97 protein-coding genes and 1 tRNA gene are annotated in these 110,660 nt (G+C 46.9%); 37 read left to right on the forward strand and 61 right to left on the reverse strand.

The annotated features are described in order from the left end of the window. Positions 1-146: 146 nt before the first annotated feature. The 4 genes from GC130_RS17910 to GC130_RS17925 form a co-directional block, all read right to left on the reverse strand. A complete protein-coding gene (locus GC130_RS17910; protein ID WP_151999719.1) occupies positions 147-2,528 on the reverse strand; it encodes a T9SS type A sorting domain-containing protein in 2,382 nt (793 codons plus the stop codon). 248 nt (positions 2,529-2,776) lie between these two features. Next, positions 2,777-3,334 (reverse strand): GNAT family N-acetyltransferase, encoded by a 558-nt coding sequence (locus GC130_RS17915; protein ID WP_151999720.1) that lies wholly within the window; start codon positions 3,332-3,334, stop codon positions 2,777-2,779. Continuing rightward, positions 3,331-4,275, reverse strand: coding sequence for a GNAT family N-acetyltransferase (locus GC130_RS17920; protein WP_151999721.1), 945 nt, complete (start codon positions 4,273-4,275; stop codon positions 3,331-3,333). Before GC130_RS17920 ends, GC130_RS17915 begins: the two co-directional genes overlap by 4 nt. Positions 4,276-4,372: 97 nt before the next feature. Beyond that, the gene (locus GC130_RS17925) at positions 4,373-5,044 is read right to left on the reverse strand and encodes a hypothetical protein (protein WP_151999722.1); all 672 of its coding nucleotides are present in this window, start codon (positions 5,042-5,044) and stop codon (positions 4,373-4,375) included. Positions 5,045-5,196: 152 nt separating this feature from the next. Here GC130_RS17925 and GC130_RS17930 point away from each other — a divergent pair, with 152 nt between their 5' ends. Beyond that, complete coding sequence (locus tag GC130_RS17930) at positions 5,197-6,498, forward strand: hypothetical protein (RefSeq protein WP_151999723.1); 1,302 nt, start codon at positions 5,197-5,199, stop codon at positions 6,496-6,498. A gap of 7 nt (positions 6,499-6,505) precedes the next feature. Here the strand turns inward: GC130_RS17930 and GC130_RS17935 are convergent, their stop codons facing one another. The 4 genes from GC130_RS17935 to GC130_RS17945 form a co-directional block, all read right to left on the reverse strand. Further along, positions 6,506-9,742 carry a PKD domain-containing protein gene (locus GC130_RS17935; RefSeq protein WP_151999724.1) on the reverse strand — a complete coding sequence of 1,079 codons (3,237 nt, stop codon included), beginning with the start codon at positions 9,740-9,742 and terminating at the stop codon, positions 6,506-6,508. 201 nt (positions 9,743-9,943) lie between these two features. Next, positions 9,944-10,069: a hypothetical protein gene (locus tag GC130_RS29095; protein WP_255471524.1), complete on the reverse strand. Its 126-nt coding sequence runs from the start codon at positions 10,067-10,069 to the stop codon at positions 9,944-9,946. A gap of 27 nt (positions 10,070-10,096) precedes the next feature. Further along, positions 10,097-10,645 carry a carboxymuconolactone decarboxylase family protein gene (locus GC130_RS17940; protein ID WP_151999725.1) on the reverse strand — a complete coding sequence of 183 codons (549 nt, stop codon included), beginning with the start codon at positions 10,643-10,645 and terminating at the stop codon, positions 10,097-10,099. A gap of 78 nt (positions 10,646-10,723) precedes the next feature. Next, positions 10,724-11,605, reverse strand: coding sequence for an AraC family transcriptional regulator (locus tag GC130_RS17945; protein ID WP_151999726.1), 882 nt, complete (start codon positions 11,603-11,605; stop codon positions 10,724-10,726). 183 nt (positions 11,606-11,788) lie between these two features. Here GC130_RS17945 and GC130_RS17950 point away from each other — a divergent pair, with 183 nt between their 5' ends. The 3 genes from GC130_RS17950 (at position 11,789) to GC130_RS17960 (ending at position 13,630) form a co-directional block, all read left to right on the forward strand. Beyond that, positions 11,789-12,217 carry a MarR family winged helix-turn-helix transcriptional regulator gene (locus GC130_RS17950; protein ID WP_151999727.1) on the forward strand — a complete coding sequence of 143 codons (429 nt, stop codon included), beginning with the start codon at positions 11,789-11,791 and terminating at the stop codon, positions 12,215-12,217. Between the two features lie 80 nt (positions 12,218-12,297). Then, a complete protein-coding gene (locus GC130_RS17955; protein ID WP_151999728.1) occupies positions 12,298-13,302 on the forward strand; it encodes an NAD(P)/FAD-dependent oxidoreductase in 1,005 nt (334 codons plus the stop codon). A gap of 1 nt (position 13,303) precedes the next feature. Then, the gene (locus GC130_RS17960; protein ID WP_151999729.1) at positions 13,304-13,630 is read left to right on the forward strand and encodes a 2Fe-2S iron-sulfur cluster-binding protein; all 327 of its coding nucleotides are present in this window, start codon (positions 13,304-13,306) and stop codon (positions 13,628-13,630) included. A gap of 5 nt (positions 13,631-13,635) precedes the next feature. Here the strand turns inward: GC130_RS17960 and GC130_RS17965 are convergent, their stop codons facing one another. From GC130_RS17965 to GC130_RS17980, 4 genes are all read right to left on the reverse strand, one after another. Beyond that, positions 13,636-18,360, reverse strand: a complete 4,725-nt coding sequence (locus tag GC130_RS17965; protein WP_151999730.1) for a T9SS type A sorting domain-containing protein — start codon at positions 18,358-18,360, stop codon at positions 13,636-13,638. 212 nt (positions 18,361-18,572) lie between these two features. Next, a complete protein-coding gene (locus tag GC130_RS17970; RefSeq protein ID WP_151999731.1) occupies positions 18,573-19,043 on the reverse strand; it encodes an OsmC family protein in 471 nt (156 codons plus the stop codon). A gap of 123 nt (positions 19,044-19,166) precedes the next feature. Next, complete coding sequence (locus GC130_RS17975; protein WP_151999732.1) at positions 19,167-19,700, reverse strand: hypothetical protein; 534 nt, start codon at positions 19,698-19,700, stop codon at positions 19,167-19,169. 40 nt (positions 19,701-19,740) lie between these two features. Beyond that, positions 19,741-20,265, reverse strand: a complete 525-nt coding sequence (locus GC130_RS17980; protein ID WP_151999733.1) for an RNA polymerase sigma factor — start codon at positions 20,263-20,265, stop codon at positions 19,741-19,743. Positions 20,266-20,524: 259 nt separating this feature from the next. Between GC130_RS17980 and GC130_RS17985 the strand changes: the two genes are divergently transcribed. Both GC130_RS17985 and GC130_RS17990 read left to right on the forward strand, forming a co-directional pair. Continuing rightward, positions 20,525-21,106 carry a hypothetical protein gene (locus tag GC130_RS17985; RefSeq protein WP_151999734.1) on the forward strand — a complete coding sequence of 194 codons (582 nt, stop codon included), beginning with the start codon at positions 20,525-20,527 and terminating at the stop codon, positions 21,104-21,106. 48 nt (positions 21,107-21,154) lie between these two features. Next, positions 21,155-21,766, forward strand: coding sequence for a hypothetical protein (locus GC130_RS17990; protein WP_151999735.1), 612 nt, complete (start codon positions 21,155-21,157; stop codon positions 21,764-21,766). A gap of 10 nt (positions 21,767-21,776) precedes the next feature. Here the strand turns inward: GC130_RS17990 and GC130_RS17995 are convergent, their stop codons facing one another. The 5 genes from GC130_RS17995 to GC130_RS18015 form a co-directional block, all read right to left on the reverse strand. Then, positions 21,777-22,379, reverse strand: a complete 603-nt coding sequence (locus GC130_RS17995; RefSeq protein WP_370455794.1) for a GTP cyclohydrolase — start codon at positions 22,377-22,379, stop codon at positions 21,777-21,779. A gap of 95 nt (positions 22,380-22,474) precedes the next feature. Further along, positions 22,475-23,347, reverse strand: coding sequence for a M55 family metallopeptidase (locus tag GC130_RS18000; RefSeq protein ID WP_151999737.1), 873 nt, complete (start codon positions 23,345-23,347; stop codon positions 22,475-22,477). 186 nt (positions 23,348-23,533) lie between these two features. Further along, positions 23,534-24,916 (reverse strand): discoidin domain-containing protein, encoded by a 1,383-nt coding sequence (locus GC130_RS18005; RefSeq protein ID WP_151999738.1) that lies wholly within the window; start codon positions 24,914-24,916, stop codon positions 23,534-23,536. A gap of 6 nt (positions 24,917-24,922) precedes the next feature. Continuing rightward, the gene (locus GC130_RS18010; RefSeq protein WP_151999739.1) at positions 24,923-25,801 is read right to left on the reverse strand and encodes a phosphorothioated DNA-binding restriction endonuclease; all 879 of its coding nucleotides are present in this window, start codon (positions 25,799-25,801) and stop codon (positions 24,923-24,925) included. Positions 25,802-25,925: 124 nt separating this feature from the next. Beyond that, a complete protein-coding gene (locus GC130_RS18015) occupies positions 25,926-26,696 on the reverse strand; it encodes an HNH endonuclease (protein ID WP_151999740.1) in 771 nt (256 codons plus the stop codon). 1,272 nt (positions 26,697-27,968) lie between these two features. On the opposite strand from GC130_RS18015, the gene GC130_RS18020 reads away from it, so the two are divergent. Both GC130_RS18020 and GC130_RS18025 read left to right on the forward strand, forming a co-directional pair. After that, a complete protein-coding gene (locus GC130_RS18020) occupies positions 27,969-28,418 on the forward strand; it encodes an HU family DNA-binding protein (protein ID WP_151999741.1) in 450 nt (149 codons plus the stop codon). A gap of 383 nt (positions 28,419-28,801) precedes the next feature. Beyond that, the gene (locus GC130_RS18025) at positions 28,802-29,104 is read left to right on the forward strand and encodes a GIY-YIG nuclease family protein (protein WP_151999742.1); all 303 of its coding nucleotides are present in this window, start codon (positions 28,802-28,804) and stop codon (positions 29,102-29,104) included. A 159-nt stretch (positions 29,105-29,263) separates the two neighbouring features. On the opposite strand, the gene GC130_RS28645 is transcribed toward GC130_RS18025, so the two are convergent. The 3 genes from GC130_RS28645 to GC130_RS18035 all read right to left on the reverse strand — a co-directional run bounded on the left by GC130_RS28645 (position 29,264) and on the right by GC130_RS18035 (position 33,672). Beyond that, positions 29,264-29,428 carry a hypothetical protein gene (locus GC130_RS28645; RefSeq protein WP_193217901.1) on the reverse strand — a complete coding sequence of 55 codons (165 nt, stop codon included), beginning with the start codon at positions 29,426-29,428 and terminating at the stop codon, positions 29,264-29,266. Between the two features lie 251 nt (positions 29,429-29,679). Further along, on the reverse strand, positions 29,680-30,954 hold the full coding sequence (locus tag GC130_RS18030; RefSeq protein ID WP_151999743.1) for an IPT/TIG domain-containing protein: 1,275 nt from the start codon (positions 30,952-30,954) through the stop codon (positions 29,680-29,682). Positions 30,955-31,575: 621 nt separating this feature from the next. Further along, complete coding sequence (locus GC130_RS18035; RefSeq protein ID WP_201568617.1) at positions 31,576-33,672, reverse strand: hypothetical protein; 2,097 nt, start codon at positions 33,670-33,672, stop codon at positions 31,576-31,578. A gap of 134 nt (positions 33,673-33,806) precedes the next feature. Between GC130_RS18035 and GC130_RS18040 the strand changes: the two genes are divergently transcribed. The 5 genes from GC130_RS18040 to GC130_RS18060 all read left to right on the forward strand — a co-directional run bounded on the left by GC130_RS18040 (position 33,807) and on the right by GC130_RS18060 (position 37,544). After that, on the forward strand, positions 33,807-34,265 hold the full coding sequence (locus GC130_RS18040; RefSeq protein ID WP_226940540.1) for a response regulator transcription factor: 459 nt from the start codon (positions 33,807-33,809) through the stop codon (positions 34,263-34,265). A 109-nt stretch (positions 34,266-34,374) separates the two neighbouring features. Beyond that, positions 34,375-34,893, forward strand: coding sequence for a DUF4199 domain-containing protein (locus GC130_RS18045; RefSeq protein ID WP_151999744.1), 519 nt, complete (start codon positions 34,375-34,377; stop codon positions 34,891-34,893). An 11-nt stretch (positions 34,894-34,904) separates the two neighbouring features. Beyond that, the gene (locus GC130_RS18050; protein ID WP_151999745.1) at positions 34,905-35,288 is read left to right on the forward strand and encodes a VOC family protein; all 384 of its coding nucleotides are present in this window, start codon (positions 34,905-34,907) and stop codon (positions 35,286-35,288) included. A gap of 204 nt (positions 35,289-35,492) precedes the next feature. Next, positions 35,493-36,629 (forward strand): glycoside hydrolase family 26 protein, encoded by a 1,137-nt coding sequence (locus GC130_RS18055; RefSeq protein ID WP_151999746.1) that lies wholly within the window; start codon positions 35,493-35,495, stop codon positions 36,627-36,629. Positions 36,630-36,701: 72 nt separating this feature from the next. Continuing rightward, positions 36,702-37,544 (forward strand): hypothetical protein, encoded by an 843-nt coding sequence (locus GC130_RS18060; RefSeq protein WP_151999747.1) that lies wholly within the window; start codon positions 36,702-36,704, stop codon positions 37,542-37,544. Here GC130_RS18060 and GC130_RS18065 read toward each other — a convergent pair. Beyond that, the gene (locus GC130_RS18065) at positions 37,522-38,004 is read right to left on the reverse strand and encodes a hypothetical protein (protein ID WP_151999748.1); all 483 of its coding nucleotides are present in this window, start codon (positions 38,002-38,004) and stop codon (positions 37,522-37,524) included. The two genes, GC130_RS18060 and GC130_RS18065, sit on opposite strands and share 23 nt — an antisense overlap. 131 nt (positions 38,005-38,135) lie before the next feature. Between GC130_RS18065 and GC130_RS18070 the strand changes: the two genes are divergently transcribed. Together GC130_RS18070 and GC130_RS18075 are read left to right on the forward strand one after the other, a co-directional pair. After that, complete coding sequence (locus GC130_RS18070) at positions 38,136-38,501, forward strand: BlaI/MecI/CopY family transcriptional regulator (RefSeq protein WP_151999749.1); 366 nt, start codon at positions 38,136-38,138, stop codon at positions 38,499-38,501. After that, positions 38,494-40,302: a M56 family metallopeptidase gene (locus GC130_RS18075; RefSeq protein WP_151999750.1), complete on the forward strand. Its 1,809-nt coding sequence runs from the start codon at positions 38,494-38,496 to the stop codon at positions 40,300-40,302. The genes GC130_RS18070 and GC130_RS18075 overlap by 8 nt, the downstream gene beginning before the upstream one ends. Positions 40,303-40,386: 84 nt before the next feature. On the opposite strand, the gene GC130_RS18080 is transcribed toward GC130_RS18075, so the two are convergent. The 4 genes from GC130_RS18080 to GC130_RS18095 form a co-directional block, all read right to left on the reverse strand. Then, positions 40,387-41,301 carry a sugar phosphate isomerase/epimerase gene (locus GC130_RS18080; protein WP_151999751.1) on the reverse strand — a complete coding sequence of 305 codons (915 nt, stop codon included), beginning with the start codon at positions 41,299-41,301 and terminating at the stop codon, positions 40,387-40,389. 78 nt (positions 41,302-41,379) lie between these two features. Beyond that, entirely contained in the window at positions 41,380-42,303 is a 924-nt protein-coding gene (locus tag GC130_RS18085) for a sugar phosphate isomerase/epimerase (RefSeq protein WP_151999752.1), read from the reverse strand. A gap of 183 nt (positions 42,304-42,486) precedes the next feature. Beyond that, positions 42,487-42,993: a DinB family protein gene (locus tag GC130_RS18090; protein ID WP_151999753.1), complete on the reverse strand. Its 507-nt coding sequence runs from the start codon at positions 42,991-42,993 to the stop codon at positions 42,487-42,489. Positions 42,994-43,011: 18 nt separating this feature from the next. After that, complete coding sequence (locus GC130_RS18095; RefSeq protein ID WP_151999754.1) at positions 43,012-43,611, reverse strand: ribonuclease HII; 600 nt, start codon at positions 43,609-43,611, stop codon at positions 43,012-43,014. A 92-nt stretch (positions 43,612-43,703) separates the two neighbouring features. On the opposite strand from GC130_RS18095, the gene GC130_RS18100 reads away from it, so the two are divergent. From GC130_RS18100 to GC130_RS18115, 4 genes are all read left to right on the forward strand, one after another. Beyond that, a complete protein-coding gene (locus GC130_RS18100) occupies positions 43,704-45,146 on the forward strand; it encodes a Gfo/Idh/MocA family protein (RefSeq protein WP_201568615.1) in 1,443 nt (480 codons plus the stop codon). Between the two features lie 69 nt (positions 45,147-45,215). Continuing rightward, positions 45,216-46,127 (forward strand): ROK family protein, encoded by a 912-nt coding sequence (locus tag GC130_RS18105; protein ID WP_151999756.1) that lies wholly within the window; start codon positions 45,216-45,218, stop codon positions 46,125-46,127. 126 nt (positions 46,128-46,253) lie between these two features. Beyond that, entirely contained in the window at positions 46,254-47,636 is a 1,383-nt protein-coding gene (locus GC130_RS18110) for an NAD(P)/FAD-dependent oxidoreductase (RefSeq protein ID WP_193217902.1), read from the forward strand. After that, a complete protein-coding gene (locus GC130_RS18115) occupies positions 47,633-48,355 on the forward strand; it encodes an outer membrane beta-barrel protein (protein ID WP_151999758.1) in 723 nt (240 codons plus the stop codon). The genes GC130_RS18110 and GC130_RS18115 overlap by 4 nt, the downstream gene beginning before the upstream one ends. Positions 48,356-48,368: 13 nt before the next feature. Here the strand turns inward: GC130_RS18115 and GC130_RS18120 are convergent, their stop codons facing one another. The 7 genes from GC130_RS18120 to GC130_RS18150 all read right to left on the reverse strand — a co-directional run bounded on the left by GC130_RS18120 (position 48,369) and on the right by GC130_RS18150 (position 54,957). Next, complete coding sequence (locus GC130_RS18120) at positions 48,369-49,778, reverse strand: MATE family efflux transporter (protein ID WP_151999759.1); 1,410 nt, start codon at positions 49,776-49,778, stop codon at positions 48,369-48,371. 22 nt (positions 49,779-49,800) lie between these two features. Beyond that, on the reverse strand, positions 49,801-50,349 hold the full coding sequence (locus GC130_RS18125; protein WP_151999760.1) for an NUDIX hydrolase: 549 nt from the start codon (positions 50,347-50,349) through the stop codon (positions 49,801-49,803). A 114-nt stretch (positions 50,350-50,463) separates the two neighbouring features. After that, positions 50,464-51,564: a hypothetical protein gene (locus GC130_RS18130; protein ID WP_151999761.1), complete on the reverse strand. Its 1,101-nt coding sequence runs from the start codon at positions 51,562-51,564 to the stop codon at positions 50,464-50,466. A gap of 6 nt (positions 51,565-51,570) precedes the next feature. After that, entirely contained in the window at positions 51,571-52,425 is an 855-nt protein-coding gene (locus tag GC130_RS18135) for a hypothetical protein (RefSeq protein WP_151999762.1), read from the reverse strand. Beyond that, positions 52,415-52,999, reverse strand: coding sequence for an RNA polymerase sigma factor (locus GC130_RS18140; RefSeq protein WP_151999763.1), 585 nt, complete (start codon positions 52,997-52,999; stop codon positions 52,415-52,417). The genes GC130_RS18135 and GC130_RS18140 overlap by 11 nt, the downstream gene beginning before the upstream one ends. 111 nt (positions 53,000-53,110) lie before the next feature. Next, a complete protein-coding gene (locus GC130_RS18145; protein WP_151999764.1) occupies positions 53,111-53,563 on the reverse strand; it encodes a carboxypeptidase regulatory-like domain-containing protein in 453 nt (150 codons plus the stop codon). After that, entirely contained in the window at positions 53,560-54,957 is a 1,398-nt protein-coding gene (locus tag GC130_RS18150; protein WP_151999765.1) for an MBL fold metallo-hydrolase RNA specificity domain-containing protein, read from the reverse strand. Before GC130_RS18150 ends, GC130_RS18145 begins: the two co-directional genes overlap by 4 nt. 157 nt (positions 54,958-55,114) lie before the next feature. Between GC130_RS18150 and GC130_RS18155 the strand changes: the two genes are divergently transcribed. Next, positions 55,115-55,525: an OsmC family protein gene (locus tag GC130_RS18155; protein WP_151999766.1), complete on the forward strand. Its 411-nt coding sequence runs from the start codon at positions 55,115-55,117 to the stop codon at positions 55,523-55,525. Next, positions 55,525-55,767 (forward strand): hypothetical protein, encoded by a 243-nt coding sequence (locus GC130_RS18160; RefSeq protein WP_151999767.1) that lies wholly within the window; start codon positions 55,525-55,527, stop codon positions 55,765-55,767. The genes GC130_RS18155 and GC130_RS18160 overlap by 1 nt, the downstream gene beginning before the upstream one ends. A gap of 1 nt (position 55,768) precedes the next feature. Here GC130_RS18160 and GC130_RS18165 read toward each other — a convergent pair whose 3' ends face one another. Beyond that, positions 55,769-56,509, reverse strand: coding sequence for an acyl-[acyl-carrier-protein] thioesterase (locus tag GC130_RS18165; protein WP_151999768.1), 741 nt, complete (start codon positions 56,507-56,509; stop codon positions 55,769-55,771). A gap of 20 nt (positions 56,510-56,529) precedes the next feature. Next, the gene (locus GC130_RS18170) at positions 56,530-58,053 is read right to left on the reverse strand and encodes a M20/M25/M40 family metallo-hydrolase (protein WP_151999769.1); all 1,524 of its coding nucleotides are present in this window, start codon (positions 58,051-58,053) and stop codon (positions 56,530-56,532) included. Positions 58,054-58,105: 52 nt separating this feature from the next. Between GC130_RS18170 and GC130_RS18175 the strand changes: the two genes are divergently transcribed. Then, entirely contained in the window at positions 58,106-58,606 is a 501-nt protein-coding gene (locus GC130_RS18175; RefSeq protein WP_151999770.1) for a metallophosphoesterase, read from the forward strand. Here the strand turns inward: GC130_RS18175 and GC130_RS18180 are convergent. The 3 genes from GC130_RS18180 to GC130_RS18190 form a co-directional block, all read right to left on the reverse strand. Next, the gene (locus GC130_RS18180; protein WP_151999771.1) at positions 58,603-60,453 is read right to left on the reverse strand and encodes a hypothetical protein; all 1,851 of its coding nucleotides are present in this window, start codon (positions 60,451-60,453) and stop codon (positions 58,603-58,605) included. The two genes, GC130_RS18175 and GC130_RS18180, sit on opposite strands and share 4 nt — an antisense overlap. Before the next feature lie 375 nt (positions 60,454-60,828). Then, positions 60,829-61,275, reverse strand: a complete 447-nt coding sequence (locus tag GC130_RS18185) for an Rrf2 family transcriptional regulator (protein WP_151999772.1) — start codon at positions 61,273-61,275, stop codon at positions 60,829-60,831. Between the two features lie 52 nt (positions 61,276-61,327). Next, the gene (locus GC130_RS18190; protein ID WP_151999773.1) at positions 61,328-63,160 is read right to left on the reverse strand and encodes a hypothetical protein; all 1,833 of its coding nucleotides are present in this window, start codon (positions 63,158-63,160) and stop codon (positions 61,328-61,330) included. Between the two features lie 179 nt (positions 63,161-63,339). Between GC130_RS18190 and GC130_RS18195 the strand changes: the two genes are divergently transcribed. Continuing rightward, the gene (locus GC130_RS18195; RefSeq protein ID WP_151999774.1) at positions 63,340-65,283 is read left to right on the forward strand and encodes a pyridoxal-dependent decarboxylase; all 1,944 of its coding nucleotides are present in this window, start codon (positions 63,340-63,342) and stop codon (positions 65,281-65,283) included. A 93-nt stretch (positions 65,284-65,376) separates the two neighbouring features. On the opposite strand, the gene GC130_RS18200 is transcribed toward GC130_RS18195, so the two are convergent. Next, positions 65,377-65,712 carry a hypothetical protein gene (locus tag GC130_RS18200; protein ID WP_151999775.1) on the reverse strand — a complete coding sequence of 112 codons (336 nt, stop codon included), beginning with the start codon at positions 65,710-65,712 and terminating at the stop codon, positions 65,377-65,379. A 135-nt stretch (positions 65,713-65,847) separates the two neighbouring features. On the opposite strand from GC130_RS18200, the gene hisS reads away from it, so the two are divergent. The 4 genes from hisS (at position 65,848) to GC130_RS18220 (ending at position 70,566) form a co-directional block, all read left to right on the forward strand. Further along, the gene (hisS, locus tag GC130_RS18205) at positions 65,848-67,218 is read left to right on the forward strand and encodes a histidine--tRNA ligase (RefSeq protein WP_151999776.1); all 1,371 of its coding nucleotides are present in this window, start codon (positions 65,848-65,850) and stop codon (positions 67,216-67,218) included. Positions 67,219-67,349: 131 nt separating this feature from the next. Continuing rightward, complete coding sequence (locus GC130_RS18210; protein ID WP_151999777.1) at positions 67,350-69,212, forward strand: gliding motility-associated C-terminal domain-containing protein; 1,863 nt, start codon at positions 67,350-67,352, stop codon at positions 69,210-69,212. 11 nt (positions 69,213-69,223) lie between these two features. Continuing rightward, complete coding sequence (locus GC130_RS18215; RefSeq protein WP_151999778.1) at positions 69,224-69,556, forward strand: YbaB/EbfC family nucleoid-associated protein; 333 nt, start codon at positions 69,224-69,226, stop codon at positions 69,554-69,556. Next, positions 69,553-70,566 carry a glycosyltransferase family 2 protein gene (locus tag GC130_RS18220; protein ID WP_151999779.1) on the forward strand — a complete coding sequence of 338 codons (1,014 nt, stop codon included), beginning with the start codon at positions 69,553-69,555 and terminating at the stop codon, positions 70,564-70,566. Before GC130_RS18215 ends, GC130_RS18220 begins: the two co-directional genes overlap by 4 nt. Here the strand turns inward: GC130_RS18220 and GC130_RS18225 are convergent. Beyond that, on the reverse strand, positions 70,560-70,769 hold the full coding sequence (locus GC130_RS18225; RefSeq protein ID WP_151999780.1) for a PspC domain-containing protein: 210 nt from the start codon (positions 70,767-70,769) through the stop codon (positions 70,560-70,562). The genes GC130_RS18220 and GC130_RS18225 overlap by 7 nt on opposite strands. A 154-nt stretch (positions 70,770-70,923) precedes the next feature. Here GC130_RS18225 and GC130_RS18230 point away from each other — a divergent pair, with 154 nt between their 5' ends. After that, on the forward strand, positions 70,924-72,687 hold the full coding sequence (locus GC130_RS18230) for a lipopolysaccharide assembly protein LapB (protein ID WP_151999781.1): 1,764 nt from the start codon (positions 70,924-70,926) through the stop codon (positions 72,685-72,687). Positions 72,688-72,777: 90 nt separating this feature from the next. Here the strand turns inward: GC130_RS18230 and GC130_RS18235 are convergent, their stop codons facing one another. The 5 genes from GC130_RS18235 to GC130_RS18255 all read right to left on the reverse strand — a co-directional run bounded on the left by GC130_RS18235 (position 72,778) and on the right by GC130_RS18255 (position 75,762). Then, entirely contained in the window at positions 72,778-73,383 is a 606-nt protein-coding gene (locus tag GC130_RS18235; RefSeq protein ID WP_151999782.1) for an SET domain-containing protein, read from the reverse strand. A gap of 57 nt (positions 73,384-73,440) precedes the next feature. Beyond that, positions 73,441-74,001 carry an aminoacyl-tRNA hydrolase gene (gene pth / locus GC130_RS18240; RefSeq protein ID WP_151999783.1) on the reverse strand — a complete coding sequence of 187 codons (561 nt, stop codon included), beginning with the start codon at positions 73,999-74,001 and terminating at the stop codon, positions 73,441-73,443. Positions 74,002-74,088: 87 nt separating this feature from the next. Further along, positions 74,089-74,679 carry a 50S ribosomal protein L25/general stress protein Ctc gene (locus GC130_RS18245; protein WP_151999784.1) on the reverse strand — a complete coding sequence of 197 codons (591 nt, stop codon included), beginning with the start codon at positions 74,677-74,679 and terminating at the stop codon, positions 74,089-74,091. Positions 74,680-74,690: 11 nt separating this feature from the next. After that, complete coding sequence (locus GC130_RS18250; RefSeq protein WP_151999785.1) at positions 74,691-75,635, reverse strand: ribose-phosphate pyrophosphokinase; 945 nt, start codon at positions 75,633-75,635, stop codon at positions 74,691-74,693. A 56-nt stretch (positions 75,636-75,691) separates the two neighbouring features. After that, positions 75,692-75,762 (reverse strand) — tRNA-Gln (locus GC130_RS18255). A 398-nt stretch (positions 75,763-76,160) separates the two neighbouring features. Here GC130_RS18255 and GC130_RS18260 point away from each other — a divergent pair. After that, positions 76,161-77,510, forward strand: a complete 1,350-nt coding sequence (locus tag GC130_RS18260) for a DUF4493 domain-containing protein (protein WP_151999786.1) — start codon at positions 76,161-76,163, stop codon at positions 77,508-77,510. Between the two features lie 49 nt (positions 77,511-77,559). Here GC130_RS18260 and GC130_RS18265 read toward each other — a convergent pair whose 3' ends face one another. Next, positions 77,560-78,252, reverse strand: a complete 693-nt coding sequence (locus GC130_RS18265) for a DUF1003 domain-containing protein (protein WP_151999787.1) — start codon at positions 78,250-78,252, stop codon at positions 77,560-77,562. A 222-nt stretch (positions 78,253-78,474) separates the two neighbouring features. On the opposite strand from GC130_RS18265, the gene GC130_RS18270 reads away from it, so the two are divergent. Continuing rightward, positions 78,475-79,860 carry a sodium-dependent transporter gene (locus GC130_RS18270; protein WP_151999788.1) on the forward strand — a complete coding sequence of 462 codons (1,386 nt, stop codon included), beginning with the start codon at positions 78,475-78,477 and terminating at the stop codon, positions 79,858-79,860. 33 nt (positions 79,861-79,893) lie between these two features. On the opposite strand, the gene GC130_RS18275 is transcribed toward GC130_RS18270, so the two are convergent. The 4 genes from GC130_RS18275 to GC130_RS18290 form a co-directional block, all read right to left on the reverse strand. After that, on the reverse strand, positions 79,894-80,904 hold the full coding sequence (locus GC130_RS18275; protein WP_151999789.1) for an AAA family ATPase: 1,011 nt from the start codon (positions 80,902-80,904) through the stop codon (positions 79,894-79,896). Further along, on the reverse strand, positions 80,891-81,550 hold the full coding sequence (pnuC, locus tag GC130_RS18280; protein ID WP_151999790.1) for a nicotinamide riboside transporter PnuC: 660 nt from the start codon (positions 81,548-81,550) through the stop codon (positions 80,891-80,893). The genes GC130_RS18275 and pnuC overlap by 14 nt, the downstream gene beginning before the upstream one ends. Positions 81,551-81,568: 18 nt before the next feature. Next, positions 81,569-85,249, reverse strand: coding sequence for a phosphoribosylformylglycinamidine synthase (gene purL, locus GC130_RS18285; protein WP_151999791.1), 3,681 nt, complete (start codon positions 85,247-85,249; stop codon positions 81,569-81,571). Between the two features lie 144 nt (positions 85,250-85,393). Next, positions 85,394-86,200, reverse strand: a complete 807-nt coding sequence (locus GC130_RS18290; protein WP_151999792.1) for an alpha/beta fold hydrolase — start codon at positions 86,198-86,200, stop codon at positions 85,394-85,396. A 261-nt stretch (positions 86,201-86,461) separates the two neighbouring features. Between GC130_RS18290 and GC130_RS18295 the strand changes: the two genes are divergently transcribed. The 5 genes from GC130_RS18295 (at position 86,462) to GC130_RS18315 (ending at position 94,565) form a co-directional block, all read left to right on the forward strand. Beyond that, positions 86,462-87,085: a TetR/AcrR family transcriptional regulator gene (locus tag GC130_RS18295; protein WP_193217903.1), complete on the forward strand. Its 624-nt coding sequence runs from the start codon at positions 86,462-86,464 to the stop codon at positions 87,083-87,085. Then, on the forward strand, positions 87,069-88,520 hold the full coding sequence (locus GC130_RS18300; RefSeq protein ID WP_193217904.1) for a TolC family protein: 1,452 nt from the start codon (positions 87,069-87,071) through the stop codon (positions 88,518-88,520). Before GC130_RS18295 ends, GC130_RS18300 begins: the two co-directional genes overlap by 17 nt. Before the next feature lie 34 nt (positions 88,521-88,554). After that, positions 88,555-89,709, forward strand: a complete 1,155-nt coding sequence (locus GC130_RS18305) for an efflux RND transporter periplasmic adaptor subunit (RefSeq protein WP_151999795.1) — start codon at positions 88,555-88,557, stop codon at positions 89,707-89,709. Between the two features lie 23 nt (positions 89,710-89,732). Continuing rightward, positions 89,733-93,191: an efflux RND transporter permease subunit gene (locus tag GC130_RS18310; RefSeq protein ID WP_151999796.1), complete on the forward strand. Its 3,459-nt coding sequence runs from the start codon at positions 89,733-89,735 to the stop codon at positions 93,189-93,191. Between the two features lie 126 nt (positions 93,192-93,317). Beyond that, positions 93,318-94,565 (forward strand): metallophosphoesterase, encoded by a 1,248-nt coding sequence (locus tag GC130_RS18315; protein WP_151999797.1) that lies wholly within the window; start codon positions 93,318-93,320, stop codon positions 94,563-94,565. Between the two features lie 49 nt (positions 94,566-94,614). Here the strand turns inward: GC130_RS18315 and GC130_RS18320 are convergent, their stop codons facing one another. The 3 genes from GC130_RS18320 to GC130_RS18330 all read right to left on the reverse strand — a co-directional run bounded on the left by GC130_RS18320 (position 94,615) and on the right by GC130_RS18330 (position 99,214). Continuing rightward, positions 94,615-95,238, reverse strand: a complete 624-nt coding sequence (locus tag GC130_RS18320; protein WP_151999798.1) for a porin family protein — start codon at positions 95,236-95,238, stop codon at positions 94,615-94,617. Between the two features lie 228 nt (positions 95,239-95,466). Further along, positions 95,467-97,842, reverse strand: a complete 2,376-nt coding sequence (locus GC130_RS18325; protein WP_151999799.1) for an ABC transporter permease — start codon at positions 97,840-97,842, stop codon at positions 95,467-95,469. 142 nt (positions 97,843-97,984) lie between these two features. After that, complete coding sequence (locus tag GC130_RS18330) at positions 97,985-99,214, reverse strand: cysteine desulfurase-like protein (RefSeq protein ID WP_151999800.1); 1,230 nt, start codon at positions 99,212-99,214, stop codon at positions 97,985-97,987. Positions 99,215-99,419: 205 nt separating this feature from the next. Here GC130_RS18330 and GC130_RS18335 point away from each other — a divergent pair, with 205 nt between their 5' ends. Further along, on the forward strand, positions 99,420-99,716 hold the full coding sequence (locus tag GC130_RS18335) for a hypothetical protein (protein ID WP_151999801.1): 297 nt from the start codon (positions 99,420-99,422) through the stop codon (positions 99,714-99,716). 62 nt (positions 99,717-99,778) lie between these two features. On the opposite strand, the gene GC130_RS18340 is transcribed toward GC130_RS18335, so the two are convergent. After that, positions 99,779-100,381, reverse strand: coding sequence for a trimeric intracellular cation channel family protein (locus GC130_RS18340; RefSeq protein WP_151999802.1), 603 nt, complete (start codon positions 100,379-100,381; stop codon positions 99,779-99,781). 65 nt (positions 100,382-100,446) lie between these two features. Then, entirely contained in the window at positions 100,447-101,283 is an 837-nt protein-coding gene (locus GC130_RS18345) for an SDR family oxidoreductase (protein WP_151999803.1), read from the reverse strand. 213 nt (positions 101,284-101,496) lie between these two features. On the opposite strand from GC130_RS18345, the gene GC130_RS18350 reads away from it, so the two are divergent. Then, positions 101,497-102,132 (forward strand): 1-acyl-sn-glycerol-3-phosphate acyltransferase, encoded by a 636-nt coding sequence (locus GC130_RS18350; RefSeq protein WP_193217905.1) that lies wholly within the window; start codon positions 101,497-101,499, stop codon positions 102,130-102,132. Between the two features lie 21 nt (positions 102,133-102,153). Here the strand turns inward: GC130_RS18350 and GC130_RS18355 are convergent, their stop codons facing one another. Genes GC130_RS18355 through GC130_RS18385 form a run of 7 tightly spaced genes read right to left on the reverse strand, consistent with a single transcriptional unit; the run spans position 102,154 to position 110,298 of the window. Beyond that, entirely contained in the window at positions 102,154-102,666 is a 513-nt protein-coding gene (locus GC130_RS18355; protein WP_151999805.1) for a DinB family protein, read from the reverse strand. 6 nt (positions 102,667-102,672) lie between these two features. Beyond that, the gene (locus GC130_RS18360) at positions 102,673-103,293 is read right to left on the reverse strand and encodes a Uma2 family endonuclease (protein WP_226940541.1); all 621 of its coding nucleotides are present in this window, start codon (positions 103,291-103,293) and stop codon (positions 102,673-102,675) included. Between the two features lie 44 nt (positions 103,294-103,337). Then, on the reverse strand, positions 103,338-104,891 hold the full coding sequence (locus tag GC130_RS18365) for an NFACT RNA binding domain-containing protein (RefSeq protein WP_151999806.1): 1,554 nt from the start codon (positions 104,889-104,891) through the stop codon (positions 103,338-103,340). A gap of 26 nt (positions 104,892-104,917) precedes the next feature. Beyond that, a complete protein-coding gene (locus GC130_RS18370; protein ID WP_151999807.1) occupies positions 104,918-105,679 on the reverse strand; it encodes an MBL fold metallo-hydrolase in 762 nt (253 codons plus the stop codon). Further along, positions 105,676-105,951 (reverse strand): hypothetical protein, encoded by a 276-nt coding sequence (locus GC130_RS18375; RefSeq protein WP_151999808.1) that lies wholly within the window; start codon positions 105,949-105,951, stop codon positions 105,676-105,678. The genes GC130_RS18370 and GC130_RS18375 overlap by 4 nt, the downstream gene beginning before the upstream one ends. A gap of 1 nt (position 105,952) precedes the next feature. Beyond that, entirely contained in the window at positions 105,953-106,321 is a 369-nt protein-coding gene (locus GC130_RS18380; protein ID WP_193217906.1) for a response regulator, read from the reverse strand. Between the two features lie 2 nt (positions 106,322-106,323). Then, positions 106,324-110,298: a PAS domain S-box protein gene (locus tag GC130_RS18385; protein ID WP_151999810.1), complete on the reverse strand. Its 3,975-nt coding sequence runs from the start codon at positions 110,296-110,298 to the stop codon at positions 106,324-106,326. Between the last annotated feature and the right edge of the window lie 362 nt (positions 110,299-110,660).

Genomic DNA, 110,660 nt, shown 5'->3' on the forward strand with positions numbered 1-110,660 from the left:
ATACTAAACACACACCATATGAGACTTTGATAAGCCTCCTTGAGGCTTTGACCATTCTGTGCCCCGGGCCCCGAAAAATTCTTTTACCATTAGTCTCGTAATAATCAGTTTGAATGCGATTGCCCTGGTCTGCAACTGATCGCAAACTAGTTCTTGATGAGTCTTACAGTCTCCTGTCCGCTTACTTTGCTGAAACGTAAAATGTAGTTTCCTCTCTGGAGGTCAGAGATTTCCATTGTATTTTGCTCAACAAGGTTTTGAGTTTCGATCAAACGAACCAGCGTTCCTGCTGAAGAGTAGATAGCTACAGAAGAGATATTCTCATCGGATCTCCATGACACATAGTCGCTGGCAGGGTTTGGATACACGGTAATTGGTTCGACGATTGAAAAGCTCACCGACACAGGAGCGAAGTATTCAAACTGACCGTCGTAGTCTGTTTGCTTCAGGCGGTAGTAGCTGATTTTTGAAACCGGCTGATCGTCAACGGCTTTGTATTTCAGCTGCGAGATGGAGTTGCCAGCGCCAGGAAGATGGAGGATCGGTTGGTAGTTGATTCCGTCTATAGATCTTTCGATGGTAAAGAAGTCGTTGTTTTCTTCTTCCCCAGTGACCCACTCTATCACAACCGAGCTATTGACGATTTTTGCAGTGAAACTCAGCAGCTTGATGGGCAGCACTGCGCCGCCCGTGGCCATATTGTAGGGGTTGAAGGCGGGGATAGCAGGAGAGTTGAAGGTGCCTCCAGGGCCGGTGATTGTGCCGGAGTTTGTGAAAGTATCCCACTCCAAAGTACCATCACCTACTATCGTACCATTGTTTTGAATATTGCCGGAGCCCAGACCTCCGTAAACGGTAAGTGTGTTTCCTACAGTGGTGGTACCGCCAACTTCCAAAATGCCGTCTTCTATAGTCGCTCTACCTATGGAAAAATTACCTCCTACCGATCCGCCATCAGCGAGTATGATGTTACCGTTGTTGGTCATGGTAACGTTTTGATCAACAGTGAGGGGGCCGTTGAAATCGAGTAGCGTGTTGCTATTGTTCGTTGTTATTGAACCTCCAATATGTGCACTGCTTCCTACCGACAAATCGCCACCGTTGTCGATTGTTAAATTTCCTGTTGTGGTTAATGCCTGTCCAAAGTCAAATTGCGTATTGGAATTATTAGAACTCAATGCACCATTTATAGTGGCGTCACCCGTCACAGCGAAGTCTCCTCCGTTATTAATTTGCACATAGGATCCTGTAGTAAGGTTGCCTCCAAAGTCGAAGGTGGTATTTGAATTGTCCGAAGCAATGTGGCCGCCAATGTTGGCATTACCATCTACAGCGAAATCACCGCCATTGCTAATGTCGACACTACCAGAGGCAGTAAGGTTATTCTGAAATTCAATTGTCGTATTTGAGTTGTTGGACGATATGCCCCCACCAATGGAGGCTACACCAACCACAGTGAGATCAGTTCCGTTTGATAAAGAAATGCCTCCGCCTGTTGTAGTGACGGAGCCGTTCAGGCTGATTGATCCGTTGCCGTCTCCAGAAATTCCTCCGGCAGTGGTAGTTGTGCTACCCGTTACAACAAGTGAACCATTGCTGTTAACGGTAATAGAAGTACCAGAAAGGTTGCCGTTAACAGTCATAACCCCACCTCCCTTGGTGATGGCCCCACTCACGGTAAGGTTGCTTCCGAACAAGGCATTGTCTCCGCCGGTAGCTGAGAAAGTCCCTGTTACGTTTGCCGCGCCGGTGACAGACAGCCCAACACCGTTGGTTAAGCTCACAGATCCTGAAGTTAAAGTGCCGCCGAATGAAAAGTCGGAATTAGTATTGTCGCCATTGATCGTTCCGGTCACCGACGTATTGCCAGTTACACTCAGGTCGCCCCCGTTTGAGACGCTGATATTGCCACCAACTGATAAGGTATTTTGAAATACGAAGGCTGTGTTTGAGTTGTTGGATGAAAGATTGCCGGAGATCGAAGCTGCGCCGGCTACGGTCATGTCACTCCCGTTGTTAAGTGTTGCAGCCCCAGTCACTGTCAGCGAACTTTGAAAAGAAAGTTGTGTGTTTGAATTGTCGGTACTCAAAGCTCCGTTAATGGTTGCCATACCACTTACCGTCAGGTCGGCTCCTCCATTGACCGACATAGATCCTGCCGTGATCGCACCGTTGACGTTAATCGTCGGGTTGCTGTTCGTACTGAAGGCACCATTCATTTTGAATAGGTTACCGTTTGTATTAATTGTTACAGTACCGCCGGAGCCGTTTTGGAAATTGAGCTGAGCAACCGTGAAGCTGGCAAACAGGTTAATGGTGACGCCACTCCCCGGCAAACTGATAGTTGCGTTGCCGCCATTAATGGTATGGTTGATGTTGATAATGTCTCCTGCCGCCAGGCTTGATGGCTGACTCGGCGACCAACCAGCGCTACTCCACGAGCCAGATGAGGTGGTGTTGTAGGTAATAGCCCAGGCTTTTTGCGTCAGGATGCTAAGGCTTACAAGCAGAAGAAGTCTAAGTTTCATTTCTTAAATAGCTGAATGAACATTACGAAAGTAATGTAAGTAGCTCTAATTCCTTTTATCAGGTTAAGTGGCTTTCGATGAATGATGTATTTTATTCGTTAAAGCTATTTAAATGAGGAGTGAGTACATTTTATTCTTTCCGGCAGCAAAGATAATGATGTAACTTTTTTATCAAAATGTTATTTTTTTGATAAAAAAGTTAATTTTTGACGTGGGGCAAACACTCTTTCAGAAAGGTGAAGAGCTGCTTATTTCCAGTCCCAGGCAACGATGTCCCAGGTGTCAGTAGCATCGGTAAAGGTGTGTATGGTTTGAAACCCAACCCGCTGGTGGGCTCGTAATGAGCGAGGGTTGCGGGAGGCGATTTCCGTAACGCACAAATCGAACTGATTCGCATACAACGCTTTGTGCTTCTGGTACATGCCATCAAAAATGCCCATGCCACGATACCCTTCGGCGACACAGATCTGACCCATTGCATAGTATTGATACGATGGCATGGGTCGGTCCCGGTAAGTGAGGGTTTCCAGGGTAACAAACATGGGTTTTAGCACTGGAATGAGGTCTTGAAAGGATTGGAGCATGACAAGTGCGTATCCTACCACTTTTTCACCATCTTTTGCGATGATTTGTGGCGCAGAATCATTCATCGACCGAAGCAGGTCGAGGTGGTGCCGCACGGTGACGAAGCCTTCTTTGGCGAGTTGCTCCGGTGTTATATTATGGGGTTGATTTACCTCCTGCAAGTCTAAAATTTGCTGAAGATCACCGTTTGACTCCGGGGTTGAAAAAACTATGCTGTTCATAAAACCAATTCCATTTGTATGTTGGCCCTTTCATAAGGCGATGGAGGTCCGGTCACCTTTTGAAAACCCAATTTATGATAAAGATTGATAGCAGGCACGAGTCGGGTATTGCTCTCAAGAAATATTCGTTTCGCACCTAACGCTTTGGCTTTGTCGATGCAAGCGAGCCCTAGCAACCAACCAATACTTTTCCCCTGAGCTTTGGGGCTCACTCCCATTTTGGCCAGCTCAAATGTTTCATCATCCATCTTAGCCAGGGCACAGGTGCCAACAATCTTGCCCCCATACTCAGCGAAAAAGATGTGCCCTCCCTTGTCAATGATGTAGGATTTTGGGTCGTCGAGATAAAGTAAATCCGTCTTCTCCACTTTGAAATAAGCTTCGATCCATTCGACGTTCAATTGCTTGAAGTCTTTTTGGTACTGATCGGTGTAATCAATAATTTTCACCTTTTGCACCTCTCTTTCCTTTCTTTTGGCCATTACCCTGTCGAAAAGGCTTCTTTGCTCCAGCAAAAACTCCATTTCTTCAATCGACTTCCACATGTCGTATTGCATTTCGGCAAGAAGCTCTTCCGAAGCACTTTTGACATCGATCATTTGATGCTCCAGCTTTTCACTCACTTCTTTGCCTCTTGCTGAAAGCTCGACTACGCTTTTTCGTCCGTCTGTTTGGTCTTTTACTTCAGTGATCAGCCCTTTCTTTTTCATTTTCTGGATGATCTGGCTCACCGAGGCATGGCTTTGCCCAATGCTTTGTGCAATTTCCATTACGCCAAGGCCTTCGGTTTTCGCAAGGGTGTAGAATACAGGGAACCACCTGGGCTCCAGGTCAACCTGATAAACATCGTATACCTTGGCGGCGTTTTCAGTAAGTGTGTCACTGAGTTTTCGTAGTCTGCTGCCCACGGCCATTTTGCCAGCCATTTGATAAAAATCCATAAATGATTTTAATTACGTAAGCACTTACGTAAATATATAAAAGTAACCCTGACTGTGTCAATAGCCAGGGTTAAAATATTTCATCATTCGGCAAGTTTCATTTTGACTTCTTTATGGTGAGATTGGCGAAATCACCATTGGTGGCGTAACCCACCCATATTCCCACGCTGCCCGTGGTTCTGTCGTTGAGTTTGGTCACTTTTAAACAGGGCTCGTTTGCGTCGTCCACGAAAACAGTGACTTCTTTGCCCTTCACTTCTATGCGGGCATGAAACCAGCCGTTCGGATCAGGTGGGGAGGGGATTTCATTTTCGTATTTTCCGGTATACTTCTCCCTCAGCTCGCTCCAGTCCCACCGGGGTGGACTTACATACTGTACCGAGTGACTGCGACGAATTTGTTCCCCAGATTTGAAATTGAAAGGACGGAAATAAACAATATCTGCGGCAGTCTCCTTGCCGTCTTCAGGCACAGCGTGAAAAGCAATGCCAACAAAGTTCTTGCCTTGCACGTCTTTTCCTTTGATGTCAACTTCAATCGTGCCTTCGCTGAATTCCAGGCCTTTGATTAGGGCATAGCCACCAGCGTCGCTTTTGTCGGAAAAGGAAACCGCATTTTTTCCACCGTCATTGAGTGGTGTCACTTTGCGGTCGATGACCGTGAGGCTCTCACTCTTTAGCAGTTGCTGTAGATCGTAGGATTGCCCCACGGCTAATTGGCTAAAAAACAAAGCGATACATAGCAATGTCAATTGATTCAATCTTTTCATTTGTTTTGAGTTTTGTTTGACTATCGTAACAAGATCGCTGTAGTTCATTATACAGATGTTCCAACGGGTGTTCAAGTTTGTTCAAGATCATTCACGCAAGGTCTGCATACCTTTAGTCGACTTTTTCGTATAAAATTGTATCTTCAATTAGAATGGAATATTTGATAGCTCACTGCAGGAAATTAATTGAGTCACGGCTTGGCTGGGGCAACTCCAGCTTGTGGACCAGTGAAGACTTTGAAATACTCAGCGAAAAGATATTTGAAAAGACACAGGTAAGGTTGAGCGTGACTACGCTAAAGCGTATTTGGGGCAAGGTTAAATATGAAAGTTCGCCTAACGTGGCCACGCTAAATGCTTTAGCTCAGTTCGTTGGATATGACAATTGGAGGCAGTTTCGCCAAAAAGGAGGTATTCCAGTGACACCACCAGAGGTCACCGCCAATGAGGGTTCTTTTAATTCTGACAGGGTTATTGCCCCGAAAAAAAGCAAAAAGAAAAACGGCTTGCTGCTGATTGCACCGGTAGGTGTGATTGCGTTGGTTATCGCCTCATTTTTTATGATGGGCAAGGAAGAAAAGAAGCCTGAAACACCGGAGAAGAAAGAGCTTCCCAAGCCCTTGTTCGAAAGCAAGAAAACTTCCGACGACCTGCCCAACTCCGTCATTTTTCATTATGACGTCGCTCAGTATGAATCAGATAATGTCTACATCCAGCAAAATTGGGACCCTGAGCGGAGAGAGAAGGTAGATGAAAAAGGCAATTACCACACCTCTATCTACTACTACCCGGGCTATTTTGGTGCCCGGCTTATTGTCGACGGCGAAGTGAAAGCGATAGACAATGTATTCATCAAATCACTTGGCTGGAAGGCCATGGTCGATAAGTCGCCGGTACCGGTGTATCTGCACCCTGACGAAATAAAAGGAAAAGGATGGATGGGTATTTCATCAAAGGTATTTCGGGAAAAATCGGGTGCCGCCGTTTTTAATGAGACATGGGCCACGTTTCATAATGTGAGAGAATTTGAGGGGATGAACGGAACGGACTTCGTCTTTGAAGCAAATCTGAGAAATACTTCCACTGTCGAGGAGTCTGTTTGCCGCAATGTGATCGTTTATTTGCTGGCCACCGAAAGCGCTGTGATTATTCCTTTGTCCGACAAGGGCTGTGTGTCCAATCTGGGGCTGCTAACCGGGAACAGGTGGATCGACGGGAAGACAGAAGACTTGAGTGCTTTTGGGTGCGATTTTTCGCAATCGCAGACATTAAACGTATCAAGAACGGGAGATAAATTTGAAGTTTTGCTCAACGGCACATCCGTGCTAACCGAGAATCAGTCTGGCTCGATAGGCGATATCATAGGCATACGATTTGCCTTTGAGGGAGCCGGGCAGGTCACAGAGGTGAGGCTGGGCAACGCTAACGGCACTGTGTACGAGGAGAAGTTCTAATACGCACTTATCTGAGCAAATGCACCCATCCGTTGCAGGTGGTGAAATCGGGTAGCACCACATCATAGTAGTAGATGCCCGTTGGCAGGTTATCGCCGTCCCACTGGTTGGTGTATTCATTGTTTTGGTAAACCACCTTACCCGTCCGGTCTACTATTGTAACTGGCATCGGTTGTATGTACTGAATTTCAAACCTGTCGTTCACACCGTCTCCATTGGGAGAGAAGGCGTTGGGCACCATGAGCTCACCTACTTTGATCACCTCAGCCACTTCCTCCACACAAAGCTCATTGGGCGCAATAAGCCTGGTGGTAAAAGTTCCTTCCGTTGCATACTGATGGACGCCAATCAGGTCGGAGGATTGTGAACCGTCGCCAAAATCCCAGTAGGCTAAGTCTGTGCCTTGTACGCTGCCTGTAAAGTTGTATTCCGATACGCCGGAGCAGTTGTAGATGGCCTCGATTTCTGAACTGATTGTGATTTCTTCAAGCACATTGACGGTAAGAGAGTCAATGAAAGTGCATTTGTTTTGGTCGTTGTAAATCTCCACAAAATAGGTGGTGGTGGCATTGGGGCTGGCTGTCGGGCTGCCGATGTCAGTGGAGCTCAAACCTCTCGTGCCTGGCGTCCAATAGTAGGAAGTACCTCCAGTGGCTTCCAATTGAATCGATTCGCCATAGCAAATGGTGGCGGAGGGGCTTAAGGTGTATGTGCCCTGTGTGAGCACCAGCTGTCTTGTTGTCACATCAAGGTTTTTGCAGGTGTTTGGGTTGGTAACTGTAAGGGTGATCGTGTATTCGCCTGCGGACTGATAAGTGTGTCGCACGGTGTCGCTATTGGTTGATGTGGCACCGTCTCCCAAATCCCAGAAATAAGTTTCTCCTCCCACACTTTCGTTGATAAACAAAAACTCAAATGGAGCACACCCTTCTTTGATGTCCGGGTTTTGCAGGTCAGGAGTGTTGGTTACAAAGCTTGCCGAAAGGGTAGAAAGGTCGAATTTGAAAACGCCAAGGTTGCAGTTGTCGCTGTTGTTGGTTTCCGACCAGGCGCCTTCCGTAGTTGGGAAGATGCCATGTGCGGCGCTATTTGGCAATTTGCAACTGGCACAAACCGCATGATGAACCACTCCACGTTTATCGAAGCGGCTGGTACCTCCGTCTACGTGATCTCTGCCGGGGTTTCCACCAAAGTAGGTGGCGTACAAAACATCGGCTGCATCCGGTTCAAAAACAATCAGGTAAAAATCGCCCCCGTCTGTGGTAGATTGAAATGCATCTGGTGTGAGCGGCATGCCGAAAGTATTTCCCTGATTGTAGCTACTGCTTTGATTGATGGAGCTACCACCCCAGCCACTGATATAGATATTGTTACAATCGCTAACCAAAAATGCGGTGGGAGAAATATTACTGGGCAGGGTGCCGGAGCCAAAAACGGTCGACCACTGAGTAGTGCGCAGGTCTGGGTTAAATTTCTGCAAAAATTGGCCGCTTCCAGGGTTGATGTACCGGTCACCTTTGATATAGTAGTTTCCCTTGGTTTGTCCCAGCACGTAGACATCGCCACTGCCGTCAAGTTCCACAAAATAAGCCTGATCCGATTTGTCAGTTCCAAGAAAAGTGGCAGCGTCAACTTTGCTGGTGCTTTCGTTAAAGTGAAGAAGAATGCCCTCAGCGCCGCCCGAGTTTGCTCTTTTCCATCCATTTACCTCAAAGGGAAGTGCCTGACTCATTGTACCCCCGGCTACAAAGACACCTCCTTTTCCGTCTGGTTTTACACTGAACAGCACGTCGGTTGTGTCCCCGCCAATGAAGGTGCCCCACTTCATTGCCGACAGTTGCGCATCCATTTTAACCAATAGGCCGTCTTCATAGCCACTATGAGACATTATTTGATTGGTCATCGGAAAGTCGGGTGAAGAAGAATTTGATGCTATGTAAATATTGTCGTTCTCGTCGAGATTTACCTCTCCTCTGAACTGGTCGCCGTAGTTGAGTGTCAAGGCACCTCTGACTGCAATTATGCCATCGTTTTCACTTCCCCCCAAAAATGAAGAGGCTATGAGTGCTGTTCCAGAGTCATTCAAAATGCTGACGAAAATGTCAACACCCTCTACATAGAGAGAATCTTCATACCCCAACGGTTCAATCAGCTTTCCTCCCCCAAATAGTTTTTGATAGGCATTTGAGGTCGTTGGGAAGTCAGGGGAGGAAGTCGTGCCCATCATTACCAGCTCATTTTTGCTATTAACTATCAGGCTAATGGGCGTTTCTGCATATTCGCCCCCCAGGTATGTTGCAAAAAGTAAATCCGAACCAGTAGAATCGAATTTCATCAATACTACATCAAACTCTCCCTTGAAATCTTCCTGAAACGCCCCAACTGATGGAACGAAAATGCCTGTGCTCGCTCCAAAAATAATGCCTCCTGCATAGGTGTTGCCCTCTTTGTCGAAGGTGGCGGTGTTTCCCCAGTTGTCGGTTGACGAGCCTGAGTAGGTACTGAAAATAAGCAACGGGTCGATGATCAGTGTTTTGCCTTTGTCGTAGCCGTCAGGAAATTCAAAGGAGACCTGCCGACCATCTACGCTGAAACGAGCCGGCACCTCCACAGTATCTTCATTTATCAGCTGATAGGCAAACGGTTTCTGTTCCATCATTTGCCCAAACTCTGTTTCCACGATCAGGTTGTCATTCAGTAGGTACACGTCTCCGCAGCCTTTCCACTCCATCGCAATCTGACCGGGATTGCCTCCTGCCGATACGATCATGTCATATTTGAATGCCCCGCCGTAAGAAACCATTTTCAGGTCAATGCTCTCGTAGAGATCGCAGTATTGCACTTCGTTGAATTCCGACACCCTGCTGGCCCAATGATCCTCTGCTCCCAAAAAGAAATTATGGTAGTAGCTCTGTGCCTCCATGCTGGAGGTAGCCGGGTGTTTGTTGGCACCTACAAAGGTGGTGGAAATGGCCTGCGACAGACCAACTGCGGCCGACTCCTGAAGTGCTCCGCTGCTTTGACCGTCCAAATGACCATGGGAACTGTCAAAAGTGTTGCTTAAATAATAAACCCAGCCGGCGTCCTGAAGCAGCAGAAATCCGTGCGGAACCTTTTTTCTGAACTTCACGCTGTTGTCCCATTGCCCCTTGTTTTCAATAAAGCCGTTGAACGGGTTTTTCTCTGCTAAAAGGACGAGAGGGTAGCTTACAAAAATCAGACAAACAAAGAGCCACCGTTTCATTGGCGATGTGTGTAGGGTTAGTCGATTGAAAATATACAGGAAGAAGTTGAGTGAACAAAGGTGATTGCCATGTTCATGTATGCAAACAACTTGTATGCTGGCTTCCCTATTCTTTTTTATTAGTGGCTAGGTCGGATGTTTGCAAATAAAAAAGGTCTTCCCAGCAGGAAGACCTTTCAACTCACCTTCTTAGAATTTTCATCAGTTAACCACCAATCGGTAGTGAGGTGTTTGGTCGGGCCTGACCATTTTTGCCTCCTGAGCAAAGGCCGCAAACCCTGCAAGCATGCCCAGGATAGTCAATAAAAATGCCGTTGGCTTCTTCACTGTTGTTTTAGTTTGCGGAGCGATGGATTAAAGAGCTACCTCTGCCAATTCTGGTGCCAGAGGAAAATCGACAGGCACCTGTGTGGCACCGTGGATGAAATTGGAAATGATTTTATCTCCAATGACCATAATGATATCCACCAGGTTAGCCGAAGAATACCCGGCTGAAAACAGGTTCTCTACTGACTCTCTTCCAGGCTTGCTGCGGTTGACAGTGGCGTCTTTCACAAATTTGGCCAGGGCATCCAGCTTTTTGTCGAACGAGGCCTGGCCTGTTCTGATCTCAAGAATCTGCTCGTCACTGAAGCCATTCATTCTTCCGAGCACAGTGTGCGCCGACAAACAATACTGACATTCGTTCACCTGACTCACCACCAGATTGATTACTTCCCGTTCTTTGGCCTTCAAGGTGCTTTTCCGGTTCTGCAGGGCCATGTAGTCGCCAAGTGCAGTTTCATTGTGAGCAAATGAAGCGTAAAGGTTGGGGACGAATCCCAGGCCCGCTTCCAATTTCTCAAAAATAGCTTTGTTGCCTTCGCTTACTTCGTCTTTCGTGGGTACTTTAAATGTTGACATTGTTGTACTGTTTTGTGATTTAAAAATTGAATACCGTTTGCAGTACAATTTTACGCTGCCGGCCTGCCAGGGTGAGAGTCAGCTTTTCCCTACTAATTGTTCATTTTTCCCAATAGTGATGTTTTTGGCCTCATGTTTGAATCGCTGCGGCGCCATTGAGGTGATTTTTTTGAAAAGTTTGTGAAATGAGGACACCTCGTCGAAGCCTAGTTCGTGCGCAATTTCCTTGGCAGTTTTGTCGGTGTAGAGTAGCTGCCTTTTTGCTTCAAGCACAATGCGTTCGTGGATAATGCTCAGGGGCGACTTCTGGTTGAATTTGGCAAACAGGTTAGAAAGGGTTTTTGGTGACTTGAAAAGCATGTCAGCATAGTCGGCTACCTGTTTTTTTGTTTTAAAATGCGTTTCCACCAGCACATTGAACTTTCTGACAATCTCAATCTGGTTATTATCCAGCTCTTTGGTGATGAGCTGCGTCTTGGCCAGCCTTGTGATTTTGATGATCAGCCGCTTAAGCAGCATTTGCAGCATCTCGCCCTGGATATTGTCCCGGGTAGTGAACTCGTCAACAAATATACGATAAAGCATCTCAAATTTATCGATCTCATCGTCCCTCAGTGTTATGATGGGAATGCTCTGTGTGCCAAAGAAGATGATGCCGTTGCACGAAACTTCCTGGTCGTGGGTGTTAATGCAGTAAAACTCCCGATTGAATGAAAAAGCAGCGATGGGAGAGGTGCCCTTCTCAAAAGCAACTTTTTGCAAGTACGTGCTTGTTGTTAGTTGGTTGGGTTGCAGCACAATGGGTGTATTGTCCACAAAAACTGTGGAGGCCTGGTTGCTTTGGTTCCAAAGTATGTGGATGAGTCCCTGCTCCTTCGTTAGCTGATCTCTTTCTCTGGCATAGTCGGTGCTGAGCCCAAAGTAAGCATTGAGCTCTGACCCGTTAAATGTGTAAATCATGGCGATGTAAGTATTTCGATGTAACAGTTTGGCAGGCCGGCATAGTTTTTTTCAGAGCCCTAACCACGCCTATATGTCTTCCTCCTTACAAACCGGAGTAACCCGCCTTTTAATATTTATCAGGGAAAGATTGCAGGATCGTTGTGATTACCTTACTTTAGTTGGTGCACTAATTAATTTGATTTGAAAGAGCCTTACAATCAATATTCTTTGTTGCTCGACCGCACTGCCCGCAAGGTGAAATGGTACGCCCAGCAGCAGTTCAAAGAGCTGGGCTTTGACATGACGGTGGATCAGTGGTTGGTAATGAAACTGACAGATGAAAATGAGGCACTCAGTCAAAGGGAGTTGGCTGCTTTGATGTACAAGGATATGCCGACAGTCACCCGTATTGTGGACATTCTATGCACTAAAGGGTTGGTGGAAAGGGCGGAAAGTCCGGCGGACAGGAGGGTGTCGATTCTTACGCTTACAGAAGAAGGGCGTGAGAAGGTAACCAGTAGTCGAAAGCAAGTGCGCTCAATCCGGCTGAAAGCCTGGGAGGGGCTGAATGAAAAGGATTTCGATGAATTCAACAGGATACTCAATAAGATTTACGAGAATTTGACTTAAAGCAGGAAGGTTGTCATAACCAGAAAGCAGATAATTCGTTATATATATTTGTTGCACTAAATATTACCACACTAAATAATATGATTAAGACTGATATTTGCATCATTGGAGCGGGTCCGGTTGGGCTTTTTGCCGTGTTTGAGGCTGGGCTGTTAAAGCTCAAATGCCATTTGATAGATGCCCTGCCTCAGGTGGGAGGACAGCTTTCTGAAATATATCCTAAGAAGCCCATTTATGATATTCCGGGTTTTCCAACCGTGAATGCGCAGGAGCTGGTGGACAACCTGATGAAGCAAATAGCGCCTTTCAAGCCAACTTTCACATTGGGAGAGCGGGTGGACGGGCTGACGAAACAGGAAGACGGCAGCTTTCTTCTCACCACTTCTGATGGTACCGAGGTGCATGCTGGTGTGGTAGTAATAGCTGCCGGATTGGGAAGCTTTGAGCCCCGCAAGCCGGTTATTGAGAACCTGGAGAAGTTCGAAGGCAAAGGGGTGGATTATATGGTCAAAGACCCCGAAAAGTACAGGGATAAGAAGATCGTGATTGCGGGTGGGGGCGACTCCGCACTGGACTGGACGATTTTTCTTTCTGAAGTGGCTAAAGAGGTGACGCTGGTGCACCGCAACCAAACTTTCAGAGGAGCGCTCGATTCAGCCGATAAAGTGTTTGAGCTGGCACAGGAGAATAAAATAAGGCTGCTTCTTAATTCTAATCTGCATAGCCTCGATGGAGACGGAGTGCTGAAGGCGGTGCATATCACAGACCAGGCCAGCACAGTCAATACTTTCGAGGCCGACTACCTTATTCCTTTGTTTGGTCTCAGCCCCAAACTAGGGCCTATTGCCGATTGGAACCTGGGTATCGACAAAAGTGCCATTGTGGTCAACACGGAGGACTACAGCACCAATGTACCGGGCATTTATGCCATTGGCGACATCAATACGTATGCGGGTAAGCTGAAGCTTATTCTGTGCGGTTTCCATGAGGCTGCACTGATGGCGCAGAGTGCTTTCAAATACATTTATCCGGATCAGAAGCTCAGCTTCAAATACACCACTGTGAATGGCATAACTCCTTTGTGAAATGGAATTAATCAAATTTAAAGTAGAAGACCGGGCAGGCGAGGTGCAGGAAATTGAAGTGCCCGGCGACATGGGCCTCAACCTGATGGAAGTGCTGAAAGCGTCGGAGTTTCCGGTGCTCGGCACGTGTGGGGGAATGGCGTTGTGCGCCAGCTGCCATGTGTCGGTAGAGGAAGGCCTCGATCAGCTGGACGAGCAAAGAGACGCCGAACTCGACATGCTGGATACCCTGCCCAATGCCCTGCCCAACAGCCGCCTTGCCTGCCAGCTTCCCATTAACGAGAAGCTGGGAGGAGCATACGTGAAACTACAGGAGGTGATGGAATAGCTCCCCTAGTTCTTGGTCACCTTTGCATTGTAAATTTTTGCAAGAGAGAAGAACTGGATCTGATACATGCCGTCGGGTAGGTTAGAAAGATTCAGTTCAGGGGTATCTCCGTCTTTCAGAGCAATAGTGAACATTAGTTTGCCCGAATTGTCGAATACCTTAATGGAAATAACTTTTTCCGGACACTGCCACCTGATCACTTCTGAAGTAGGATTGGGGAAAACTTCAATTGTTTTCACCGCATTGATCGAGGCAGCCACTGGCCCGAAGTATTCGAACTTTCCGTCGTAGTCAGTTTGCTTCAGTCGGTAATAGTTGATGCCCTTCAGCGGATTGGTGTCTTCTGCCTCGTAGGTAAGCACCCTGTCTGAGGTACCTGCTCCGGCTTGTTCTTCCAGTATCTCATAAGAAATGCCGTCGCCTGATCGCTCAAGGGTAAATCGGTCATTGTTTTTTTCCTGGGCAGTGACCCACAGGAGGTCTATCTTGCTTTTTGCCGGAGTGGCAGTAAAACGCAGTAGTTTGATTGGTAGCGGATTAAGGCCTTGTTGAATAGCACCGAAAGTGAACGGACTGAAAGTGGAAAGGGACTGGGAGGTCACCGAACCTGCGCCAGCCGGACCGCAGGAGCCTGTGGTGCCAATAGACACAGCGTTTTCCCATTCGGAGGAGGCGTTGCCCTTGGCTACCACCAAATCTCCGCAGTTTTTGATCTCACTTACATCAGAGTTTTCCCAATATAACGTGACACTCGCACTTCCAGAGGCGCTTACACGGTCCAGCTGCCAGTACTCAAGAGAGCTAACGTGGTGCATGTTTTGAGGAATAGCCTGAGAAACATCGTAGGCACCGTACCCGCTGTTAAAGTACTCTGCCTGAAATGTTAAAGAGGCAGACAAGCCACTGATTCCAATTCTTGCCCATACGCTGCCTTTGCCAACCGGAAACACAAAATCAGCTGACCCTGTTTTTCTCATAGGCCCCTCAACAAAGCTGTCCTCCGACCCGGCATCGGACGATGCGGAGGCGCTCAGGAGCAGGTAGTTGCTTGTGGTGCTGATGATTTTTCCCGCTGTAAGGAGAAGCTGCGTCGTTACAGTGGTGGGTTGATTAAGGCGCACACCGGTTAAACTGGTATTCTCCATTTCAATCCTTCTGAAAGAAGTGGGCATTGAGCCTCCGATTGATTGTTCGACATCGCCTGTAAAATAGGCCCTTCCTGCGCCGGAGCTTGTATAGGTTCCACCATTTCTTATCCAGCCACCCGCTTCTGTGATTTCAATTACGTTGCCACCATCGGCAATGGTGCCGCCCGACAAAGTAAAGCTGCCGACCAAAAGTTCTGACGAAAGCGTAGTGGAAACAGAGCTTGCGGCATTGAAAGTGAACGAATTACCTACAGACAAACCCCCGTTTGGATTAGCGAAGGTAGAGGTTCCGCCGAAGGAGACGTTCATGTCGTTCGCAATGCTGGCGGAAGTGCCGAAGGTATAGTTGGCTGCTCCGCCGCCATTGAGGGTCAGGTTATAGTAATCGACCCCACGGATAGTGTAGGCTGTGGAGGCACCCGGAGATTGTTTCAGCACAACAGTGCCGCCGGCCAGCGAGTAGGTGCCGGAAAGGGCTGGATAGGTACCAGTAGCGGTATTGCCGAGCTGGAGTTGTGAGGTGCCCGTCATTGACAAGTTTGCCGTGCCTGTCAGGCCGTTGGTTGCAGCGTCGAGGATGGCCGCCCCTTGAATAGTTAGCTGGTTGGAAACCACCGTGGCTCCCGACAAGGTTTTTGTACCGGCGTTTGAAACTGTGAGGTTGTAATACCCGCTTGCTGGCGCCTTAATTGCCTGGCTTCCACTTCCACTGTACGTAACCAGGTTGTTGGCATTGGCATTCAATACGCCTGTTGCCAGAAAACCTGCCCCCTGGATATTCAACGTAGACGAAGCAGCATTTGTCCATATGGAGGTGGTGGCATTGAGTCCGGTTGCCGTTCCAAGCAGGGTGATGGTTCCATTATTGACAAAGGTAGTGCCTGCCGAAATGGTCAGCCCCGGCACAATAGTAATATTGGCAAGTGCCGTTGTGCTTTTGTTACCGGTGATAGTTACCGTGCCACTGCCATTGATCGTTGCATTGCCGGAAATGGTTTTGGAAGCGCCATTGAGCGTGAGTGTGGAAGCGCCAACATCCAGTGTGCCATTCAAAGTAGCATTGCCCGACACTGTGAGTGGAGCCGAAAGAGTTAAAGAATTGGCTGGATTGAGCACGAAGTCTCCGTTGATGGTAGTGGCGGCGCCGCTGCTTGAAAGGGTAGTGCCTGTGAGGTTAAGGTTTCTCCCAATAGACCAGCTGCCAGCTGTTGGTGCCACCTTGCCGGTTCCTTCAACAGTAACATCAAAGTTAACAATGAGCGTATTTGTGCCTACCAGATTCCCTCCTGACCTTACGATGATGTAGTCAGCGGTTGAAGCGGCGGCGATGGTCACAGTGTGGCCGTTGTTGATCACTGCGTCGGACGATGAAGGCGGGACGCAATCGCAGCTTGAGCCTCCATCTGATAAAGCCCAGGTGCCATTTCCTGCGGAGGCGTCATTCCAGTTGCCCGTTTTTCTTGAATAGTAGGTGCTTTTCATCGGCGTAGTGGCCTTGTTGGTAGTGCCCAATACGAAGTCATTGTTCAATTGGGTCACATTCAGCAAGGTTCTTTTGCCGGTTGGTGAAGAGGTGCTTCCTGTTGTTGCGGCACTTACCCCTACGCCCTGAGGAGACCCCGTCAGCGTTTCAAGCTTCAGATCAGAGGTGGCTCCTGCGCTCGACAAAGAGGTAAAGGTGACATTCAGGTTGTAGGCACCACCGGCCAGTGTTTGCGTGACAAGAGTGGTTCTCATAGCGGTTATCCGCTGAATGGTGGCACCCTCATTGTCGATATAACTCACATCGGTGGTTGTGGTTCCGTCGGTATGTGTGGCTGTTACATAGCCAGCCGTGGTTGGCGACACAGTGGTGTTTATTTCAACAGGGCGGTATTCGAGCCCTGTGCCAATAGGAAACAGGCCGTAGAAGGATCCCGATGAGCTTGTTATAGCAGAGGCTGGGAAAAAGCGTTTCCATGCTCCTCCGTAAACTTTGCCAGCGGTTCTGGTGAGTGATGCACCTGCACCGGAACCGAGAGTCAGTGTTCTCGTATTCAGGTTGATGTCGCCTGTGGTCATAGTCAGCCCGTTGGTGATTGTCAGGTCTGTGCCAGACTCCAGAACCAGGGTGTTCGGCTTGTTGACAGTTAGTGCGTAGAAGCTTTCCCCACCAGCTTTGGTGATAGTCTGGTCGGCAACACCACCAAAGGTCACCGAAAAGTTGCCCGACAGCGTGGCTCCGCTGTTCACCCAGTTTCCGTTGACCCAAATATTACCTGCCAACGTTTTGGTACCGGTTCCACTTAGGTTGACGTGATAATACTGTGCGGGTGCTGCCGCAAGGCTTCTTATGGTCTGACTACCTGCACCATTGAAGGTGATTGTTCCGCCCGTGATATTGTAGGTGCCGGTGAGTTCGGGCAGCGTTGTGCTAAGTTTAGCCATTCTCAACTCACCGCCAGACATGGTGAAGTTCGCAGCGCCGGTTTGTCCGAGTGTATTGGTGCCGGTAACGAAAACTCCTGATGTGATTTGTAAAGTTGCTGCCGCAGTGAGTGTAATGTTGCCGTTGGCAGTTACGGTGCCCCACGAAAATGTATTATTAATCGTTAATGCATAAAAGTTCTCCCCAGCTCCGGGTGTATAAATCGTTTGATTCGCCGTAGATGAGTTGAAAATGACCGTAGAGGAGCTTTTTGTAAATGTGCCGCCATTATCGTTGTCCCAGTCTCCCTGAAGACTGATGATCTTGCTTCCATTGGCATCGAGCGTCGACCCACTGGCTATAGTAAGCAAACCTGCAATATTGATATTGGTGGGGTTGAGTCGCTTAGTAGCCGCACCCTGAATGATCAGGTTGTGGTAGCTGCCCTGGCCATCCATTGTATAAGGCCCGCCGGAAGTTGCACCAAAAACTACTGTGTTGCCAGTGCCGGTCGCCGTGAGTCTCACCGTCGTTGGAAAGTTGGCAGGTGTGTTGTAATAGAGAAATGAGGTGGAAGTTGCATTGTTAAAAACACCATTCGTCGTCGCATTTCCCAACAGCGTCGACGTTCCTGTCATGCGGATGGTACCATTGTTGGTCAGTGTCCTCTTGGCAAGATCTAACCTGGAACTATTGCTGAAGGTAATATCAGTTCCCGCCACCACCGTGGCATTGTTTCTTAGCCTAAGGCCAGAGCTGGCACTGGTAACGGCAACTGTGCCAGTACCACTCAAAGTATTGCCAGCGGTACCAGCAAATCTTACCTGTCCATTGGAGCCACCGTTGATAGTGCCATTCAAAACCAGGTTTCGGCACTGCACATGCCTGTTCGTCCCCATAGTAAGCACGGCGGAAGCGTTGATTGTCAAATTGTTAATGGGTGCGTTGGCGGTGAAGTTGGTGGTCACGGTATGGCCCGCACATATAACTACGTCGTCGCTGACAGTTGGCAGGCTAGTGGCAGCAGCTCCACCACAGCCCACTGTCGACCAGGTAGCAGTTGAAGTCCAGTTCCCGGATGCTCTGGAATAGAACGTCGCAGCAAAACTGACGGAATGAAAAACAAGAAAGCTTGAGAGAAACAGGACAGCACCAAAAAGATACCTTTTGCCCATACATTTAATAAGTGAGAAGGGTTTCTATTAACCATAATAATGTTTTCTATCAGCTTTGCAGCTTTTAGAAAATTATATAGGATTCTGATCAGGTCAACAGATTCGGTGCGAATATCAAAACAATTTCATCATGGCGAGCGGAAATTCGACGAAATGGCAAAAGATATCGGTGATTTCTTTCTCTTACTCGACTTCGGGTGAAGTCAGTGTCGTTAGAGCATCCTTACACTTGGCTCATGCCTTACCTTAAAATTGACGGATCTTGCAATGAAGCACATCTCGTTGGCTTTGTGATGTAGCCTTTGGGTTTCATCAACTCTTGTAGCATCGGTTATTGTAACAGCAGGCCTCAGCACCACCTCACTGAACTGCCCGCTGCCGTCAGGGTTTTCCACCATGGTGCCCTCGGCATTGTCTGCATAATCGGTAACCACAATGCCGGCATCGGAACACAGGTGTAAAAACCACAGCATGTGGCACGAAGATATAGAAGACAGAAACAGCTCTTCGGGATTGTGCCTGCGTTTGTCGCCCCGAAAGGATGGGTCGGAGGAGGTGAGAATGTCGGGCTTTCCATCGATGCTGACCGTGTGGCTCCGTTCATAGTCACGGTAGCCTGAAGTGCCGGTGCCTTTGTTGCCTGTCCAGCGAATGGTGGATTGATAGTGGTGTGTTTTGGCCATTTAAAGTTAAGCGTCAATTATTGCATGAATTAACGGCGTTGGCAGGTAAAAGATGCAGTGCTTTTCCGTCATTTTAATCAGAATGCGTTTGCCCTGTGCATTGCCAATACCACCGTCAATCGTTCAAGAAAATTCCCGATCCCCGATCAATTTATCACGCAGGCTCTCTAGTTTTTTCTTCCGGGGCAGGTGTATCCTGTTCAGTTCCCACCTCACCACCAGAAACGATAGAATGAAGCCGCCTGTCACGATAACCCACCGGTACCATGGTGCATCATGCAGTACCATGTTCGGGTAAGCAAAAATGGAAGCTGGCAGTAGAAACCACCACATGAAGGTTCTGGCGAAAGTAACTATGTAGCCGGCGTTGGTGATGGCGTGATCAAGCTCGCCCAGCATCGATTGATCAAAGCGATGTTCATTTTTCTTTCTGTTTCTGCGACTAAAAAATACGAACAGAGTAATGAGGAAAAAGGCCAGGCCACCGACTAAAGCATACATGCTGTTGTTGTCGAAAATGACATCCCAGACCAGAATGCCGCCGGTTACAGTAGCAATGATCATAATTCCTATTTCGTTCATGTTGGCAACCAGCTTCGTTTTATTTTTGTGCTTATGGATGCGCTGGTGAAGCGCTGTTTCATTAATAGCGTACATAGGTTCGTTATTTTGAGTGTCCCAAATTTTTTTTAAATCCTCAAACTCCATGGTATTCATATTTTTTAGATTGAGTGGTCAAATGTTTTTTAATCCGGTGGATTTTAACGCCAATATTGGTTTCGGTTAAACCCACCATGTCTGCCATTTCTTTATAGCTGAAACCATCGAGCAGCAGCAGGGTAAGCGACCGCTCTATTTCGCTCAGCAAAGCGATTTCGGCGTAAAGCCACGCCAGCTTTTCGTCGTTGTGCGTCGCTTGTTCCTGGAGCAACAAAGGGTGTGCTGAAGGCAGCCCTTCTATCGACTCCCGGCCATCGCTGTGCTTCTTTTCTTTCATCGACCAGCGCATGGCGGTATTTAGCGACACCCGGTACAGCCAGGTACTCGCCGCTGACTCATGCCTGAATTTTGGAATAGAATGCCACACCTGAATGGTGATTTCCTGAAACAAATCGTCCCGGTCAAACTCCGTGAACGCATAGGCCCGTACCACTTTAAAGAGGAGGGCTTTGTATTGACTAAGCCAGGTGTTGAAAATGTGTTGCTGTTCGCTTTCCTTCATTTTTACCGGGTGGTTACTTAGCTAGTACCAGGCTCTGTGGATTTCTTACAGGATGAAGGTAATTATTTACAATAAGTGAAAGAGGTTGCTTTCTACAACCAGCAAAGGCACCCTCTTTAATTCTTGCTCTTTGGAAGAAGTTTTACGCAATATTTTTGGCAATGAAAACATTTGTTGGGGCATTTGAACTTATAAAAGCATGCAATTCAATAATAATTCGGTATAATTATTGTTATCCTATCGATTAAAACACATACCTATGAAAAAAATTCAACTAGCTTTTCTCCTTTTGCTCTTCGCCGGGGCGGCTTATGCCCAGTTTGAAGACACCAAATTTGTGATTGGCGGTGCGATTGGTTATAACAACGACGCTTTTTCAAGTGTATCCTCTATAGGAGTTGTTCCTTCTTTTGCAAAAACCATTAAATCAGATGCCTTGATTGGACTGTCAGGCGGATACTACACGTCCATTGTGAAGAACAATGACTCGAACACCAAAGAGACCCGGGAAAACGTCCATGCGGGTATATACTACCAAAAATTTTATGGAATAGCAGAGCGTGTGTTTTTTAACTGGAGGGCTCTGGCGGGAATGAGTTTCGTTAATCAGGGAAGCACTTTCTCTACTTACGACACTCGAGGATATGAATTTAACCTGATGCCAGGGCTTAGCTGGAAAGTAACGGAAAATATTATGTTGCAGGCTTCGCTTGGTGAAGCAGGCTACAGCTATCAAAGCCAGTCTTCCGACTCTCAGAGTTCTCCTGTAGATGTTAAAAACAGCCAGTTTAACATTCGGTTCAATAACCCCCAATTAGGAGTGGCCTTTCTAATCAAATAAGAGGTTATAAACTTCAGAAATAGGGAACCCACAAAAAAATCAATAACCATGAAAAAGACTCAACTATCCATATTCTTTGTTCTAATGTGTTCTGCTTCTTTTGCTCAATTTGACAGCACAGCCTATGTGCTGGGGGGGCTAGCGAACTATGGTTTTACTCACACCAAAGCTAATATCAATAATGATAGCCAACAGTACTCAACTTCCTCATTTTCCTTTAGTCCATCAATTGCTAAACCTATAAAAAGTACTACGCTGGTGGGGTTGGAGCTCGGCTTTGCTCTATTGTCCGGCAAATATGGAGCTGAGGATTACACAAATGAGAACCTGACTCAATCCTATAGTTTGGCGGTTTTTTATCAAAGATTTTATCCAATAGTCAATAAAGTGTATTTCAATTGGAAAGCGAGTGTGGGAGCAGGGTTTAATAGAAATAAACTGGTTTTTGATGGTGTTAATTCAACCTCTACTTCGAACACAATGTCTTACGAAGCAGTTGCGACGCCGGGTATTAGCTGGAAGGTGATGGACAGGATGATGCTAAACGGCAGTGTCGGAGGTGTGTCGTTCGGTTTTGCCGATACTGAGTCGGGAGGCACGACTGATCTCAACATCTTCTTTAATAGACCTCAGTTTGGCTTTTCTTTTCTCCTGAAGTAAAAAATGATAATCAGGTGGGCACCGTGCCCACCACTTTCACACCATGGCTGGTGAGCGTTTCGGTCTTGTTTGCATTCCCGGTAATCATGCGAACGGACTTCACGCCCAGTTCTTTCAGTATCTCAGCTGCCGCCCGAAAATCCCGGGCATCTCTTTTAAAACCGACGGCCTCGTAGGCATCGGCTTGCTTCACACCCTGGCGCTTGTGCTCCACACTTTTGAGCAAGGCAAAGTGGCCATTGCCCTTTCCTTCCTGCTCCAGCCAAATCACAATGCCCTTGCCCTCTTGTTGTATGAGCTGCTGCGATTTTTCCATTTGTTCCCGGCAGTCGCACTCAATGCTGTTGAAGGCGTGCCCAAAAAGGCAGGACGAATGCACCCTGCAAAGCACTTCTTCCCCATCTTTCACATTGCCCATCACCAGGGCAATCGACTCTTTCTGTCCGTCGTAGTAGAGCACCTCATGGTACTCACCAAATTTTGTTTTGAGGTTGCCCTCGGCCATTTTAACGATCATAACACTTTCCTTTGAAGCCGTGAAGTTAGTGAACGTTGGCAAAAGCTGAAAAGCAAAGGGAGGCTGCTGTGAGTGGAGACACTCACAAAACACCATCAGGTTTCCGGGTGTGTCTTCCTACCCCACCGTCGTTTTCGGGTGTGTCTTCACACCCATACACCTGCCGAATTGAGGCTGTCTTCGCACCCGGCTTACCACTGCAAATACTTATAAATAATCCTGATCAGCTTGTACGCCTCGTCCATGTCTTTGGCCTGGTACGACACCGTGTAGCCATCCACCCGCTTCATGCCGGGGATGCCCATGGCCACATCGGCACGGGTGGGGGCGTCGACCTTCAGCACAAACTCAATGGGGTTTTGCACCGGCAGGGGTTTGGCATTTTTAATATCCTTCAGGGCTGCTTTGGTTTGTGTCTGTAGCTCCTTCTTCACCACATCGGGGTGGAGGAGTTTGGCGGCGCTGGAGCCAATGGCTTCCTTGGTGGAGACGGTGTGCACCGTCGGTATCAGCTTTTTAATTTCTTCGGTGAAGGTTTTGTCGCCGCTGGCCAGGATGACAGGCACACCCACAGCACCAGCGAAAAATGTGTTCAGCCCACCTTCGCCTACTTCGGTGCCATTGATCCAAAGGCCTTTTACCGAGCCGGAACCGGTGTGAGCCAGTAAGCCATTTTCGGTGCCCGCCATGGCGTGGTAGCCAATGTAGATCACCCCATCGAAGCTGGAGTCCAGTCCCTGCACCATGCCCAGGGGTTTGATATTGCTCTGAATGTATTCCACCCTTGGGTCGAGCTGGGTGTGGAGGAGGTTTTGCATGTCGCCGTGGCTGTCGTTCACCACTATGGTGGCCGGGCCGGTTTCAAAAATGGCAGCTACCACAGCATTCACTTCGTCGGTCATCAGCTTGCGGCCGGTGTCGTAGTCTTTGCCGCCGCTGGTCATTTTGGAAGTGCCTATGCCGCCAATGCCCTCCATGTCTACGGAGATAAAGAGCTTCACAGGTTGGGGTTGGGCAAGGGCTGTGGTGGAAACCAGCAGGAGTAGGAAGAGAAGTTTTTTCATGGAGGTTGGGTAGATAAAAGAGTCTAATGAAAATGGGGTGTGGGTACAATTTAGCGGGTTGGAGGGAAAAAACTAAGGCAGGTGTGATGGGGGGGGAGGGTAGGGTGCACCATTTCAAAACATCGTGAGCTTGCTGATGAAGCCAGGAGGGTAAAAAGGACAAAGCAGCGAAGTGTTCATATGGCGCTATTGAACATACCCGAATACAAGCAATTCAGAAATACACATATCCTTATATTTGGTACCCTCATACACTTCATCTACTTTGATCTTTATGGAAGTAACCTTCATAAATCCGAAGCCTTGTTCGATTTTCGTACTATCGTCCCAATTAACAAGCTCTGGGCCTTCAGAGGGCTCATAAGACAGAAACTCAACTGTGTTCAATAGATTGGCAGACCCGGCAGGGAGCGAAGAAATTTTCTTCATGTTGACCGAGGTTTCATCCTTGCATTGTTTAACGCTTTGACTGTTTTCCATGTTGTAGCAGGTGCCGGATACAACTAATGAGCCGCTTTTTATCTTCCCATTTTCCACAAAAGTTGCCGTGTTCTTTGTATAGCCGTTGACCATCGCAATCCCGGTGAGGGTAAAGTTGGGATTTAGCTCAAGTTCAATCCATTTCCCAACGCCATTGCCAGAATGCCCCTCCACCCAGGCCGTTGCCAGGTCGCCGTCTATGAGATTTCCCATCGCATAAGTTGGCCCAAGTGTGGATGACACCGTGATTGCTTTCACAGCTTCCGGAGCCCGATTGATATAAAACAGTTTTCTGAAGTGTTGGGTATTTACATCGCCATAGTCGACCAATATTTTTGAGTTTTCGGTGAAACTATAATTGTTAGCCGAAAAGGCTAGCGTGTTATTTTCTGCATGCTGAGTGAACCCCTCAAGTCCACGCACTCTGAAGTTGTCGCATTCACCTGGTCGAACAATATTCACTGTTATGCTCCCTGCTTGCGCATTACCCCAACTACCTGCCGGCGACAGGTCGTAAAGGTATTTGTAATTGTTTCCGCTGCCATATGTTTCGTAATCGTAGGCCGGTTCATGCATGTTTGAAGTGGTATACTCGGAGGGAGTAGTTAATGTGATTCGCAAAAAATTTTCTAAACCTTCCTCGATGTCAACCTTAGAAATGAACCATACTCTCAGTAGTTCATCTGTGCTCCTATTCCTTTTCAACTGGTATTTCTTGCTGACAATGGAATCGGTGGAAATGGCTTTCCCATTGAGAGTCATCGAATAGCTTATGTTCTCAATCAACTCCTCTATTGGTAGATTCTCTTCCTCTAATGACTCGCCGCCCATGCTTAGGTAGAAGTCTACCGGAAAGGCATATAAAAGTGATCGAGCCTTTCCGCCATTCTTTAGTTGATACACTACTGTGGCCTTGACGGTACTTTTAGCTGAAAAGTCAAGCGTCAGGTCTTCACGCAAAAGCAGAACATCTTTTGTGTTGATGAGCTTAATATTACCCGTTTCTTTAAACAGGGAAGAATGGATGGTGCCGCCGTTGGCGAACGCCAGCCCAGGTAAAAAGAGTAACAGTAAAGTGTATCGGTGCATAGTAAGTTAGTCCCTTCCATACCCCTTAAAAACATCATTCCAATGCCAAACGATGTATTCTGGTTCAGGGTAGTATTGTTTGCGTTGAGGAAATCTTATTTGCTTATTGTGAAAACGAAGAAGCCACTCTTCAAGACCTTGAGTGCCATTGACTCTATCCGATACTATAATGACCAGCTCTTTGCTGAGCTTGTAGGCACCCAGGTCAAAAAGCTTATGATGGAGTGTGCATAGGGCCAGCCCGTTCACTTCTGTATCTGGGCCGCCAGCTTGATGCCATTTGATATGTGCAGCATCCAAGGCTATGCTGTGATTGGATAGGCGAAGGTTGAAGCCGCAGACGGCACATTGGTATTCATAGGCGACGAGGATTTTCTCACGGAACTTCTGATCCCTCACTTTTCTCTTCTGGTTTTTTATTTCTAAGTCCAGTCCCACGGCAGATAAGATATCATTGTGAATTGATTCTGGAAAATTTGAATCAAGGATATAATGAGCCACTTCATTGATCAATGTGGGGTACTCGTTAAACACCTCAATAATTGCTGGCGAAAAACCCGCATGAATATCGTTGTCAAACAAAAACGGCCGTCCAGGGTCTTCTCCATGATAACTCTCAATCAACTCTGGTTTGTCAAATGTCCAGATATGATCATTGGCGAGGCGAACAAAGGGGTAGAAAGGCCTTTGATTTTTAGAGGAACCAAATTCTTCCAAGAGGGATGTTAATTTCTCATCTACTTCTCGATAAGCCAGCGATTCTTTGTTATTTTGTAATGAACCAAGTGCAAGAAGAATCAGAAGAGGCTTGTGTGGCGCACGCTTGTCGCCATTCCCCCAGGTTCTAATAGTTTCAAATTTCTGAAGGACTTCTTTTGGTGTCATTTTGAAAGATAGCAAAATGGCTTACAACTTCGCTGCCTATTGTCAGCTTGAATGTCTTTAGATGTATCCTACCAACCTTTTGACGTTTTCTCAATATTTATCTAGAATTTGTCATCGAGGATAGCTACTGTTTAAATCTAACCTCCCTGTGGTACCGCAAGAATGTCTTTTCAGGTAAAAATCTAGACGGAAGTATGATGCTTTGCCCTTGATGTTTAACAAAGTAATCTTGAGTTTTCTTGCTTTTACTTTTTTTGAGAATGGAGGAAACCTGTATGGTATAGTCGTCCAAAATGGTGATCAATCCGGTTTCAAAAGCTTTGTCATGTAGAGCATTAATGCATATTCCGTTTCGGATATTTAATCGATTCTCCTCATCAACACCCCATGGTCTGATATGTCCGGCTATTAGTAACTCGGGCAGCTGAATACCAGTAATGCAGCAAGTGTTATTGTAAGCTGCCAAAACGGACTTTCTAAAAAAGGATTGATTTACTCTAGCCTTAATAACTTGATCTCTTGTTTTTCCCTCTTTTGGCAACTCTTCTTCTGAGATGTCATTCAATTTTTCAACGGTCGTGTTTTCCAGTTTCGCTAGCAACTTCTCACTTTCAAAGGAGGTGGTATTTAACGCTTCAAAAAACTCGTTCCATATCTCCTTGTCAAGGATGCTCGTATTGGACGCACCCTTTATTCCTCTGGCCTGAAGGCTAGGGTCAAAACTGGCGAAGTTCACCAATTTGTAGGCAACGGAATTCGGTGTTCTTTCAATAAGTTTAGCAAGGTGTACGACTTCCGGATTTCGACTGTGAAGTCTTCCAAATGGCAGCTTACAGTAGAGGTTCAGTGCAAGAATCAATTCATCTCTCGTCCAAAGTCGTTGACCTTCTTTCATGAATGAACGTTAAGGTTAACCTCTTCCTGAACTACAAATTCAATACTGCAACTTTCATTAAGGCACCTATGAACCTGTGTTTTGTCATTTGTGTGAGAGAAGTCTAAGACTATTTCACTTCTTGAACCGCAGAAAGGACAGGTAGTCGGTTGGTCGGAATAGATGAATGTTGTCGAAGAATCAACCATCAAAGTGTAATTAATAAATAACGATTGGAATCAAATGACTTCAACGATAGTAAATATACCGCTTAGTTTGTTTTTCTCGCTGGTGAAATGAAAAAGACTAAAGCATCCTCTCATCCAAGCCGCATTCACCCGCACATACCGCTAGACCTTTTAGCATCTACCGCAACCTCCACCAGCATCTACCGCAAGACCGACCCTTCTTTCAGTGCTACATTTCCCTGGTTCCTGCCTTGAAAGTACTCACCTCAAAGGCCAAAGGTTGGTGCTTCTGCCATGGAACCTGAAAGATTCACGCCTACAGGAAGGAAGTTTCACGAACAAAGGAGACAACTTTCACCGCAACAGGAAGAAAGATGTAGCGCAAGAGCCAGGAAGATCTAGCGCTACTTTTGCCTGCGTCTAGCGCTAGACTGGAAGACATCTAGCGCTAGAGTGGAAAGGTGTCTTCTGGTAGTGGATTTCTGGTTAACCGCATGGTCGGAATGCATTCGAAAAGTTCAATTTTTGCCACCTTGTTTTCTTTCTGAGTTCATCAGCTGAAATTTCCCTGATAGTCGTTGGGTGAACACTTCACAACTAATTTATTTCAATCGATTGAAAATGGTTTTAAGTACATTCTTTGTAAAGAGCCTTTACACGAAAAAATGCAGGTAGGGATGCGTAAAATAGTCTCAAATCATATCTTTTTTCAGTCTTTTTGTTTCATTGAAAAATAATATAAATTTTTTCAATTAATTTTTAGTGGAAAGAACTTTTTGGCACCAATATTGAATTGTTTTTTGCAACAAACACGGAGTAAAAATCACTTCTGCTGAGGCCTCAAACGAACCGCTTTTCACTCTACCGAAATACCCGGCCGGGATTTCAAATTGTTACCGTCCATTTTGTTGAAGTAGTGCATCTTGCCTTTCTTTCTTTGAGCGCACCGGGTATCGGGGTGCTTTAGAAGACCAGATCATCGGAGTCATCCTCTTGAACATGCCCCACAGGTGTTCACTAAGCGGGAGGCGCAACAGCGGCACACCCTTCGCAGGCTGAGACACAGTTTTAAATCATTTGTTTAACCATTTAAATTTTATCAATCATGAATGCAATACCATATTCAATAATTCGTCGTGGCCAGCCGGGAGGCCGGACCCCGGGAGTGGCTGGGGGAGGCGACCAGAAGTACTACGCTTTCGTTAAGAGAGATCGTGTGATCAGCCTTCGGGAGATCATTGAGGAAATCACTGCCATGAGCACCCTTACCAAGGGCGATGCACTCAATGCGGTGGAGAACTTCCTCGACCTGATTCCGAAGTATGTGAGAAAGGGCCATATCGTGAACCTGGGGCAGCTGGGTACGTTCCGTATCAACCTGAGCAGCAAGGGCAGTGAAAAGCCTGAGCAGGTGAGCATTTTCAGCATCAAAGGCACGAAGGTTTTGTACACCCAGAGTGAGGAGATGAAGAGAGAGCTGGCACAGCTGAAGTTTACCAGAGCGTCGGATGCGTTCGACAACCTGGATGTTGAACCAAACGAGGAGGCCGCATGAGTAGCGTAGTACATGTTGCTGTCGGCGTGCCGATTGGTGAAAGCCAGCAGAGAGAGTAGAATCTCGCATAAAAGTGCGGGATTTTTTTGTTGGAGGGTGAGCAGTGTAAAGGTTGGAGATACCTGCTTTCGCAGCCGACGTGGAACGGTATGACGGTGTAGCAGGCCGAGGCGCTATCATCGATGTTTGTTTCTCCTGCGGGGTTAGCAGCGAGGCCATGAAAAGCGCAGCGTTGTTTCCTCTTGCACCGACCTCAGCAGGGGCGTCATGCCTGCAACGGCAGGCATCTCCAAGGTGTGCTGTCAAGGTCATTTCCTACTTTGAATGGACTGCAGTTTTAAATGTCGTTGCAAATCTTTAATTTCTTCCCTCATCTATACGATATGATTGCAAAAGGAGGGTACACATACATCATGTCTAATAAGCTGCGAACGGTCTTGTACATCGGCGTTACTTCCAACCTGTCTGCCAGGGTTTACAAACACAAGACCGATACGGATTCAGCCTTTGTTGCCCGGTACAAATGCTTTGATATCATCTACTATGAATTTCATGACAGGATCGAGTCGGCTATCCTTCGGGAAAAGCAACTGAAGAAATGGAAGAGGGAGTGGAAGGAGAAGATGATTACCGCCTTCAATCCGCAACTGCTTGATTTAAGTGAACAGGTAAAGGATTTGGTGTGAGGACGATTGTCTTTTTGGTCGGAGATACCTGCCGTTGCAGGTATGACGGTGTATCCGACGGTGGTGCTAGCATCGGTCGTCGCTCCTCCTGCGGGGTTAGCAGCGAGGCCATGAAAAAGCGCAGCGTTGTTTCCTCTTGCACCGACCTCAGCAGGGGCGTCATGTCTTTCCTTCCAGGCCGGGAAAAAAGGCATCTCTGGGGTGAGCTGTCAACGTTAACTGGAGGGCGATTGTCTTTTTGGTTGGAGATACCTGCCTAGCGCAGCCTTCCAGGCCGGCCGACGTGGAACGGTATGACGGTGTTTCCGGCTGTAGTGCTAGCATCAGTTGTTGTTTTCTCCTGCGGAGTTAGCAGTGAGGCCATGAAAAGCGCAGTGTTGTTTCCTCTTGCACCGACCTCAGCAGGGGCGTCATGCCTGCAACGGCAGGCATCTCGAAGGTGAACTGTCAACGCCAACCAGAGGAGGATTTTGGTTTTGGTTGGGGATGCCTGGAAGGACAGGAGTGATGGCGGGAAGGTGAGTTGTCAGGGTCATTCCCTGCTTTGAATGTGTTGCCGAGCCTGTTGAAAGTTGTTACTCCGCAACCACCAGTGAAAATAACGTGCCGTAATTACCAGCTGAGGTTACTCTGGAGGAAACGCCATTGCGCCAGTAGGTTCCTTTTGCGCTGCCGGTGGCTGTTTCAAATCCGCCGCAATAAACATTTCCATTTATTACAAACACTGACGACACGCCGCTGTTAATTCCCGGGGCCGTTAAAGCTGTGGGCTCTCCATTCTTCCATAGAAGAGCTGTCCACACGTTGCCAGATGCAGTTTCAGAGCCACCTATGTACACATTGCCCTCGTCGAGAAAAATAGAGGCTGCCCTTGACGACTGGGCGCTACCACTGGCAGAAGCGAGCGCAGTCCCACTGGTATTCTTCCAGAACATTGCGGAGTTACCTTCAAAACCCACTGCAAAAACGCCCTCCTCCGTAATTTTTATATCGTCCACCCTCGCCTGTATATCACCATTGGTAAGGTGAACGGCGACTCCATCCTTCCAGTAGGTCGCTTTGAGGCCTTCATCATACCCAGCCACATAAACTGAGCCCTGGAAGATCTCCACGTCATAGAATATAGATCGTGGATTTGCCTCTCCGGCAAATATTACTGTTCCATTCTTCCAAAGTTTCCCAACAAACCTGCCGTTTTCATTCACCTCATAGCCAGCAATATAAATATCGTCTCCCACTACCCGGATGCCCTTGGCATTGGCTGAAAAGCTCCCGTCGGTAAGGTCATGACCCACCCCATTTACCCAGTACTTAGCCGTTGTTTTTAAAGATATTCGCCCATCTCCAGCCGTGTAAACGTCTCCGCCAGATACGTCCATGGCTACTGCAGATTCACTGATACCTACAGTGGCCAAATCAAAACTTGCATTATTTTTCCAATACTTCAGATGAGTCGTATTGTTGATGTTTTCTTGACCTAGAAAGTACAGACTTAAAACAGCCAGGGATTCGCTGAAGTCCATGGTGACGTCGCCACTTGTGATGTGCAGGATGCCTGTGCTGGCGTTGTCAGGAACAACAAACCGGATTTCAGAATCATCAAGGCTTGTGATGTTGATCTCTTCGGTTCCAAGTACAACTTTCGTAGCCGAAAGAGCGGCATCAAAATTTTCACCCTCTACTGTAACGGTATCACCTGGGAGTACGGATTTTGGAAAAAAGTCTGTGAGCACCGGCGAGCCAGGCTGGTCAATCGTGTCATCGTCTTTTCCGCAGGACACGAATAAAATCAACGATAACAGACATATACATAGCGATGTTTTAATGCCAATGATTTGAATGGAGCGCATACAGTTGGTTTGATGAATACGAATTTAGAAAAAATAGATACACAAAGAATACAAAATGGACATAAGATCATAAATGGTTGATTGAAAGTAGGTGCTGTGGTGCTGCTCGCTTTCGCCAATCGGCATGTCAACGGATAGAGTAGGATCCCGCATGAAAGTGCGGGATTTTTTTTTTGCTAAAGAGGTTACTCTATGCGTCCCTGCCGATGTAACCTCTTTAGTCAGTAAGGAATCATTCTCCTCGAAGATTAAAGAGGTTACTACTTTCTTTGGGGCAGAGTAACCTCTTTAATTTGCAGCAGGTGTAACCTCTTTAATTCAACGGTTTGCGCTAAAGAGGTTACTCTATGCGTCCCTGCCGATGTAACCTCTTTAGTTTGCGAAGAATCGTCTTCCTAAGATTAAAGAGGTTACTACTTTCTTTGGGGCTAGAGTAACCTCTTTAATTTGCAGCAGATGTAACGTCTTTAATTCAACGGATTGCGCTAAAGAGGTTATTCTATGCGTCCCTGCAGACGTAACCTCTTTAGTTTGTGAAGAATCGTCTTCCTAAGATTAAAGAGGTTACCACTTTCTTTGGGGCTAGAGTAACCTCTTTAATTTGGAGCAGGTGTAACCTCTTTAATTCTCCGTCTTCACCACCCATCCTTCCGGCCAGCCGTTTTCTTGCTTGGCCATCATCGCTAAAGCTGCCAGCACACCACCATTGCCGGGGAGGTAGAGGCGAAGGCGGTCTGTTTGGTAGTTGTGGCCGTTGGGCAGGTAAATGTTGGTGGTGATGGGCATGAGCAGGCCATCTACTGCCTTTTCTGGATCGCCCAGCCGAGTGGCAGTCATGGCTACCATGGGGAAGTCCCAGCCCCAGGTGTCGTGCCACTGCCAGTCGGTCCAGATCTTATCGAAGGTGCTGTGCATCACTGCCGTGTCCAACCCGTCGGTCATGGGCAGCATGCCATAGGCCCCCAGCACGCTGGGATGGTCAGTCATGTAGTAGGTGGAATCATATGATTCAGGAGCGCTTTCTGCGGCCAGATAAAGGCCGTCCTTTTGCGGTAGCGGAGAAAGGTCATCGAGCACCTTGTCCCACTTTTCGTTTCTCGGTTGCCCTTGCCGTTCTCTCCACTGCTGCGCTGTTTCCAGCGCCCAGCGCCAGTAAGCCAGTTCATAAGTCGGGTTGAAGGTGGTCTTGGGATCAAACCGCTCCTGAGCGGCAATTACTCCCGGCCCGAGGATATAGCGCTTGAGCTCGGGGTCGTACCAGGCGAAGTCGGCCATAAAAGCCGCAGTTTCCTGCACTACCTCGTCGTATTTTTCGAGCACCTCTTTGGTGGGCTTGCCGTTGTAGATCAGCTCGGCAAACGCAATGATATGAGGCTGCTGCCAGAGGAGATAGGAACCTACTGAAGAGGCTGTTTCCTGGCCCCATGGGTCGGTCATCTTCTGCCAGCGCACTCCCTCAAAGCCTTGCCGCTCTGCAATCTGGCGGGCCACTCCGATGCTTCTCAGGTACCATTCCATATGGTCTTCCAGCACCTGTGGCCGGCCCCACATGGCGAAATGAACGCCATGCCACCAGGCCATTTCCATGTGTGGCTTGCCATACCATGAGTTGTAGGTCAGGCCTGTTTCCTGAGGAGGGGTTTTGCCGCCGCAGTTGATTTTAGTGAGGTAAAGCGACAATACCATCCGCCGTTCAATTTCTAAAGCCCTTGGGTCTTTTGTTGCTCCAAAGTCGATCATCATGCCTGTGTTCCAGTAGTCGGTCAGTGCCTGATGGGCCTCCGTGCGCAGTGTTTCAAAGTCTTTGCCAGTCACTGTTTTCTCTTCTGGTGAAAAAGTGATGTCGAACGTCCACATGTCCTTGTCGGTGGCAGGCTGGAGCAGAAAACCTTTGTCGGTGGCTTCAGGTGTGGCTACGGGCAGCGACGACTGTAGCCGGGTGAAATAGCGGGTGGTGTCCAGCTGCCGACGGATAGTGACCTGAGTTTGATCGACCTGGCTCACCTGCAGTCTGCCGGGCTCATCTGCATCGAAAAGCACCGCTTCGTCCTGAAACTGGTCAGTGGGGTAGGGGTAGTTGATGGTTAAACCGAGGCGGCCTTCCTTAAGCAATCCGCTTTTTACTCTTACGCCGAGCCTGTCTTCCGTTTGGCTCATCACGGAAACGACTTCCACAGGCTCACCTTCCACACTAAAGCGGCTGGTGATTTCGCCCTTCCAGGGGTCGAGGGTTTGGTCGATGTTTTGGATGTCGGAAATGGCTGCCTGCGTGCCGTCGGCTTTGGTGATGTGCCAACCTACGGTGGCCAGGTGAATGCGGTGTGGGTTCTGGCGGATGTAGTTGGCAGCAGCAGCCTGCCTTGTGCCTGCCGGCCACTGGCGGGCGTAGGGAATTTCTCTCCCATGCGACATAATGGGGGCCATTGTTTCTTCTATCGAATAAGTTTCATCCGTTGGGAAGCTGTGCCAGCCCCATTCGGACATAGTGCCCAGTGGGATGCCTTTCTGATAATGCTCCGGGAAGGTTTGCAGACCAGTCACGTCCATGGTCATGGCGAAACGGCCATTGCCTACGCTGAGGGAGGCCAGGGTGTCCACTTCGGTGATGTGGACGTTGTGCCGGTTGAAGACAGCCTGGCGGTTGATGGAAGTCGGGGGCTCGGTTTTGCAGGCGGTGAATAAAGTGATGGCAAAAACAAGTAGAAGTGGTTGGCGCATGTTTCGATTTGGTTTCTACTCTTTATGGACGGCTTATTTAACCATTACCCTTAAGTTGCCTCCTATCTGGCTGTACTTAAACTTTATTCTGTGGCTATTTTTATATTTGAACTCAACAACTGCAAAGCACAAGTTTGACATCGGTTTCCAAATACAGACACTTCCTCACTTATGGCCTTTCCATGGCTTTGTTTCTCATTGTGCTCCGGTGGCTGGAATTGCGCTTTCTCATTATCCATAATGCTTTCGCCATTTATGCAGGTGGCCTTGCTCTTCTTTTTACAGGCCTTGGCATCTGGCTGGCACTCAAGCTCACGAAGCCTAAAACGGTAATAGTAGAGAAAGCGGTACTTGTCGATTCAGCGCATTTTCTTGCCAATGAAGAAGCATTGAAGGAAACGGGCATTAGCCAAAGGGAGCTCGAGGTGCTGCAGCTGATGACGACTGGCAAAAGTAACCAGGAAATTGCTGATCAGCTTTTTGTGTCGTTGAACACGGTGAAGACGCACTTAAAAAACCTGTTTGAAAAACTTGACGTGGGCCGCAGAACACAGGCCGTCGGCAAAGCAAGAAAGTTGGGAATTGTGGCTTGATCGCCTCATCCTTTTGGGTGAATGATTCAAAATCACCCGAAAGTGTGAGGGTCAGTTGGTCCTAACCCGACATATTTGCCTCATTCAAAACGACAAAAAAATAATGATCATGAAAAGAACGGTACTGGTTTTCGGCCTTATTTCAGGCGTCATCATCACTGGCATGATGCTGTTTATGGCCAATAAGTGTTACACCAATCCAGAATTTGAGAGCAACGATGTAGTCGGTTACGCCCTGATGATCGCCGCCTTCTCCTTCATCTTTGTGGGCATCAAAACATTCAGAGACAAGCAGAATGGAGGCGTCATCGGTTTTGGCAAAGCATTCCTGACTGGGCTTTATATAAGCCTCATCGCAGCAACCATGTATGTGGTGGTGTGGCTTTTCGATTACTATTTATTCATGCCCGACTATCTGGATAAATATAGTCAGCATGTGCTGTACATGGCGAAAATTGGCGGTGCTAACGAACAGGAACTAGCTGCCAAAGCAACTGAAATGGCCACTTTTGCGGAGATGTATCAAAACCCGATGGCAGTTGTGCTTATTACCTTTTCGGAGGTGTTTCCTATTGGTCTTATTATTTCTCTGGTGAGCGCTGCCATTCTCAAAAGAAAGCAATCCTAAACAGCGAATGAATGAAAATAGCACTGACAAGCGTATTTGTTAACGACCCGATAGCTGCTTTTAAGTTCTATACTGAGGTACTGGGTTTTGTGGAAAAAATGTACATGCCGGAAATGCAGCTGGCGATTGTTGCGGGGCCTGATGAGCCAGATGGCACCTCGCTGCTCCTGGAACCTAACCAGAACCTGGGAGCCGACACTTTTCAAAAAGCTGTATTTGAAGCTGGATTGCCAACCATTGTTTTTGGAACCAAAGACATCAATGCGGACTACCAAAGGCTGAGGGAAAAAGGAGTGGTTTTCAGAAGCGAGCCTAAAAAAACCGACTGGGGCACGCAGGCAGTGTTCGAGGATACCTGCGGCAATTTGATCCAATTACATCAGGCAGAAGTGTAGCTGAATGAAAGCTAAAGCGTTTTGTAACTGCAATAGGTGAAACTCCGTGGGAGGTTCCAATAGTTGATTTTGCTGGCTGCTGTTTGCTGAGCGATTTCACCCCTTATTTTGGTACGAACAACGTCTACCGTTGGCCACCAATCAGTTGATACCTTTTGAACAGGGCGGTATTTTTGGGACTGATTAGCACCTAAACGCACCCACATGACGACGAAACGGATTCTTCTCATCTTTGGCCTTATTGGTTTTTTTGTATCAACTGCTTTGGCCCAGAAAAACAAACCAATTGATAAGGACGCTACAAGAGAGACTCAGAAGCTCTACAAAAGCCTTCGGAAGCTCTCCAAAAAGCATACGCTGTTTGCTCACCAGCACGCCACTGAGTACGGACATGGCTGGGTTGGCGACGAAGACCGCTCTGATGTGAAATCGGTGACCGGATCTCATCCCGCCATGGTTGGTGTGGATTTCAGCGGCTTCTCAGGTCGTTCACCAGAGCAAATAGCGCAAGCTAAAGAGCGCCTTAGAAAGAATGTGGTGGATACCTACAACAGGGGAGGAGTTACCACCATTGCGTGGCACTTTTCAAACCCCGTGTCGGGCGGAGGCTTCTACTGGCGGGACACGGTGTCGCTGCCTGCCGTGAGTTATATCATTCCGGGAGGGCAGGCCCATGAGCAATACAAGGAGATACTGAAAGGGATAGCTGATTGGGCACATAGTATCAAAGGAGCCAATGGAGAGCTGGTACCTGTCATTTTCAGGCCCTATCACGAGTTTGACGGTGGCTGGTTCTGGTGGGGTGCTTCACATTGTACCAGAGAAGAGTTCATCGCTTTGTGGCAATTTACGGTGGGCTACCTGAGAGACGAGCTTGACGTGCACAACTTCATCTACGCCTTTTCACCCGACAATCAGTTCCTGACAGAAGAAAAATACCTGGCCCGCTACCCCGGCGACGAATGGGTGGATATGGTGGGCATGGACAACTATGGCGACATGGGCCGCAACCGCTATGCGATTGACACGGCTGCATTGAAACTAAAGATTGTGTCGGACTATGCCCGAAAGGCTGGTAAGCTGGCTGCTTTTACGGAGACAGGCCTGGAGTCGATTCCTAATGAAACATGGTGGACAGAGACGCTGCTCAAGACCATGCGCATGCACAAAATGCGGCTCGCCTACGTGCTGGTGTGGCGCAATGACATCCGCAGCCCAACGCACTACTATGCGCCGTATCCGGGGCAGGTAAGTGTGCCTGACTTCATGAAGTTTTATGACGATCCCTATACACTGTTTGAAAACGACCTGAAGAATATCTACAAGAAGAAGAAACGGTGAGTGAATTTTTAGCAGAAAACTGAATAATACCCGCATATTTGCATTTTGTTTTGCGCCAGCTAGCCATTGAAGATGAAAGAGAAAGTAGATATGCGGGAAGAAACCCTGGGAATTTTGGAACTGTTGCGCCCTGTTGCTCCGGCGGACCTGATCCGTGTAGGCAGGAACTACGATGGTGGCTACGTTTTTTCCTCTCAAAGTTTGGCCAATTGCAGTCATTTTATCTCTTGTGGATTGTCGTATGATTGGTCGTTTGAGATAGAATTGAAAGAGCGCCGACCTGATTTACCTATCGTTGCCTTCGACAGAACATCCGGGTTCAACAGCACCATGCTTTACTGGGTGATCAAAAACTTTGGCAAAATCGCCTTGTACCCCTTCAGGTTTCTGGGTGTGCAGGATACGCCTGCTCAGTCGTGGGGAAAGATATCGATGATGGTTCGTATGAAGCAGCTATTCTCTGGCAACCTGCAGTTTGTCAAAAAGCACATCGGGCTTGAGAGCAATTCGGGGGTGCAGTCGTTCGGAGAGCTTTTGGAACATAACAAAGGATATGGGGTGAAGCTGGATGTGGAGGGAACTGAATACGATCTGCTCGACACGATTATTGATAAGCTGGATAAGATCGAGCTCCTCCTGATAGAGTTTCACAACGTAGAAGAGAATATAGACGCCATTGTGCCGTTCCTGAAGGCCACCAGGGCCACCCACTATGTGCAGCATGTGCATGGCAACAACTACGACAGCGTCAACAGCTTTGGCTTTCTGAATTCCATTGAGCTAACCATTGCAAGGAAGGACAGCGGATACCAGCCTGAGTCGGCTGAGGTTCTTACCTACCCCGTAAAAGACCTGGATTTCCCGAACGACAGAAGGAAGCCCGATGTGGGGTTCAATTTTTTGGCAACGGATTAAAAGCAAACACCCAGGTGCCGGTAGGATCACCCGCACAGGGATACGCTGGGCAGGTACCAGTAGTGTCTGCCGATTCAATTGTGAACGTCGTCAGCAGTTTGCCTTCTCTGTTGAAAAAAATGTTTAAGTTGTCATAGTTGTCCCTCACAAGGCGGATCGAGTCTATCACCTGCCACCCGCCGCTTTTTGCCCAAACCGAGTCGCCAGGCGTTGCCGGCATATAGTAGGCTCCGCTGTCTTTTTTGAGCTGCTCAAAGGTTAGCTCCAGCCCCAGCCATTCATTCTGTAGAATACCGTCCTCTCGTGCTCCCGACACTATCCATGTACCCGCAAATGGCACCTGTACAAATGTCGGCCGGGTATCAATCTCTTTACTGCATGAAAGTGACAAACAACCAACCATCAGGCAGAGAATAGCTGTTGTATTTAATGGTGTGACTGGCCTACTTTTCCTATCCATAAAGCGTTGTGAGTAGTAAAAATAGCCAAAATAGTGTAATGCAATCCATTTTATTATAGATAAAAGTATACGGAGAGATAAAAACTGATTAATCAGTTGTATAACTTAATATTTAGTTATACATTCATTTTATGGAACGATTAACCAGGGCAGAGGAGCCTGTTATGCACATTATCTGGAGCAAGCAGAAAGTGTTTGTAAAAGACATTATTGAGCTGATGCCGGAGCCCAAGCCGCCCTATAATACCATCTCGTCTCTGGTAAGGATACTCGAAAGCAAGGGGTTGGTAGGTCATGAAGCCTATGGAAAAACCCACATGTACTATCCTAAGGTGAGCAAGAACGAATACCGGAGAAGTATTTTCTCGGGCATGATGAGCGACTATTTTGATGGTTCGTACGAAAGCCTCATGTCTTTCATTGTGAGTAGTAAAGACCTCTCGGCTGAAGAGGCAAAAAAACTAAAAGACATCATTAACAAGAAAGACCATGAATAGCTTTTTCATCTATCTGCTTGAGGTAAGTGGGGCCAGCGCCATCCTTTACTTTGGCTTTTTGATCTTGTCGAAGGCCACTTCTGTAAAGTTCAGGAGACTCTACCTGCTAAGCTGCCTGTTTATGTCAGTAGCCATCCCATTTTCCGGTCTCCACTTGTCTTCTCCTTTAACGGTGTCTTTTCACGAGGAGCCCAGGGACTCATCGTTTATTGCCACACCGTCGCCGGTTGCCTCTCCGGTGAGCACCCCCTCAATGAAAGAGGTGCCTGAAATAACTGCGGCGCTTCCCGTGGAACAGGTGAGCAGCGTAGAAACAGGAGATACCCTCTTTTTCATTTATTTAATTGGCGTGACGTTTTTCCTGGTAAGAATCGGCATAAGTATGTACGGCGTTTACCGGCTTATGAAATCAGCGGAAAAGGTTGATGGTGAGTTTTCTTCTTTTTTTATTGTTGACAAGGAGGCCTTTACCGGTGCTTCATTTTTTCAACTTATTTTCATTGGCAAAAGCCTTCTCAATACCTCAAAGGAATCGATTATTTACCGGCATGAGTACGTGCATGCCACAAGGTGGCACAGTCTCGATCTTCTGCTTTCCGAAGTCTACACAGCAGTGTTTTGGCTTAACCCGATAGGCTGGCTAATAAAAAGCCAAATTCGACTCAATACAGAATATGAAGCGGATGAGGCGATGATGAACCATGTCGACAGGAAGGCTTACTCTCACATGCTCATCGACTTGTCGAGTACGCTTTATTATGAAAGAGTAAGCAATTTCTTTAGTGCCAAAAGTGTAAAAAGAAGGATCGAAAGCCTGCATACTTTCAGGGAGCACAAGTTCTATCGTGGTTTGGCATGGACAGGCTTGTTTTATGCGCTGGCCTTTCTGTTGATCGCCTGCGTGGAGCCATGGGAAGGCCGCAGGAGTGCCGATCCTGTGAAAGCGATGGAGAATATCAAAACCGTCACCACCCGCTTTACCAGCCACCAGAGTGATACGCAGGACAAAGACGATAGGGTGATAGCCGTTGCCTACTATCACCCTAACGGCACCATCGACAGGGTAGACCAGCACATGACGTATCCCTACAACTATAAAAACCCGTTTCGCCGGGAGTTCTGGGCAGAGCCTGATCCTATCAATGTGCCATTGGTCATGGATGGATTGGAGTTGGGGGGAGCTGAGAATAATATACTTTACGGAAACGATTGGCCAGTAAAGTATGTGGAGCTTGTAAAAAGGAAGCATCCAAAGCTGCAGGGGTATTTAGAACGTTACCAGTTTGAAACAACAGTCGAAAGCACTGGTGAAGGTTTGCCGTTAAAAATTAGCACAATGCAAATTCCGTCCAACGCAGTAGGAGTCTCGAGAGGTGTTATATTCATGAATGGTGAAATAAGGGAAGTCTCCCGAATGCTTGGCTACGAAGATTTTTTTGAATATTCAGGTGGTAAAGTGACAAGGTTTTCCGGCACAAGTTTATACGAGTCTCAAAACCCGGGTACTTCAGATATAGAAGTGATTCGGCAGAACGGTGGAGACAATTACTGGCGTAGCGTGAACTATACCTATGAAAACGAACTGCTTTCAAAAGTGACTTTCCAGGGTAAAGCTTATCAGTTTGTCTACGAAAATGGGTTGCTTAATCGGACCGAGTACTTTATCAATGACAAAATGTACCACTACAGGGAGCATTTTTATAACGACGAGGGCCTGCGGACAAGAACAGAGATTTATAACCTCTACAAAGAGCTTGAATTCACTATCGACTATGATTACGAATTTTATGAAGACGAATAACAGGCACGGCCAACAACAACAAGAAAAGGCGCCAATTGGCGCCTCTCTTTCAAATCTTCAAATACTCAGCTTTCAAATCCTCTCCTAATACCCCCACTTCTTCATGATAGCCAGGTCTTCTTTCATGCTGGCGAGCGGAGCCATGCCCTGATAGCTTTCCTGCTCGATGATGAAATGGATAGTGCCGTCCTTTTTGCCAAGGTCAATCACCTCTTTTACGGGCACAATGCCTTTTCCAAGCACACAGCTTTCGTATTTTTCATGGCCTTCTTTGCTGAGAATCTCATCCTTCACATGCATGGAAGCAAAGCGGCCCGGCCACTTTTTGGTGATCTCCAGCGCCGTGGCCCCGCCGTTGTACAAGTTGCCGATATCCAACTGTTGCATCACCAGATTAGGGTCTGCGTTTTTCATGATGATGTCATAAAGCAGCTGCCCGTTCAGGCTCTCGTTGAACTCAAAGTCGTGGTTGTGGTAGCCGAACATCATCCCCGATTTTTTGCACAGCTCACCGCTTTTGTTGAAGCGCTCCATCAGCAGCATCAGCTGGTCATACTCCTTGCGCTGGCCCTGCGTCATCGATGGGCTGATGACATACATCTGACCAACTGTGGCTGCGTCGTCAATGGTAGCCTTCCAGGCATCGGTAAAGTCTTTCTTGCCGTCGTCCCAGTGCTCGCTTCTCATCACGGTGTGGCCACTAGGCATTTTCATTCCAAGGTCGTCAAGTATTTTCTTGAACTCTTTGGCCGACCAGCCATAGAACTTGCGGTCGATGTAGTTGGCGTGCTCCACATGTTTGTAACCCATGTCGGCCAACGCCTTCAGCGTAGCCATTGGGTCTTTTTTCATGTCATCTCTTACAGAGTAGAGCTGAAGGCCGGTAAGCTGCTTGCCTTTGGCGGCGAATAGCGATTCGGAAAGCAACGAACTGCCGGCGAAGGCCAAAGTGCCTGCCAGCGCACTTTTTTTGATAAAGGATCTGCGTGAGTTATCCATTGTGTTGTAGTTGTAAACGTGAAAAGTAGGTGTATAAAAAAGCAGCCCTGTTTTCGAAGGGCTGCTGCATTCTTCCTTTTAAGCAAATACAAGTTTTGATACATACTCGGCATCGGCTTTGGCGCTGTCCATTGGGGTAGAGTTAGCATACTTTTCCTGCTCCACCACATAGTATTTTACGCCAGAGGCCTTGGCTGCAGAAAGCACTTTGGCGTAATCGATGCTGCCAGTGCCAACGATGCACGAAGCATCTCCTTCGCCTGCAGGGGCATCTTTTTCACGGTCTTTTATATGACAGGATACCCAGCGGCCAGGATACTTTTCGAAATAAGCTATCGGATCAGCTCCGGGAGTCACCACCCAGAAAATATCCATTTGAAAGTCCACCACGGCAGAGTCAGTATTTTCAATCAGGAAGTCCTGTGGCATTTGCCCTTCCAGTGCTTCGAAAGTGTAGCCATGGTTGTGGTAGGCGAACCGGATGCCGGCTTTTTTGGCCGTTTCTCCCCACGCATTAAACTTGTCGGCTACCACCTTCCATTCGTCCATGGTCTTTTGCGGCCCGATCCAGGGAGCAATCAGGTGTTTCATACCTATTTCGGCGGCCTGGGCACATTTCTCTTCAAAATTTTCGTTCACATTGCAATGGCTGGAAATGAAGCTTACACCAATCTCATCCATATAGGCCTTGAATTCAGTGTGGCTCATGCCCCAGAACATGCCCTGAGGGCCTTCGTAGCCTTCAAACTGCTTGTAACCAAAGCCAGCCAGCTGCTTCATGGTGCCTTTTGGGTCGGCGGGGATCACATCACGAACTGAATAGAGCTGGATACCAAATTTATCAAGGGTCGGCTTGGCCATGGTCTCGGCAGTGGCTGCTGCGCCTTCGGCAGCAGTTTCAGCACCACTTTTCCCACTTCCACATCCCATTTGTGGTAAAATAAGTGCACCTGCTGATACCGCTCCGGCAGTACGGATGAAATCTCTACGGTTGTAATTCATAGTAAGTAAGGTTTTGTACTCATTTAGTTAAGCAATGGGCCGACTGAGAGGTTAGGACTGGCCCGTATACCTTACAATCTAGCAAATTAATGTATTGAAAGGAAGAGATGATTGCCCCACCGGCTTGCAACTTATTGTCTAATCAAAATTGGCGGGGTATTTTGTGAAAAATGCCACCTGCGACTAGACCTGCTGGCCGGCAGATATTCGCAGGTAGGTGATCAGGTCTGTATTGTCGATTTTGGTGATACCCAGGCCTCTGATAATTGTAATGGCCTGGCCCCGGTGGTAGCTACCGTGATTGACTACATGAAAAAGTATTTCTTCCTTAACGGTTTCATACGGCATGTTCCTCATGTTACGGTAGATCATTTTTTCAGCCAGGAACTCCGACCCCGCCTCCGAGGCGAACTTTTGCATGTCTTTTGCCGAGGTAACCAACGCCTCCATCACCTCCTTTTTTCCACCAACAAACGATAGCCGGGGCCATCTGTCCATCACTTTGTTCTGCATGCGGGAGGGCCAAATCACCTGGGCTTCCCAGATGTGGAGCAGTGTTTCTCTTAGCGTGGGGTAGCTGCTCAGCACAGGCTGCACCAGTTGCTCTTCTGTTACCCGGTCGACGGTTTTGGCAAGTTCTTCATTGGCCCATACGTTGTAGGCGAGCTGTTGATGGATGGTGTAAGGCATTTTTTTGAATTTGTGACGCTATTTAAACAACTCCATTTGTTCAGGCAACAACCTGAACGATTTTCTGTGGTAGGGCGTAATGCCGTGTGCTCGTATCGCTGCCCGATGATCCATCGTGGGGTAGCCCTTGTTTTTTGCCCATTGATAAACCGGAAACTCCTCCCCAAGCCGCTCCATCCATTCGTCCCGGTAGGTTTTGGCGAGAATGGAAGCCGCCGCAATGCTGTAGTAAAGGCTGTCGCCTTTGATAATGCAATTGTGAGGGAGTTCTTTATACTTTTTGAACCTGTTGCCGTCAATCAACAGGTGTTCAGGCACCTTTTTTAACTGATCTACCGCCCTGTGCATGGCCACAAACGAGGCGTTCAGTATATTGATCTTATCTATTTCTTCAGGTGAACACCAGCCTATGGCCCAGGCAACAGCCGCCGATTTCACGTCTTCTTTGAGTGCCATTCGTTGTTTTTCACTCAACTGCTTCGAGTCCGTGAGTACTTTGTGATGGAAGTCGGGAGGAAGGGTGACAGCCGCAGCCACCACAGGCCCAGCCAGGCAGCCACGACCGGCTTCGTCACAGCCAGCTTCGATAACGCCTTTGTTGAAAAATGGTAGCAGCATAGGTCTATTTGGAAACAATAATACGGTATTGACAAAAGAATGCCTGAAAAATGTAAATTGAAACTAGAAACACCCCCTTACTTGTCATGTCAATGTCAAAAAAACCGCCACGATCCGGCGATTCAGGCTCACGTAGATCTTTTATTAAAAACTCCGCACTAATTGCATCGGGTATCACCATCGTGCCAAGGTTTGTGCTTGGAGGCAAAGGATTCGTTCCTCCCAGCGACACTTTCTACGCAGCAGGGATAGGGGTAGGGGGCAAAGGCGAAGTCGACATGAAGGGCATAGGTGATTGCAAAAATGCCAGGGTCATCGCCCTTTGCGACGTGGATGATAAGAGCGCTGAAAAGTCGGTCAAGCGTTTCCCGGGAGCCACCTACTACAAAGACTGGCGCATTATGCTAGACAAAGAGGGAAAGAACCTCGATGGCGTGTCTGTTACCACGCCGGATCACATGCATGCTCATCCGGCTCTGAGAGCCATGTCAATGGGCAAGCATGTGTATGTGCAAAAACCTCTTACCCATAACATTTACGAAGCCAGGCTCCTTACCCAGGCTGCGGAGAAATACAAAGTGGTAACCCAAATGGGCAACCAGGGCGGATCTGGTGATGATGTGCGTACGGTAAAGGAATGGGTGGATGCCGGTATGATCGGTGATGTTACCAGGGTTCATTCCTGGACCAACCGCCCCGTATGGCCTCAGGGGCTGCCCACGCCGAAGGGTAAGTTTGATGTACCTGAAGCACTTGACTGGGATTTGTGGATAGGCTGTGCCGACTTTGTGGACTACAATCCAGCCTATCACCCGTTCAACTGGAGGGGTTGGTGGCCGTATGGCACCGGAGCACTTGGCGACATGGCTTGTCACATCCTTGATCCGTTTTTCAGAATACTACCAGTGAAATATGCTTCTGATGTCGAATGCAGTGCTTCTACCATCTGGTCCGATTTCTTCGTGGAGGCTGACTATCCCGACAGTTGCCCGCCTTCGTCCATTATACACTTTACCTTTCCCCGAACTGATGGCAAAGGTGACATAAGGCTCACCTGGATGGACGGTGGTCTGCGACCTGAGAAGCCATTAGAGCTACTGCCCGACGAAGAAATGGGCGATGTAGACGGTGGACTGATCATGGAGGGTACCAAAGGAAAGATTATCACCGGGATGTGGGGTCGCCGACCGAAGCTGCTTCCCACTTCCAGAATGAAAACTGAAGCCTTTCCTGCTGAGACAATCCCAAGAATTCCGAAAGGAGTTGATGGTCATTACGCCAATTGGGTTGATGCAGCTATGGCGGGTTATGGCAAAGGAGTGCCTAGCTCCCCATTTAATTACAGTGGCCCGTTTACTGAGGCCATTTTGCTGGGCAATGTGGCGCTCAGAGCCTATCAAATCAAAGGAGGAAAGGGATACCCCGGCCGGAAAAAGCTGCTTTGGGATGCTGAGAACATGAAGGTGACAAATTTCGACGAAGCCAATCAGTTTGTTAAAAGGACTTACAGAAAGGGTTGGGAGCTTGTTGGGTGAACGGGATTTTAATGTGCGCTCTTTGCAATACAGCTATTTATTGGGCTATATTCGGCAAAAGTTTTTGTTATGAGCAGACCACTTTGGGGTATTGACCTGGGAGGCACAAAGGTAGAAGGCGTCATTATCTCTTCAGATAAAAGGCCGGATGTAATTGCCAGACTGAGACTGCCTACTGAGGCCGACAAGGGATACGATCATATCGTTGGGCAAATTTGCAAATTGGTTGAATTGCTCAAGATGGAAAGTGGCCTTACCCCTGAAAATATTGGTATTGGAACGCCAGGTGCCATGGACCCAACTACTAATACATTGAAAAACTCTAATACCACCTGCCTCAATGGAAAACCTCTGCGGCAAGATCTTGAAAAGCAGCTAGGATTTCCTGTTGCCATGGCCAACGATGCTAATTGCTTTGCCATTGCGGAAACCTTGTGGGGTGCTGTCCCTGAGAAGGTGCCGGATGCGAAAGTTGTTTTTGGTGTCATACTCGGGACAGGTGTTGGTGGCGGCCTGGTAATGTATGGTAAAGTACCGAATGGGCGCCACGGTATCGCCGGCGAATGGGGTCATAATTTCCTTGATGCATCAGGAGGGCCCTGCTATTGCGGGCATATCGGCTGCGTTGAGCAAGTTTTGTCAGGCCCAGCCCTTCAGAGATATTATGAAAGCTTGTCTGGTGAGAAACGAAAACTTCCGGAAATTGTAGAGCGGGCAAAAACAGGAGACGATAAGGCAGCTGTGCAAACCATGGACAGAATGGTTGAGTTCTTTGGAAAAGCCATTGCGGTGATAGTAAATATCGTTGATCCGGACGCAATTGTGCTAGGAGGAGGAGTGGGTAATATTGACCTCTTGTACTCAATGGGTGCAAAGGAAGCAGCGAAGCACCTGTTCAATCCCCGTTTGGAAACACCATTTCTGAGACCAAAATTGGGCGATAGTGCGGGTGTTTTTGGAGCAGCGCTCCTGACAGCATAAGAGCTGTTATAAGTGCATTTTTTTCTTAGAATAGTAAAATATTGGGCCTTTGCTTAAATTTGGTTAAGTTTTCATCGTTTTTCAGCATACTGACTTCTTTATTGAATGAATAATCGGCGTTCCTTTTTGAGGAAACTACTTCTGAGCTTACCGGCAGGATACGTTCTGCCATCAGTGTTGTCATCCTGTGAAACACAGGATGATTTATTTCCGAACCTGAATTTTGGAGGAAAAGTGATTGTGGTAGGGGCTGGAGCGGCCGGCTTACATGCCGCTTATATCCTGCACAAAAATGGTGTCGACGTACAAGTGTTGGAGGCTACGAACAGAGTTGGCGGTAGGATAAAGGCACTTGATGAATTTACAGGATACCCTTTGGAGCTTGGTGCTGACCACGTGCGTGGAACTAATTCCATTTTTTATGATGCGGTGCGCATTTCCAATTTTGAGTACTACCAGGACAGAGGCAAAACTTACTACCAACTGACAGGAAAGACCATTGAGGAGAGTGAAGCTAATTCGAACACGTCGTTTAGAGCTGCCATCAAAGTAATAGAAAAGCTACCACTTTACAGCGGGCCGGACATTTCACTGTCGGAGTATCTCAATAAAGAGCCCCTTTCTGATGAAACACTCACGCTGTTGAACTCATTTATCGCTAATGAATTTGGCACTGACCTCGACCTGTTGAGTGTTGCCGGGTACAACGAAGCATTGGCAAAGCAAACATCGGGAAATGAAAAGATCATTTTGCGACGCAGGTCATTTAGCGAAGTGCTGGATCTTCAATACTCTCCTATCAGCTCCAAAATAAGACAAAATACGCCTATTAAGTCTATAGACTACGGCAGCGGAAAGGTAGTATTGACTGACGATGCCAATCAGACTTATGAGGCAGACAAGGTCATCGTTACCGTGCCACTACCTATTCTCAAAGAGGGGAGGATATCATTTAACCCTGCCTTGCCGGAGGAAAAACTGCTGGCTATGGATGGGCTTGGCATGGATGGAAGTGTAAAAATCTTCATGCGCTTTGGTCAAAATTTCTGGGGTGATGAAACAAGCACCGTTTTTCCGGGTGGAATAATACCTGTATACAAAGCGCCAGGTTGGGGGAAAAGGTCTGAGTTTGACGATGATCTTATATTTTTCAACAACGTGCTGGTGGGTGAAGCCAATGGTTCGGCTGGCGCTACTTTAAGTGAATTGGGCAACGACGCCGTTACCTTTGCGTTGAGAGATTTGGATGACATGTTTAATGGGCAGGCAACCAAGTTCTTAACTCAGAGCTACGTGATGGACTGGTCGAAGGACACGTTTACAAAGGGAGCCTATTCTTACCCTAAAGTCGGCAGCGAGGGTGCAAGAGGCATTTTGGCTAGTGCCATTGATAACAAAATATATTTTGCAGGTGAGGCTACCCACACCGAAGGCCACTTCGGAACTGTTCATGGTGCTATGGAAACTGGTTACCGGGCTGCGTACGAAATACTAAAAAGTATCTCATGAAGAGAATCTTAGTTTTAATGATGTTGATAGCCCCTGGGGCCTCCTTCGCTCAATCTGAGGTTGGTATTGGTTTTCTTGCGGGGTACAACTATATGAATGGAATTGGCTGGAATGAGGTGGTGAGGCACTACAATCTTGCGCATCCACAGTTTGATAATAATCAGCCGTTGTTGCAAAATGGATTCTTTGCCGGATTTGAATTTGACTATGAAATCGGCAATCATATTTTCATCACGCCAGAGCTGGTTTATAAGCGGGTAAGAAGTGTGACGGACAATAAGCTTTATGAAATTGATTTGCTCATGCATTTTATTACGCTCGAAGTGTCAGCTGAGGTCTATGTGTTTGAGCTGGGAAAAAGAGTACAGAAGGGTTTTGCTCATGATTTTTATATGATGGCCGGCCCGGGCGTTTCGTACATGCTGCCCCGTGTCTATCAGGACTTGGAGCTCAAGAACGGCCTTGATGGAGAGCCCTATAGACCTAGTAAGATGGTGCCTTTTTTAGGAGCTGGCGTTGGATACGACATTTACTTTAATAAAAACTTTGGTGTGTCGCCCTTTTTTAGAGTGAATGCCTATTTCCCTTTTGAAATTGATGACTTTCCTGAGGTAGTACTTGGCTCCAACGTGGCCGAAGTGAACGACCGGACAAGCGTTTTCAATTTCCAACTGGGAATGAGTTGGAGATACCACCGCTCCGGCTACTCCAGAAAATAGTCATGTCATGTTTTCATGCGATGGGTTTCGCAACTGCTTCCTGGTTGTTGGCATCCACACTTGCAGTCTTTTCTTGAGCCTGCGTGCGTAGCCGTTTGCTGAGGCCTTTGAACCTTGTGAAGTTGGCAACGGCTGATATCGAAAGGCCAAAAAGAAGCCCAATCCAGACTCCGATTGTGCCCAGATCAAAGACAAAGCCAAGCACATAGCCTGTTGGCAAGGCAATTACCCAGTAGGCTATCAAAGTCACCAAAGTCGGCACTTTCACATCGGACAGTCCCCTTAGCACTCCCAAACCAACTACTTGCACACCATCGGAGATTTGAAAGAAGGCTGCCACTATCAGCATGCCTGCGGCGAGTGAAATAACTTCAGGGTCGTCAATGTACAGGGAGGGAAAAAAATTACGACCAAGCACAAAGATAATTCCGCAAACAGTCATGAAAATCATGGCCATAATAAAGCTTGCCATGCCAGCCATTCTCATGTTGACGTAGTCGTTTTGACCCAGGTAAAAACCTACTCTTATGCTGGCAGCAGCTGCAATGCCTGTAGCAGCCATATAGCTGACTCCTGCGAGGTTGAGGGCAATTTGATGGGCGGCCAGCGCATTGGCACCCAGCCACCCAATCATGATGGCGGCTGCTGCAAAGGCACCCACCTCAAATATGAACTGCATGCCCGAAGGGATGCCAAGCGCCAGCAGTCTTTTGAAAATGGCCTTCGAAAGATTCTTTAGGTGGAAGCCGATGGTGTAGGGCCTCAATTTTTGGTAACGAAAGACGAAATAGCCCATGGCAATGGCCATCAACACCCTATCTACCAGGGTAGCAATCGCCGCTCCGTTGAGTCCAAGAGCCGGAAAGCCCCATTTGCCGTAGATCAGCAGGTAGTTGAGAAAGATATTGAACAGATTTCCGATGATAGAGATGGTCATCGCCTGCCTGGTAAGGTGGAGCCCCTCAGTAAACTGCCGAAAGGCCTGAAATACCATTAGTGGAACGATAGAAAATCCGATGATACCCAGATAGGGTATGGCATTCTCAACAACATCAGCCTCCTGATCCAAGTGATATAAAATCGGAGAGACTCCTACGATCAGACCGAAAAGAAATAACCCCATGAGAAAATTGCTGACGACGCCATGGCGGAGCAGGTCAAGCAGTTTGCCGGCGTTTTGCTCGCCATAGGCCGAGGCCACCAGAGGAGTGATCCCATAAGAAACACCTATGCCAAATAGCATAAAGACTGCAAAAAGGCTGTTGCCGAGGGAAGCAGCCGCTAGTGGCAAGGCACCTATTTGACCTACCATTACGCTGTCGGCCACGCTCACGGAAATGTGGCCAAGCTGACTCAGCATAACGGGGTAAGCCAGCTTGATATTGTTTCGAAGGTAGTACGACCAGGGATAAGGGTTTGCCATGAAAGCGCTATAGTCAAAAAAGTTACAAATTCATTAAGCGGGCCGCCTTGAAGATGCCGGCAAGGCTCAGGCTATCAGTTATTTCACCCCTCATCGCCATTTCCAATACTTCACCAAATGGTAGTTTACGGATGATTAGCTGTTCAGTTTCCTCGAACTCGGTTTTACCCTCAGTAAGGTCTTCGGCCAGAAATATAAACCCTTCTTCGTCGGTGACTGAGTTGGACGTATGGATGCGGAGCATATTGGTCCACTTGGTGGCGGAAAGCCCGGTTTCTTCTTTAAGCTCTCTTTTGGCAGAGTCAAGAATATCAATCTCCAGCGGCCCGCCTCCCATAGGAATCTCCCATGAATACTCATCAAGCGGAAAGCGGTATTGCCCAACCAGCCAGGTGTTCATCTCTTCGTCAATAGGTATGATGCCTATTGCCTTATTTTTAAAATGAACCTTGCCATAAATGCCGGGCGTGCCCGAGGGCGTTAGCACCTGGAACTCTTCCAGTTCGATCCACGGATTGTCATATATTTTCCTGGAGGAACCTTTTGTCCATGGGTTTGAGTATGCATCCATGGCGCTAAGTTACGGCAAGGCAGGTAGAATAGCTTTGAATTTTTTGACAACAAAAAAAGAGGCTGCTCAAAAGTGAGTCAGCCTCTTCGGACTTGAAATTAATTGGGCAATGAGTTATAAGATGATGCCGAAGCTGATAGCGTTCAGGGAAGGCCCTTTTCCACTTACAAACACATCGTTGAGATCGTAATTGGCAAAGAAATCGAGGCCCTTGTAACCAAACTGCGCCCTTACACCATAACGGAAGTTGTTCATGTAATAGCTCCCCCTTTCCTTGTCTTTGCTTGATTCTGTTTTCACCTTGGTGCTGCTACCTAGTCTGTAGCCTCCGTATACGCCAGCGCCAATCCTGATGCCTCTTTTCTTATAAGAAGTATATTTTAAGCTCCCTCTTTCAAAGCTTTTTACTTTTCTGGTGCCCTTTGCAAAGTCGAAAAGTGGCACAAAGCTGGCGTTGAGGTAGGTAGCAGAAAGCTTACTTTTGATCGGGTTAAGATTTGGATCTATGGTGCCAAAGCTAAGTCCCTCTGGCGTTTTATCCAGTGTGGTCCTGTCATCATCAAACTTCCAGTTGTACCAGTTAAGCGAGAAGCCCCACTCCACAAACAACGGCCCACCTACCTGCGACTTGTTGATGCTCGACAGCCCCACGAACCACGAGCCCCAGGGGCGCACAGCGTATGGCTGGTTGTTGTCGTTGGGGAATTTGCCATCTTCCAGCCAGTTGCTCATGCCAAGCTCAACGTTGAACGAATGCTTGGTTCTGTACCGACGATCCTCTACATATTCGTACTTTTTCACGTCGAGGTCATCATTGTCGAATTCGTCTTCGATGTCGTCCCAGTCGTCAGCGGCCACTTCCAGCTTTTTGTTGCCAATGTTGATTTCAGCTTTGTGCCTTGGGTATTCGTTGTTGCTCCACACAATGGTAGTGTCCTGCAGGTACCTTGTCCCCGACTCATCAGTGATCTGCAAATAATTCACTTCGCTTGATGAAGAGTCGATCGACAGTTTCAAATCTTTCAGCATCTTATTGATGTCGTAGTTCTTGATGGTTTCCAGGTCTTTCTGATCCTTCACCACAAGGATGATCTTGCTATTTTGCCCCAGCTCGATGAGGATGGTGTCCATCTCGGCCGAGTTCGCTTTTGCTGAAGTGCCTGACAAGCCAATGGCTATCAGCACAGCTAGTAGAGATAATGATAATTTTTTCATAATTGTTTATTTTGAGTTATTGACCTTTTCGTTTTTTGTAATTCCAATTTTCAAACTTCCACTTAAAAGCCCGTCTTTGGTTTCCCGAAGCTCAGCCAGAATGTCTCTGTTGCTGAATGTTCGGGCGGAAGCCAGGAGCTTGTTAAATCCATTCTTCTTTTCCTTTCCGTCATCGGAAGCCATCAGCTCACGCACTGGCTCAAGAAATCTATCTTCGTCCTCATCGGCCTTGAAGGTGATCTTTACCTCCATCGGCTCCACGGGTGCCTGAGCATCGGCCACCAGGCTCTGTTCAATCTTTTCTATTTCAAGTGTTTCAGGAATAGTGGTGTCTTCGGTTACTTCGTTCACTTTGTTTACATCTTCCAGCGCTATGAGTGCCTCCGTTTCCATTTCTTCCTTTTGAGTGGTAGATGCCACTTGTGTGGTAGCAGGTTGCACGGGCCTGTTTATTTTTTTCGCAGGCGCATCGGCTTTACTCTCCGCCGTCAGCCCTTTGTTAGCAGCAGCCACTTCCGTAGTTTCCTTTGCGCCAACTTGCGTTTCCGCCATCATATTATCGGGTGTTCGATCGTCGGCTAATGCCGGATTCGTGTTTTCCGGGGTGGTCACTTTTTCCGTGTTATCAATACCGGCCAGGGTATTGGGGCTATTGAGCTCACCTGTCGATTGCCTGTAAATGAACCACCCAGCAAAAAGGATCATTGAGATAGCAGCCGCTATCGATATCCAAAACGCTCCTTTTTTTCGGCTGCCAGGATTCATTTTCCCTTGCAGTTTGGCCCATGCCTCGGGGCTGGGGCTTACCGGATGTGCTTCCAGCTTTGTCCGAAATAAGTGATCTATTTTCTTAGTGCTCATGGCTTCCTGTTTTGTTATTCATTTTTTTTTCCTGTTCGAGCAATTGCTTTTGCAAAAGTACCCTCGCTCTGCTCAACTGAGATTTTGACGTGCCTTCGCTTATCTCCATCATCTCAGCAATTTCCTGGTGGCTAAACCCTTCAATGGCGTAGAGGTTAAAAACTGTCCTGTACCCCACCGGAAGCTCCTGAATCATTGCCATCAGATCGTCGGCCTCCAGCTGGTCGCTTAGTTGGGAAAAGTCAGGTTCCCTGTCGGCTTTTTCTATTTCCACCTCCACATACATTGACTTGTTGCGGCGGAGGTACATCAAACTTTCGTTGACCATGATCCGCCTTAGCCACCCTTCAAAACTCCCTTCAAACCGAAAGCTGTCAAGCTTTTCAAATACCTTGGCAAAGGCACTGATCATGACGTCTTCCGCTTCGTCGGAGTCTTTCACATACCTGTAGCAAACCCCCATCATTTTGGCCGAATGCTTTTCGAAAAGCGTCTGCTGATCACGGGAGTTGCCTTTTTGACATCCCTTGATTAGCGCTTCTTCGGTTTTCGATTCTTGTAGTATCAGCCTCATTGATTAGGTCGCTCAACAGGTAGATGCACCTGCCGGGGCTGGAGGTTGCATGGGGGTGATAAAATATTTGAAAAATGTTTCAAGCGAACAATAAGGTCGCTGCCAAAGTGGTTAAAAAACGGCCTTGTAGTTGATTTCGATAACAATTTCGGAAAAAGCACCGGCTTTTACTTCAACAGGGTTAATTATTCCATTGCCATCGAAGCGGTTGGCAAAGAACCCATCAGGCTCTTTGGTGAAGACTGAGTAGGTGCCGACAGGAAGGGAAATTCTGAATGTGCCGTTTTCATTGCTGCTCACACGGGCGATAGGTTCGATAGGTAAGCGTTTGTAAATGGGGTCATTTTCTGTGCCAAGGCTGGAGGCATTGACAGGCCCATAGAACAAAATTTCTCTGACGATAGGTTGGCGACTCCCGCCCGGTTTTTCACCGATTCGAGGCATAAAATCCCCCTCCATCCAATAGACTGCGCCGGTCACTCCCTGTTTGTCGCTCGTGATGGATAACGAAGATTTACAACCGACAGCAGCCAGCAGAAGGCCGATGATCAGCAGTGGTTTCATATGCCCTGAAAAAGATCGAACGATTCCATGTAATGCGGAATATAGGTGTTAAAGTGCATTTCAGTGCTGGTAGTTATCGCCAATGCTTCGGCTCCTTCTTTTTCGCCATGTACGATAAAAGTGTATTTGGGGCTTTCTTTAATGTTTTTCAACCAGCGTATCAACTCGTTGCGGTCGGCATGGGCAGAGAAGCCCTGGATATACTCCACCCTGCACCTTAGGTCTACCATTTCTCCGAATATTCTGATCTGCGGCTCCTTGTCCAATATGCGCCTTCCTCTGGTGCCTTCAGCCTGAAAGCCAACGATGATGACCGTATCGTTGATTCTTGGAAGGCGATGGAATAAATGGTGCAACACCCTGCCGCCGGTGCACATGCCGCTGGCCGAAATAATGATGGCATTCCGTTTCACAGTATTGATGTTTTCAGAGCTGTCCTGTGTCCGTACGTATTTGAAATTGGGGTGATCAAATACTGGTGCTTTTGATATCATTTCATCGTCGAGGCGGTGGAGTTTGTGAAACTCCTTGTAGAGGCCGGTGACTGAAATGGCCATGGGACTGTCGATATAAACAGGGCAATTGGGAATAGCATTTTCCTGAAAAAGCTGAGCAAGCAGCAGCAGGATATCCTGTGTGCGTCCGACGGAGAAAGCAGGGATCAGCACGCATCCATTGGCATCAAAGGTTTCCAGAATCGTTCGTTTAAGCGCCACCTTATGATCTGCTTCGGGGCTGGCCTTGTTGCCGTACGTCGATTCTACCCAGAGAATGTCGGCTTTCTCAATGTCGGTCGGGTCGTACAAAAGTTGATTGTCATATCGGCCGATGTCTCCGCTGAACAAAAGTTTTTTAGTTTGCTGCTCACCCTTTATTTCAATCTCAGCATGGGCGGCACCAAGAATATGCCCCGCATACAGGTACTTTAGGCTGATATTTGGACTGACCTCAAATGTGTCATCGAAGTCGAGGCTGACAAATTGGCTAAAGCAGTGCTCTGCTTCTTCCAGCGTGTAAAGCGGGAGAGGGTTTTCGTGACGGGAATATCCTTTTTTTCTGGCATAAGCGGCTTCTTCTTCCTGCAGCTTGCCCGAATCTCGCAGCATAATCTCCATGAGCCTTGCCGTGGCGTGTGTGCAATAAATCGGGCCTGCATAGCCTTCCTTTACCAGCTTAGGCAAATAACCTGAATGATCAATATGGGCGTGGGTAATCACCACAGCGTCAATTGTGGCCGGATCTATCGGGAAAGCATCCCAATTCCGAAGCCTCAATTCCTTCATGCCCTGAAACAGGCCGCAATCAACTAAAAGCTTAAAATCATCGATTTCCACCAGATATTTCGAACCGGTGACCGATCCCGCACCTCCCAGAAACTTTACCCTTACATCCATTTTGTCTGCTTTGAGCCGATATTAGAGAATAATCTTCCAAATAAGAATCAATAGTTGTGTTAGTTTTGCAGCGATGGCTTCAATAATAGATTAGTCATTTTATAACAGCGGTTTTGAACTATTGCTTTGCCCAAATAATTGTAAGCATATGCAGGAAATGAAAGTATCTCTTAAGTATGTGGCCGATGAGGAGTATCAGGCCGAGAATGAGTCTGGCAACGTACTGAATATCGATATGCTTGCCAAAGACGACAAAAAGGCTTTTTCGCCCACACAATTGCTGCTGGCAGGCATCACTAGCTGTGCGGCCGTCGACCTGGTGTCGATGATCAAGAAGAGACGGAAGACCCTGGTTGACCTAACCTCAGAGGTTACGGGTAAAAGGAGGGAAGAGCAGCCAAGAAGGTTCACTGATATTCACGTGCACTACAAGGTGGTTTCGCCTGACGCTCAGCTGGAGGAGGTAGAAAAGCTCGTTGACCTGGCAGTTGAGAAATATTGCAGTGTGGCCGCTTCCATTAGCTCGGAAATTAATCTGACTCATTCTGTAGAGATAGTAAAGCCATAATGAGGGTTGTAGCCGAAATACCTCACCCAAAAACCAAGATCACCGTCTTCTCATGGAATGGCCGGTACCTGGTGAAGTTTGAATACGGCCTGCTGGAGCAGACTTATAAAGTGAGTGAAATGGATCTTACCTCCGAAGGTGATATCAATGAAATTGTGTCGGAAGCATTTATTGAGAAGGTGATGGCGAGGTTTTTGGAAATGGAAAAAGACTTTGGCCAGGCTATTAACGAGGTGGTTTAATCTATTTCTCCTCCCACGCCGTCATGGCTCTGGCGACCTCTCTGCCACTGTGTTTTTCTTTCAGGCTGTGTAGTATTTCATTGTCCGTTAGCTGCTGAAACTCACTTAATATTTCGTCGTTTAGCACACATTCACTTTTAAACTGGATGTCGATTTCCTTCAAGCTCATATGCAGTAGGTAGTCTTGAGGTAGAGAGGCCAGCATCCATTCCAGGTAGTGAACATTGTTGACGTGGTTGTTTTGATCAAGGTGCTGATAGTATACCTGAAACCCGGGCCCACTGATAGCCTCTCCCAGCGACGGCAGTTTGTCAGTTGGGTGCGGGAGGTGATTGTTTTCAATAACGAAGTTGCCACCTGTGATATAGTCCGGCACGGGAATGAGCCGTCTTTTTTCAACATCAATCACTACCCAGGCGGTGCAGCCTTCCGCTACCAGTTCTTGCTTTGCATTCCGAAACCGCATGTCCCGAAAGGTGAAAAACTTTTCGATGCCCGATGGCCATGTTTCCACTTCCACTAACTCGTTTTTTTCTATTGGTTTCAGCACCCTGAGAAACAACCGGTGCAGCACCCAGGTATGCCCTTTCTCCATAAGTGCGGGAACTGACACGCCAAGCACGTCAGCATGCTGCCAGGCTGCCTCCTGAAAAAAATTGATCAGCACGGGAAACTTGGCCTTTCCATTGGGCCCAATTTCAGCCGCTCTCACTTTGAACTTTTCGAAGTACGGATTGATCATTTGGTTCTTTCTATGCGGGTTCAGAGTTTTTCTGTCATGATAGCAGTGTAAGTCTTTATCGCCTCTATGTAGTTGCCAAGCCGTATGTTTTCATTGGGGCTGTGCTGATTGTTGTCGGGGTTCACCGTGGGCACCAGCACGGCAGGGATGTCGAGCGTTGTAACAAACGGAGATATCGGAATAGATCCACCGCCTGTTCTTATCATAATGGGCGGTGATCCAAACGCCTTTGTCATGGCTTTCACCAGCCATTGCCCCACTTCTGTGTCATAATCGGTGCGAAAAGCTTTGTAGCTTATTTCGTAGTCAAATGAAACTATTTTCGACTTCGACATTCTTTCTTCTTCTGTCGGCTCACGGTTGTCAATTACGTAGTAGCCCTGGCTTTTGATGTGCTCTTTTATCAGCCCAATCAACCTTTCCGGGTCGCTTTCCATGACCAGCCTCACGTCGATTTCGCCTGTAGCGGTTGGCGGCACAATGGTGCGCACTTCTTTTCCCACCCAGCCGGAAGACATCCCTCTGATGTTCAGCGAGGGATACTGTATCGACTCCTGGTAGTTGGAGCCTACTTTGTCGATGTCGGCAATGCCAATTTTCTTTTTGATATAGTCCTCATCATCGGGCACGCTCGCCATAATGGCCTTTGTTTTCTCGTCGAAATCCACGCCATCGTAGAATCCGGGAATAACCACCCGGCCGTCTGCATCTTTCATGCTGGCCAATAGCTGAGCCATGTTTAAAGCCGGGTTGGGCGCATAATTGCCGTAGTGTCCGCTATGCTGGGCTACTCTCGGCCCAAATGTGTGCAGCGTGATGGTGGCAATACCCCTGGCGCCGAAGGTCAGGGTGGGCTCATTGCTTACATGCCTTGGTCCGTCAAAAATGATGAGCATATCCGATTTCAGGTCTTCCTTGTAGGCTGCCACGGCGCCCGGCAGCCTCGGTGAGCCGAGCTCCTCTTCAAAATCCATAATGACTTTAATATTGAAATTTGGTTCAGCTTTTAACTCCTTCATCACATCGAGTGAGGTGAGATAGGCCATGGCAGCACCTTTGGAGTCGCTGGTAGACCTGGCAAAAATTCGCCATTCAGGATCAAATGAATTGCTGAGGTTGCTCCAATCGATTTCCGTAAAGCCGCCTTTACCATCAGGTTTCTTTAATGCAGGAATCCAGGGGCTTTTTTGAAACCATTTTGAAGAGTCGACAGGCTGGCCATCCAGCTGAAGATAGATCAAAACTGTTTTGGTTGCCTTTTTAACCTTTCTTTCGGCCAAAAGCAGGGGAACCGTTGAAGTCTCCAATCTTTTGGTCGTAAAGCCACGCTCAGCAAAAGCTTTTTCACACCATTGCACATTCTGCTCAATATAGGCGGGGTAATGAGCGTCGTTGGGAATGCTCAATAGCTCACTCAAAGTATTTAAGCTTTGTTTGCCATAGCGAAGTGCTAATTCGTCAAGCGTCTTCTGAGTAACTTTTTGAGCATTTGAGGCGCTGGAAATTACAAGGAGTCCCGCAATGACGAGCAGTACTTGTTTCATGATTGTTCCTTTTGTTAGTTGCGTTCAATAATAGTGAATTTGAGGCTAGGGAATGACAAAAATAGGATTGATCTCAGACACGCACGGTTATCTGGACGAAAGAGTGTTTGAATATTTTGCTGAATGCGATGAGATATGGCATGCTGGCGATGTTGGTGACCTGGCTGTGATGAAGCGGCTAGAGGCCTTTAGGCCAACGGTTGGAGTGTATGGCAACATCGATGGAACCGATATTCGGCATATATACCCCGAAGACCAAGTGTTCGAAAGAGAAGGCAAAACGATCTGGATCACGCATATAGGAGGCTATCCTCCGAAGTATAATCGAAGAGTATTAAAGCAGCTGGATACTATCAAACCGTATCTTTTCATTTGTGGCCACTCTCATATTGTAAAAGTGCTTACCGACAAAGCAAGGCTTCCTCTGATCCACATCAACCCGGGTGCGGCAGGCATGCAGGGTTTTCACAAAATGCGCACCATCATGCGGTTTGATCTTACACCAGAAGGGGTTAAGAACCTTCAGTTGATTGAGTTGGGGAAAAGGGGCTAAACGATGGCACAGGCTCCACCGGCGCATGCTGCCTCCGCTTGCAGGTCGGTTTCATCTTCAGCTTCCACTACCTTTGAAAGGTCGATGCTGCGCAAACTTATCTCCAGCTCATTGAATTCTTCCCTGGTGATATCTTCAAACGGAGGCTGTTGATAGTTCCCACTGTCAAAAGGAAGCACACTCAGTCCGTTGTACGAAGCTTTGTTTTCCCACATCCATTGCCCGACTTTTTCCCACTCGTCATGTTTGATCGACACAGTCGCTGACACATTGTTGGCGTTGTTGCCGAGGCGGTATCCGTTTCTTACCCACTCGGTATTGAAAGCCCTTATTCTTTCCAGTAAGTCCATAGCGCTCTCGCTTCGGGTAATGCTGCCTTCGGGCGCCTTCTGAGGGATACAAATGATCCCCTGTTTTTCGTTGAGTAAGTCGTCTTCCAGCAGCTCAGGGTGATTGTCCTTCAAGTATTGGTACAATGCTTCATTCTTGCCTATTCTTACCCTTCTCAGGTAGAAATCGTTGTGCCAGGCATGGATGCCGGAAGAGGTACCCAATACCAGCGAACTGGTGCCGGAGGGTTTTATTGTAGTGCACCTGGCGGCAAAGTTTATCCCTATTTTCGCCGATACCTCCATGTTGACATGCTTCACTTCATCAGCTGCTTCCTTCAAATCCATTTGGAAAACTCTCCCACTGGCTATTCCCGTCATTCCTACGCCGATAAGAGCATCCTCCTCCGTTGTTTTAATCCATTCTTCCCTCAGGTAATGGAAATCGGTAAATCCGGCCTGAAGTGTGCCCAGAAAACCAGCCGCTCTGGCCCTTGCGTTCAAGTCTTCCTGCGTTTCTACATCCGAAACGTTAATTTCGCAGAGGTTACAGAACTGGAAAGGCCGCAAAGCAATTTCGCAGCAAGGGTTGGTTCCCCACTCTGGGTGATTAGTGAAATAGAAACCAGGTTCTCCAGAGCCCGACAGCTCTATTTTCTTCCAAAGCTTAATAAAAGACTCTTTGGTAGTGCCGTCTCTGGTGAGCACCACGGAGTTGTTGGCCCGGCCTCTTTGCTCATTAAGCTCCCACCAGTTGCCAAACTTGCAGCTCAGCATTTCATCATCTTGCGGCGAAAAAAGAGATATCATAGCTGACCTGCGAATGCCACCCGAAAGTACAGCATTGGCAATATGGCACATGATGTCGTGGCACTCCAGCGATGACAGTTTTTCACCGTTCTGCTTTCTTTCAAGAACGGAGATAACATGAGCGTGGCAAACTCTCAGTGGCTCCGGGCCCGGTGCTTTGCCGCCAGCGGTCACCAGTCTCGCTCCCTTGGGCCTTATATCCGAGTAATCGAAGTCAGGCAGAGCGCTATGAAACCCAAAATAGGCTTTCATAATCATTTTGATGGAATCGGCCCAGCCCTCCAGGCTGTCGCCGACCAAAAATCTTCTTCGTCGCTCAGGCTTTTGAACGGGCGGCAATTGACTAACGTGATGTAGTTGAACAGAAAAACCAACGCCAGTTCCGCCCAGCAGCAAAAACATGGTTTCTGAAAATGCTCTTATATCATCTAACGGCAAGTAGGCGCAGTTGTAGATACGGCTGTTATTTTTAACAATAGGAGCCCCGGCAAACTGCATGGCCCGCATCGAGGGAAGTACTTTTTTTTGTAACACAAATGCCATGTTTTCCCGAATCTCCTCTCGCATGTGAGGGTATTTGTCCACCATCATTTCTTCGTAGCGACCGCAGATTTCCGGCCATAGCTCCCTGCGATTGAGCTCCGGAATGTACCGTGCATACTTCATGTGTACGATAATGTCACTGAGAATTTCCTGGTTTAGTTCCATGTCTTTCTTTGTTCTGGGTGGATAATACTGATCAGCTACTGCCCATGCCTGAAAAAGCCGAGATGCTGCGCCATACTGAATTGCACAAAGGCCCTCCAACCGACTCGCCTCTGAGGATTTCGTCTGCTCAACAAATATATTAATAAAAGATTAAAAAGTCTTTTATCAAGTCACCTTTGTTTGAGCTTATCTCGTGGAGTTGAAAGGTAACTTTAGGAGTCTGAAAGGATAGGTCTTTGAGGTCTTGAGCCAGTTCTTTTCAAAGCACATCAGGTTCCAATAGATTCGCCTTCGTAAGCCGCAGAAGAGGTTGTTTCAGGAGAGGGGTCACAATAGTTGCAAATGCTTCGAGGTGCACCGCTGCGCAAATCTTCTCTAGCTGTTAATGCTATGGTTTTTAAGAAACACTTTGCCTTGCTCTATTTTTTTCACAAGATCCTGAACGTGCTGGTTTTGCATGCTTTCCTTCAATTTATCCCGGAAGGCTTTTACATCGTGATGAATAGGGCATGGGAATTTGTCCGAGCAGTCCTTCAGCCCAAGCACGCAGAGGCTGAACACCTCCTTGCCATCAATTACCCTCACTATGTCCATCAGTGGCACAGGCTTGCCTTCGGGGTGAAGATAAAACCCGCCGTTCGGGCCTTTATTGGAAGATATGATACCTTCCCTGACCAGCTGTTGCAAGATTTTACCAACAAACGGATCCGGGGCGTCAATTTCCCTGGCGATTTCTTTGAAGCCCGGTTTCAGCCCTTTAGCGCTTTTGATGGCAATGTACATGACCGCTCTTACGGCATATTCGCAGGCTTTTGAAAACATGTCCGTAAGTTATGTCGCCCCCGAGTCTTCTGCAAGGGGCTCATGTGGTGCTTTATACTGCCTCAAGAGAATTTGTATGGCTAACATAGTTTTCGTACAACGACCGAAGTTTGTGTTCTTCTTTTTCAAGCGAGTCAAGAAACCGATATTTCAGTTCGTCGATGCCACGAGTAATGTCGACTACAATATGCCGGTAGAAGGCTATGCCTTCCAGCAAGTTGTCATAAAATGTCTTGAAATACTTGTCCCTTTTTCCACCCAATTCGTCGCTATTCAATTCCATCGACTCTTTCAGGTGATCGATATAGAGCTGTAGTTCCCTGATAAACATATGGTGCCTTTGCGGATTAGAGATCACATTGGCCCTGCCATAAATGTGATCGACCATAGCTTGAAGAGACATTGTTGCTGAAAAATTGACAATGTTTGGGCCCGGGCAAATTGTAACTGCCTCCAGATTTTTGAATGGCTTGAGTTGGTAATTGTGAACCGCTGAATTGCTCAATCCGATGCACAGACATTCTTTATCGAGCACATTGCTCAATTGCTGCTGATATTGATCTTCCGGGAGATTCATCCCCAGCAACTGTTTTATCTTTAATTTCTGATACCTATAGGAGGCGGTGCAAATGGGCTCTTTGGTAAACTCGGTATTGGAAACGAGGTATTTCTCAGTGCAAGGACTGCCAGGCCGACCTTTTTTAATTCGATTAAGTTTTTCCTCATCCGAACTGGTTCCTTTCAGGTAATGAAAGCGTACACCGAGAGGCGAGTTTTTACTTAGTTTGAGGTCATCTTGCCCTGCTTTGGCCAGCAACTGCAACGTCTTGTCGTCCACGGTGGTGGCCTCTGGTACAAGTAAAAATGGCGTGCCCCAGCCGGTGCTGTCCATTCCCATAAACCTTCTGAGAAACTGATCTTCCTCATAGGTGCCTATGCCTCCCTGCACTGTAATTTTTATTGGGTGACCTTCATTATAGGTGCGGAGGCCTTTTTCCTGGAGTGCTCTGTTGTATATTTCAAATAGTTCGGTATGCAACTCTGCTCTTTTGTTTTTGAACTCGTCCAGAATTGGCCCCAGCAGGAGGCCGTCGGTAGCAAAAGCATGTCCTCCGCAGTTAAGCCCCGACTCTATCCTGAACTCGCTAACCCAGAGGCCCTTCTTGGCCAGGTACTTGCCCTGAATCAAGGCCGATCTGTAGTCACTTACCTTAATGACTATTTTCTTTTCGAAATCGCCCCAACCCTTTGCGGCCAATTGATGCAGCTTTTCCATATAGTTGAACAGGCGGGGGTTCATACCAGCCGACAGCACCACCGAGGAGTTGGTCAGGTTACTGTTTACATAGCCTCTCAGAGCGGCAAGTGCATCTGATCCATCTTCTATTGGGTTGCCAGAGGAGTCGGTGTTCAGCTTGTCGACCTTAGTCATGATGTTCACGTCAATGCTCCCTGGCTGTATCTGGGTTTTTAAAAAGTTCTGGAGTTGATCCTTTTCCTCCTGATCCTTTAGTTCATTCATTTGTTGAAATAACTGCCTGGCCTTGTTGCCATCAGGGAGCATTTCAAAGTACTTGTTTATCTCTGACCCCGCCTCAAAAGTTGAGTTGCTGAGGGTTTCCACCTGCTGGCTCACAATTCGGTTCACCAGATTAAGGTAGTCGGTAATACGCCTGGCTCTGTAGTCTTCTTCCTGATTCGTGATAGGGTGATAGGTTTCACCTATTTGTGAGTAGTAGTAACTCCTCATTTTCTCAATCAGATTGTCCTCAATGATGGAAATCACCGAAGATATGCCAAACCTGGCCACCTTTGTCGGGGAATCAATGGTGTAAGCTAATCCCATGACAGGGATATGAAAGCTGTGATGCGGTGAGTTGTTCATCGGGAATTAGTTTGTGCGTTACTGGGTAACATTTCTGCAAATATAAAATAATAAAAGATAAATAAGTCTTTTATTTGAAATCAATTGTAACATACCCAAAAGTCTTGCCCAAACCTGACGAAGATCATAGGGTCGGTGGAGGGGTAGTTTTAGCTTTGAAGAGAAAAAAAGTAGTAGCTATGGCGAAGGCAGAAGAAGAGCTTCCATTGGGCGCCTGGTTCCTGGGGCCAAAGTCAGAGCAGGCAGGCGTCTGGCAAGAAGTAATCAATTACATTTTTCAGGACTACACCCACTGGCGGAAAAACTATTTTCCGGAGGATCCACTGATTTTGGGCCGGGCCGAGCGACGCTCGCACGACTTGTGGTTTGATAAACTAAGTAATGAGCTCGATTTTGCTCTTAATCAGCTAAAGGCTGACTATCCCTTTTACTCGCCCCGCTACCTGGCACATATGATATCGGAAACAAGCATGCCAGGGGTCATGGGCTATTTTGCGGGCATGCTGTACAATCCCAACAATGTTTCGGATGAGGGGGCGCCCGTCACAGTGAGGCTGGAAATAGAGGCGGGTAAAATGGTTGCTGGTATGCTCGGCTACGACACCGACAAAAGCTGGTCGCACATTACCTCTGGTGGCACCATTGCTAATATGGAAGCACTTTGGATGGCCAGGCAAACGCAGTGGATTCCCGTGATGGTGGCCGGGCTTTGCCGGGAGCAATCCATCGCCTTCCAGGTGCACTTGCCTGACGGGACTCACAAAGACATCAGGGATGTGCCAGTTACCAACTTGCTCAACCTTACACTCAACGAACGATTGAGCATTCCAGAGCGGCTGGCAGCTCAGCGCAAGGCGGATGATGCTTATCGGTGGTTGGAGGAATCTTTTCAATCCAGCAAATTCAACATAGGCAAAAAAGGGGTTGGTCTTTACAGGGACATTGGGCTGGAGCCAGTCATCTTTGTGTCGGAAGCGGCACACTATAGTATCAAAAAAATTACCAACCTGCTCGGCTTTGGCGAAGATCAAGTGATATCAATACCTGTCGACACCCATTTCAGGATTTCAATCCAAGCACTTGAAGAAGCGATACTTGGGCTGAGTGCTTCACAAACTATCGTAGCGGTGGTCGGTATCTTGGGTACCACCGAGGAAGGCGCCGTTGATCCGTTGGTTGATATCGAAAGAATAAGGAAAAAATATGAACAGGAGCAATGTAAGTCCTTCTGGCTTCATGCCGACGCAGCCTGGGGCGGTTATTTGCGGACGCTCTATGTGGACGACCCCGAACAATCAGCTGCTACTTCCAAGGATGCGTTCGACAATAAAGGCATAGAATTCATGCATCTGGCCGACTCTGTAACGATCGATCCTCACAAGCTGGGCTATATCCAGTATCCTTCCGGCGTCATCAATTTTAAAGACAAGCGGAGTATGCTGTATGCCAGGCAAAAGGCACCTTATATTCACGACGACGAGACGAACGTGAATTTTTTCGACACCAAAATACTTGATGAAGCCATTGGCCCCTATATCATTGAAGGGTCGAAGCCGGGGGCTGCTGCGCTGGCAACCTGGTTGACACACAAAACCATCCCTCTTCACAGAAACGGTCATGGGAAAATCATCAGGCAGTCGTTGGCTGGTGCGCAGAGGCTGTATCATCTAATTGATGACGCTGTATTTCAGGACTCCCGCTTAACGATCCGTCCGTTGACCCAACCCGACACAAACGTTGTCTGCTATTTGGTGCTGCTGAATGGGGCATCATTAAAGGAAAATAATACCATAAATAGAGGAGTTTACGAAACCTTATCGTTGAGAACGGAGGACAAGCGCCACCTCATGCCTTACGATCATGCCTTTTTTGTTTCGAGAACTCAACTCAGGAGTGAGCAGTATTCCTGGGAGTCAGTCGGCGATATTCTGATCAGCTATGGTTTTACGAAAGAAGAGTATTTGCGTGAAGGACTTTTCATCTTACGTTCGGTCGTCATGAATCCCTGGCTTGAGCAGTCCAAGGCGGTTGATGCCGACTACCTCGATGACTTTGTGAAATTTCTCGTGCTTAAGGCGACCAAAATAGCCGAATCACTTATTACGAGTCCTCTGGAGGTATAGGCTTATGACATGGAAAGGGTAGCGCCAGACCACCCCAACACAAAAAGCCCCGCTTTTGCAAGCAGGGCTTTTTTATATAGTTAACCAAGTGATTTACTCGGCGTCCTTGTCTTTCTTAGCAGCTTTGGCCTTAGGGGCAGCCTCTTTCTTAGGAGTGGCTTCTTTTTTCGCAGCAGGCTTCTTCGCTTCTTTTGCAGGCGCTTCAGCTACTGGCGCATCTGCAGCAGCTTCAACTACAGGAGCCTCAGCTTTAGGTGCCGGTGTTTCTTTTTTAGCTGCTGGCTTAGGAGCAGAGAACTGCTTCTTCAACTCTTCCAGGTCAACATTTTTTATAACGGGCGTTGCAGTCAAATGCTTGATAGAAAACTGCCTTGAAGCTGATACGTTTCTATTTTTACGACCCTTGCGTTTTAATCTTGTAACTCCCATGAGGTTCAATATTTTTCGAAATGGAGCGCAAATATAGTGGTTTACTTTCAAATTCATAACTCCCAACGCTATAAATCACAAAGCTTTAGGGTAATTCCATCGACTAATTCGTAGTTTTGCCGCAAAACAGGAGTAATGGCTGCACAAAAACCAGGTTTAGCGAGAGGAACAAGGGATTTTGGACCCGTTCAAATGTCGAGGAGGAATTACCTTTTCGGTATCATTAGAGCGGTCTTTGAGAAATTTGGCTTTCAACCTCTGGAAACACCTGCCATTGAAAACCTATCAACGCTGACAGGCAAATACGGAGATGAAGGCGATCAACTGCTGTTTAAGATTTTGAATTCTGGCGACTTTATGAAAAATGCCTCCGATGCTAACTTGTCGGAGCGAAACTCCAAATCCATCACGCCAGAAATCTCCGAAAAAGGCCTTCGCTACGACCTCACGGTACCATTTGCCCGCTATGTGGTGATGAACCAGCACCTGCACACCTTTCCATTCAAGCGTTACCAAATTCAGCCGGTGTGGCGGGCCGACAGACCTCAGAAAGGCCGCTACAGAGAATTTTTCCAGTGTGATGCTGATGTGGTGGGCACTAATAGCCTCCTGTGCGAAGCGGAAATTGTACTCATGATCAAAGAGGTGTTTGAAAAGCTGGGGCTGGCCGATTATTCCATCAAACTCAACAACCGGAAAATACTAAGCGGCATCGCCGAACTCATGGGCGCTCCGGGAAAGGAGGGCCCGCTTTGCGTAGCCATCGATAAGCTGGATAAAATAGGGGAGGAGAAGGTATTTGAAGAGCTGAAAGAAAGAGGATTTGGCAACGATGCAGCCGAAAAACTAAAGCCATTTTTGCAACTCAGCGGAAGCAACGCTACCATTATTGCAGGCCTTGAAAAGCTGCTGGCTGGCAGCGAGGTGGGGCTGCTTGGCCTCGCAGAGTTGAAAGAAGTAATGATTATGGTGGAAGGCTTTGGGATAAAGGTGGATCAACTTGCCATCGACCCAACACTGGCCCGTGGCCTTAGCTATTACACGGGCTGCATTTTTGAGGTGAAGCCTACTTCCGTGCAAATGGGAAGCATTTGTGGCGGCGGCCGCTACGACGACCTGACGGGGATGTTTGGCTTGCCAAATGTGTCCGGTGTTGGCATCTCTTTCGGTATCGACCGTATTTATGATGTGCTCGACGAGCTGAATCTGTTTCCTGCCGAATCGGTGCGCACGTCAAAAGTACTGATCGCCAATTTTGATGAAGCCTCGGCAATGAAATCACTGGTAGTTCTCAGTAAGTTAAGAGAGCGTGGCATTGCCGCCGAACTTTACCCTGAGTCGGCCAAGCTGAAAAAACAGTTTACCTATGCCGAAAGCAAGGGCATTCCTTACCTGCTTATGGCCGGTGAGTCGGAGTTCGCCCTGGGTGAATTTGGGCTTAAAAACCTTCAGTCGGGAGAGCAAAAAACATTCACAGTAGATCAAATCATTAGTGAGCTAAGGTAAGGGAAGCAATTTCGTTGTTTTATATTGCGTTGTTTAACTACCCGAAAGGCCTGCGTAACTGTACCAGGCAGGTTAATTACTTGGCTTTGATTCAGAGAAAACGGTTTATTCGGCTTGCGATATGTTGGGGGGTGTTAGCACTTTCGGTAGCCGCACATGCTCAAAAGACCAGTAAAATCGGCCGCTTTTCTGTTGACAAACCCATAGGCTGCGCTCCGCTTACAATCAATATATCGGAGTTGGATAATTTTGGCAACATCTCCCGTCAGTACCTGTATGGAGATAGCACTCCGGTAACCAACAGCACCACCCACACATTCAATACGCCCGGTACTTTCAACATTGTTCAGGTGATTGGGTTGGATATCAACCCCAAGACGGACACGCTGGAGATAACAGTAAATTCCCCCGAACCACCACAGGTAACGGTCGCCAACTGCCGCAATTTTTCAGCCAGCGTGAAGGTGCCTGCGAGCCCCTACGATTATTACCGGGTTTACTACACCGCCGTCGACTCAGTGGATGTGCTGGCTGGTAACTACGCCGTTCCTCATGACTATGGCGTGGCTGGCAGCTTTCCCGTTAGGGTAAAGGGCTTCTACAACGGAGGAAATGATGGCTGTGGTGAAACCAACGTAATGATCAACACCAGAAGGGAGCTTACCGACCCGATCTTGAATAGCATGGAAACTTTTCAGGACAGCACCATGCTGATCAGTGCCACGCTCAACTCAGGCATTAGCTATGTATTGCAGGTGTCGGAAAACAATGGAAGCACTTTTAGCGAGATTCCGTTGGTCTTTCAGGGGAATCAAATTTTGTTGGATCAGCTGCTGCCGATGACAAACGACTATTGTTTTCGCCTGGCAGCCTACGATCCCTGCAACAATGAGTACTACTACTCCAATACACTTTGTCAGGTAAGCCTTGCTGCCAGCTTTGAGCAGTATCGGAACCTGTTGAACTGGATTCCTCCCGGCACGGCGGCTCAGTCTTTTGAAATCTACCGCAACGATACGCTATATTATCAGTCTGCTAATGCCCAGGCAACCCAGTATCCGGACTCCACCCTCATTTGCAACACCGACTACTGCTACCAAATCAAAGTCAACTATCCCGTGGGGTTTGCAATGAGCCAGGTGGTGTGCGGCACGTCGTTCGAAAAACAGAACCTGGCACCGATTACAGGCATCTATTCGACTTACCATGGTGATGACCTTTTCTTTAGCTGGCAGGGAACCGAGCAAGCCGGTCCTAACACGACCTACCAAACCATGTATTCGTTTGATGGCAGCAATTTCAGCACCGGCGCCACTTTCAGGTCGGATGTTAGTGAGCAGGTGGTAAGTAATCCGCAGTTTTTGAAGAACAGCTATTCTTATACTATTCGCTATAGCGACGAGTGTGACAATCTTTCCCCTCCGGGCACGATTACCCGGCCTGTATTTCTCAATAGCGAGCAACAGCAAACGAATACCTTCCACTTGACCTGGAATCGATACCTGCCACTGACTGACGGCGTGCGGCAATATTATGTTGACCTTTGGGACATTAATATGGTGCTGTTGACCACTTTCGATGTATGGGATCCGACCTTTTACGAGTTACGGCTTACTTCGGAATACAGCAATGCGGCTTATGTAACTGTACGAGCCGAAGGATTAGGCGTTGACGCCGACTTTGTCACCACCAGCAATAGGCGGGCCATCGCTTTTCATAGTGATCTTTATCTGCCTTCAGCCTTCACCCCCAACGGAGACGGTCTGAATGAGGAGTTTGGGGTGAAGGGGCCCGAGGTGTCTGATTTTATCTTTAGAATTTACAATCGCTGGGGAGAGCTGGTGTTTTACACAACTGAGCAACCCAAAGGGTGGAATGGCGTATTCAAAGGTGCCCATGCACCGCAGGGAACATACAGGTATTATGTGGAAGGAACCGATGCAGGAGGCAGACTGATCAAAAAAAGCGGTAATTTTGTTCTGCTGAAAAACTAAACGAAGAGCATATGTTTGATATGATGAAAATGATGGGCAAGGTGAAAGAGGTGCAGGACAAAATGAAAGCTGCCCAGGAAAATCTTGCACGTATCGAAGTGGAAGGTGAGTCAGGAGCTGGCATGGTAAAGGCTGTGGTTAACGGAAAAAAGAAGCTTGTAAGTCTTGATATCGATCCGTCACTCCTCAATGAAAAAGACAAAGAGATGCTTCAGGACCTGGTAATAGCGGCTGTAAACATGGCCACAGAGAAAGCTGAAGAAAAAGCCAAAGAGGAAATAAAGAAGAGCACAGAGGGAGTTCTACCCAACATTCCGGGGTTCGACTTTGGCAGCATGGTATGAGTCCAAAGGTAGCTGTAGCCATTCTCAACTTCAACGGCAAAGACTATCTTGACCGTTTCATGCCCTCGGTCATCGATTTTTCGCCTGAAGCAGACATTTGGGTGATAGACAATGCCTCAACCGATGGTTCTGTAGATTTTTTGAAGAAAAACTTTCTTGATGTAAAAACTATTACCCTTGAAGAGAACCTTGGCTATGCCGGTGGCTATCAGGCAGGGCTGGCCCAGATCGACGCCGACTACTACGTTTTGCTCAATTCAGATGTGGAAGTAACGGAGGGCTGGCTTCAGCCAATGATTTCCCTTCTCGAAGCAGACAAAGCGATTGCGGCCTGCCAGCCCAAAATTCTTTCATGGCACTTGAGGGACACCTTTGAGTATGCCGGTGCGGCTGGTGGCTTCGTCGACGTGCTTGGCTACCCGTTTTGCCGGGGGCGGGTGTTCGAAACCCTTGAAAAAGACAACGGACAGTACAACGACCAAATCGAGGTTTTTTGGGCTACAGGTGCTTGTTTGTTTGTCAGGAGTTCAGCTTTTAAAGAAGCGGGAGGGTTAGATGCCACCTTCTTTGCTCATATGGAAGAAATTGATCTTTGCTGGCGCTTGAAAATGGCTGGCCACAGCGTCTACTACCAGGGCGAGTCGGTCGTGTATCATGTTGGTGGAGGCACGCTCGACAGCTCAAATGCCTATAAAACCTATCTCAATTTTAGAAACAGCATTGTTCTTTTATTGAAAAACGACCTTTCCAGATCCTTGTGGTGGAAAATACCCTTGCGGTTCAGTATTGACTTTTTGATTTTGCTCAGGTTTTTGGTGTCGGGCAAAGCAGATCATGCAAAGGCTGTTTCAAAGGCCCATGTATTTATTGTAAGAAATTTTTCGAAATACAGATCGATTCAGCCAAAGAAAGCTTTGAAATCGCTGACAGGCACTTATAAGGGAATTGCGCCTCTTGCGTACTTAACCGGGAAGAAAGGCTACGGAAACCTGCAATACAGAATTCAATAATACCAAAGTATATTGTCACGTCTTCTGAACCAACGCCTGAACTGCATGATAAATGCCAACGTCAGGTAAACGATCAAAGGTGATCCGAAAGTTAAGAACGACGAATAAATAAAAAACAGCCTGATACTAGTAGTAGGGATTTTTAGGTAATCGCCTAGCCTGTTACAGACCCCAAATGCGTATTTTTCAAGAAACTGTATCATGAACACCGACTTTTAGCATCGCAAAGTTAATAACAAAAGTCGTATATTGTTCTAACGGTTGATTAATGCAAAATTATTTTCCGTATAATTGCAATAGAACCATTATAACAATAGTTTTACGTCGGAATTCATAATCATTCAAAACATTATTCAAATGAAAAAAACGAGACTTGCTTTCGGCATATTGTTTGGATCACTCCTGATGTCAGGTTGTGCGCTAAACAAGATGATAAAACTTGCCAATGACCAGCAGTTGGAAGTGACCCCGAATCCTTTAGAGCTTCATGCTGACAAAGTGGAATTTGAAATGTCCGCTATACTTCCTCCTAAAATGCTTCCAGGCGGTACTTCTTACAGCCTAAAAACCTTCTATCAGTATGGAACCAACGAAGCCGAGCTAGGCACAGTTGAATTCAAAGCAGGTGATTTTCCTAACAGCAGTTCTACAACATCCAGAAAAAGCCAAACATTCTCATTTGCCTACGACCCAGCAATGGCGAAGGGTGATGTAATGATCCAGGGTGTTGCTGCCAAAGGAGCAAAAAACAAGACTACTGAAAAAATGAAAGTAGCTGAAGGTGTCATCACCACATCTTTGATGGTAGAAGACATTGTAGCAGCTTCTTATGCTGACCACGGATACAACGACAAAGAAGAATTGGAACCAACAAACGTTGAATTCTTTTTTGAACAAGGTCGTTCAGTTCTAAGGACTTCTGAGAAAAACAGTGACCGTGGTAAAGATTTCACTGCGTTCGTTGCCGATAGGAACGTAACTCGTACTGTAACCATTACAGGTACTCACTCACCTGAAGGTACTGAAACAATCAACTCTGATCTATCTCAGGATCGTGCCGAGGCGATTGAAAAGTGGTACCGTGACATGATGGCCAAGTATGACTACAAAGGTATGGCTGACGAGATCAAATTCGTTTTGAAGCCAGTAGTTCAGGACTGGACACAATTCAAAACCATGCTGAATGGCTTTGACGGCGTAAGCTCTGATGAAAAAACTGCCATGCTTGCTGTGGTAAACGGAACAGGCACTTTCGAAGAAAAAGAAAAGGCACTGCAGAAGCTTTCAGGTTACAAGAAAGTATTTGACAAAATCTACCCAGTATTGCGTACTGCAAAAACTGAAGTCTTAACTGTTAAAGTTAAGCGCCCTAATCCTGAAATTGCCGTTCTGGCCAAGCAAATTGGTGAAGGCGGAATTTCTGCTGATTCACTTTCAAATGCAGAATTGCTTTTTGGCGCAACACTTACTCCATCACTTACTGAGAAAGAAGCTATCTACAAAGCTGCTATTAAGAAGCAGGATACTTGGGTAGCGCACAACAACCTTGGAGCTGTTTATCTTCAAATGGCTGCAGCAGCCAGCGGCGCTGACGTGAAGAAGAATGTTGACCTGGCGCTTACTCAGTTGGAAATAGCTAATAAGCAAAAGGCGAACACTCCAGAGGTATTGGTAAACATGGCAACAGTATATATGCTTCAGGGTGACAACACTAAAGCGTATGATGTAGCAGGAACTGTTTCTGGAGCTACAGGTGATGCTTTGAGAAAGCTTAATACTTTGAAAGGAACTCTTGAGGTAAAAACTGCTCAGTATGACAAGGCATTGATGTCTTTCGCTGGCGCTGACAATTCCGCCGAGGTGTCTTTCAACAGAGGTCTTGCTTTGGTTCTTAAGAAGGAATTCTCAAATGCTAAGACGGCATTCAAAGACGCTACTGATAAGGATAGCTCTTATGCGAAAGCGTTCTATGGCCTTGCGATTGTAGGTGCCCGTACTTCAAATGCCACAGAAGTAACAAACGGCCTGAAATCAGCGATTGCTGAAGACTCTTCGCTGAAAGAAAAAGCACTTACAGATCTTGAATTTAGGAACTACGCAGACGCCGTTAGATCCCTTTAATTCACAGAAAGATTTGAATTCTATTAAATGAGAAAAGCCCCGGAATGGGGCTTTTCTCATTTAATTCTGTTAGTACACGAGCTGAAAGGTTTATCTAGCCTTTACAGTCTCCTTTTCGAGTTTTAAGGAATAGACCGACAGGTAGTTGGCAGGGTTGCTAAAGTAACTCTCCAACTGCTCAACGGTTTCCTCCTCCATTAAAGGCATCAGCGGTTGCTGCACTTGTTTTAATTTTGCTAAGGACTGTTTCAGCGTTTCATCCCACTTTGGGTAGTAGGCGTCAAAGTCATCGGCACTAACCGACCCACGGCAACCCGGCTTGTCACACAACAGGCTGATTCTCTCTGTCATGTTAAAAATACCGTATTCATCGGTGATCTGTTCACCGGGAAAAATATCCCGGATTGCAATTTCAAAACCATAACCAGTGCTCATCGTGTTGCATTGGCAACAGTGATTGACATACTTGGCAAGGTCCCAGCTCACCACCCTAACGCCACGCTGATCTATGTAAGAATATCTTTCGATCTTCTCTTGAAGTAGCGGGACACATTTTTCGAATGCTTCGGGGGTGATTTCAAGTTCCAGACTATCCCTGATGTACGTAATTGTACCTTCTGGGATAAATTCTGTGGCAAATACACCGTAGCCTACGGTCTCATTCACCAGTCGGAGTTCAGTGTGAGGATGAATCATACCTAATTCATAACACTATAATTTTATGCAAAGAAATATAAAGTTTTGAATAGTCAATTATTCATTGAAAAAATTCATAGTTCTTTCGATTCCTATTGCTGCAAATGAGAGGATCATATCGATGGATTTGTCCATTCTTTCAGGCAGGAGGGCCATTTCTTCCTTAGAAAAATTATTTAAAACATACTCCACCTGGTGGCCCTTCGAATAATTGTCCCCAATGCCGAAACGAAGCCTTGGGTAGTCTTGGCCCCCAAGTGTCGCCTCGATATTTTTGAGGCCATTATGACCAGCGCTTGATCCCTTGGGCTTCATCCGAAGCTTGCCAAAGGGGAGGGCAATGTCATCGGTGATAACAAGGATGTTTTCCCTGGGGACTTTCAATTGCTGCATCCAATAAGCTACTGCCTTGCCGCTGAGGTTCATGTAGGTGGTGGGCTTAATGAGGTGCAGGGTTCGGCCCTTGTGTTTGATTTCAGCCGTATAGGCTTGCTTATTGAAGGTGAAGCTGCCAGACGCTGCCTGAGCAAGTCGATCCAGCACCAAAAAGCCAATGTTGTGCCGTGTGAGCTCGTATTCAGGCCCGATGTTGCCTAGTCCTGCTATTAGGTATTTCATTGCGTTAATCGTTTGTCTGATGCCTCCAAAATAGAAAATCCCGCCTTAACAGGCAGGATTTTCATATTGACGGCATTAGAATCTTTTTTATGCTTCTTCCTCTTCCTCTTCTCCATCAGCGCCTTTGCCTTTAAGAGCTCTTGGGACTTCAACTGATGCGATAGAAACCAGAGGACTATTCAAGATGTTGTATTTAGCTTCTCCAAGCTCTCCTACTTTAACTGTTTTGCCGAGTTCCAGCTTGCTGATGTCTACTTCAATGAACTCCGGCATTTCGGACGGAAGTGCTTTTACAGTGAGCTTACGCATCTTAGAAACCAACTTACCACCCTTTTGAACTCCGGGGGCTACGCCCAGGAACTTAACAGGAATGTCAAGCTTTACTGGTGAGTTTTCATTTAATTCAAGGAAGTCAGCATGCAGAATCATCTCGTTTACCGGATGGAACTGAATGTCTTGCAAGATCGCCTTAAACTCTTGTCCCTCAACATTCAGATGGACAAAAGCTGCATTTGGTGTGTAAACAAGGTCTCTGAAAAGAATCATCGGCGCATGGAAATGCACTTGACTTTTTCCTCCATAGATGACACATGGAACACTGCCCGCAGCACGAAGATCTTTGGACTCCTTTTTACCGAGATTTGCTCTTTTAAACCCTATAATCTCTACTGTTTTCATAATGATGTATATTAATTATTTATAAATAGCGAACTAATGGAGCCGTGGCTGTGAATATTATTGATGGCCTTGGCAAAAAGGTCTGAAACGGAAAGCACCTTTATTTTAGATGACTGCTGTTTAAGGGGCAGGGTGTCGGTCACAACAAGTTCTTCGAGCACCGAGCTGTTGATATTGGCGTAAGCATTGCCCGATAGCACCGGATGAGTACAAATCGCTCTTACCGTTCTGGCACCCTTTTCTTTGATCAGTTGGGCTGCCCTGCAAAGTGTGCCGCCGGTGTCAATAAGGTCGTCTATGAGCACTACATCTCTGTCGGTCACGTCTCCAATCACCTGCATAGAAGCGATTTCGTTGGCACGCTTGCGGTGTTTGTCGCAGATAACCATATCGGCTGAGAAATGCTTGGCAAACGTTCGTGTTCTTGCTACACCTCCAACATCGGGAGAAGCAAATGTCAGTGCATCAAGATTGAGCGACTTGAGATACGGGACAAAAATAGCCGTGCCATCAAGGTGATCAACAGGGATATCAAAAAAGCCCTGAATCTGTCCGGCATGCAAGTCCATGGCCATCAGTCGGTCAGCACCTGCCGATTGCATTACATTGGCTACTAATTTTGCTGCAATGGAAACTCTTGGCCTGTCCTTTCTGTCCTGGCGTGCGTAACCGAAGTAGGGCACCACGATTGTGACATACTTGGCGCTGGCTCTTCTTGCCGCATCTATCATGAGCAGAAGCTCCATCAGGTTGTCGGCGGGTGGGCAGGTAGATTGGATCAGGAAAACGTCACAGCCTCTGATCGACTCGTTGAAGCTGTAGGAAAGTTCGCCATCACTGAAGCGCTGAGAAGAGTAATTCCCAAGAGGTTTTCCATAGGCCTCAGCAATTTTCTTCGCCAAGTCTAACGATCCCGTTCCAGGAAAGATCTTTACAGATGATTCAATTGGTTCCATCAAAATAGAGCACTCCAGAAAGTAAGAATCCCGGCTTTCACCGGGACTTTTGAAAGTTGACCGACAAGGATTCGAACCTTGACAAACAGAACCAAAATCTGTTGTGCTACCGTTACACCATCGGTCAATCCGATTTTGGAGGTACAAAAGTAGAAACTATCTTTTGGTTTACAATAGCAGGTAATAAAAATATTGCACGAAAGTCAGTAACACTTTGTCTTTTTTGTCTGAAAGTGCCAAACACAAGAGCAGGCTGACCGAACGGGCAGTGCTACCCCGCATTGTTATTCATTCTGCCGCCGTCTCCATCATCGGAGAGCGGTCATACATTTTAGCCCAGCAAAACTTGTTGCCACAGGGAGTTTTGTAAGGGTCACTCTGCCAAATTCACCGGCTGTAGTACTTACTTTTAGGTATTTTCTAGCACCTAATGGATTGAAATTGATTTAGTTACAATAATAATGTACCTTACAATAAGGTTAGCCAGCTCAGGAGCATTTTTTTACCATCAAAACAATACTAATCATGAGAAGAATTTCACAATTATTCTTAGTGGTTCTGTTTGCGTCATGCCTTCTGTCTTGCAACAAGAACGAGGATCCAACAGAGCCACTAGCTGACAAGGGTGTGCTGAAGCTCAGCCTTGCACTAGCCATTGACGAATTTCCTACTTCGGGTAGGGTAGCGGAAGTGGTTGATTTGGGCGACTACGTCGTCACTATTTTCGACGCTACCGATGACTCTGAGGTGATAGTTTTCGATCCTTGGTCGAGTGCACCGGAAGAGATTGAGCTGGAGACGGGTGAGTACTACATCGAGGCGCACTCCGATAATCTGGTGGATGCAGCCTTCAATAATCCGTATTATTTTGGAAGATCCGACAACTTCACAATTGATAAGGAAGAGATCAAGGAAATCCCTCTTACGGTAACTTTGGCTAATTACAAGGTGTCAGTCGTTTACTCTGACGACATTAAAATGGATTTTGACACTTACGGCATGGTTGTTACCTATAACAACACTGGTGAGCAGCTTGACTATGGTGACTCAGAAGAACTGGAAGGCTACTTCAGAGCCGGTAACCCTATTTTTATCGAGATTTCGATGACTTACTTTAAGGTGTTTGATGGAACTACGATTGATAGGACTCTCACTGCTACTATAGAAAATCCACTGCCAAGAACCCACTACAGAATTAATGCAGATGCACACCTCGACGATGGTAAAATCGTTATCAATATCAATATAGATGACGGCGTTGATGTAGTCGACATCACCCCTGCTGAGGTAGAAGTGCTAAACGGACCCGCCGCACCTGAAACAATAGGTGCCAGTTTTGAACAGTCCTTTGAGGATGAGCGTGGATTTCCATTTGGGGAACTAGTTTGGACGTTTTCAGACATAGCGCTCGCAAATAATAACGCAATTTACTGGAGCCCGGTTATTGGAGGAATCAAGGCCTCGATGGATGGGGATGGATATGATGACCTTGTGTTAAATGAGACACTTGACTTTGTTGAGGCCGAATCGAACAGGGGCAACGGTGTACTTGTTTGGCAGGGACTAACTCAGATACCACTGTTCAACGGATCTTTTCAACCGAATGAGACACGCATGGAAATGTCAATTTTTGACGGCGATGGAGTGACGCCGAGAGGCGTGGTTGACCCGGCGACCCTGGGTATGCCTGCCAGCATAGGAGGTATGGTTCCGATTGTCAATAGCGGCGATAGCTTTGTTGTAAAATTCAAGCTGCTATCGAAATCCGGGGCTAGCTGGGTGCCCTATCTTGACACCTTTGATGCTGCTTCAACACCGCCCAGTGCTGATGGTCAGGCATATAGCTCCTTTGAGGGTGGCTTCTTCTGGGAATAGTCAAAGCAAACGATAAGATGAATGAAACGAGGTCGGGAGGCCTCGTTTTTTATTTGTCTATTCTGCTAAGAATGTCATTCATTATATCAATCTGAACTTTTTGAATCTCAATGAGTTCCTGCTGCTGATGAAGAATCAGGTGATCGAGTTTTTCGTGTAGCATTCTGATTTCTAGCTCTGACTTCAGGTTGATCATGTAATCTTTTTTGGCCCTTTCTCTATCCTTCTGCTCCTGCCTGTTTTGGCTCATCATGATAACGGGAGCCTGCATGGCCGCAAGGCAGGAGAGAATAAGATTAAGCAGAATGAATGGGTACGGATCAAAGCCCTTGTTGGCAAGCCAGAAGAAGTTAACAGCTATCCAGATAAGTAGAAAAACACCAAATGATATGATAAACGTCCAGGAGCCCCCGAAACTGGCCACATGATCTGCTATCCGCTGGCCAAAGGTGTTTTGAGCAGCATCATCTTCTACCTTATCGGTAATGGTGGTTTGGTCTTTCAGCGTCTCCAAAACATTGCTTTCAAGATCAGAAAGCTCGTCGAGCTCGGTTAACAGGCAGTTGGAGATGTATTTCTCCCTGTAGAAATTAAGCTCTTGTAGTGCCAGAAAGGAATCGTCGGAAAATTTCGGATGATCAGTCCTGATTAAGTCCAGAATTTTTTTTCGGATAGAATTTCCAGCTACTCTGTCGCTGATGGGAAACTCCTTACCTGAAGTATCGCTGATGAATGTCAACATGGTCTTTTTAGGCTATATTTGGATATAAAGTTACTCATTTGACTGGCCAAATTAGCGGCTTCACATAGTGCAAAGGCATGACTGGTAGAATTGAGCAGAGCGCTTTCGGGGGAGGGCGTGGGAAAGCTATTCGAATGTCCATTTAGCAAGTTTGTTTTGATTAAAACTTAATATGGGCCTATCTTCCGGCTTGATTTTTTAATGAGACACAAAAAACTATAGATGGCGGCCAGGGGAGGATTTTCTAATAAACTTGGATTTATTGCAGCTGCGGCTGGCTCGGCGGTCGGGCTGGGAAATATATGGCAGTTTCCTTACGTGACGGGGCAAAATGGCGGAGCAGCGTTTTTGCTGGTATATATTGGATGGATTTTTCTCATCGGCTTGCCGATAATGGTAGGAGAGATCGCCGTTGGAAGAAAGGCGCAATCGAATCCTTATGGTGCATATAAAAAACTTGGGGGCAAGTCCTGGGCGTACGTAGGTTTGTTTGGGATCATATGTGGAGTGATGATCCTGTCATTTTACAACGTAGTGGCAGGCTGGGCATTTGGCTACTTCCTCGAATTAAGCTTCGGGAATCTGTTGAATGAGCAAGACTACAGTGGCTTCTTTTCGGCCTACGTGGCCGACTTCAGAGACAATTTGTTCTTTAGCATCGCCTTTATGGTGATCACAGCCTATATCGTTTACAGAGGGGTGCAGAAGGGGATAGAGGGCACTTCCAAAGTGCTGATGCCCACGCTGTTTCTGATTCTCATCTTCATTATTATTTACGGACTGACATTACCCAACGCCATGGACGGTGTTAGCTTCTATTTGCTTCCCGACTTTAGTTTGATCAACGGTCGAACGATTTACACCGCTTTGGGACAGGCTTTCTTCTCTCTCAGTCTTGGAATGGGAGCGCTGATCACGTACGGATCCTACATTAGCAGGAATGACAACATCGTTAATTCTGCAATTCTCGTGACCATTGCTGATACAGCCGTGGCTTTCCTAGCCGGGTTGATGATATTTCCCTTGGTATTCTCTCAAGGCCAGTCGCCTGCTGAAGGCCCCGGGCTTGTGTTTGTAGCGCTTTTGGGTGTGTTTCAGACCATGGGGCCACTTATCGGCAAAATTGTTGGTGGCGGGTTCTTTCTGCTGCTTTGCTTTGCAGCGCTGACCTCCACAATATCCCTTTTGGAAGTGCCGGTTGCCTTTCTGGTGGACGAAAAGAAATGGTCAAGGAAAAAGGCGGTGTCAGCAATGGCGCTCCTAATATTCCTTATTGGCTTGCCGAGCATGCTTGGCTTCGGCGCTGTGGGTGCTTTTACGGAATTCGTTAGCTATGAGGGTGGAGTTAAGTCCTTTATGGACTTGGTGCAGGATCTCTTTTTTGTGATTAGCCTGCCACTTGGTGGATTCCTTTTGAGTGTTTTCATATCCACCAGATGGAAAACTGCCGGGCTTAGCGAAGAAATAAGCCATGGAAACCCTTCCTACAGGGGATCGTTCATTGAAAAGTTCTTCAATCTGATGATAGTCTACGTTTGCCCTGTGGTGTTGGGAGCTATGTTCCTGCTTACTGTGTTGCAGAAGTTTTTTGGAGTGGAATTGATTTAGGCAGTCGAATTCTATTTTTAGGCAAGAATTGCTCTACTGGCCAAAAAAGTTGTTGTACTTAACAAACCTGGTCAACACTTCATCCACCTTTTTTATTCTCTGTTCAAGGCTTCCTTTTAAAGGAATGAATGGGATTTTTCTTTCCAGGAGATCAGCTCTGACTTTCTTTTGAAATACTTCACGTTTTTGTGGACCACTTCTGTCCCAGGTGTCATCATATGGGATATCATCTTCACACAGAAAGAAAAGGTCATAACCTTTTTGGTTTTTTAAAGCGAGGTTTTCCAGGAAATCTGAGCACTTAGAATGGTAGTCTATGCTATACATTCTTGTGGTAAGTGCATTTGTATCTACGAATAGATAGTTGTTTGCTTCTAGTATATTCAACTCTTCCAATTCAATATGCTTCTTCGCAATCTCATCAAATGCTTCAAAAGGTATTCTTCTGTTGAGTTGATGAGCTTCCCAATACTCTCGGCCATACTCAGGTGAAAAAGACGTATTGTATTTTTCGGCAAGGGCTTCGGCAATAGTAGTCTTTCCGGTTGACATCGCTCCAACAAACACTACCTTGGTAATGAGGTCTTTGTAAACTATTGGTGAAATAAACTCTTTATTCTTGTGGGAATTTTGTCGAATCTGTGTTGCTGAGATAGGGATCTGGATTCTCGCTTCGTCAATTCGTCTGTCTATTGCGCCTAGGGCTTCGCTAACATGCTCTCCGTAAAATTCGCTGGAATAGAAATGGCTAATTTTCCTCCCATTCAGCATTTTTAGTATATATTCTTCCTGTAATATTTCAAATGATCTCTCGGAACCGTACCCCTCTGGGCCATCCCAGCATTCGATGACTGTACTATTCGGATAAAGGCACTTTATCCATTTGACTCGCACCTGTAAAGGTATAGTAGTGACGTCGGTGTCATAAATCATGATGATTAAATGATCGACTTCTCGTAACGCAGTTTCTATAACTAGTTGATGCCCTTTGTGTAAGGGAGCAAATTTACCTAAGGTGAGGCCAGTAGTCTTATTTTGATGCATACCTACTCCAATTTATGTAGCCATAAAATGAATTGATTAGATAGCCAACCCACATCAAGATCATAATTTCGCCCTCCTGACTACCAGATCGATGCCGCTGATACCACATTATAATGGTCAAAATATTTAGAACAATATATAGCAGCCATTGCTCTTTATATCTCAATGTCATAAGAATAGTAGCGGCTATGGAAAGTATATTGGTTGAAGCATCAATGAATGGGGTATTTTGGCTTTCAATTAAGGATAGCAAATAGCCCAATATAACGGTACAAATTATTGTCGAGAGTGTTAGCAGAAGCCCGCTCATAGCTGTTAGCTTCCTCATTTTCACCAGCCCGTTTTCCAGATTTTTTTGCCAGAGAAAAAAACCGATGAAATTCATAGGTGTGAAAAATATCAGATTCAGACCTAGCTCGCCATAGAGGCCGTTGATATGCGCCAGATATGCATACGAAACAGTATTATACAGCCCAAAAAAATAGGCAGACACTTTGCCTTTAGCGGTCAATACAACACACAGTATTCCTGAGGCCGCTACAGAGAAGTTAAAAACGCCATTGTCAGCTTGAAAATTTATGTATGCTGCAGCAATAAGAAATACAGATAGGAAAAGGATTTCGAACGGGCTCCATTTGCTATTCATGAATTCTCTAGAGGCTCGTTAATGAGATTCCACCCACTTCCTCGCATTCACAAAAGCCTCCATCCACGGCGTTACCTCATCTGATTTCCTGCCGTCAGGATAGTAGCCCCAGTTCCATGGGAACATCGATCTTTCCAGGTGCGGCATAATAGCTGCATGGCGCCCGTTGTGGCTTACCACGCAGGCCGTGTCGAACTGCGACCCGTTGGGGTTGGCCGGGTAGGATGAATAAGCAAACTTAGCGGCAATATTGATCTTTTCCGGCTCAGCAAAAACAAACTGACCTTCACCGTGCGCTGACCAAATGCCAAGTCTGCTGCCTGCCAGTGAACCAAACATCACGGAGTTGTTTTCTAGAATTTCAACATCTGTAAAGGTGCACTCAAACTTGCCTGAGGTATTGTGATGCATCTTTGGGTGATTGTCCAGCTCAGGGTAGATCAGGCCAAGCTCCATGGCCAGTTGGCAGCCATTGCATACACCGAGGCTGAGTGTGTCCTCACGGGCATAGAAATTGTCCAGCGCTTTTTTGGCCTTGTCATTGTAAAGGAAGGAGCCCGCCCAGCCTTTTGCAGAGCCCAACACATCTGAGTTGGAGAAGCCGCCCACAAACACGATCAGGTTGACCTCTGACAAATCTTCCCTGCCGCTGATAAGATCAGTCATGTGCACGTCCTTTACATCGAAGCCTGCCAGCCACATGCAATAGGCCATTTCACGGTCGCTGTTGTTGCCCTGCTCTCTGATGATGGCTGCTTTTATGCCGGTTGTCTTTGGTCTGGTAAATGAAAGGCCGTAATCAGCAAGTTTGCCCCCGAATTGTAAAGGGAGATTGATTTTCAATGGCTGCTTGCCGAGGTTATTAAATCTGGTGTCAGCAAAGCCCTCTTTGGTTTGTTTTTTGTCCAAAAGCCAGGAAGTTTCTGCCCACTCTTTGCGCATTTGGGCCACGTCAAACGTCCAGCTATCACTTCCGAGTTTAATTTCTACGCTGGACTTTGAGGTCACTTCTCCAATAACGCTGCAACTGATGCCTGTTTCAGTGAAAATGGTTTCAAGCCTTGATGCATCGGTTGTTTGAACCACCAGCCCTGGATTTTCACTGAAAAGTACCTTAACAGCATCGGGCTCATTCAAGCCATCCAAGTTCACTTTTATACCTACTGAGGTAGACGGGAAGCACATTTCCAAAAGTGTGGTGACGAGGCCTCCCGACGAAACATCGTGGCCGGCAATGATAAGCCCCTCGCTGATAAGCAGCTGCATCAGGCTGAATGCCTTTAAGAAGTAATCTGCTTCTGCCGCATCAGGTGTTGAGCCACCCAGCCTATTCAATACCTGACCGAGCGTGCTGCCGCCCAGTTCGAAGCCTTTGCTGCCAAGGTTAAGGTAGAGCAGTTTGCTGCCGTCAACGACTTTGGCTACCGGTTCAATTGTCTTTCGGATGTCTGTTACCTGGCCGACGGCAGAAATGATAACAGTGCCTGGCGAATAAACCGTCTTGCCTGGGTACTTCTGCGTCATCGACAGGGAGTCTTTTCCTGTTGGTATATTTATGCCTAATGCACAGGCGTAATCGCTGACAGCCTGCACGGCATTATACAGTCTGGCGTTTTCTCCCTTGTTTTTTGCGGGCCACATCCAGTTGGCACTGAGTGAAACGCCCTTGATGCCCCCTTCCAGCGGAGCCCAAACCAGGTTGGTCAAGCTTTCAGCGATGGCCAGCCTGGAGCCAGCCTTTTCGTCGATGAGCGCTGGCACCGGGGCATGCCCAATGGAGGTGGCCACTCCCTTGTTGCTGCCAAAGTCGAGGGCCATAATGCCGAGGTTGTTGAGAGGAATTTGCAACTCACCACAGGTCTGCTGCTTGGCCACCTTGCCGGTAACGCAGCGGTCTACTTTGTTGGTAAGCCAGTCTTTGGAAGCCACTGCTTCCATTTTCAATACTTTCAACAGGTAGTCTTTCACCTTGTCAGAGGAAACCAGAATGGATTGATAGCTGGCTGTTTCTTCCTTGTCTTCCAGAATAGTCTTAGGAGATGAGCCGAAAAGGTGAGTCAGCTCAAAATCCACAGGCTTCTTGCCTTCTTTGTTCCTGAAGGTCAATTTGTGGTCGCCACTTGCTTCACCCACAACGTACATGGGCGAACGCTCTCTGTCGGCCACCTTGCGCAGGTAGTCGAGATGCTTTTCGTGAAGTGCAAGGCCCATTCGCTCCTGCGACTCGTTGCTGATGATTTCTTTGTCAGAAAGGGTGGGGTCACCGACGGGAAACTTGCTGATCTCAAACTTACCACCGGTTTCTTCGACTAATTCGGATAAGCAATTGAGATGCCCGCCTGCCCCGTGGTCGTGCACCGATGAAATCGGGTTTTCGTCGAGTTCGGCAAGGGCCCTGATGGTATTGGCTACACGCTTCTGCATTTCAGGGTTGGAGCGCTGCACAGCGTTTAGCTCAATGGAGTTGCCAAACTCGCCGGTGGCCACAGACGACACGGCACCACCACCCATGCCTATGCGGTAGTTATCTCCGCCCAGTACCACAATCTTATCTCCTTTTTCTACACTCTTCTTCTGACTCTGATCCCTGATGCCAAATCCAACACCACCCGCTTGCATAATCACTTTGTCGAAGCCATGAGCCTTGCCATTTTCTTCGTGCTCAAATGTTAAAAGACTCCCGGTGATAAGTGGTTGGCCGAATTTATTACCGTAGTCGCTGGCGCCATTGGAGGCCTTGATAAGGATTTGAGAAGGCGTTTGATAGAGCCATGGTCTCTCAGGGCTGTGGTTTTCCCAGGGGCGGTTGCTTGACAGCCTGGAGTAGGAGGTCATGTAAACCGCCGTTCCTGCCAGAGGAAAGCTTCCCTGGCCGCCAGCCATCCTGTCTCTGATTTCCCCGCCGCTACCTGTGGCGGCGCCATTAAATGGCTCCACTGTGGTGGGGAAGTTGTGGGTTTCGGCTTTGAGAGAAAGAACGCTCTTTCTGGTTTTAGCTTCGAAGTAGTCGGGCTGGTCCTGACGGGCAGGGGCAAACTGCTCAATACTTGGTCCCTCAATAAAGGCCACGTTGTCTTTGTAGGCGGAAACAAGAAAGCCGGGATTGGCTTTCGATGTCTTTTTGATTAGCTGAAAAAGCGTGTCTGGTTTCTCCTTACCATCGATGATAAAAGTGCCATTGAATATCTTGTGGCGGCAGTGCTCCGAATTCACCTGAGAGAAGCCAAACACTTCGCTGTCGGTAAGTTTGCGTTCCAGCGACTTGCTCACTGATTCCAGGTAGTCGATTTCTTCCTGGCTGAGTGCAAGTCCCTCTTTCTGGCTGTAAGCCTTAATATTGTCGATCTCGACAATGGCATCGGGCACGTGGGAGATAGTGAAAACATCCTGGTCAATTATCGGGTATACTGCCTTCAGCATCGGATCAAATTCACCCGGGTAGGCTTCTTTTCTCACAAACTCCTCAATCCTCACCACCCCGCTGATGCCCATGTTCTGGGTGATTTCCACGGCATTGGTGCTCCATGGTGTAATCATCTCTTTCCTTGGTCCAATGAATGGCCCTTCGACTGACGGACTGTCAATAAACTTCCCGCCGCTGAAAAGCCAGGTAAGTTTTTCCCTGGTCAGGTCGTTGGCAGTGGTCGCAACTTGAAGGATATAAAATGTATTAGCATCTTTCTGGAAAAAGAGAATCATGAGGTCGCTTGGGTATGGGATTTTTGAAGCCCAAAGTTAAAACAAAAAGAAATAGTCGACTTCTAAAAAAGGTAATTTTAGGAGGCCTGATACAGAGAAATTGAATTTAGCTGTTTGGAATGATCGTCCCCGGGATCGGTTGGCTTATCCAGAGTGTGGACGGACGTTTTCTAAGAGCGATTCGTGGAATTTCTGGAGCAGAGAATTGTGGCCGGTTTTGATCAATACAAAGTCGGATGAGGCGCACTTTTTTTCAAAAGCATGAAGTTTGCCATAGGGAATAACCGTATCGTATTTTCCAGCCACCATCGTCACGTGCATGTTATTTTGGTCGATAGTTTGAAGCACCTTGTCTATGTTTTGAGTAAAATGCCTGAAGCCCACCCAGGCGTGGTAAATGCTGTTACCGTTGGTATGATCAGCCACCTGCGAGATAGCAAACTTTGCCAGCCGTCCCGACACCAACCTGGTGCGGCTAAAAAAGGAGATCAGGCGGATAAGAAGAGCAGGGTGGTCGTTTAAATAATGAAAGATGGCCCTCATTACCCAGGTGCCAGTCGCAACTTTGTACCACGGGTTAAGGTAGATACCATCTGGTGCAGCTAAAATGATTCTTTGCACCCGGTGAGGAAACAACATGGCCGTAGTCAACGCCAGTTTACCACCAAGGCTGTATCCCATCACGCTGAACGTATCTATTTGCTCCGCTTTCAGGATGCCCAGAAGCAAATCGTGCCACGACTCGGTCGGCACTGGGAGTTCATCAGTCGGCCACTGGCTTTTTCCATGGAAGAAGAGATCAATGGAAATGATCGTATAGTCTATTCCCAGTGAGGTTTCGAACAATTGGAAGGCCAGCTCAGTTTGTCCAAAGCCATGAAATGCCAAAAGGTATTTCGGGCCTGTCCCATATTTTTTATAGTTAAGATATTTTGCCGGAGCCTGCTGCATGATGATGAAACCAAATTTAATACTTTTTTACCTGCAAACGTTTGAAAGTTCAGTCAGTAGCATTTATGCCGCCGCCGATCCTTCGTGGTTTTGCAATAGTGGCAAAGAAATGGCCCAATAGCCTCAAATAAAGACCTTTAGGGACTATTATTATCGGTAAGTTAATTTTCACTTTTTTCAAAACCTTTTCAAGAACTAGCCGTTACTTTGACAGCGGAAACTTTGAGTAATGTAAAAGTTTCCAAAGTTTAGAAGAATATTTTGGAAGTAAGAGACAATATAATAGAGCAAGCTGACCAGCTTATTTGCCGTTTGGGCGTTAGAAGCGTGACAATGGACGACCTGTCCCGTCACATGGGTATCTCTAAAAAAACGATCTATCAGTTTTTTAAGGATAAAGACGAAGTAGTGACGTTAGCGGTTGGGCATCATTGCGAAAAAGAGTACCGGGAATTTGTGAAAATGCACCAGGAGTCGTCCAACTCTATCGATGAGCTATTTAAGATTTCGCAGTTCATGCGAACAAATGTAGAGACCATTCATCCTTCGGTACTTCACGACATTCAGAAGTATCATCCCAAAGCCTGGGCACTTTTTGAGGAGTATAGAGAACGGGTATTCACTCAGAACATCGTGGATTGTTTGAAGCGGGGAAAAGCCGAAGGAAGCTTCAGAGAGGACATCGATGAAAATATTCTTGCAGTGCTACGGATGAAGCAGGTAGAAATGGCTTTTGACGCACATACCTACCCAAGGGGCAGGTTTGAATTCAAGGAAGTCTGCGAACAAATATTCTATCACTTTATACAAGGGATTTTAACGGATAAGGGAAGGAAACTTTATGACACAATTTTTAACAAGCAATCATATGAATCTCAAAAGTAGTTGGAAGATTTTTTTGGTGGCAATGCTTCTGGTGGCTGGCCAACTCAGCGCTCAGGACATCGGCGGTACGGTAGCTTCCGGCGAACCACTTTCACTTGAGCAGTGTATCGACTATGCACTGGCCAATTCTATTAATGCGCAGAATGCTACACTTGATGAGCAAATTGCTACAGCCAAGGTGAAAGAAACTATCGGCATTGGCCTGCCGCAGATTTCTGGTAGTGCTTCTGTTAACCACAACCAGAAGCTGCAGCGTTTTTATGGAACATACAATGACGATCCAAATGCGTTTAGCTTTTTCCCCGCAGGAATTCCTGGTGCTCAAAATGGAGATGTATTAGCTGCGCCGAACTTCTTTCAACTAAAAAGTAGTGGGAACGCAAGTGTTACAGTCAATCAAATGATTTTCAATGGCTCTTACATCGTAGGCCTACAGGCATCAAATACGTACAAAGAGCTGTCTCAAAAAACTTCCGAGCAAACCAGAGAGCAGATAGTTGAGCAGGTAACAAAGGCTTACTATGCTGTTCTGATCAATCGTGAACGCATGCTGCTTTTTGATGCTAATATTGCAAGGGTCGATAGCCTTCTTAGGAACACGAGAGCGCTGAATATTAGTGGGTTCGCTGAAAAAATTGACGTTGATCGTATTCAGGTAAGCTTCAATAACCTGGTGACAGAGCGGGACAAGTTCAGCAATATGAATGCACTGGGGCTGGCCATATTGAAGTTTCAGATGAATTATCCGATGGAGCAGCCGATTGAAGTAGCTGGCACCATTCAGGACGTTCAGCTCGATCCTATCGAAAAACTTAACGGGAGCGACTGGGACTACAAAAACAGGCCGGATTATAAAGTATTGGAAGTAAACAGACGGTTGCAGGAACTAAATATTAAGAACCTTTACGCTGAGGCGTTGCCGTCTATGAACGCCTTTGCTACGCTGGGCTACTCCACGCAGTCTAATGGTATTGGGGGCATTTTTAGAACTGAATCTAGCATTGAGGATTCCGATCTCGTCGGGCCCGACAAATGGTATGACTACTCTCAGTTTGGCCTAAGTCTAAATGTTCCAATTTTCGGGGGGCTGCAGCGCACTTACAAGATCCAGCAGGAGAAGCTCACACTACAAAAGCTGGACAACGGCTTTAAGTCATTGGAAAACCTCATTGATCTTGAGATTCAACAGTCATATCTCAACTTCGACAATGCGCAAAAGTCGCTCGCCTCGCAGGAAGAGAATATGGAGCTGGCAGAAAGTATTGCCAGAGTAACCAAAATCAAATACGAGCAGGGAGTCGGCTCTAACCTCGAGGTAATCGATGCAGAAAACAGCCTTAGAAATGCACAGACCAACTACTACAGCGCACTTTACGATGCCATTGTGGCTAAGGTTGATCTCGATAAGGCAAAAGGACTATTAATCAAAGAATAAGGAGAACCAAACTATGAAAACATATACATCATCCATGAAAAGTTTACAGTTACTGGCACTAGTTGCTATTCTTTTCGCAGGCGTTTCATGCGGAGAGGCCCCTTCAGATATTGAAGAAAAAAAATCCGAACTCAGTGAATACAACAATGAGCTTCGGGAACTGAAAGCCAAGATTACTACGCTCGAAAAGGAAATCGCACAGATGGATCCTGAGTTTGGCAAGGAGAATACCAACGCTATTCTTGTGGCTACCATGCCGGTTCCTACCAAGGACTTTTTTCATATGACCGAGGTTAGGGGATGGGTCGCTTCTCACAAAAATGTGATGATGAGCGCCGAAACAATGGGCAAGGTTCAGGCAATTCAGGTTACCGAAGGTCAAAAAGTGAGCAAAGGCCAGGTGTTGCTGACGCTTGATGCTGACATTATCCGCAACAATATCAGTGAGGTACAGACCAGCCTTGAATTAGCTAAAACACTTTTTGAGAGACAGTCGAAGCTTTGGGAACAAAAGATAGGCACGGAGGTGCAGTACCTGGAAGCGAAAAATCGTAAGGAGTCGCTGGAAGACAGGTTGGCCACGCTGAACTCTCAGCTCGCTCAGTCAGTGATTAGGGCACCGTTCAGCGGAAGAGTGGATGAAATTCCGGCCACACTCGGTTCCATCGCTTCTCCAGGCATGCCTTTAGTGCGTGTGCTGAGCGAAGACGACATGTATATCAAGGCTGATATCTCAGAAGTTTTTATTGGCAAGTTTACTGCTGGCGACCCGGTAGAAGTGTACTTCCCCGTTCAGGATAAAGCACTTACTGCCAGGGTACTTTCGGTCGGTCAGGTGATCAACAGCGAGAACAGAACTTTCACAGTAGAAGTGAGCTTGCCAAAGCTGGACTTTACCGTAAGGCCCAATCAGGTGACAGTGCTTCAACTGATTGACTACAAGAGCAGCAAAGCATTGGTTATACCTACCAAGATCATCCTGAGAGACGACAAAGGAACCTTTGTTTACACAGTCGCTGATCAGGAAGGTAGCCTTGTAGCCACCAAAGTACATATTGAGACAGGGCTCACCTTCAAAAGTGAAACTGAGGTGATAAAGGGACTTCAGGGAACTGAGAAGTTAATTGAAAAAGGGTACAGAGATGTAGCCGAGGGAGTTAGTGTGACGTTGGCAGCTGCCAGCAAGTAATTTATCTCAAAAACCGAATCCATATGGCTAACGATACAAATACTAACGATAATCTTCCGGAGGAAAACAGGTTTTCTGAAGAGAACGAAGAGGTAGTTGACAAAGAGTTTAAACTCACCTCAGCGTCTCTTAAGAACCGAACCACGGTTTTTTTCCTGACTTTTTTGCTGATAGTGATGGGAGTGAGTTCCTATATCTCGCTTCCAAAAGACAGCTACCCGGAAATTGAGCAGCCGATAGTTTACATAGGTACTGCCCATCCGGGCAATGCCCCGCTTGACATAGAGAACCTGATAACCAGGCCGATCGAGAAAGAGATCAATACTATCTCTGAAGTTGATAATGTTAAGTCGACTTCTGTGCAGGACTACTCCACCATAATTGTTGAGTTCAGTGCCGAAACGGCCATTGAAGACGCTCTGACGAAGGTGAAGGATGCCGTGGACAGGGCCAAGCCCGAGCTGCCAAGCGACCTGCAAACTGATCCTAACATCTTCGAACTCAACCTGTCGGAGTTCCCCATTATGAACATCAACCTTTCTGGGAATTATACCCTGGAGGAGCTGGAAGACTATGCGGAAATTCTTGAGGACGAGATTGAAAAAGTAAGTGAGGTAAGCAAAGTAGAAATCAGAGGCATTGACGAGAAAGAGGTCAGAATCAATGTTGACCCCTACAAGATGGAGGCTGTGAAGGTCAACTTCTCCGACATTGAGAATGCGATTTCCGCTGAGAACGTTTCTTTGTCCGGTGGAAATATTCTTGAGGATGGCATCAGAAGAACCATTAGAGTGGTGGGTGAGTTTGAGGAGGCCAGCGAAATGGAAGACATCATTGTCAAAAATGAGAATGCCAATATCGTCTACCTCAAAGACATAGCAACCATTGAATTTGGTTTCAAGGAAAAGCAAAGCTTCGCCAGAATGAATGGCAAGCCTGTGGTTTCTGTGGATGTGATCAAAAGAAGCGGTGAAAACCTGCTTATTACAACAGAAAAGATAAATGCGATCCTCGACAAAACGATGGATACGCTGCCGGCCGACCTTGAAGTCGCAATTACCAACGATCAGTCGGAAATGACCCGTGAGATGGTGAGCAACCTGGAGAATAACATCATCTCAGGGGTAATTCTGGTGGTTTTGGTACTTCTCTTCTTTTTAGGAACGAGAAACGCCTTGTTTGTAGGTGTGGCCATTCCGTTGTCGATGTTCATTTCCTTTATCGTGCTGTCGGCCTTTAGTATCACTATCAACATGATGGTACTGTTCTCGCTGATCATGGCACTCGGTATGCTGGTGGACAATGGTATTGTGGTGGTGGAGAACGTTTACCGTTTGATGGAACTGGGCATGAAGCCGCTTGAAGCTACCCGTCGGGGGGTGGGAGAGGTGGCCTGGCCTATTATTTCCTCCACGGCGACCACGCTAGCGGCCTTTCTTCCGTTGGCCTTCTGGCCAGGGCTGATGGGGCAGTTTATGCGTTACTTGCCCATCACTTTGATTGTTACGCTTAGCTCTTCACTTTTTGTGGCTTTGGTGATCAACCCAGTGATGATCGCTGCCTTTATGAAGGTAGACAACAGACAAGCATTCAACTATAAAAGGATATGGATATTTGCAGGAGTGAGCATAGTCATCGGCGCTTTGCTGCTGCTGGCAAAAGCGAATGTTCTTGGTAACCTGGCTTTGCTTCTTGGGATTCTTATTCTGCTAAACGTCTACATACTGGTTCCGCTGTCCAGAAAGTTTCAGGACACCTTTCTGCCTTTCATTGAAGGGCTATATTCCCGAACGCTTCAGTTCGCTTTGCGGGGATGGAATCCAACGCTCTTTTTCTTCGGTACTGTATTCCTGTTATTCTTTTCACTTGGCCTGATGGGGGTGTTTACCCCTAATGTCATCTTCTTCCCGGAGAACGAACCAAAGTATATCAATGTGTTCATTGAGCAGCCATCAGGCACGGATATCAATATCACCAACTCATTTACCGAGGAGGTAGAGAAGAAGGTAATGAAGGTAATAGAGCCTTATCAGTTCATGGTGGAGTCGGTAGTGACCAAAGTAGGGCAGGATACGGCCGACCCCAATGACCCTTCGGCTGTTGGTCAGGCTGAAACCCCTAATAAAGCCAGAATTACTGTCAATTTTGTGGAGTTTAAGTACCGCAAGAGAGAAGGTTCGGATGAGTGGGTAATGACGAGCGACATCATGAACGAGATACGTGAGGCAGTTCAGGGCTATCCTGGTGTGGCACTCACGGTTGATAAAGACGCCGCTGGTCCGCCAGTCGGCAAACCGATTGCCATTGAAGTGACGGGACAAGACTTTACCCGGCTGATCGAAATTACAGAAGACATGAAAACCTTCATTAACGAGTCAGGAATTGAAGGTATTGAGCGACTTAAAACTGACCTTGAAACCGGCAAGCCAGAACTAATTGTGGATATCGACAGAGAAAAGGCCCGCAGGTTTGGCCTGTCAACTTATTCGATAGCCAATGAGGTGCGTACTTCGTTGTTTGGAAAAGAGATTTCCAAGTTTAAGCAGGGCGAAGACGACTATGAAGTGCAGCTGAGACTTGACGAAAAGTATCGGTACGATATCGACGCTTTGATGAACAAGAGTGTGGTTTTTCGTGATCAAACCAACGGACGAATTGTGTCTGTACCGATTTCTGCCGTCGCCAAAGCTGAGTTGAGTACTACTTATGGTTCGGTACGCAGGAAGGATCTGCAGCGTGTAGTGACCATCAGCTCCAACGTGCTGGGAGGAGCCAATCCAACCGAAATCAACGATCAAATCAAAGAGCTGCTGGTGAACTTTGATATGCCTCAGGGCTACTCCTTCAAGTTCGGTGGCGAGCAGGAGAAGCAGGCAGAGGAAATGGCCTTCCTGAGCAGTGCCTTGCTGCTGGCGGTATTCCTGATCTTCCTGATCATTGTGGCGCAGTTCAATAAAATGACGGCACCCTTGATCATCATGACTTCAGTGCTTTTCAGTACCATTGGAGTGTTCCTTGGTTTGGTAATTTTCCAAATGGACTTTGTGGTCATCATGACAATGGTTGGAATCATTTCTCTCGCTGGTATCGTGGTGAACAACGCCATCGTACTTATCGACTTTATAGAACTTACCAGAAGCAGAATGAGGAAAGAGTTGGGTGTTGAAAGGCTCAATATCGAACAAGTAGATGAGGCCATTGTGGTCGCAGGAAAAACCAGGCTTCGTCCGGTGCTACTGACTGCCATCACCACCGTGCTTGGCCTGGTGCCTTTGGCCATAGGATTGAACATTGACTTTATAGGTTTCTTCAGAGAGTACGACCCGGACTTTTTCATGGGCGGAGATAATGTGATCTTCTGGGGGCCAATGTCGTGGACAATAGTTTTCGGTCTTACGTTCGCTACCTTTCTTACGCTGGTGATTGTGCCTGTGATGTACTGGTTCTTCGCCAGGGTGAACAGGAGATTCGGAATAAGCTAAAATATGTGAGCCCCTTTAAAGTATTCACAGGCCTTTAAACGTCTACATATAGGTGAACTTAAAAGGGGCTCTTTTTCTTTCTTATGAAAGAGGTCTCTTGCTGACCATATTTAATTTTACCCCTAAATGAACAGGATAGTGTTTGCATTCTTCTTGCTCCTTCTTTTACTGGCTATTGATTGGTACGTTTTCCAGGCTGTGAGGCTGGCGACAGCTGATGTATCTCTCACTACACGAAAAGCGGTGTATTGGATTTTCTGGAGCGTCACCACTTTGTCGGTTCTTGGTGTGCTTGTCGTCAATTTCGCCGACTTATCTGCTGTAAAAGGCCTTCGCACCTTCATTGTGCTCGGCATCTTCATTAACGTGATGTCGAAGCTGTTCGCCCTCATTTTCCTTTTGGTAGGAGATATTATAAGGGGTTTTCAGTGGCTAGGGAACTTTATTTTTTCAAGCCCAGAGCCCATCAATCCCAACGGAAGAGCCATTCCCAGGTCGGAGTTCATTTCAAAAGTAGCACTTATTGCAGGAGCTGTTCCAGCATTGACGATGAGTTATGGTATTTTGAGTGGCGCTCATGACTATCGTATCCGGCGCAAAACCATCTTCTTTCCCAACCTGCCCAAAGAGTTCGACGGCATACAGATAGGGCAGCTTTCCGACATCCACTCTGGCAGCTTTTTCAACAAGACGGCGGTAAAAGGCGGTGTGGAAATGCTGTTGGGCGAAAGACCAGATCTTATTTTTTTTACCGGCGATTTAGTGAATAATGAGGCTGAGGAGGTGAAAGAATACATTTCCATTTTTGATAAAGTAAAGGCACCTCTGGGGGTTTACTCCACTCTTGGCAATCATGACTACGGAGACTACAAAAACTGGTCATCAGAGGCCGCTAAGCAAGCAAACTTAGAAGATCTTAAAGCGGCCCACAAAGAGTTAGGCTGGCGCCTGATGATGAATGAAAATCTTCCTGTGAAGGTGGATGGTGAGCAAATAGGCATACTTGGTATCGAAAACTGGGGAGCCGGCAGATTTGCCAAGTATGGCAAAATGGATTTAGCTCATCAGGGGTCAGAGGAATACCCGTTTAAAATTCTGCTCTCGCATGACCCCAGCCACTGGGACGCACAGGTGAGGCCTAACTATGGCGACGTTGACTTGATGCTTTCTGGTCACACACACGGCTTTCAGTTTGGTGTAGAGATTGGTGGTTTTCAATGGAGCCCCTCTCAGTACGTTTATAAACAATGGGCAGGCTTGTATCAGGAGGAAAATCAGTATTTGTATGTCAATCGGGGCTTTGGATACCTTGGTTATCCTGGCCGTATTGGCATTCTCCCTGAAATAACTATTCTTGAATTGAAAAGAGCCTGACCTATCAGGCCCGGCTCCTTTTGCAGATATTATTATTTCTGTTGTTCGGTTAGAAAGGTATGCTCATAAATACCTGAAGTACCGAGTTTTTAGAGTTCTCTGTCGCTTCTGCTGCCAAAGAACCACTTTCGCCAATTTCCTGTAGGCCATAGTTATACCGAACTCCCAAAGAGCCTCCTGTGAAATTGAAACCAACACCGCCAAACACTCCGTAGTCAAACGTGTTGAATTTGTCCCTGTCAAGCTCACTTACAACTTCTTTGGTTCCATCTGAGTCGATTCTCTTCACCTTTACTGAGGTTAACAGAGACACATAAGGGCCAGCTTCAAAGTAGAAATTACCGACGGGGTTTACCTTCAAAGCTACCGGCACATCGACATAGCTGAGGTTGAAGCGATATTTGCCGTTGCCCAAACCAAGGAATGTGTCATCGTAAATAACTTCGGCACCTTTCAACGAGTAAAGTATTTCGGGCTGAATCGACAATTGCTTCACTAGTTGTGCCTTGTAGTAAACGCCTGCATTAAAACCAACTTTCATATTTTCATCGTCAACGTCATCGACGTAGAGATTTGAAAAGTTGAGTCCTCCTTTGAGACCGGCTTCCTGAGCAAGCGCTCCGCTGGTAATGAACATCATTAGTAAACTGGTTGCTAAAATGGTATTTTTCATATTATTTTTATAATTTTTACCATATTATAACGAGGCAAAGACCAGATTGTTGCGTTGAGCCGACTAGCTGTCTGGGGGTCAGTGACTTAACAAATCGTAGAAATTGGTAGCATTGAAGCGATTAACCGCTGTGCATTGCGAGGTGCAATGGCGATTGTTTTTCACAAAAAAAAGCCCTGAAGTGTCGTTCAACTTCAGGGCTTTGAAACTGGCAGTTATGCTGGAAATTTACTCATATTTCAGGTTGTTTGCCGGGTTGGAGTTGGCTGCTCTTAACGCATGATAGCCAGTTGTCAACACAGTAATAACCAGAATGATCAACAACACGACGACAAACAACAGCAGGTTAATGTCAACGTGATATTCGAAAGTTTTAAGCCAGTCATTCATGAAATAGTAACCGAGCCCGAACGCAGGCACAGCACCTATGAGTACCAGCCACACAAAGTCTTTCACGAGCAGAGTTACAAGGCCGCCGGTGTTGGCACCCAGCACTTTTCTGATGCTTATCTCTTTGGTGCGCTGCTCGGCTATGAAGGAGGCTAAACCAAGCAAGCCAAGACAAGCTATGAAGATCATCATCAGGGAAAACCCGAGAAACAGTTTGCCACGAAGCTGATCCGTTTCATACTGCTCCATAAACTCTTCATCGAGGAAGGTAGCATCGAACGGAATGCCTGGATACACCTCGTTCCAGCTAGCTTCTATAGCAGCAAGCGAAGCCTGCAGATCTTCCGATGTTTTGATAAGCACACTCGAATTGTTGAGGCCAGGGATGAACATGAGGGCTTCGATAGGGTTGTAAAGCGACTGCTGGTGGAAATCCCTGACCACACCCACTACTCTGTGAAACACGGTGCTGTCTCGGTCAAATTGAAACTTCTTGCCTATGGGTTCTTCCCAGCCCATTCTGGCTACCATGGCCTCGTTTACCATCACCGAGGTTGCCGTGTCACTAGGGTATTGCGAAGAGATATTTCGTCCTTTCTCAAAAGGAATGCTGAGTGTGGGGAAAAAGTCATAATCGACCACGTAGGCATCGATGCCATAATTCTCCATTACTCCCTCGTTGGTTTCGACACTCATTACATTTTTGCCATAGCCATTCCCTGGCGAGGTACTCGAGGAAGCCACCGACTTGATGTTGGGGTTCTGCATCAGGGAATTACGGAAAACAGGATACTTTTCACGGCTGGCCTGGTTGTCCAGCACTACACGAACCACCTGATCTTTGTCAAAGCCGAGATCCTTGCTTCGCAGATATTGCATTTGATCGTAAATAATGAAAGTGCCGATCAGCATGAAGATAGAGATGGCGAACTGGATGCCAACCAGCACTCTTCTGAGCCATTGGTTACCACCCCTGCTGGCTCCCTTGCCTTTTAGCACTGCTGCTGGCTTAAAGCTCGACAGGTAAAAGGCTGGGTAACTTCCACTGACAAACCCAGTGAGCACCAGAATGCACAGAACCACCAGGATGAGCTGTGGCTGCAGTAGGTCTAGAAGAGATAAGTTGGTGTCAAGTGACCCATTGAAGAGAGGTACAGCGATGGCCAAAACTATTAAGCTGATAACCAGCGAAATGACTGTAAGTACCACCGACTCCGTGATAAACTGCCCAATCAACATCCCTCTTTGGGCTCCCATTACTTTTCTGATCCCCACCTCCAGGGCTCTGCGCATGGAGCGTGCAGTCGAAAGATTCATGTAGTTGATGCTGGCAATGACTATAAGGAACAAGGCAACAGCAGCAAAAATGTAGATGTATTTGATGTTGCCTAGTGCTTCAGGCTCGCCTTCAAAAGTGGAATAAAGATGAATGTCTTTGATGGCAATCATTTCATACCGGATCACGATGTCAAACTGATCGAAGATCACCGCTACGTATTTATCAATAATGTCATTAAGCTTGGTCTCCACTACTTTGGGGTCAGCACCCTCTCTTAACAAAGCGTAAGTGTAGATGCCAAAGCCGCCCCAGTTTTGAGAGTTGTTTCTGTCGGAAGTGCTGGCCGACATCATTGCATTAGGTCTGATGTGAGAGGTTTTAGGCAGGTCTTCATACACACCAGTGATTTCGAAGGAATTCTGGTCTGTTTTCAAGATCTGTCCAACTGGGTTTTCACCTTTGAAGATTTTGTCTGCCATGGTTTTGCTGATGACCATGGAGCTTGGGTTCTGTAGCGCTGTGGAGGGGTTACCGGAAATAAGGTCAAAAGAAAAAACATCAAACACTGTGCTATCTACCTGAAAGACATCTTCTTCAAAATAGTTGATATTGTCTTTGATAAACTTGGTGCGGCCGTTGCCAATAAAGCGGACGTACTGCTCTACCTCTTCAAATTCAGCCTTCAACGTTCGGCCAAGAGGGAGCTGGGTTACAGCCCAGCGGAACGCATTATCAGGCTCCTTGATGTCCGACGAAATGCGGTAAATCCGATCCGCTTTTGCGTGATGGTTGTCGTAACTAAGTTCTTGCGACAGATAGAGAATGATTAGCAAGCTGGAGACAATTCCGATTGTTAAACCGAGAATATTAAGCGCAGCATAGGTAGGCTGGCGCATCAGGTGCCTGATGCTGACCATTAGGTAACTTTTTAACATGATTAGTCCTTTTGAGTTTGAGTCTTGTAAATATTACGAAATTCTTCGTAAAAGGATGTTAAAAAAAGTTAAAGTCCTGGGCAGAAGGATTTCAATAGTCAGTGGGAGGAATTTTGAAGCGAGTAAAACCGAGGGGAAAAGCCTATGTCAATTTTTTCACCGCCTTGATTACATAGTCAATTTCTTGTTCGGTGTTATAGAGAGAAATTCCCATACGGGTAACTCCACCTTTTTCCAGAAGGCCAAGTACTTCAATGGCCCGCACGGCATAAAAATGGCCGTCCCAGGCGCAAATGTTTTCCGCCGCAAGCTGCCTGCATACCTCTTCGGCAGTTTTTCCTTTGACAGTAAACGACACGGTGGGAGTTCTTTTTTCAGATGAAAAATCCTGGCCCACAACCGTTATGCCCTTGATGGCCTTTAGTTCTGTGTAAAGTTTTGACGCCAGGGCGAACTCATGTTGACTTACTTTGGTGTAAGCATCATCCAGCTTTTCTCTCAGGTTATCGCCTGATCCCAATGAAGCGATAAAATCAACAGCAGCGGAAACACCAGCCATGGCCGCATGATTGAGCGTGCCGGTTTCAATGGAATAGGGGGCTATCTGGTCGGTGGTTCTTAGCCTGTCGGTTGGCAGCCTGTCGAGCAGGCCTGGCTTTGCATATAATATACCCACATGAGGCCCATAGAATTTGTAGGCCGAACAAATGAGGAAGTCGCAGCCAATGGCTTGCACATCGATGCTGAAGTGCGGCGCATAGTGAACTGCATCCAGCAGGAGCCAGGCACCCACCTTGTAGGTCATTTGCCTAACCAGTGCAAAATCGTTGACAGTGCCTATGGCGTTGCTCGACATGCCCATGCAAACCAGTCGGGTGTTTTCATTGAGCTTCTGCTCAAAGTCTGCATAGTCCAGTGTGCCGGTGGGCAAAAGCTTCACCTCCCGTACTTTGACACCAAAATCTCTCAGGGTTAGCCACGGCCCCCGGTTGGCTTCGTGGTCTAATTGGGTGATCAATACTTCATCGCCAGGCTTCAGCAACCTGCTCATTGCCCGGGCCAGCGAATAGTTGATAGTGGTCATGTTCTGCCCAAGAGAGATGCACTCCGGGCCAGGAGCCCCCAGCAGGGTTGCCATCTTTGTCCGGGCGTCCGACATCACGTTATCGGTTTCCCGTGTGGTGACAAAGGCACCGTGGGTGTTGGCGTTGGACCGGCGATAGTAGGTTGAAATAGCTCTGATGACCCTCTCAGGTACCTGGGTGCCGCCTGGGCCATCCAGAAAGATGAGGGGTTTCTTGTTGTGCAGACGCCGTAAGGCAGGAAACTGGTGATGTACGGACTGAGGATCGAACACAGACTTTTTAGCCATGGGAGTGTGGAGTTTAGGAAGTCTAAGATGAGAAAAAACCCGATAGGGAGTATTGCTTTTTTGAGGGGCGGGCTGAATTTTTCCTCGCCATTCCGACTTTTTATTACTTAATAAATAATTAGAAACCATGTAAATTAGTGTACTTTCAAATTGTTCTGTATTTTGCCATGGTGTAGATTTGTCAAAACCTATATTTTAGTGGTCTATGAAAAAAGCGTGGATTGACTTTTTAAATTCTTTTAAGCCTACCTATTCGGTAACCGTACGTTTGTATCACGTAATTCCGAATTTTCCGGAAGTACAATCTTTTCAAGATCGGGAGGAGTTTGGTAAGGGGCAGTACCAGAAAGCGAAGCTGTACTATGACCGGGTTGTCAGAAAAAATATTGAGCACAAAGTGATGCCTGTAGAGGTGAGACTTATCAAGGGCAAAAAGACCGTGATGGAGTCCAGAAACTTCGGACCTGTTGATACGGTCAAGAACCTAAACGTTCCAGTTTAGAAGAGTGATGTTTTTAATGTGAAACCCGAAGCTGTCTTTTGACAGCTTTTGTGTTTTGTAGCCTACTTCAACTTTGGCAGTGACAGTCTGAACTTTACTGCCAGTAGCCGGATTACAACGATTACGCCAATGGAAATTAGCAGGTTGACATTGCGATCAATTTCAAACAGCCTTAGCGATAAGTAGCAAATAGCGCCGGCCAGGCAGGCTGTAGCATAAATCTCTTTCCTGAAAATCACCGGTAGTTCGTTGGTCAGTGTGTCCCGGATCACCCCGCCCATGATAGCAGTAAACATGCCCATAATGGCTGCTATTTCTGGCCTTACACCAACAGAGAGGGCCTTTTCAACTCCCAAAATTGTAAAGAAGGCTATGCCCACAGTGTCGAATAGCATGAAGGTTCGTTTCAGCCGGGAAACAAAGCCGTACAAAATAAAAGTAACGATGACGCCAAGAATGATGGCGTAGAGGAAATTAATGTCACCAATCCATACCAGGGGATAGCTACCGAGCAGCACGTCCCTCAAGGTACCCCCTCCAATGGCTGTCAGAAAGCCCGTGAAGGCTGCTGCAAACCAGTCGGCTTCTTTGCCCTGTAGAGCCAGAGCGCCGGAAATGGCAAAAAAGAATGTGCCGATAAGTTCGAGGGCGTATTGAAGATCCATAGTCGTATAAATGACGCTTCAAAATTAGGGAAAGAGAACAACAAATGCGGGCTGGGGAACTCGATTTAAGGCCAGTCGAATTTTGTTAGATCTCCGTAAGTGAAATTGTATTTCAGCCGGCTCTTAAGCTTCTGGTTGCTGACGATTTTAAAGGAGGTGACCTCAGCCGCAGCAAATTGAGGAGGAACCATACCCAAAACCTCAGCAGCCTTTGTATAGAAATCCCTTTTTGGCGGGTGAGTATCACTGCAGCAGTTAAAAGTGTCGCCGCTCGCCTGCTCTTTGATAATTTTGTGAATGATGTTAACGCAATCGTCCCGGTGGATCAGGTTGACCAATTCTTCACCATTTGTCAGCCCTTTTTTTCCGGCAAAGAACCTGGCTGGCTGGCGGTTGTGGCCAATAAGGCCGGCCATGCGCAGAATTATCACCTCCTTGCCATCTAGTTTTCTCAGCCGGTCTTCAGCTTCGAGCAAAACCTTCCCGGCTTCAGAGTCAGGCGGTAGCTGCATTTCTTCTGAGATAATATCGTTGGTATTTGGGTAGACAGACGTTGAGCTGATGTAAATGATTTTGCAAACAAACGACTTAGCCACGCCGTCCAAAAGGATACCAAATGAATTTCGGAACTGCTCAGCCCCGCCTTTTCTAACGCCCGGGGGGTAGTTGACCACCAGAATGTCCGATGTAAGAAAGTCAGATAGCTGGGTATGGTTACCGCCGTCGGACAGCTGAATCAGGAACGGCTCGATGCCAGCCTTTTTCAGTAAAGCAAGCTTTTCCGGAGAGGTGGTAGACCCTTTGACCTGAAATCCATTTTGAAGCAGGTGCCTGGCCAGCGGCAAGCCGAGCCAGCCACAACCTAAAACACTAACTGATTTCTTTGAGGTGCTGTTTTCCATGCGACACGATATTAACAAAAAGCTGCCTTAATCAGTCCTTTAAATCAGTTTTATACCAACGGAGGGCTTTATCGAAAAACAATCGGGTGGTTTTTAGTGCTTTGTTTTAGCTTTGTGAGCATTCATCATAATCAATTATTAGTGTCTACGCCGTTTCGCCTTCTGTTTTGTGTGTTTTGGAGTATCCTTATGATTTCCTCCTCTCTGTTGATCATGATCATTACATTCAATAGAAAAATACCGGTTGTGATGGCACGCACCTGGTGGTCGCCCGGCATCTTATGGGCGTGTGGCGTTAAGCTGAAAGTGGATGGAGCTGCACACGTCAATGACAAAGACTCGTATGTATTCGTCAGCAATCACTTGTCATATCTTGATATTGCTGTTTTGTTCAGGGCTGTACCCGTTAACCTTTACTTTGTTGCCAAGCAAGAGCTGAAAAAAGTGCCATTTCTTGGGTGGTACATGATGGGCACGGGGATGATCTTCGTTGACAGGAGCAACAGGGAAAGGGCCATTGAGAGCTTAAAAAAGGCTGGACAGCTTATTCAGGGAGGCAAAAACGTGCTGATGTTTCCGGAAGGAACCAGAAGTCGCAATGGAGAAGTTGGTATCTTCAAAAAGGGGCCATTTCTCCTGGCTTCTCAAGCCGGTGTGCATGTAGTTCCGGTGGCTATTAGTGGGTCGGAAAAAGTATGGAAAGCCGGCAGATTTGCTATAAAACCTCATAAAGTAGATGTCCATATTGGCCTGCCCGTTAAGCATGATGGCAAAACGGATATCAACACATTTATTGGAAAAGCCAGGGAGCAGGTGATAGAGTTGAAGGCCATGCCAGCCGAGGCCTAGTAGTTTTTGCTGCGGGTAAAATCACTGACCCTTTCTGTTGAGATCGATGTCGGCATAGAAGCCCAGGTCTTTGTTTCTCATCTGTTTCGTCCAGAAGGCAATTTGCCCCGTGTGGTAGGAGTAGTGCTCCACGGCATGAATAACATTGCCAACCCCTGAAAACTCGTAGGCTTGCACGGGCCGAACTCTTAGCAGTTCCTCGTCAGAGATAGTTTGAATAACTTCAATGGCTTGAGCAACGGTGTTTTCAAGCCTCAACTGGAGCTCCTTTTTTGTGTAGCCGCCCTTTGCGTCAAACTCTTCATCTCTCACCCTTCGGTCTTCTTTACCTCCCAATGATGAAATAACGTACTGGGTAATATTTCCACAGAGATGAAGAATGAGATTACCCATGCTGTTGGATGAGGCGTTAGGGCGCTGCCAAGCTTCTTCTTCAGACAACTGATCAATGCATTTGGCTATTTTTTGCGTGTTTTCCTGCATGCGCATGATGGCATGCTGTTTAACTTCAACGGCAAGTGGGGATGGGTTCATTTTATATCAATAATCGAAAATATCGTTCACGTTAATTGTCAGTCCGGGAACGGCGGTGGAAGTCACTTTTTCGTCGTCTGTAAATTTTAAAGACTGGCTGTATTTCCCGTCACTACGCAGCACAAAAACTTCTACGACTTTTTCACCTGGATAGACCACCCAATACTCTTTTACACCATTTTCTTCATATAGGCTGAACTTATCTTTGAGGTCTTTCGAAGAAGTAGATGGGGAGAGAATCTCTACCATGATGTCAGGTGCACCACTACAGCCTTTGTCATCTAGTTTGGAGGGATCGCACACCACACAAATGTCTGGCTGAACCACGGAGAAAATCCGGTTATCGGGATCTGATGGTTTTTGTGGCAGCCGCACATCGAAGGGGGCTGCGTAGGCACGACATTTAGCTTTTTTCAGAAAGGCTTTTATGCCGTAGAACAAGTTACCACTCACATCCTGATGCGCCCGGTTTGGGGCTGGCGACATATGGAAAACCTTTCCTTTGATCAACTCCACCCGCTCCTCGAAACTCCACCGAAGGTAGTGGGCATAGCTATAGGTAGCTTCTGGCTCAAGCAACATGATGTCGTTGATGTCGGTCTCCGGTATTTGGTAGGGCTTTGCCATTAGATAAAGATAAATAATTGAACGGAGGCTGCAATGAATTCTCGTTAGTTTGGCAGCCCCGGCTCGACCATAATCACCTCTTCTCTCTCCACAATTACGGCTCCGGGATGGGCGCCTTTTGGTTTTCTCACCCATTTTTTTGGCGTGAAAATTACAGGGCACAGTGTATCTGTTTTCCTTTTAGAATAGTAGGCAGCCAGAGCCGCCGCCTGCTCGATAACCGGCTTGGGGAAGTTTTGTCCTGCTCTCCATTTCAATACTACATGCGAGCCAGGCACATCTTTGGCATGCAGCCAAAGGTCGTTTTTAGTAGCGTACTTAAGGGTCAACTCGTCGTTGTTTTTGGCGTTGGTCCCCACCCACGCCTCGTACAGCCCAATCTGGAACACTTTAAAAGGGCGGTTTATGGCAGCCTGTTTCGATTCTTTCGCTAATCCGTGTTGCTGAATATACTGCCTGATGAGTTTCAGGTCTGTCATGTCTTCCAGATGCAGCAGATGTTCTGCAACAGTTTCCTCCAGCGCTTCTTTAGCAGCAATGGCTTCCTCCAGTTTCTCTATTTCAATCTTTTGGTTTTTGGCCTTACGGTAAAAAATCTCCGCATTTTTCTGCGGGGTCAAAGCCCTCTTTAGCTTGATGTTAACTGGCTGTCCGGTATAAAAATTGTCAAGCACTGCTTCCTCTTGCCCTTCTTTCACCTGATGAAGGTTGGCCATAAGTACATCGGCCAGTTGGGAATAGCTTTTTCCCTCTTTCAGTTCAATCAATTTAGCTTTTGACTGTTTTAGGTAGCTTTCTGTTTGCTTCAGCTCCTTTCTCAGGCGTTGCAATAGCGGGTGCAGCTCGGTCTTTAAATAAAACTCCCTGCTGACCTTTTGCGCATAAACAGTAGTTGCTTCAATAGCCGAGTCAGTTTCCATGAGCACTTCCCCCGCTCTGAAAAGCAGTAGCTGCACCTTTTCCTGCCAGCGGCAGATGTAAAACGTGGGATTTTCAAAAGCACCTAGCATCTCTGTTACCAGCGCCCATTTTCTTTCTATCGTTGTGTCGTCGTAGCCCAGCCCGTTCAGAAATGCCGTGGTTTCTTTGCCCAAAATGGGAACAAATTGTCTAAGCTCACCTTCCATTTCGTCAAAGTGCTCTTTTGTCAATGCAAGTGTTGACGCAAGCTGTTCTTGTGTGAGCCCTTCGTCATCCAAAAGCTGGCTCCTGAAAAGCCTCTGGCTACCGTTTTTGTCGGTGCCGATGATGTTTGATCTGCTGCCATGCATCTTGAAGAGGAAGCTAAAGCCATTGTTAAATGCCATGACAAAAGAGCGATCGCAGGGGGTGATGCTGACCATTTCCAATTGGCCACCAATGGCTTCTTCAAACAGATCGACATTGTTTTTTCGGCTCCTGGCAAAGCTTTCAGGGAATGAAATGAAAGTGAGCTGGGGAATGAGGGAGACCCTGATAAACTTCTCTTCCTCGTTTTTGTAAAAGTGAAAAATGAGCTCATCTTTTTGCTGGCTGAAGCATGCGCCTAATGTGAAGCCACGCCAGGCGGCATCCAGCTCCTTGCACAGCGGCTTCAGAAAGAAATAGTTGAGATGCATAGTAAGAGCAAACTTGAAGCAGGGAATTAAAGCGTTAGCTGCTGACCGTCGTAGGCAAGATAGATGTTTTCAGGCAATTGAGCAGACACATCCGTGTGCGTGCCCAGCTTGTGGGAGATATGCGTGAAGTAAGTTTGGTCGGCTTTTAGCTCCTGAGCCAGAGCAACAGCTTCGTCCAGCGTAAAGTGAGAGATGTGAGGGGCTTTCTGCAATGCATTAAGCACCAGCACCTTGCTTCCTTTTATTTTTTCCTTTTCCTCGTCCGAAATGTAATTGGCATCAGTGATGTAAGTGAAATCGCCAATTCTGAAACCAAACACTGGCAGCTTGAAGTGCATCACATTGATAGGAGTTATTGTTGTTTGGCCTATGATGAATGGATTCCCGTCAAGTAGCTTTACGTCCACCAATGGAACGCCGGGATACTTGTGGTCGGCAAAGATGTAGGAGAACTCTCTTTTCAGCTGTGTGATAACCGCTGTGCTGGCATACACCGGCATGTCCATTTGCTGCAAAAAGTTGAAGCTTCTGATATCGTCCAGTCCGGCGGTGTGGTCTTTGTGCTCATGAGTGAAGATGACAGCGTCGAGCCTTTTGATTCGCTCACGGAGCATCTGCTGTCTGAAGTCGGGCCCGGTGTCTATCACCAGACTGAGACCATCAACCTCGATATGGACAGAGGAGCGGAGGCGCTTGTCGTGAAAGTCAACCGACTGGCATACTTCACAGTTGCAGGCAATGACAGGCACTCCCTGCGAGGTGCCGGTTCCGAGGAAGGTCAGCTTCAAATCTCCAGCTTGGTTTGGGTGAGCTCCAGAAGAAGGGATCTATTTTTGTCGCTTAAGCCTTTTGGATCAATTTCTATCGACTTTAATATCTCGAGCAGGGCATTGATTTTCCCGTCAAGAGGGAAGTACTTACTGACAATAGCAATTTTGGTGTCTCTTAAAATGCAGTAGCCGGAATGGAAACTGCCTTTTTCATAGCGGAGAATGTAGTCCGACTCAGCGAAAATATCTTCTAATTTGTTGAGGAAATGTTTGCTGTATTTTACCTGCATATCAACTGGTATACTTCCTTACTTTTTCAACAAGCTGGTCAAAATTCAGAGGCTTGGGAATGAAGTCATTGATTCCATTAGCAAGAAATTCCTCCATGGTGTAATTCCGGGCGTTGCCGGTTATAGCAACAATAGGTATATTTTTTTTAGCCTCATCATTTAGGTTTCTCACCTTTTTTGTGCACTCGATACCGTCCATCACAGGCATGTTAATGTCCATTAGGATAAGATCAAAAGACTCTTCGTTGAGTTTTTGAAGCACTTGCTCCCCATTTTTTACCGAAGTGATTTGAAAATTTTGAAGCGTGAGAATCTTCTTGGTAAGGTTCTGAATAACTGAGCTATCTTCAGCGACTAGAATTTTTTTCATAATTATGATGAGGTTGAACTCGCACCCACAAATAACTTGTAATTTTCTTTAAATTCATCAAAGCTGGCATCTATTTGAGCTAATTTCTTTTCTACCTCTTCGTAAATGCTACGTTTCAGTTCCTGTTCAAGCTGAGTTACATACCAGGCAAAACGTTCTATGCCCAGGGTTCCGGAGTTACCCTTTAGGGTATGTAGTTCCGACCTCAGCACTTCGTAATTGCTCACTCTTAGTGCCTCCCTGCAGTTTGCCAGACTCTCCTGAGCCTCTTTTAAAAAATCGTTGAGCACCGACTCAACCATTTCGGCTCCACCATACTTGCTGAGCTCATCCAGTACCAGGGTGTTCACAATTTTAAGATCGTCAGGCACCTCGGCCATTTTTTGGACAACAATTTCGCTAGGCTTATTGTTCTCTATCCAGTCCACTACTTTTTGGATGATGGTTTTTGCCTGAATTGGTTTGGAAATATAGTCGTCCAGACCGCTATCAAGGAATTTCTTTCTGTCCTCTTCCATCGAATAGGCAGTCATGGCGATGATTGGGGGCTGATGGTCGAGGTTAAGCAATTTAATTTCCCGGGTGACCTGTACACCGTCTTTTTTGGGCATTTGTATGTCCATAAAAACAACATTGTACTGGTGCTGTTGGATCATTTGAATGGCATCGTCGCCGTTTTCTGCAAAATCTACCCTGCATCCCGCTTTAATGAGGATATGTCCAGCCACTTTCCTGTTGACGTCATTGTCGTCCACCAAAAGTATGTACGGAATTTTCTTGCTGAATACTTTCTGAATGGCCTCGTCGGTAAGGGGAAGGTTCCTTTCCTCGGGTTGCTCTATTATTTCAGCTTCGAAGGTAAACCAAAAGGTACTGCCAAGGCCAGGGGTAGAGTATACGCCGATTTCACCGCCCATTGATTTGGTCAACTCTTTAGATATTGCCAGCCCGAGCCCGGTGCCGCCAAACTTTTTGGTCATGGAGTTGTCAACCTGACTGAACGAGTCGAAGAGCTTTTTCAGGTCTTCCTTGCTGATCCCAATGCCCGAATCTTTGATCTTCACCTTCAGAATCAGGATGTCTCCCTTTCTCTTGTGCTCGTTAAGGCTGATGTAAATTTTGCCTCTTCCTTTGGAGAACTTGATCGCATTGGAGGTGAGATTTGAAAGCACTTGCAACACCCTGGTTTCGTCGAGTAAGAAGTAGTCGGGCAGGCTTTTAGCTACAGTATACTGAAGGCTGGTTTCGTTGATGGAGGCCTGCTGGCTGAACAAGTTATAAAGCTTGTCTAAAGTACCTCGCAGATTTACAGGCCTTTTTCTAATCTCCATTTTGCCCGCCTCAATTTTTGACAAATCGAGGATGTCGTTGAGAATGGTGAGGAGGGTTTCAGACGATTTTTTTATTGTTCTGAGGTATTCGGACTGCTCCTGATCGAGGTGTGTACTGCCGATCAAATCCAGCATGCCAATGATCCCGTTCATAGGTGTCCTGATCTCATGGCTCATATTGGCCAGGAACCGCTCCTTGATCTTAAGTGACCTTTCTGCCAGTTCCTTTGCCTTGCGAAGCTCTTCATTGGTGCGGATCAGCGTGGTGATGTCTCTGGCAACACCTTCAATTTCAAGCGGGTAGTTTCTGCGGTATACCAGGCGGATGTTGCAGAGGCATTGCAGATCCTTTCCGTCTTTTGTGTACAAGGTCGCCTCGAAGTTTCTAAGCCTTCTGTTCTTTCGAAGCTTGCTGAATACACTGTGGATGGAGTCGGACGAGCTGAAGAGTTCGTCGATGTTTTTTCCTATTACCTCTTTAGATGTGTAGCCTAAAAGCTCGATGACCGATGGGCTGATCATCGTGATCTTTCCCTTGGCATCGCAGCGGAAATAAATGTCCTGGAAGGATTCGAAAATATTCCTGAATTTTTCTTCGCTTTCCTGCAGAGCCACTTCCGAAAGCTTCTTCTCAGTAATGTCATTGGCGATAACTGAGATTTCTTCGATGGAGCCGTCGGGGAGGAAAATTGGATTAAGGAATACATCTCTCCATATTTTGTTGCCCTTGAGGTCAGTAACCTGACTTTGGAAGTTGACAATCTCCCCGCTAAACGCACGGTCATACTTGGTTTTCCAGAACTCGCTGAGGCTTGGAACCAGAAAGTCGAAGCCGCTCTGACCACCCAGAGAAGGGGTAATGCCATAGTATCGCTGCAGCGCATCAGCATAGTTTTGGTTGAAAGAAGTGAAGCAGTAGCTCCTGTCTATGGACCAGATTTGGTGAGTGGTAGACTCAAAAATTGCTTTTCGCCTGGCGCTTTGGCTAATTATTTTTGCCTCGTTTGACTTGCGTTCGAGAGCAAGAGAGACCTGGCTGGAGATGAAATCCAGCAGTTCAAGATCTTTGTGGTTATAGGCCGTTCGGTCTTTGTAAGAATGGAATGAAATGACACCTGCCGGTTTGCCTTCAACATTGACCTGTACCCCCAACCATATTAGCGGAAGCTTGGCATGAAGAGGTAATTTTTTATTGTCCGCAATTCTTCGAATTCCGTCTTCGTAAATAATCAGTGGCTTGCTTCTCTCAAACGTGAATTCAGCCAGTAGTTTGGTGATGCTTTTTAGCTGCTTGACTTCCGACGGCTCTTCTAACTCGGTGATGAGGTAAGGGAATTGGATTTTTCCTGTTTTTTCATCTTTGAGACTGATGGCAAAATTCTGGATCTTCAGTATTTTGTTGAGCTCCTCAAATACGTTTCGGTACAGCGCATCCAGATTGCTACTGGTGGTCGTTAGGTTGGCAATTTTGTAGTAGAGGCTTTGCGCTTTTTCGGCACGAATCCTTTCTGTGATGTCGTAAAAGATACCTCTAAACTCTGTCGGGCTGCCATCCTGAATAGTGCAGTTGACTCGGCCGGAAACGTAAATATTCTTACCAAACTTACTGATAAAAACAGTTTCAAACTTCTCGATCCGTTCCCCACGTCCAATCTGGTTCAGATTCTCAACTGTGCTGCTCTGGTAATCTTTTGGTATTAAATCGGTAAGCTTCAGTTGACTTATCTCTTCATCATTGTATCCGAGTTTTGTTTTCCACGCTTCATTTACAAACCTGAATTCGCCTTCAGATGTGAAGATTTGGATAAGGTCGCTCGAATTGTCAAAAAGTTCTTTGAGCTGGGCGTTGGTCTTTTCCAACTCTTGTCTGACCTTCCGTCGTTCGGTAATATTTTCTCCAACGATGGTGATGCCAATTACCTGGCCCTTGGCATTCTTAAGTATAATCGAGCTAAACCGTATAATGAGAATTTCGTCTCCGTCCAGCGTAATTACCCCAGTCAGTGCCTCCGTGTAGTCCTCTCTCTCTACTAGCGTTCTGAAACTTTTTTTGGTTACGTTGTCACCGCCGTAGGGCTGAAATACCTCAAACAGACTCTTGCCCATGAGGTCCCCGGCTGGCTTTCGGGTGGCCTTCAGAAACGCTTCATTACAGAAAGTGATAATACCTTCGCTGTTGGTGGTAAGCGAAAGAATTTTAGACTGGTTGAGCGATTTTTGCAGCTTTTTTTCGCTTTCCAACAAAGCTTTTTCACGGCTTTCGGCTTCTTCTGCCAGCTTCCTCTCGGTAATGTCTATTGTGGCGGAAATATAGCCGGAGAACTTACCCAGGCTACTGACTCTCGGAATGCCGGTATCCAGCACCCATCTGTATTTCTTGTCGTAGCGCCGCAGCCTGTAGGTAACCTCATATTTTTTGCGGCGCTTAAAAGCCAGGTCCATGGTAACCAGCACGTCATTCAGGTCTTCTTCATGAATGTTGGCAATCCATCCATTGTTTTGCTCCTCTTCTACTTCCTTGCCGGTAAACTTGAGCCATTGCTTGCTGAAGTAGTAGAAGAAGTTGTTGGAATTGGTCATTCGCAACAGCACAGGAGCATTGTCGGCCAGAGATTGGAACGTCTTTTCTGATTCCAGAAAATACACGTCGGCGTCATCGTCCTTGTTCTCCAGCTTGATTGTGCAAAGCAGGTGGTTGTTTTTCTCTTCGGTTAGTGCCGATAGCTTTATTTTAGAAAAGAAGACCTTTTCAGAGGAGTTTTGAATTTCTCCAACAAACTTTTGGGGTAGGCCGAGCAGGGCCAGTTTTATCCCGGAATTGTCATTAGGAATTAGGACGGAGCAAAAGGCCAGTTGAAATTTTGGGACTCTGTCCAGATTCCTTCAATCCATTTTCTTCGTTTCATTGCCAGAGAAAGGTTGAGTATTTTCTGACTGCCGGATTTGGTTATATAGCCCCCAATAGCAAAGATTTTATACCTGAGTGTTTTGAGTTGATGGAGCTTGTC

This window comes from Imperialibacter sp. EC-SDR9 (assembly GCF_902498805.1).
In the GTDB taxonomy this organism is placed as follows: Bacteria; Bacteroidota; Bacteroidia; order Cytophagales; family Cyclobacteriaceae; genus Imperialibacter.

Excerpts from the sequence above, each read along its gene's own strand:
- GC130_RS17910 (WP_151999719.1), bottom strand. The coding sequence starts at position 2,528 with ATGAAACTTAGACTTCTTCTGCTTGTAAGCCTTAGCATCCTGACGCAA.
- GC130_RS17915 (WP_151999720.1), bottom strand. The coding sequence starts at position 3,334 with ATGAACAGCATAGTTTTTTCAACCCCGGAGTCAAACGGTGATCTTCAG.
- GC130_RS17920 (WP_151999721.1), bottom strand. The coding sequence starts at position 4,275 with ATGGATTTTTATCAAATGGCTGGCAAAATGGCCGTGGGCAGCAGACTA.
- GC130_RS17925 (WP_151999722.1), bottom strand. The coding sequence starts at position 5,044 with ATGAAAAGATTGAATCAATTGACATTGCTATGTATCGCTTTGTTTTTT.
- GC130_RS17930 (WP_151999723.1), top strand. The coding sequence starts at position 5,197 with ATGGAATATTTGATAGCTCACTGCAGGAAATTAATTGAGTCACGGCTT.
- GC130_RS17935 (WP_151999724.1), bottom strand. The coding sequence starts at position 9,742 with ATGAAACGGTGGCTCTTTGTTTGTCTGATTTTTGTAAGCTACCCTCTC.
- GC130_RS17940 (WP_151999725.1), bottom strand. The coding sequence starts at position 10,645 with ATGTCAACATTTAAAGTACCCACGAAAGACGAAGTAAGCGAAGGCAAC.
- GC130_RS17945 (WP_151999726.1), bottom strand. The coding sequence starts at position 11,605 with ATGATTTACACATTTAACGGGTCAGAGCTCAATGCTTACTTTGGGCTC.
- GC130_RS17955 (WP_151999728.1), top strand. The coding sequence starts at position 12,298 with ATGATTAAGACTGATATTTGCATCATTGGAGCGGGTCCGGTTGGGCTT.
- GC130_RS17960 (WP_151999729.1), top strand. The coding sequence starts at position 13,304 with ATGGAATTAATCAAATTTAAAGTAGAAGACCGGGCAGGCGAGGTGCAG.
- GC130_RS17965 (WP_151999730.1), bottom strand. The coding sequence starts at position 18,360 with ATGGGCAAAAGGTATCTTTTTGGTGCTGTCCTGTTTCTCTCAAGCTTT.
- GC130_RS17970 (WP_151999731.1), bottom strand. The coding sequence starts at position 19,043 with ATGGCCAAAACACACCACTATCAATCCACCATTCGCTGGACAGGCAAC.
- GC130_RS17975 (WP_151999732.1), bottom strand. The coding sequence starts at position 19,700 with ATGTACGCTATTAATGAAACAGCGCTTCACCAGCGCATCCATAAGCAC.
- GC130_RS17980 (WP_151999733.1), bottom strand. The coding sequence starts at position 20,265 with ATGAAGGAAAGCGAACAGCAACACATTTTCAACACCTGGCTTAGTCAA.
- GC130_RS17985 (WP_151999734.1), top strand. The coding sequence starts at position 20,525 with ATGAAAAAAATTCAACTAGCTTTTCTCCTTTTGCTCTTCGCCGGGGCG.
- GC130_RS17990 (WP_151999735.1), top strand. The coding sequence starts at position 21,155 with ATGAAAAAGACTCAACTATCCATATTCTTTGTTCTAATGTGTTCTGCT.
- GC130_RS17995 (WP_370455794.1), bottom strand. The coding sequence starts at position 22,379 with ATGGTGTTTTGTGAGTGTCTCCACTCACAGCAGCCTCCCTTTGCTTTT.
- GC130_RS18000 (WP_151999737.1), bottom strand. The coding sequence starts at position 23,347 with ATGAAAAAACTTCTCTTCCTACTCCTGCTGGTTTCCACCACAGCCCTT.
- GC130_RS18005 (WP_151999738.1), bottom strand. The coding sequence starts at position 24,916 with ATGCACCGATACACTTTACTGTTACTCTTTTTACCTGGGCTGGCGTTC.
- GC130_RS18010 (WP_151999739.1), bottom strand. The coding sequence starts at position 25,801 with ATGACACCAAAAGAAGTCCTTCAGAAATTTGAAACTATTAGAACCTGG.
- GC130_RS18015 (WP_151999740.1), bottom strand. The coding sequence starts at position 26,696 with ATGAAAGAAGGTCAACGACTTTGGACGAGAGATGAATTGATTCTTGCA.
- GC130_RS18020 (WP_151999741.1), top strand. The coding sequence starts at position 27,969 with ATGAATGCAATACCATATTCAATAATTCGTCGTGGCCAGCCGGGAGGC.
- GC130_RS18025 (WP_151999742.1), top strand. The coding sequence starts at position 28,802 with ATGATTGCAAAAGGAGGGTACACATACATCATGTCTAATAAGCTGCGA.
- GC130_RS28645 (WP_193217901.1), bottom strand. The coding sequence starts at position 29,428 with ATGCTAGCACTACAGCCGGAAACACCGTCATACCGTTCCACGTCGGCC.
- GC130_RS18030 (WP_151999743.1), bottom strand. The coding sequence starts at position 30,954 with ATGCGCTCCATTCAAATCATTGGCATTAAAACATCGCTATGTATATGT.
- GC130_RS18035 (WP_201568617.1), bottom strand. The coding sequence starts at position 33,672 with ATGCGCCAACCACTTCTACTTGTTTTTGCCATCACTTTATTCACCGCC.
- GC130_RS18045 (WP_151999744.1), top strand. The coding sequence starts at position 34,375 with ATGAAAAGAACGGTACTGGTTTTCGGCCTTATTTCAGGCGTCATCATC.
- GC130_RS18050 (WP_151999745.1), top strand. The coding sequence starts at position 34,905 with ATGAAAATAGCACTGACAAGCGTATTTGTTAACGACCCGATAGCTGCT.
- GC130_RS18055 (WP_151999746.1), top strand. The coding sequence starts at position 35,493 with ATGACGACGAAACGGATTCTTCTCATCTTTGGCCTTATTGGTTTTTTT.
- GC130_RS18060 (WP_151999747.1), top strand. The coding sequence starts at position 36,702 with ATGAAAGAGAAAGTAGATATGCGGGAAGAAACCCTGGGAATTTTGGAA.
- GC130_RS18065 (WP_151999748.1), bottom strand. The coding sequence starts at position 38,004 with ATGGATAGGAAAAGTAGGCCAGTCACACCATTAAATACAACAGCTATT.
- GC130_RS18070 (WP_151999749.1), top strand. The coding sequence starts at position 38,136 with ATGGAACGATTAACCAGGGCAGAGGAGCCTGTTATGCACATTATCTGG.
- GC130_RS18075 (WP_151999750.1), top strand. The coding sequence starts at position 38,494 with ATGAATAGCTTTTTCATCTATCTGCTTGAGGTAAGTGGGGCCAGCGCC.
- GC130_RS18080 (WP_151999751.1), bottom strand. The coding sequence starts at position 41,301 with ATGGATAACTCACGCAGATCCTTTATCAAAAAAAGTGCGCTGGCAGGC.
- GC130_RS18085 (WP_151999752.1), bottom strand. The coding sequence starts at position 42,303 with ATGAATTACAACCGTAGAGATTTCATCCGTACTGCCGGAGCGGTATCA.
- GC130_RS18090 (WP_151999753.1), bottom strand. The coding sequence starts at position 42,993 with ATGCCTTACACCATCCATCAACAGCTCGCCTACAACGTATGGGCCAAT.
- GC130_RS18095 (WP_151999754.1), bottom strand. The coding sequence starts at position 43,611 with ATGCTGCTACCATTTTTCAACAAAGGCGTTATCGAAGCTGGCTGTGAC.
- GC130_RS18100 (WP_201568615.1), top strand. The coding sequence starts at position 43,704 with ATGTCAAAAAAACCGCCACGATCCGGCGATTCAGGCTCACGTAGATCT.
- GC130_RS18105 (WP_151999756.1), top strand. The coding sequence starts at position 45,216 with ATGAGCAGACCACTTTGGGGTATTGACCTGGGAGGCACAAAGGTAGAA.
- GC130_RS18115 (WP_151999758.1), top strand. The coding sequence starts at position 47,633 with ATGAAGAGAATCTTAGTTTTAATGATGTTGATAGCCCCTGGGGCCTCC.
- GC130_RS18120 (WP_151999759.1), bottom strand. The coding sequence starts at position 49,778 with ATGGCAAACCCTTATCCCTGGTCGTACTACCTTCGAAACAATATCAAG.
- GC130_RS18125 (WP_151999760.1), bottom strand. The coding sequence starts at position 50,349 with ATGGATGCATACTCAAACCCATGGACAAAAGGTTCCTCCAGGAAAATA.
- GC130_RS18130 (WP_151999761.1), bottom strand. The coding sequence starts at position 51,564 with ATGAAAAAATTATCATTATCTCTACTAGCTGTGCTGATAGCCATTGGC.
- GC130_RS18135 (WP_151999762.1), bottom strand. The coding sequence starts at position 52,425 with ATGAGCACTAAGAAAATAGATCACTTATTTCGGACAAAGCTGGAAGCA.
- GC130_RS18140 (WP_151999763.1), bottom strand. The coding sequence starts at position 52,999 with ATGAGGCTGATACTACAAGAATCGAAAACCGAAGAAGCGCTAATCAAG.
- GC130_RS18145 (WP_151999764.1), bottom strand. The coding sequence starts at position 53,563 with ATGAAACCACTGCTGATCATCGGCCTTCTGCTGGCTGCTGTCGGTTGT.
- GC130_RS18150 (WP_151999765.1), bottom strand. The coding sequence starts at position 54,957 with ATGGATGTAAGGGTAAAGTTTCTGGGAGGTGCGGGATCGGTCACCGGT.
- GC130_RS18155 (WP_151999766.1), top strand. The coding sequence starts at position 55,115 with ATGAAAGTATCTCTTAAGTATGTGGCCGATGAGGAGTATCAGGCCGAG.
- GC130_RS18160 (WP_151999767.1), top strand. The coding sequence starts at position 55,525 with ATGAGGGTTGTAGCCGAAATACCTCACCCAAAAACCAAGATCACCGTC.
- GC130_RS18165 (WP_151999768.1), bottom strand. The coding sequence starts at position 56,509 with ATGATCAATCCGTACTTCGAAAAGTTCAAAGTGAGAGCGGCTGAAATT.
- GC130_RS18170 (WP_151999769.1), bottom strand. The coding sequence starts at position 58,053 with ATGAAACAAGTACTGCTCGTCATTGCGGGACTCCTTGTAATTTCCAGC.
- GC130_RS18175 (WP_151999770.1), top strand. The coding sequence starts at position 58,106 with ATGACAAAAATAGGATTGATCTCAGACACGCACGGTTATCTGGACGAA.
- GC130_RS18180 (WP_151999771.1), bottom strand. The coding sequence starts at position 60,453 with ATGGAACTAAACCAGGAAATTCTCAGTGACATTATCGTACACATGAAG.
- GC130_RS18185 (WP_151999772.1), bottom strand. The coding sequence starts at position 61,275 with ATGTTTTCAAAAGCCTGCGAATATGCCGTAAGAGCGGTCATGTACATT.
- GC130_RS18190 (WP_151999773.1), bottom strand. The coding sequence starts at position 63,160 with ATGAACAACTCACCGCATCACAGCTTTCATATCCCTGTCATGGGATTA.
- GC130_RS18195 (WP_151999774.1), top strand. The coding sequence starts at position 63,340 with ATGGCGAAGGCAGAAGAAGAGCTTCCATTGGGCGCCTGGTTCCTGGGG.
- GC130_RS18200 (WP_151999775.1), bottom strand. The coding sequence starts at position 65,712 with ATGGGAGTTACAAGATTAAAACGCAAGGGTCGTAAAAATAGAAACGTA.
- hisS (WP_151999776.1), top strand. The coding sequence starts at position 65,848 with ATGGCTGCACAAAAACCAGGTTTAGCGAGAGGAACAAGGGATTTTGGA.
- GC130_RS18215 (WP_151999778.1), top strand. The coding sequence starts at position 69,224 with ATGTTTGATATGATGAAAATGATGGGCAAGGTGAAAGAGGTGCAGGAC.
- GC130_RS18220 (WP_151999779.1), top strand. The coding sequence starts at position 69,553 with ATGAGTCCAAAGGTAGCTGTAGCCATTCTCAACTTCAACGGCAAAGAC.
- GC130_RS18225 (WP_151999780.1), bottom strand. The coding sequence starts at position 70,769 with ATGATACAGTTTCTTGAAAAATACGCATTTGGGGTCTGTAACAGGCTA.
- GC130_RS18230 (WP_151999781.1), top strand. The coding sequence starts at position 70,924 with ATGAAAAAAACGAGACTTGCTTTCGGCATATTGTTTGGATCACTCCTG.
- GC130_RS18235 (WP_151999782.1), bottom strand. The coding sequence starts at position 73,383 with ATGATTCATCCTCACACTGAACTCCGACTGGTGAATGAGACCGTAGGC.
- pth (WP_151999783.1), bottom strand. The coding sequence starts at position 74,001 with ATGAAATACCTAATAGCAGGACTAGGCAACATCGGGCCTGAATACGAG.
- GC130_RS18245 (WP_151999784.1), bottom strand. The coding sequence starts at position 74,679 with ATGAAAACAGTAGAGATTATAGGGTTTAAAAGAGCAAATCTCGGTAAA.
- GC130_RS18250 (WP_151999785.1), bottom strand. The coding sequence starts at position 75,635 with ATGGAACCAATTGAATCATCTGTAAAGATCTTTCCTGGAACGGGATCG.
- GC130_RS18260 (WP_151999786.1), top strand. The coding sequence starts at position 76,161 with ATGAGAAGAATTTCACAATTATTCTTAGTGGTTCTGTTTGCGTCATGC.
- GC130_RS18265 (WP_151999787.1), bottom strand. The coding sequence starts at position 78,252 with ATGTTGACATTCATCAGCGATACTTCAGGTAAGGAGTTTCCCATCAGC.
- GC130_RS18270 (WP_151999788.1), top strand. The coding sequence starts at position 78,475 with ATGGCGGCCAGGGGAGGATTTTCTAATAAACTTGGATTTATTGCAGCT.
- GC130_RS18275 (WP_151999789.1), bottom strand. The coding sequence starts at position 80,904 with ATGCATCAAAATAAGACTACTGGCCTCACCTTAGGTAAATTTGCTCCC.
- pnuC (WP_151999790.1), bottom strand. The coding sequence starts at position 81,550 with ATGAATAGCAAATGGAGCCCGTTCGAAATCCTTTTCCTATCTGTATTT.
- purL (WP_151999791.1), bottom strand. The coding sequence starts at position 85,249 with ATGATTCTCTTTTTCCAGAAAGATGCTAATACATTTTATATCCTTCAA.
- GC130_RS18290 (WP_151999792.1), bottom strand. The coding sequence starts at position 86,200 with ATGCAGCAGGCTCCGGCAAAATATCTTAACTATAAAAAATATGGGACA.
- GC130_RS18300 (WP_193217904.1), top strand. The coding sequence starts at position 87,069 with ATGAATCTCAAAAGTAGTTGGAAGATTTTTTTGGTGGCAATGCTTCTG.
- GC130_RS18305 (WP_151999795.1), top strand. The coding sequence starts at position 88,555 with ATGAAAAGTTTACAGTTACTGGCACTAGTTGCTATTCTTTTCGCAGGC.
- GC130_RS18310 (WP_151999796.1), top strand. The coding sequence starts at position 89,733 with ATGGCTAACGATACAAATACTAACGATAATCTTCCGGAGGAAAACAGG.
- GC130_RS18315 (WP_151999797.1), top strand. The coding sequence starts at position 93,318 with ATGAACAGGATAGTGTTTGCATTCTTCTTGCTCCTTCTTTTACTGGCT.
- GC130_RS18320 (WP_151999798.1), bottom strand. The coding sequence starts at position 95,238 with ATGAAAAATACCATTTTAGCAACCAGTTTACTAATGATGTTCATTACC.
- GC130_RS18325 (WP_151999799.1), bottom strand. The coding sequence starts at position 97,842 with ATGTTAAAAAGTTACCTAATGGTCAGCATCAGGCACCTGATGCGCCAG.
- GC130_RS18330 (WP_151999800.1), bottom strand. The coding sequence starts at position 99,214 with ATGGCTAAAAAGTCTGTGTTCGATCCTCAGTCCGTACATCACCAGTTT.
- GC130_RS18335 (WP_151999801.1), top strand. The coding sequence starts at position 99,420 with ATGAAAAAAGCGTGGATTGACTTTTTAAATTCTTTTAAGCCTACCTAT.
- GC130_RS18340 (WP_151999802.1), bottom strand. The coding sequence starts at position 100,381 with ATGGATCTTCAATACGCCCTCGAACTTATCGGCACATTCTTTTTTGCC.
- GC130_RS18345 (WP_151999803.1), bottom strand. The coding sequence starts at position 101,283 with ATGGAAAACAGCACCTCAAAGAAATCAGTTAGTGTTTTAGGTTGTGGC.
- GC130_RS18350 (WP_193217905.1), top strand. The coding sequence starts at position 101,497 with ATGATCATTACATTCAATAGAAAAATACCGGTTGTGATGGCACGCACC.
- GC130_RS18355 (WP_151999805.1), bottom strand. The coding sequence starts at position 102,666 with ATGAACCCATCCCCACTTGCCGTTGAAGTTAAACAGCATGCCATCATG.
- GC130_RS18360 (WP_226940541.1), bottom strand. The coding sequence starts at position 103,293 with ATGGCAAAGCCCTACCAAATACCGGAGACCGACATCAACGACATCATG.
- GC130_RS18365 (WP_151999806.1), bottom strand. The coding sequence starts at position 104,891 with ATGCATCTCAACTATTTCTTTCTGAAGCCGCTGTGCAAGGAGCTGGAT.
- GC130_RS18375 (WP_151999808.1), bottom strand. The coding sequence starts at position 105,951 with ATGCAGGTAAAATACAGCAAACATTTCCTCAACAAATTAGAAGATATT.
- GC130_RS18380 (WP_193217906.1), bottom strand. The coding sequence starts at position 106,321 with ATGAAAAAAATTCTAGTCGCTGAAGATAGCTCAGTTATTCAGAACCTT.